The following is an 83,315-nucleotide window of genomic DNA, read 5'->3' on the forward strand; positions in this document are numbered from 1 at the left end:
TGGCCGTGCTTCGCGTTCTACCTCAATACCCTGACGAGCATACTCATACAATGGTTTTCCCTGATATTTCAGTGCAGAATACATGGAAGGAATTTGCATGGTATCACCAAGGAATTTATCCAAAGCTGCATCAAGCTGAACCTGACTTAACTGGATTGCCCTTTCACTGATGATTTGCCCGTGTGAATCAGATGTGTCAGTTCGCTGACCAAGACGAGCTATCACTCGATAACGCTTGTCAGAATCAAGTAAGAACTGGGAAAACTTCGTCGCTTCACCAAGGCAAACCGGCAGCATACCGGTTGCCAGTGGATCCAACGCGCCAGTGTGACCAGCTTTGCTAGCGTTGAAAATACGTTTTACTTTTTGTAACGCATCATTAGAAGAAATATCCTGCGGCTTATCCAGTAACAACACACCATGTATATCACGACCGCGACGACGATGCCCCATTACTTCTCCTCTTTGTGATCCACAGAAGCCCGGCGCTGTTCATCATTCTTTACAACATTAGTAACCAGATTGGACATCCTCATCCCCTCTACCAGGGAATTATCGTAGGAGAAAGTCAGTTCTGGCACGACACGCAAACGCATTGCTTTACCCAGCAGAGAGCGAATAAAACCAGAAGCTTCATTCAATGCCTTAATACCATTCTTTACCACATCGGAATCATGTTCTTCAGTCAACACATTCAGAAAGGTGACGAATACTTTGGCATAAGCCAAATCACGAGAAACTTCAACGCCAGAAACAGTCGCCATACCGATTCGGGGATCTTTCACTTCTCGCTGTAAAATGATGGCAATCTCTTTTTGCATTTCCTGTGCAACGCGCTGAGTACGACTGAATTCTCTTGCCATTGTTATATCTCCTGACATTTGGGGGGCAAAAGCCCCCCAATAATGAAATTAACCAGTGGTAGGAATTAAGCGATAGATCGTTTAACTTCAATAACTTCAAATACTTCGATCATGTCACCAACACGAACATCGTTGTAGTTCTTAACACCGATACCACATTCCATGCCATTACGGACTTCGTTAACGTCATCTTTAAAGCGGCGAAGGGATTCCAATTCACCTTCATAAATCACTACGTTATCACGCAACACGCGAATTGGATTATTGCGTTTAATAGTACCTTCGGTCACCATACAACCTGCAATCGCACCAAATTTCGGTGATTTAAACACATCACGAACTTCTGCTAGTCCCATGATCTGCTGTTTATATTCAGGCGCCAGCATACCACTCATTGCCTGTTTAACCTCATCAATCAGGCTATAGATAACAGAGTAATAACGCAGATCCAAACTTTCATTTTCAACAACTCGGCGTGCAGAAGCATCGGCGCGAACATTGAAGCCTAGAATAATTGCATTAGAAGCAGCAGCCAGTGTTGCATCAGTTTCAGTAATACCACCTACGCCAGAGCCGATGATTTTCACTTTCACTTCATCAGTAGACAATTGTTCCAATGCTTCGCGGATCGCTTCACATGATCCCTGAACGTCAGATTTCAGAACAATATTCAATTCAGAAACTTCACCTTCTTCCATGTTAGCAAACATGTTTTCCAGTTTAGACTTCTGCTGGCGAGCCAGTTTGACCTCACGGAATTTACCCTGACGATACAGAGCAACTTCACGAGCTTTCTTCTCATCACGTACAACCGTTGCTTCATCACCAGCCGCAGGTACGTTGGATAGGCCAAGGATTTCCACTGGAATAGATGGCCCTGCGGAGAACACTTCACGACCTAGCTCGTCACGCATTGCCCGAACTCGTCCATATTCAAAGCCACAAAGTACTATATCACCTTTGTTCAAAGTACCTTCCTGAACCAGCACTGTCGCAACCGGACCACGGCCTTTATCCAAGAATGATTCGATAACAACGCCGCTTGCCATACCAGAACGGACTGCTTTTAGTTCAAGAACTTCAGCTTGAAGTAAGATTGCGTCCAGCAATTCATCAATACCAATACCCGCTTTAGCGGATACATTGATAAACTGAGTTTCACCACCCCATTCTTCAGGCTGAACACCGTGCTGAGAAAGCTCACTCTTCACGCGATCCGGATCAGCTTCTGGTTTGTCGATCTTGTTAACCGCAACAACTACAGGCACATTCGCTGCTTTTGCATGCTGAATAGCTTCGATAGTCTGAGGCATCACGCCATCATCAGCAGCAACAACCAGGACCACGATGTCGGTAGCTTTTGCACCGCGTGCACGCATTGAAGTAAATGCAGCATGCCCTGGAGTATCTAGGAAAGTAATCATGCCACTTTCAGTTTCAACATGGTAAGCACCGATATGCTGGGTAATACCACCCGCCTCACCAGAAGCAACTTTCGTAGAACGAATATAATCCAGCAGAGAAGTTTTACCGTGATCAACGTGACCCATGATGGTCACAACCGGCGCGCGCGATTCAGCAACAGCTTCACCTATATCGCGGTCGCTCATCAGCGCTTCTTCCAGCTCATTCTCACGACGCAGGATAACTTTATGACCCATTTCTTCAGCAACCAGCTGTGCAGTTTCCTGATCGATCACCTGGTTGATGGTTGCCATTGCACCCATTTTCATCATGGCTTTGATGACCTGAGAACCTTTGACAGCCATTTTATTCGCCAATTCAGCAACTGTAATAGTTTCACCGATCACAACATCACGGTTAACAGCAGCTACAGGCTTATTGAAGCTTTGTTGCAATGTACTGGTTTTACGTTGCTTGCCTTTTGTACGACCAACTGCACGGGCTTCTTCACGATCTGCTTTAGATTCAGAATGTTTATTATTCTTCTTCTGGCGAGTAGCCTTACCACTACGACTGCGGGCACGACGATCACCTTCAACTTTAGCATCATTTTCGTCTTCTGCTGCACGGGCATGACGGGAGGTAGTGACATGATAATCATCGCTATCAATGGAATCTGAATCACTTGACCACTTATCCTGATTCTCTTCAGCCATACGACGAGCTTCCTCAGCAACGCGTTTAGCCTCTTCCTCTACCTTACGACGCATCTCTTCTTCTGCTTTACGCTTAAGATCGGCAGCTTCTGCTTCACGGCGTGCTTTTTCACTTTGAGTTGTTTTATCAGTCTGTGCTGGTTTTTGTTTATGTTCGGTATGTTGATTGGTCACTTTTTCATTTTCCGCTGCCGGGCGCTTAGCTTTTTCAGCTGCTTCACGTTTGGCCTTGTCTTCTGCCTCACGTTTAGCCTGCTCTTCAGCGAGTTTCTTCGCTGCTGTTTCGGCTTCGCGTTGCGCTTTTTCTTCTGCTTCGCGCCGTGCTTGCTCTTCCGCTTCACGCTTCGCCTGATCTTCCGCTTTAGCCTGTTCAACTGCATCGCGGTTCACATATGTACGCTTTTTGCGGACCTCAACGGCTACCGGTTTGCTTTTACCATCGGTGCCTGAAACATTCAGCGTACTACGTGTCTTACGCTGCAATGTTAATTTATCGGGTTTACCAGCTGAACCACCTTGTTCGCGGTTCAAATGTGCCAGTAAAGCTTCTTTTTCTTTCTGGGAGACTAAATCAGTTTCGGTTTTTTTAATCCCTGCATCAGCAAATTGCTGTACCAGGCGATCAACTGAAGTCTGTATCTCTTCTGCCAGTGATTTTACGGTTACATCTGTCATGCTGTTCCTTCCTGCTACGGTTTATTACGCATCATCGCCAAACCAACAGATATTTCGGGCAGCCATGATGAGCTCGCCTGTTTTCTCATCATTCAAACCTTCAATATCAGATAGGTCGTCGATACCCTGCTCGGCAAGATCTTCCAGCGTATAGATGCCACGGGCAGCCAGGTCAAATGCCAGAGTACGATTCATACCAGTCAGATTTAACAACTCTTCAGTTGGTTGTTTATCACTGAGGCTTTCTTTCTGAGCCAGTTCCAGAGTAGTTAAAGCAGCTTTCGCACGTTCACGCAGGACTTCGATAGTTTCCTCATCAATGCCTTCAATTTCCAGAAGTTCCTTAATTGGTACATAGGCCAATTCTTCCAGAGTTGAGAACCCTTCTTCGACTAGAACGGTAGCAAATTCTTCATCAATATCGAGATGCTTAGTGAATGTATCAATAGAAGCATGAGCTTCTGCCTGATGTTTTGCTTGTAACTCTTCAGCAGTCATGACATTTAATTCCCATTTGTCATCACCACGGTGTTTTTTCAACAACTGCGCAGCCAGGCGCACATTTTGACCATTACGGCCGATAGCCTGCGCTAAGTTGTTGCTTTCAACGGCAACATCCATCGTACACTTGTCTTCGTCGACAACAATAGATGCAACATCAGCCGGAGCCATAGCATTAATGACAAACTGAACAGGATTATCATCCCACAGTACGATATCGATTCGTTCGCCGCCCAGTTCACTGGAAACAGCCTGTACCCGCGCACCACGCATGCCAACGCAAGCACCTACCGGATCGATACGCTTGTCATTCGTTTTTACTGCAATCTTAGCGCGAGAACCCGGATCTCGGGCAGCAGCTTTAATTTCAATTAGCTCCTCACCAATTTCCGGAACCTCAATACGGAACAGTTCAACCAGCATTTCCGGGCGGGAACGACTGACAAACAGTTGCGCACCTCGTGCTTCAGGGCGAACATCATACAGTACACCACGCACGCGGTCACCTGGGCGGAAATTTTCCCTTGGTAACATATCTTCGCGAAGGATAACGGCTTCAGCGTTATTGCCCAAATCAAGAGTGATATTCTCACGATTGACTTTCTTAACTACACTGGTGATGATCTCACCTTGCTGTTCGCGGAACTGGTCAACAACCATAGCGCGCTCAGCCTCACGTACTTTTTGTACAATAACCTGTTTAGCGGTTTGCGTTGTAATACGATCAAACGTTACTGATTCAATTTGATCTTCGGTATAGCTACCCAAATCGATTTCAGGCTCTTCAAATCTAGCCGCTTCCAGCGTAATTTCACGAGTCGGCTGAGTCACTTCTTCAACAACTAACCAACGGCGGAAAGTGTCAAAATCGCCAGATTTACGGTCAATGCTGACACGAACATCAATATCTTGTTCATATTTTTTCTTGGTGGCTGTGGCCAATGCTGTTTCCAGCGCCTCGAAGATCTTTTCGCGTGGAAGGGATTTTTCGTTGGAAACCGCTTCCACAACAGCCAGAATTTCTTTATTCATCCTAGTTGCCTCATCCGAACTTTAAAAGTGGGGTACCAGGTTCGCTTTCTGGATGTTGCTCAGTGCGAACACTTCATCTTTTCCATCCACCGTAACCGTGATAATTTCGCCGTCGACAGTTTTGATAATGCCCAGCCATTTCCGACGGTTTTGCATTGCTATACGTAAAACCAGACTGACTTCCTCACCAATAAAACGCTGGTAATGTTCAGCCGTGAACAATGGACGCTCTAAGCCAGGTGAAGAAATTTCCAGGTTATAAAGCACTGAGATAGGATCTTCGACATCCAATACCGCACTGACCTGGTGGCTAACATCAGCACAATCATCAACAGTGATACCATTCTCACTATCAATATAAATCCGCAATGTAGAAACACGTGCACGAATAAACTCCAAGCCGACTAACTCAAAGCCTAAAGCTTCAACTGGTGCTGAAATCATCGCTGTTAATTTTTGCTCTAATGTGGACAAGCCCACCCCCAAGACATAAAAAAAGGGCTAATTAGCCCAGTAGTTCTGTTGTCAAATAACAAAAAACCCCGAAATTCGGGGCTTTATGCAACTGGACCCTATTTGCTGCCAGTGGCTTCAACCACTCACTTCATGCCCCTTTAAATCAGAACCAATATTTCAAATATTGCTGAATTATTTCGTTCAAAAAAGTGCATCTTAATTTAAGAAGTGGTTGCGGGAGCCGGATTTGAACCGACGACCTTCGGGTTATGAGCCCGACGAGCTACCATGCTGCTCCATCCCGCGTTCGAAAACGTGGCAAATATTACGCCGATAGCTGCAAAAACGCAAGCTATCCGAATAATGGTACCGAGGACGGGACTTGAACCCGTAAGCCCTAGTGTGGGCACTACCACCTCAAGGTAGCGTGTCTACCAATTTCACCACCTCGGCACTACTATGAGGTTATCGTTGATTAAACAACCCCATTTCAATTCTTTCTTGTGACGATTACTGCGGAATATCACTATTTGGTGCTGCCGGGACCGTCGGAATCTCCATTGGTTTCTCAGCTTTAGCAGGCTCGCCAATGTTTTCCCATTTACTGCTTACACCCGTTTGGTTACTGGTCATATTTCCAAGCACCAAACTAATAATAAAAAACAGAGTGGCGAAAAGCGCAGTCATACGAGTCATAAAGTTACCAGAGCCCGATGAACCAAACAGCGTTGCAGAGGCACCCGCACCAAAGGAAGCACCCATATCAGCACCTTTACCCTGCTGTAGCATAACCAAGGCAATTAGCCCCATAGCAACTAGCAAGAAAACAACTAAAAGAGCTTCATACATATGTCGTACCTATGTCCTCGTGGGGTTTACCACGGTTTACGTGGCTACCTTATACCGCATCACCCACTCAAACAGGTTAATCACCTGACCGAGTGGGTCTGAATACTAACCAAACCACATCTGATACGCAAGGTTAATTTCAATAATCATAATCACTTGAAGAAAAAAACAACAAATTAACCAGCGCGTTTCACTGCATCAGCAATACGATGTGCCAAAGCAGTGACTTGTACATCATCTTCACCCTCTACCATGACACGAATCAATGGCTCAGTACCAGACTTACGTAACAATACCCGTCCACGGCCATTTAATTCAGCTTCAACAGATTTAGTCGTATTCATTACGCTTTCCGATTTAAGTGGATCGTGTGAACCGGAGAAACGAACATTTACCAGCACCTGCGGTAAAAGTTTCATACCACTACACAGATCGTGCAAACTCATATGGTTACGCACCATAGCACTCAGAATCTGAAGGCCAGCAACAATGCCGTCACCCGTAGTTGTTTTATCCAGTAAGATAACATGACCAGAGTTTTCGGCCCCTAAACGCCAGCCTTCTTCCTGCAATTTTTCCAGCACATAACGGTCACCCACTTTAGTACGCAAAAATGGGATACCAAGCTGCTTCAATGCTAACTCCAATCCCATATTACTCATCAGCGTACCAACAACGCCACCACGCAGTTGTCCTTGTCTCAATGCTTCACGGGCAATAATATAAAGGATCTGGTCGCCATCAACTTTCTGTCCCAAATGGTCAACCATAATAACGCGGTCACCATCACCATCAAATGCCAAACCAACATCTGCTTTCTCTTCTACAACACGTTGTTGCAACAAACGAACATCGGTAGCACCGCACTTTTCATTAATATTGATACCGTTTGGTTCACAGCCAATCGTCACAACATCAGCCCCTAGTTCTCTGAGTACATTTGGAGCAATGTGGTAAGTCGCACCGTTAGCGCAATCAAGTACAATTTTCAATCCATTAAGACTTTGCTCACTTGGAAATGTACCTTTACAGAATTCGATATAACGACCAGCAGCATCAACAATACGATTTGCGCGCCCTAACTCTGCGGATTCCACACAAGTCAGTGGCTTTTCCATTTCAGCTTCAATCGCTTCTTCCACATCATCCGGCAGTTTCGTACCATCAATAGAGAAGAATTTAATACCGTTATCATAATAAGGATTATGAGAAGCAGAGATAACAATTCCAGCTTCAGCACGGAAAGTTCGGGTCAGATAAGCAACAGCAGGTGTTGGCATAGGACCAGTGAACGAAGCAGATAAGCCAGCCGCAGCTAAACCTGCTTCTAAAGAAGATTCCAGCATATAGCCAGAAATACGGGTATCTTTACCGATAATGATCTTACGAGAACCATGACGAGCCAGTACCTTACCCGCAGCCCAACCAAGCTTTAACACAAAATCTGGCGTAATTGGGCTATCGCCCACTTTGCCACGGATACCATCGGTACCAAAATATTTGCGGTTACTCATAATTTCTTTTCTTCCTTTGCTGAAAGTGTTGCTCCGACAATGTGCATTGCCTGCACGGTTTCTTTGACATCATGTACCCGGATAATTTGCGCTCCTTGCATAGCAGCGATAACTGCGCAAGCTACACTACCGGTAACCCTTTCTTGTGGCGGTACATGAAGCAACTGACCTATCATAGATTTACGTGACATTCCTGCTAGCACAGGTAAACCAAATTGATGAAATTGGTTTAAATGTGCCAATAACTGATAATTATGCGTCAAGTTCTTGCCAAAACCGAAGCCAGGATCAAGAACAAGTTTATCTTTTGTTATCCCTGCCATCACACAACGTTTAATTTGCTCAGTAAAAAATTGGTTCACTTCTATTAACAAATTTTCATAATGTGGAGCATCTTGCATAGTACGTGGCTGGCCTTTCATATGCGTCAAGCAAACGGGTAAGCCAGATTTAGCTACGCTTTCCAAAGCACCAGGCTCTTGTAATGCACGAATATCGTTAATCAAATGGGCGCCAGCTTTTGCTGACTCACTCATCACCAATGCTTTCGAGGTATCAACAGAAATCCAGATATTAAATCGTTGAGCTAAAGCCTCAACAACCGGAACAACACGATCCACTTCTTCTTGTTCACTAACTTCATCAGCTCCCGGACGGGTAGATTCCCCACCGATATCAATGATCGCAACGCCTTCATTAATCATCTTCTCAGCATGTTGTAAGGCCATATCCAGAGTATTATGAGCCCCTCCATCAGAAAATGAATCTGGAGTCACATTCAAAATACCCATTACTTGTGGGCGGGAAAGATCGAGAACATTGTCTCTGGCTCTGAGTTTCATGTTAGGTTACCTTCAATGTCAAAACCCCAGGACTTACCTGGGGTTTCATGAATATCAAATCAGACTACGAAACAATGGAACAATTACTGATCTTTATTTCCTGACTGCCCTACTTGCTCACCACCTTGCGCCAATGTATTGATATCATCAGTTGGTTTTGCAGCCTGTGGAGGAGGTGTATTACCTGTTGGGCGACTGTTATTACTGCCGCCGCTATCACTTTCCCATCCAGCTGGTGGACGAACATTTGTACGATTCATTAAGTCATCAATCTGGGGAGCATCAATAGTTTCGTACTTCATCAATGCATCTTTCATCGAATGCAGAATATCAAGGTTGTCCATCAGAATCTGACGAGCACGTTGATAGTTATGATCGATAATTGCCTTAACTTCCTGATCAATAAGACGAGCAGTTTCATCAGACATGTGCTTAGCTTTAGCAACTGAACGGCCAAGGAACACTTCCCCTTCTTCCTCTGCATAGAGTAATGGGCCAAGTTTTTCCGAGAACCCCCACTGAGTTACCATGTTACGGGCAATTGATGTCGCCACTTTGATATCGTTAGATGCGCCAGTAGAAACGCTGTCTGGGCCATAAATAATCTCTTCCGCCAGACGACCTCCATATAAGGTTGAAATCTGGCTTTCCAACTTCTGGCGACTAGCGCTGATCTGATCGCCTTCCGGTAGGAAAAAAGTCACACCCAAAGCGCGACCACGCGGAATAATGGTAACTTTATGAACAGGATCATGCTCAGGAACCAGACGGCCAATAATAGCATGGCCTGCTTCATGATAAGCAGTTGATTCTTTTTGCTCTTCCGTCATCACCATAGAGCGGCGTTCTGCGCCCATCATGATTTTGTCTTTCGCTTTTTCGAATTCAACCATAGAAACTACGCGTCTGTTACCACGGGCAGCAAACAAAGCAGCTTCGTTCACTAGGTTAGCCAAATCAGCACCAGAGAATCCCGGAGTACCGCGAGCAATGACAGAAGCATCAACATCAGTATCCAGAGGAACCCGGCGCATATGAACCTTCAGAATCTGCTCGCGACCACGTACGTCTGGCAAACCAACAACAACCTGACGGTCAAAACGACCAGGACGCAACAACGCAGGATCAAGTACGTCGGGACGGTTAGTCGCGGCAATAACGATAATACCCTCATTGCCTTCAAAACCATCCATCTCAACTAGCATCTGGTTCAGAGTCTGCTCACGTTCATCATGACCCCCACCCAAACCAGCACCACGCTGACGGCCCACCGCATCAATCTCATCAATAAAGATGATACAAGGTGCTGCTTTCTTCGCCTGCTCGAACATATCACGAACACGGGATGCACCAACACCAACAAACATTTCAACAAAGTCAGAACCAGAGATAGTAAAGAACGGCACTTTCGCTTCACCAGCAATTGCTTTTGCCAGTAAAGTCTTACCCGTACCCGGAGGCCCAACCATCAGAATACCTTTCGGAATTTTTCCACCTAACTTCTGGAAGCGGCCTGGTTCTCGCAGATATTCCACCAGTTCACCAACTTCTTCTTTCGCTTCGTCGCAACCAGCAACATCAGCAAAAGTGGTTTTAATCTGATCTTCTGTCAGCATACGGGCCTTGCTTTTACCAAAAGACATTGCCCCTTTACCGCCACCACCCTGCATCTGGCGCATAAAGAAAATCCAGACCCCAATAAGCAGTAACATCGGGAACCAGGAAATGAAAATAGAAGTTAGCAGACTTGGTTCCTCTGGGGGTTCACCAACCACTTTTACGTTTTTATTCAGCAACGTATCTAGCAGTTTTTCATCCTGTACTGGTAGGTAAGTGGTGTATCTGCTGTTATCTTTCCTACTAACGTTAATTTCACGACCTGTGATACGAACTTCGCGCACCTGATCCTGGGCTAATTCATTGATGAAGGTAGAGTAATCCACCCTACGACTATTGGAATCGCTGGGACCAAAACTCTGGAATAACGACATCAGCACAACTGCGATAACTAACCAGAGAATCAGGTTTTTCGCCATGTCACTCAAGGGATTAACCTCATATTACAACTGTGTTAACAAATAGCATTCAGGGTACTATAGTTTCCGCCCTGTCGCTACAATGTATACTTCACGCGATCGGGCCCGCGAAGCGTCTGGCTTACGAATTTTCACGTTCGTAAATAGGGAGCGCATTTCCCTCAGGTATTCATCAAAGCCCTCTCCCTGAAACACTTTGACAATAAAACTCCCCCCAGGGGCCAGCACATCACGACACATATCTAACGCCAATTCAACCAGATACATGGATCGAGGAATATCGACCGCAGGTGTTCCGCTCATATTGGGTGCCATATCCGACATGACGACCTGGACTTTGTTATCACCAACTCGCTCAAGCAATGTTTTCAATACAAGTTCATCACGAAAATCACCCTGAAGGAAATCGACGCCAACAATGGGATCCATCGGTAAAAGATCACAGGCAATCACTCGCCCATTATCACTAATTTGACTCACTGCGTACTGAGACCATCCACCAGGAGCTGCACCTAAATCGACAACGGTCATGCCAGGCTTAAAAATTTTGTCACTTTGTTGAATTTCATCAAGTTTAAACCAAGCGCGAGAACGAAGCCCTTTTTTCTGTGCTTGCAGAACATATTTATCACTAAAGTGTTCTTGTAACCAGCGACTGGAGCTTGCCGAACGTTTTTTATTGGCCATTGTCCTTTCCAACTATACTACGAATAAAGAGCCAGATATCTATTGCTCCATACACCAAAACCACAACACACTATTTATGGTGATAGAGATGAGATGGCGGTAGAATGTCTCGTTTTCAATCCTAACTAAGCAAAAAAACAATGGCCCTTAACAAAAAACAAGTACAACACCTGAAAAGTCTCGCTCACCCGCTAAAACCTGTCGTCATGATTGGTAATAACGGCCTGACCGAGGGTGTGTTGGCCGAAATTGAACAAACGCTGTCACACCATGAGCTTATCAAAGTCAAAATCGCAGGCGAAGATCGCGAAACCAAAAATTTGATCGCCGATGCAATTGTCCGCGAGACCGGTGCATATAATGTGCAAATTATCGGTAAAACTCTAGTTCTTTACCGCCAATCGGAAGAACGCAAAATTATTTTACCTAAATAATCAAACCACATTTATATAAAATGCGGTGCGCATATTATGATAAAAAAGGCCATATTCGGCCTTTTTTACTTTTCCACGATCCTTATGTAACTTTACCTAACGTAAACCAATAGCAACAGGCCAATCCCGAAGTTAAATATATTCAACTTTCAGGATTTCATATTCAACTTCACCACCTGGTGTTTTGATAATAACAACGTCATCAACTTCTTTACCTATCAAACCGCGGGCAATTGGTGAATTCACTGAGATTAGATTTTCTTTAATATCCGCCTCATCATCACCCACAATCCGGTAAGTCTGCTCTTCATCAGTATTAACATTCAAAACCGTAACTGTAGTCCCAAAAATAACACGTCCAGCCTTGGGCATCTTTGTGACATCAATCACTTGTGCATTAGAAAGTTTAGCTTCGATTTCCTGAATACGGCCTTCGCAGAAACCTTGTTGTTCACGAGCAGCATGATACTCAGCGTTTTCTTTCAGATCACCATGTTCACGCGCTTCAGCAATGTCTGAAATAATTTTTGGACGACGTACGTTCTTTAGATAATCTAGCTCTTCGCGCAACTTATCCGCGCCACGTACCGTCATTGGAATCTGTTTCATTTATTAATCCTCTAAATCTTTCCTGAGCAAAAAACCAGCATCATCCTGATGTTTTCAGATAACAGCACAATGAGCACACCTTGTCGGGCGGGCTTACAGACAATAAACAATAGTGCAAACCATGGGACTACCCAGAGTTCACAATCATATTTTACATATTAATATATCATTCTAACGTAGACTTGGTGATGGGTCATCGTTTACTTTTCCCCACTTTGCGCCTTAGTATTGTGGTATGTCTACATCCATATGCGAAATTTATGTCCTTCTTTAAAATTGCCGGCAGATTAATTTGCGTTACCGCTCTGTATCTGATTACACCCAACGCAAACGCCACACCTGTTGAGGAATATACGCAATATCTGCCTGATGGTACTAATCTGGCGTTAATCGCTCAAAAAACGGGTAGCAGTACCCCGTTAATTGATTATCACGGGCAACAAATGGCTCTACCAGCAAGTACGCTGAAAGTTGTCACAGCTCTTGCAGCATTGTTACAACTGGGTAAAGATTATCGCTTTATCACCACACTGGAAAGTCACGGAAAAATTTCAAACGGCGTCCTGAAAGGGAATTTGATTGCTCGTTTTGTCGGAGATCCGACACTGACCCGTCAACAACTTCGCAATATGGTCACAGTTCTGAAACAATCTGGCGTGGAAAAAATTGACGGCGATCTTCTGATAGATGTTTCCACCTTTGCCAGCCACGATAAAGCTCCCGGTTGGGTATGGAATGACATGACCCAATGTTTCAGTGCTCCCCCTGCTGCCGCAATTGTAGATCGAAATTGTTTTTCAGTTTCGCTATATAGTGCTGAACGCCCCGGTGATACTGCATTTATCCGCGTAGCATCCTTTTATCCCGTAAATATGTTCAGCGAAGTTAAAACGTTGGCAAAAGGCTCTCCTGAAAGCCAGTACTGTGAACTGGACGTCGTTCCCGGAGAACTGAACCGTTTTACTCTTACCGGATGCCTTACTCAACGCAGTGAACCGTTGCCACTGGCTTTCGCGATTCAAAATGGTACCAGCTATGCGGGTGCAATCCTCAAAAATGAATTGCAAATTGCAGGAATTGAAATCACAGGTAATCTTAAACGCCAAAGCTTACCAACTGAACCGGGAAAAGTTCTGGCTCAAAATCAATCAGCACCATTACATGATCTGCTGAAAGTCATGCTAAAAAAATCTGACAATATGATTGCTGATACCGTATTTCGGACAATAGGCCGACAATACTTTGATATACCAGGAACCTGGCGTTCAGGCTCTGATGCGGTAAGGCAAGTATTAAAACAAAAAGCAGGTATCGATCTAGGAAATACCGTGATGGTGGATGGCTCAGGATTATCCCGCCATAATCTGATTACTCCAGCAACCATGATGGAAGTATTACAGTTTATTGCTCAACATGATCAAGAATTAGATTTTATTTCCATGCTGCCATTAGCGGGTCATGATGGCACATTAAGATACCGAGGAGGGCTGGATGAAGCAGGAGTAAACGGAAAAGTTTCGGCTAAAACCGGTGCTCTGCAAGGAGTTTATAACCTAGCTGGCTTTATAACCACTGCTAGCGGTCAACAAATTGCTTTCGTGCAATTTATTTCTGCTTACGCCGTACCGCCAAAAGAGCATCGCAACCGTCGGGCCCCTTTGATTCGATTCGAAAGCAGACTGTATAAAGATTTATACCAACACAACTGATAAAATTGGCGCCACAAAGATGGCGCCCTTAGCTATGATGAGAAAGTAAAAAAATCAGCGTTTGTAAATAACTTCAACGCCTTTATCGTCATCTTCGTCCCAATCGTCATCCCAGTCATCGTCTATTTCCGAAACCTGTTCCAATTGCTTCTTATGGTAGTCATCCCACATGAATTCAACTTTCTCAGGCTGAGCTTCACCTTCTGTTCTGCTCATATTACGAGGCTGAGTTTTCATAAAGTCCATAATATCCCAGCAAAGCGCTTTAACGCCCAGACGATTTATCGCTGAGATCATATAAAAGTCGCCTTCCCAACCCAATTCATCAGCAATAGCTTGGGCACGCTGTCTAGCTTCTTCTGGCTCCAACAGATCAACTTTATTGAACACCAACCAACGTGGTTTTTCTGCCAATTTTTCACTGTATTGCTGTAGCTCGTTGACAATAATCCGGGCATTTTCAATAGGATCTGATTCATCAACAGGACAAATATCGATTAAGTGCAGCAATACCCGGCAACGTTCCAGATGTTTCAAGAAGCGAATACCCAAGCCAGCACCATCGGAAGCACCTTCAATGAGCCCTGGAATATCAGCAACAACGAAACTTTGTTCGTTATCCATCCTTACTACACCCAAGCTTGGGACCAGAGTGGTAAATGGATAATCTGCAACTTTTGGTTTAGCAGCAGAAACAGCACGGATAAAGGTGGATTTGCCCGCATTTGGCATCCCTAGCATACCAACATCTGCCAACAACATCAGTTCCAGCATCAATTCACGAGTTTCACCTGAAGTCCCCATCGTTCTTTGACGAGGGGCCCGGTTAACAGAAGATTTAAAGCGGGTATTACCAAGCCCATGGAATCCACCCTTTGCTACCATTAGACGCTGTTCATGACGAATCATATCGCCTAAAACCTCACCGGTTGCTGTATCACGGATACGAGTCCCCACAGGGACTTTAATCGTAGTATCCTGACCACGCTTGCCTGTACAATCACGGCTTTGACCATTTTGTCCACGTTCTGCTCGAAAGGATTTTTCAAAACGATAGTCAATCAATGTATTGAGATTTTCATCTGCTAACAGATAAACATCCCCACCATCCCCACCATCCCCACCGTCTGGCCCACCTTTCGGAATATATTTTTCACGACGGAAGCTGACACAACCATTGCCACCATCCCCTGCAACAACCAGTATTCTGGCTTCATCTACAAATTTCATATTTTTTCTCCGTATGATAGCCATTACAGTGCTGGACGGCCGTGTTACCCAGAGATGGCGTACTTTAAATATAAAAAGCCCCGCAACACATGCAGGGCTTCTGATTCGGTTTATAACTCGAAAAACTTATTCAGCTTCGATGCTGATAAATTTGCGGTTTTTCGGGCCCTTAACTTCGAATTTAACTTTCCCGTCAGCTAATGCGAACAGGGTGTGATCACGACCACAACCAACGTTATCGCCAGCGTGGAATTTAGTACCACGTTGACGAACAATGATGCTGCCTGCTAATACAGACTCGCCACCAAAACGTTTTACACCCAGACGTTTGCTTTCAGAATCGCGGCCATTACGAGTTGAGCCGCCAGCCTTTTTGTGTGCCATTAATCTGCTCTCCTAAATCTTAAGCGATGCCAGTGATTTTAACATCGGTGAACCACTGACGGTGGCCTTGCTGCTTACGGCTGTGTTTACGACGACGAAACTTAACGATTTTAATTTTCTCGCCACGACCATGGGCAACCACTTCAGCTTTGATTTTAACGCCTTCAACGACAGGAGCGCCGATTTTGATGTCATCACCATTAGCGACCATCAGAACCTGGTCAAACTCAACAGTTTCACCCGTTGCGATGTCCAGCTTTTCCAGGCGAATTGTTTGACCTTCGCTGACTCGGTGTTGTTTACCACCACTTTGGAAAACCGCGTACATATAAACTCCGCTTTCCGCACGCCCCCTTAAATAATCATTCCAGAGCGCACTATAAATATTCATAATAGGGCGCGAATTCTACGCAAAAAAGCCTAAGAAGACAAGAGCAGAATTAGAGCAGATGATAAAAAAACACAGTTGCTGAATTGTCATTTATTTAGACTGTTTTTCGAGTACAATCAAGACACAGCAATAACTATTTTAATGTTAATATGAACACAACTCTGCATTAAAACCCACAGCCGAAAAAATATGAATTTAGAATCCATTATCAAGCTAACCGCTGATGATATGGCAGCGGTAAATGAAACCATTCTTAGTCAGTTGAATTCTGACGTTACTCTTATCAATCAGTTGGGCTACTACATAATCAGTGGTGGTGGAAAACGTATTCGCCCAATCATTGCCATCCTGGCTAGCAGAGCATTGGGTTATCAGGGTGATAAGCATATTACTGTTGCTGCATTAATTGAATTTATCCACACAGCGACTCTGTTACATGATGATGTAGTGGATGAATCAGACATGCGACGTGGCAAAGCGACTGCCAATGCCATGTTTGGTAATGCAGCAAGCGTGCTGGTTGGTGATTTTATATACACGCGCTCTTTCCAGATGATGACAGCGCTTAACTCCATGCGAGTTCTTAAATTGATGTCAGAGGCAACCAATGTTATCGCTGAAGGCGAAGTTTTACAGCTGATGAACTGCAATGATCCAAATATTTCTGAAGATGATTATATGCGGGTGATTTACAGTAAAACAGCCCGATTGTTTGAAGTCGCCGCGCACTCTTCCGCAATTCTTTCTAATGCCACCCCAGAGCAAGAAATGGCTTTACAAAATTACGGACGTTATTTAGGCACTGCATTCCAGTTAATTGATGATTTACTGGATTATAATGCTGATAGCGATACATTAGGCAAAAACACCGGTGATGATCTTAACGAAGGTAAACCGACATTGCCCTTGCTACACGCTATGAATCACGGCACTCCAGAACAATCCGCACTTATCCGTGAAGCAATTGAAAAAGGTAATGGCCGCCATTTACTCGAAACCGTACTGACAACCATGAAACAGTGCGGTTCATTGGAATATACCCGTAAACGAGCAGAGGAAGAAGCAGATAAAGCAATAGCTGCTTTGCAGGCGCTGGAAAACTCCCCATACAAGCAAGCACTCGTGGGGTTAGCCCATATTGCCGTACAACGCCTTTCTTAATCGATAGAACGAAACCTGGGGTTAATCTGACTCTAGGTTTTTCTCTACGTCTTCAACACCTACATCAATATAACCAATAAGTTTTGCGAGCCCCTCTCGAAGAATAAATTTCACAATTTTTTCCCGCTCAACTTTAGTTAATTGATAGTAAGCCTCAATCCAAATTAAGAATGGGTCTTGTCGTTTGTTTGTATAATCAATAGTACTTTCCCCTACGGATAGCACATTAAGTACATCTTCAGGCAAACTATTTATATGATATTCAAGAGCCTTGCCCTGAACACCTCGTTTACGTCTATATTCCCATCCTTCCCGCCTTGCCATCAGATTTATCCCCTGTGGCGAAGAAGGAAGTCCGGCAATACCAACCAGCTCTTTAGCTGAGTACCATTCTTTTTTCATACTTTTCTTCTCACTTTGCACCGGGATAATGAAGAAGAATCCAAGTTAGTTGGCATTTCTAATTTCCAAAAATGGGCTAAACAACAGAAAGTTTTTCTAAAAAACTTCTGATACCATCCCGTAAAATCATGGCTATCACAGCCTGTTTCTCAGATTCTGATAACTGATGAAAAGCGCCAACCCAAATCGACAAAGGATCTTGCTTATGCACCTGATACTCAGAAGATGATTCATGAAGCTCCAATGCTGCAATGGTCGTTTCCGGGAAACAGGAGTAGTGATACTCGACTGCTTTACCTTGTACACCTTGTCTTTTTTGACATAACCACTCCTCTCGTTTTGCTCTGGCATTAACTCCTTGTGGTGATCCAGGTAACTCACCCACGCCGATTAACTCCTTGGCCGAATACCACTCTTTTTTCATCACGTTTCTCTATTTTTGTAACCAAGTTCAAAAAAGAAGTTTTTAAGAAAAAATTTGGAAATACTTTTGGAAAAATAATGCTATTTTATTTCTCAATAACAGGTTTAAGTTCGTTATTGCTCTCATGCACACCTGTTATTTATACCACTAACATAGCATCAAATTTAATAAAAAAAGGATTAAAAATGATTTCAAGGAAATCTGATTGGCATCCTGCCGATATAATTGCAGCTTTACGCAAGCGGGGAACAACCTTAGCTGAGGTATCACGCAGAGCAGGGCTCAGCTCATCGACCCTGGCGAATGCACTATCTCGTCCGTGGCCAAAGGGAGAATGGATAATTGCGAATTATCTGGAAATACACCCTTCAGAAATTTGGCCAAGTCGTTATTTTGATCCAAATACTGGAGAATTATTAGAAAGGAAAGTACGCGAACAAACAAATAATTAGCTAACGAATTATATTAGCTGAACAAAAACCGCCGGTAATTCGCTATACCAGCGGTTTTATTGTTTCATAGATATATATTTTTTACTTATAAAATATATTAATTAGTTATTAATAAATTTTTCGCCTAATTCTATATCTTTTCTCAATACATCTAGCATGCCTTCCAGTGCTTTTTGTTCAAAATCACTCAGCTCACCAACGTTCAAACGCTCTTCTACGCCATTTTTACCCAAACGAACTGGCTGGGCAAAGAAGCGAGTATATTTACCATCACCTTCAATATAAGCACATTCTACAACATCACTTTCGCCTTGTAAGCCACGGACCAAAGAGAGGCCCAGACGAGCCGCAGCTTGCCCCATAGACAGAGTTGCAGATCCTCCACCCGCCTTAGCCTCAACGACTTCAGTACCGGCATTCTGAATACGCTTAGTTAAGACAGCCAGCTCTTCATCAGTAAAGCTCACACCAGGGATCTGAGACAACAGAGGTAAGATTGTCACACCAGAATGACCACCGATAACGGGTACTTCGATTTCCTGTGGTTTTTTACCTTTCAATTCAGCAACAAAAGTATTAGAGCGAATAACATCCAGCGTTGTAACACCAAACAGGCGGTTTTTGTCATATACACCTGCTTTTTTCAGCACTTCGGCTGCAATAGCCACAGTTGTGTTGACTGGGTTAGTAATAATCCCAATCAGTGATTTAGGGCAAGTTTTAGCCACTTGTTCTACCAGGTTACGAACGATCCCCGCATTAACATTAAACAGATCTGAACGATCCATACCTGGTTTACGGGCAACCCCGGCAGAAATCAATACAACATTTGCTCCTTCCAACGCTGGAGTTGCATCTTCACCAGCAAAGCCTTTAATTTTCACTTCCGTTGGAATGTGGCTCAGATCAACAGCCACCCCAGGTGTTACTGGAGCGATATCATATAAAGAAAGTTCTGAACCTGAAGGAAGCTGGGTTTTTAGTAGAAGAGCAAGAGCCTGACCAATACCACCGGCTGCACCGAGAACTGCAACTTTCATCCTGATACTCCTTAAATCGTTTATACTTTAAAATGCTGTGAATTCATCTAGTTAAGAACCATAGATTACTACGTTTTTGAAAACAATCGGTTAACAACCAAATTGTGGACTTACGCTATAGATAGTGGGACGCAAAAGTCGCCGTATTCTAGGCAAAATGCTTATCTGTTAATGAGATAACGGACACTATTTTGAGAATTTCCTTATGATTTTACGAAACAATTGGCTAAATACCTTACACCCAACAACAACGCCAAACAACATCATTTGATTAACAATATATTTACTTGATAACCGGCTAAAAAAGCAAATTTCCATATTCATATTTTATGAATTTCTATAATAACATAAGACCAACTTTACACGGTTCAAATTGGTTATAAAATCATTATTATTGCATAAAAATTCATTTATATGCATAATACAAGTTTCATAGCTGATTGAATATGGTGAAATATGCGCACTCCCTCTAAACAGGAAGACTTAGTAAAAGCTTTCAAGGCGTTATTGAAAGAAGAAAAATTTAGCTCTCAAGGTGAAATTGTCACTGCTTTACTGGAAGAAGGTTTTGAGAACATTAACCAATCCAAAGTTTCTAGAATGCTGACTAAATTTGGTGCTGTTCGCACCCGTAATGCTAAAATGGAGATGGTTTACTGCCTGCCTGCTGAGCTTGGTGTTCCTACTGCCACTAGCCCACTAAAAAATCTAGTATTAGACGTTGATTACAACCATCCTATAGTTGTGATTCGCACAAGCCCTGGTGCAGCTCAACTTATTGCTCGTCTGCTAGATTCTCTTGGTAAATCAGAAGGTATACTCGGCAGTATCGCAGGTGATGACACCATCTTCGTTACACTCACCAGAGATTCTACAACAGAACAGCTGCGTGGAGCCATCCTTGGGTTGTTCGAACAAGAGCTTTAAATGAACGCGCCAACATGGCGCGATTCATTTTCCCGCTGCTATTCTCAGGATTGATAAGCTTTTTTATTCAGCTTAGAGAGTAATTTTTCATGAATATCACCAAACCCTCCATTACTCATAACCAGAATATGATCCCCCTGCTGCGCCTTATCAACAATCATATGCACCAGTGAATCTATATCAGCACTCCAATACGCTGGCTGAACACAGTGATCTGCAATTTCTGATACGTGCCATTTAATATTAGCTGGCTGGAATAAGAATACTTCATCAGCACGCCCCAATGCTGGTGCGATCTCATTCTTACTCACACCCATTTTCATCGTATTTGAACGCGGTTCCAGTACGGTAATAATACGGGCTGTTCCTCCAACCTTACTACGCAGGGCTTCGAGTGTTGCCAAAATTGCTGTCGGGTGATGAGCAAAATCATCATAAACAGTAACGCCGTTTTCCTCACCACGTAGTTCAAGGCGACGACAGGCATTAATAAATTCACTTAAAGCACAACAGGCATCTGCGGGCTGGACACCAACATGATGTGCAGCAGCAATTGCAATCAACCCATTGCGCATATTATGTTCACCCACCAGCAACCCGTTCACTTCTCCGACAACTTTACCACCATAAGACACCTGATAATGACAGCTGTCTGTACTGATCTTTTTTGCCTGCCAGTTACCGGTTTCACCCACTAGTTCCAACTCACTCCAACAGCCCATAGACAAAACCTGTTTCAGGTTAATATCATTATCCGGGACAAGGATCTTACCACTACCCGGAACGATCCTGACAAGATGGTGGAACTGCCTCTGAATAGCAGCCAGATCGCCAAAAATATCGCCATGATCGAATTCCAGATTGTTCATGATCAGCGTACGTGGGCTGTAATGCACAAACTTAGATCGTTTATCAAAAAAAGCGCTGTCATATTCATCAGCTTCTATTACGAAAAACGAGCTTTCCCCGATCTGAGCTGATGTTTCAAAATTCCCCGGAACACCACCGATTAAAAAACCGGGTTTATAGCCACAAGCTTCCAAAATCCAGGCTAACATACCCGCAGTTGTTGTCTTACCATGCGTCCCTGCAACCGCCAGCACCCAGCGTTCTGGCAAAACATAATCATGCAGCCATTGTGGGCCAGAAGTATAAGGGAGCCCACGCTCCAGCACCGCTTCTACACAAGGATTCCCACGGCTCATAATGTTACCGATGATGACCATATCTGGCACAGAATCCAACTGTGCCGGGTCATATCCCTGAATCAGATTAATCCCATGTTTTTCCAGTAAGGTACTCATTGGTGGATAAACATTGGCATCAGAACCAGTCACTTCATGACCAAGAGAACGAGCCAAAATTGCCAGTCCCCCCATAAAAGTGCCGCAGATACCAAGAATATGAATACGCATTGATTTCCTATTCCATAGCATGAAGTTAGCCACTATTCTAACCATCAAAAGCAAGATAAGAAATGGAATAGCCTATGAATCATCCCTTTCTTTGGCTAAACTGCCCGCGTAAGAGTGCAATGGACACTCTAAAACCACTATCAAATCACATTCAGGACTTTCGTCATGAAAACATTAGGCGAATTCATCGTCGAAAAGCAGCACGATTTTTCTCACGCTACAGGTGAACTCACTGCCTTGCTTTCTGCTATTAAGCTCGGAGCAAAAATCATTCACCGTGATATCAACAAAGCCGGTTTAGTGGATATTTTAGGAACCAGCGGTGTGTCCAATATCCAAGGCGAGGTGCAGATGAAACTGGACCTGTATGCTAATGAAAAACTCAAAGCAGCACTGAAAGCACGCGGTGAAGTTGCGGGGATCGCTTCAGAGGAAGAAGATGATATTGTTATTTTCGAAGGAGACCGCGCTGAAAACGCAAAATATGTTGTTTTGATGGACCCATTAGATGGTTCTTCAAATATTGATGTAAACGTTTCCGTCGGTACTATCTTCTCTATCTACCGCCGTATTACCCCCATCGGCCAGCCAGTGACTGAAAAAGACTTCCTGCAACCAGGTCATCGTCAAGTCGCCGCCGGGTATGTTGTTTACGGTTCTTCAACTATGCTGGTCTACACCACTGGCTGTGGGGTACACGCCTTTACTTACGATCCTTCCTTGGGAGTATTTTGTCTTTCCCATGAGAAAGTTCAGTTCCCACCCAATGGCAATATGTATTCCATCAACGAAGGGAATTACATCAAATTCCCTATGGGGGTAAAGAAATACATCAAATATTGCCAGGAACAAGATGAAGCAACTCAGCGCCCTTATACCACCCGTTATATTGGTTCGCTGGTTGCTGATTTCCACCGCAATTTACTGAAAGGCGGCATCTACATTTACCCAAGCACCGCCAGCCATCCATCAGGAAAATTGCGCCTGCTGTATGAGTGTAACCCAATGGCATTCCTGGCTGAACAAGCCGGTGGTAAAGCCAGTGATGGAGCTAATCGCATTCTGGATATCATCCCATCCAAACTGCATCAACGCGTCCCTTTCTTTGTGGGCAGTAAATCGATGGTAGAGAAAGCCGAGAGTTTTATGGCTGAGTTCCCAGATGAGTAATTTCATCGGTTAATGACGGATAAGCGGCGGGATTTTTCGTCGCTTTTTTAATTTTAACTAATGAGGTTAAAATACCCCAGCTATCCTGTCCGCTAGTTTTTTCTGAGAGATATTCAGCTCTTCTCTCATCAGTTGCAAACCCGTTTCTAACAAGCTACTTGTCAGAAAAATGGAGAGTACTTTAAAAAATGTTTTGGTTATAATACTCCCCACTCTATTCTGGTTTAAAATAAAGGAAACTTTCATGAGCCTGAACTTAGTACCGGCAGGAAAGGAACTGCCTGAAGATATCTATGTCATTATTGAGATCCCTGCAAATGCAGATCCGATTAAATATGAAATTGATAAAGAATCTGGTGCGCTATTTGTAGACCGTTTTATGTCTACTACGATGTTCTATCCATGCAACTATGGTTACATCAACAACACTTTATCTCTGGATGGTGACCCGGTTGATGTTCTGGTTCCCACACCATACCCACTACAACCAGGTTCTGTGATCCGTTGCCGTCCGGTTGGCGTTCTGAAAATGACTGATGAATCAGGTGAAGACGCGAAACTGGTTGCAGTTCCACATAGCAAACTAACCAAAGAGTATGATCACATTAAAGATGTGACTGATTTACCAGAACTACTGCGCGCTCAGATCACTCACTTCTTTGAGCGCTATAAAGATCTGGAAAAAGGTAAATGGGTTAAAGTTGATGGTTGGGATAATATCGAAGCTGCTAAAGCAGAAATTATCTCCTCTTTCGAACGTGCCGCTAAGAAATAGCTTTTCTCTGTTTAAATAATTAAAAAACCTCTGGGGAACATCACCGGCAGAGGTTTTTTAAAACCATACTCCCTTTTTATGACAAAAAAGGATTTTTATTTACTCTTCCACATGGCGCTTCAACCAGTCACCACTTTTTATCCGCCGTAAACCGGTTATTGGAAACTGATAAAGATATATCCATGCATTGCCATACGGTGTTTGAATCAATTCCCTTACATACTCCCGCGAATTATCTTTCAAATCATCTAATTCTGTCAGTATAGTAGAATTGATTCGATATACCTCACATTCAATACTTCCGTCACCACGGATAACGGCAGGATAATGCCCAAGGTCATATAGCTCATAGCCTTCCAGCCGATGATCACCTAACCATTGAGCATCGGTCATCCAATGATGATTGCCCTGTTTGCGCCGTAAGCTGCCATAAACAATAATTCGCATTTTTAAAACTCAAACTGATAGAGCAAATCCAATGTCTGATCAATACCAGACACCGCTTCCAGATACAACCTAGGCATTAACCTATAGCGTAAGGTTAATGTTGCTAGTGAATCAAATATACCAACACCATACTTAACTTGCAGATCTTTTGTAATCTTTCCGCTAACAACTACCTGTGATTTGTCACCAACCCCCTGAGTATCCAGTGCTAAGTCGGAAACACCAAATATTTCACCGATCTTACCCACCAACTGACCACTCTGTGCAACCCCCAAACCTATTAATATTGCCGTCATCTGTGAGTTGTCCGAGTTACTATTCTCTAACCCTTCACCACGCAACAGATAAGAAAGTGCTTCCAATTGTGATCTAACAGGCTCTGAAAAAATTTCTACTTTTGGCTGATCCGCCAAACCGCTCACCCTTACCCCTGCAATAACCCGCCCATCGGTAGAATCTGGATTACGGATAGCCTCAATGTTAAGTAATGGCTGATCAGGTGGGCCTGAGAACATAATCAGCCCTTTACGAACGATCAGATCCTGTCCATAAGTATGGAAACGACCATCAAGAATATCAACTTGACCATTCAAACCCAGGCCTTGTTTATCTTGAACAACCATCAGATCGCCTTTAAGTTGTGCTTTAAGGCCGAAAGCACTAAGACGAACATCATCTCCTATATGAATCGTCAAGTTACTTTGAATCGGGATAGACGCTTTTTTCTGTTGTAATGGCTGAAGATTCTCATTCAATATAACTTCATCCGATGAAGCCTCAACTGTCGATTCTGGTAGCTCCTTCACGGTAATACGCGCCCAAGGAATACCAACGCTACCATCCAATTTCAGCAACTGAGGAGAAGCCTCAAACACCAGAGCAGGGCTAACATCAATTTTCACCATTGGTGGAAAAACCACTCTTAACTTGTCGCCGTTAGCCCTTACTCGTGCATGCCATGCATCCACATTACGCCAGTCTGCATCACCATTTAGGTTAAGCTGCCCCTTCGGCGTTTTAATAACACCATCAAGAACGGAACGTATTCCATCAAAATTCACACCAACTTGCCCTTGAGTAATATCAAATGGGATCCAATGGCCCGAAGCTTGCAGTGCACTCAGGTCTAACCGGCCAAACAATAATGGATTTCTGACATTGCCTCCCAGAAGCAGGTGAGCATTCAAATGACCTTCAGCTTTATCACCTTTCCCAATAATCGGCTTGATTAACGCCAGTGAAATATCCTGAATATCTACATTTCCCGACAGCTTACGGCTCCCAGCAAGATCAGCAACCTGTACGCCACCGTTGAATCGGCCATTTCCCATAATCTTAAATAACCAATTCAACTCTGCTGTGCCATTCTTCAAGCCTACATTGAGTGTCAGGGTCTGGAAATCTACCGGTAATGCAGTGCCATCAACCATCTGCCTAACATGCACCCCATCACCACGCAAATTAACGTTGGCCTGAGGCAATCCGCTTTCCGCGTTCCATTTAACGTCGGCATTGCCACTGAATACACCTTTCAAATGTATTTCAGACCCCAGTAATGGCTGAATCATAGCAAGATCCAAACGTTCAAGAACAATGGATGCACTACCGCTGACGCCAGCTTCAATAGATTCAGGTACGCAGAGCTGCGCATGTGGATTCAGCCAACAGTGAGGGCCCACAGTGACTTTCTGCTGCTGATTAAGATAATCAAGAGTTATCGCTTTAGTTAAACGCCATTCTCCAACCGGGGTGTCAAAACGGGTATTGTTAATGCTACCTTTCCATCGCTGTTGCTTACGATCAAAACTACCATTCAATGCAAGTTGACCAGCAATCGGTTTGCCGTCAATCTTCAATTGCAAGTTGTGCTGTTTCTCATTGCCCTTAGCATCCAACGTAAAATTACGGACAATCAAATCCGCTTGTTTCAACTCACTGACTTTAACAGCAAGATTCCCTTGGATCTGTTCAGCAGAACGTACATCCCCTTTCACATTCACTCGATCAATGAGCAAATCCTGCCATTTCAACCTGTTAGCATTGAGATCAACCAAAAGCTGAGGTGCTTGTATATTACCACGTAATTTCAACGTTCCATTCACGACACCGCCAAGCCCCGGAAATATACCATCCAACTTCGGTGCACGGATATCGCCATCCAGTTTCCACTGTTTGAACAATTGTCCCTGGAGATTCATTTTATTGCGCCCTAAAGCCAGCTCGAATTGAGGAATATTCCACTGACCGGCCGCGTTACCAGAAATCTTACCTTTGGCTTTTATTAAGTTCTGTTTTACGTTACCGTCCAGCATAATTTCCGGGATATGAAGCTGCCAACTACCACCGTGTAAACTACCCCGGGTAACTATTTTCCCATCGATTTTGGCTGGCCATTCCGGCCACTGTTTAGCGGTATTGATCCCGGAGAGTGTCAGCACCGCATTCCAACTTACTGCCTTACTCCAATCTGCTACACCGACCAATTCGCTCTTTCCTTGCAAAGCAGACAGGCGTAAACGGGTCAACTTAAGCTGTTCTTCATTACCTTTGGCATCTAATACAAGTAATGCTGGCGGGATTTCACTACCGTTAATACCGGAACGCAATGACAAATCATAACCACTGGCCTTACCATTGAGGCGCATTTTTACGCTATCAAGCTGATATTCTGGCTTCCCCGTTAAAGGCCAACTCAGTTGCTGGCTTTCAAGCGTCACCCGCACGGGTAAACCTACCTTAGCCAGTTCCGCTTGAGCATCAAGTTTAGCACTGACAGGACCAGACAAATTCAGCCCTAAGTTGAGTTGCTCCAGTAAAGCGCCATTAAGCTTTACATTAACCTTTTGTCCTTGGATCTCTTGTCGACTTAGCTCACCTTTTATTACCAGTTTTATCGGCCATTGCTGTGCCAGAGTCGCGGAACCATTAATGGCAAGAGAACCTTGCGGCATTTTAACATTCAATTTATTGAGCTGAATCTGCTGCCCCTGATTGCTAAGTTGCAGTAAAAACTCATTGATTGTGATATTGGTATCACCAGTCAGCCTTAATTGCTTACCACTTATCCCTGCAACAGTCATATCCAGTGGAATAGGCACTTCTGGTAATGTTGCCAATAGCGGTTGAGAGAATAATTTTTTCAGAATTTCTCCCAACGATTTTTCCAGTTCGGTCCCTCGTTTCGCTTTCTCCTCTGCTTCCGCTATTTTCAGCCGTTCAGGGGGAGTTTTTGGCAGTCCCACCAGCAACCCATTAATTTTCGTTGGCTTAAGCGTTAATGCCTTTTGCTGCCACTGAGCTGCGGTTCTAAATTCATCAAGGGCAAATACCACGCCATTTACAGTGACAGTGGCATTTTTAACGGACAACAAATCAAGTGAAATCGGATATGGTGTCCTCAGTTCAGTTAAAGGTGCTGACTTTGGCGACGATTCTCCCGCAGGTGGCAATCGTTTGGTATTAATTGCAACTATTACGCCTTCTGTCGTTAATGCATTAACACATAACTGACTGTTTTTAAAGCAGGAAAGACGAAGCGAAAGGTGGAGTTGATTCACATTGACATCAACACCGGGCATTTGATACTTAACGCCTTTCAGGGTCAAATCACGCCAACCGCCACTGACGCTGGCTATATCTAGTCCCGGTACCCAACGAGCAGCACTGTTAATCATAAAATGCAGGCCAGATTGCGTTCCTACCAACCCGGCAACAACAATAACCAACAAAGTCACCATCAGCAGAAAAGTAATACTGACCTTTTTAATCCATCTCATAATTCAGATCCTAACCCGATGTAAAACTGGATATTACGGGATTCTGAATCCCCTATTGGTCTGGCAAGGTCAAATTTAATGGGTCCGACCGGAGAAGCCCAACGCACACCAACACCCACGCCGGTTTTAAAATTGCTCTTTCTAATGTCATTAATGGCTTCACCGGTATCAACAAAAACAGCACTCCACCAATTACCCGTTACGTTATATTGGTACTCAAGTGAACCCACAACTAGTGCGGATGCACCGGTCAATTTTCCTTTATCGTCTTTAGGGGAAATTTTCTGATATCTGTAACCACGAACACTGTGATCACCACCAGCAAAAAAGCGTAAGTCGGGTGGAACCTTCTCGAATGCATTAGTTTCTATCCAACCCAAATTACCCCGAGCAACAAAACGGTGATTATCCCAATAAGTTCTGATCCAAACGTTTTGCGCCTGTAACACCAAGAAATCAACATCGGAACCCCAAAGGGTATCAGAGATATCAATAGAATAGCGCTGGCTATCGCCCCAATAAGGCATCGTTCCTCCACGCTGGCGGATACGGCTGACGTTCACCCCTGGGTAAAATAACATTGCCGTATTGGTGACATTAGCCTGAGTAAAGTGGCTGAGACTCCAACGCATATTTATCCCATACTGCCAACCCGTTGAAAGATCCCAATTACGGGAAAGATTTACTGTCGCGGTATCTGATACGGTATCGTTGATATCTTTACGCTTATACCCCGTCTGCAATGCGTAATATTGCTCTAACGGATTCACCTTCAGCGGCATTTTATAGGTAGCATCAATCACCTGTTCAGGTGCAGAAAGGTTGATGCTGGTGCTAAGGCTGTGTCCACGGGAATTAAGCCACGGTTTTGTCCATTTCGCCTTTACCCGTGGCCCTACATCAGATCCATAACCCCCACCCAGTTCAACATAGTTTTTGGAACGTGGAGTTAATACCGCTTCAAGAGGAAGCATTCCGTCACCATCTTTTCTCGCGGTATTAAAATCCGGTGAGACTACTGCTGAATTAAACCAGCCAGTTTCTGCTAACCGCCGGTTCAATTCGGCCAATTGTTCAGAGGTATAAAAATCCCCTTCTTCGAATGGAACTAGATGACTCAAATAATCTTCGCGGATCTGTGAACCACGATAACGCACCTGACCAAAGTGATAACGCTCACCGCTATTAAAAACAAAGTCCCAGAATGCCTCATGTCGTTCTTTGGCAACACCCAATTGGCTCTTTTTCATAACCGCGTCAAAATAACCTTTCCTAATAGCGAGCCCAGTCAGAGAACCTTTAAGGTTTTCATATTCATCATGATTTAGAATCGTTCCTTTCTTTGGGCTTTTACTTTTAACAAGTTTGGCATAATCTCCATCTGTCTTAGCCCCACCTTCCAAAACAACGTTAACATCGGCAATTCTCACAGGTTCGCCCGCAGTAACTTTTGCCGTTAATACCGAGCGAGCTGGCGGTTTATTTTCCTGATAGGTAAATTCGATAATAGGTTCATAATAACCAAGCGGGCGCAAGCCTTCACGAATCGCTTTATCTACACGAGATCGAAAACGGCCATCTGGCGCAACTTCATCAGTGCTGATAGTGGAGAGATGAATTCGAGCATTTTTTTCCAACTTACCTGTTAATCCTTCTATTTTCAGACGAAGATTAGCACTATGAGCAATAGGAGTTACGATAGACACACAAAGAAAGCATAAAACGGGGTACCTCGACACGCGAACTCCTAACCTGATCGGAATAATTTAACTATAATCAATTTATCTTGAGTAAAGTTTACAATATATACAATCTATCAATATCTGAAAACTTAATAATTACGGGAGTGAATTGTGCCAACTTCAGCTAATAAAAGCCTATCTATTGATCCTCATAGTGCATTACCAGGCAGAACTGAGCCACTTAAGGTTTCACCTAACCATGCTGTTACCGATCATACGATAGAACCTGTTCCAGAAAATATGGAAGTTGCCTATTTTGGTATGGGATGCTTCTGGGGCGTAGAACGCCTATTCTGGCAACAACCTGATATTTACACCACCTCCGCAGGTTATAGCGGCGGTACAACACCAAATCCAACTTACGAAGAAGTTTGTAACGGCCTGACCGGACATGCTGAGGTTGTTAGAATTGTTTACGATCCAACAAAAAACAGCTACGAAAACTTATTAAAACTTTTCTGGGAAAACCACGATCCAGCTCAAGGGATGCGCCAGGGCGGGGATATTGGCTCTCAGTATCGCTCCGCGATTTATACCGTGTCACCTCAGCAACATGAATTGGCATTAGCCAGCCGTGAACGTTTCCAAAAAGCAATGCAACAACAAGGCGATAACCGCCCTATTACAACGGAGATCACAGAAGCGGGGCCATTCTATTTTGCTGAAGACTACCACCAACAGTATCTATTTAAGAACCCTGAGGGGTATTGCGGGCTAGGCGGTATTGGTGTTTGCCTACCCAAAATGAACAAAAACTAGCCGCCACATTTAATTAATGTTATAATTACCAAGCTAATCAATAGCTTTCTAAGTGTTTGTTGTCACTTTTTATTTTATATGATTTTTATTGTTTCCTCCGGTGCTTTTCTAATGACAACCTACCCTACCACCGGAGGTAGAACATGGATTCCTTATGCTAAATAGTCTCTTAATAGTATTTCTATTGTGCGCGATAAGCGCCTTTTTTTCGTTATCTGAAATCTCTCTTGCTGCCTCTAGGCGAATCAAACTAAAACTGATGGCAGATGAAGGTAATGTCAACGCAGCCCATGTCCTCAAATTACAAGAAACGCCGGGAATGTTTTTTACCGTGGTGCAAATCGGCCTAAATGCAGTGGCAATTTTGGCAGGTATTGTCGGTGAATCCGCATTCTCTCCTTCATTGAAAACGTTTTTCATGAAATTTATGCGCCCCGAATGGGCAGACCAGTTGGGCTTTATCTGCTCATTTATCATTGTGACCAGTATATTCATTTTGCTCGCTGACTTGACACCAAAACGTATCGGCATGATTAAGCCTGAAGCAGTCGCCGTGAAAATCGTTAACCCAATGCGTTTCTGTCTGACAGTTTGTCGTCCACTAGTTTGGCTATTTAATGGCCTGTCTGATCTTATTTTTAAGCTCTTTAAAATTCCGACAGCGCGTAATGAAGATATCACATCCGATGATATTTTTGCGGTTGTGGAAGCAGGAGCTGTTGCTGGTGTGTTGCGTAAACAAGAGCATGAACTGATTGAAAACGTGTTCGAGCTCGAATCCCGCACAGTGCCTTCTGCCATGACCTCAAGGGAAAATATCATTTACTTCGATAAGAATGAAAGCGAGGAAAGTATCAAACAATGGGTTTCTAGCCAGCCACATTCCAAGTACCTAATATGTGATAGAGATATTGATCACGTTATCGGTTATGTGGATTCCAAAGATCTGCTTAACCGTGTCCTAAGTGGTCAAAGCCTAAGCTTCAATAAAGGTGTCCAGATCCGCAACGCGCTGATCATTCCAGATACCTTGACACTTTCAGATGCACTGGAAAGTTTTAAAGCAGCGGGTGAAGATTTCGCTATTATCCTGAATGAATATGCGTTGGTAATGGGTGTGATTACCCTTAATGATGTTATGACCACACTGATGGGTGATTTAGTCGACCAAGGACAAGAAGAGCAGATCATCATCCGTGACGAAAATTCATGGTTAGTAGAAGGAGGAACACCTATTGATGATGTACAGCGTGTACTGGATATTGATAATTTTCCTGATTCAAGTAACTATGAAACCATTGCAGGTTTCATGATGTTTCGATTGCGTAAAATTCCAAAGCGTACTGATTCAGTTAAGTTTGCTGGTTACAAATTTGAAGTTGTCGATATTGATAACTACAAAATCGATCAGCTATTAGTCACAAAAATCACTGATACTCTCACCACGACACCAACGCAAAACCTGCCTATCAGTGATGATAAATAAAAACGGCCTATTCTTGAGCTAAGGCCGTTTAGTATTCTCATGTTAAGCGCCACTTATTGTTATTTTGTGGCGCAGATTACACCAGTATGCAACCCGATTCTTTTTCGTTTTATCTATCCTATTTCGGCCTGCAAACGTAGCACTTGCTGATTGACTTCACTCATTACACTAAAATGGCGCTTATCTCTCACCTTCGGCGGTAAAATTTTGCCGCAGTCGAATTCAAAAGCCCCCATATCTTTAATGTATAAACGTCCACGGAATAAAGTTTTAACGTAGAGAGCAATTTTCAGTGGGTTATATCGGTGAAAAATTTTCATCTCTGCTTTTTTCCTCCTAACTACTTCTTACGGTTACGTTTGGTGAACCAACTCCATACACCATACCGTTATGTAGAATAATAGACTGAATTTATCCGATTTTGTTCCCTCCATTTTTAGTTTTATGCACTGAATTTACATAAAATGACAGATATTTAGATATACATAACTATGTAACTTTATCTCTTACTTAATGTTAAAAATTTGATCTTCTTTAAAGAGATAAATCAGTTAATACCCGCTATGCTAGAGATCCATGCATTGTCACATTAACCTACAAAGGAAAAATTATGATAAAGAACTTTATGCTATATGCTGCGCTACTTTGTTCTCCTGCTTTAGCATTCGCCCACAACATCACTCTGGAACAACAGGTTCCTGCGATCAGTGTTTCTGATAAAGGTGAGTTGTTACTCAACAATAACAAGTTTAGCTACCAAAATTGGGATAGTGGAAAACTGATTGGTAAAGTGAGAGTCATACAACATATTGCAGGTCGTAGTGCAGCTAAAGAGATGAATGCCCCACTGATAGAAGAAATAAAACGCGCTGATTTTTCAAAAGAAAAATACCAAACAACCACCATCATCAATATCAATGATGCAATATTCGGCACTGGGCCATTTGTCCGCAGCAGTATTGAAGATAGCAAAAGAGAGTTTCCGTGGTCCCAGTTTATCGCTGACAGCAACGGTGTGGTCAAAAAAGCTTGGCAGTTGGAAGCTAAAAGTTCTGCCATTATTGTCCTGGACAAAAATGGCGTAGCGAAGTTTACCAAAGAAGGTGCGTTAAACAATAGTGAAATCAAACAGGTCATTGAATTAGTTCGTAAGGAACTACAGTAAAAACATCCGTGGTGATAACGACTTACAGGTATGTTTTCGTTTGCCCTTATCACCACAATTCCGCTGAAAAACAAATCTACTAGAAAACAACCACAATTAGAAAATCGTTACTCTAAATCCCGGATTCAGGAATGATTCACGAGGCGTATAATCTAGCGTCTGACCTTTCCAGTTCGTCACGTGAGCACCAGCAGCAATGGCTATAGCATGACCCGCCGCAGTATCCCAGATATGAGTGGGTCCAAAGCGAGGATAAAGTTGCGCTTTTCCTTCAGCCACCAAACAGAACTTCAGTGAAGAGCCCACAGAAACCGTCTGATGTTCACCTAGCTGATTGAGGTAATCTTCTAATTCTGTATCCATATGAGAGCGACTAACGACGACCATTGGTGGATTAGCATCACGAATCTTAATCGGCAAACATTGACCTCCACAGACTTTTTTCCATGCCTGCCGCCCTTGCCCGGAATAAAGCGTATCCTGCACAGGAGCATATATCACTCCCATCACAGGAACGCCCTCATCAATCAAGGCGATATTAACCGTAAATTCACCATTACGATTAATAAATTCCTTGGTACCATCCAGAGGATCAACTAACCAATAGCGCTTCCAATCACGCCTCTCTTCCCAAGTAGGAAGCTCTTCTTCCGACAACAGTGGAATTTCCGGAGCGATACGGGATAATCCGGCTTTAATTATTTTATGAGCCACAATATCAGCCATAGTAACCGGTGAATCATCTTGCTTATGATCAACTTTCAGGGGATGTTCATCCTGATAAATTGTCATAATAGCCGCACCAGCTTCCTGGGCCAGTTGGCAGATTTGTTCTAGCATCACACACCTCTGCGGTTAGTCATCTGTTATCATTTTAGACTATATTACCAATTGATCTTTTTATTGGAACGGTAAGAATTTTATTACCACTCTTAATAGCATTCCTGTCTATTTTTCAGATAAATGGCAAAAGCTAGACTCTATTTAAAGAAATAATTAGGAAATTGAGGGAAAGCCAGTTCATCGGCGACATCCTAGCTGAAATTTTCGATGGTTTGAAAATATCCCCCATTTTTTAAATGGGTTTGTCAGTAGTCTGAGACGGATATACCGGCTATTTTTTAATCCTACTTCTGGATAAAACTTACAGAATTTCCAACAATTCCACCTCGAAAATCAGAGTGCTATATGGAGGAATCGATGCACCGGCACCACGCTCGCCGTAAGCCAAATTATAAGGGATGTAAAGTTCCCATTTAGAACCGACAGGCATCAACGTCAATGCTTCAATCCATCCAGCAATCACCCCATTTACAGGAAATTCAGCCGGTTCACCACGCTGTACTGAGCTGTCAAACACGGTGCCATCAATCAGACGACCCGTATAATGAACACGCACGTGGTCAGTATGGGCAGGAATTGCACCATCACCCTGTTTTAGTACAGAGAACTGTAAACCAGATTCTGTCGTGCTTATACCGTCACGCTGAGCGTTTTCTGCCAGAAACTTCTGACCCTCTTCTGCCATAGCTTGCTGACGTTCACGACGCACACCATCTGCACGTTCGTGCATTTCACGTAAGGCACGATGCAATATATCGACCGGCACCGCTGGAGAATGATTTTCCAGCGCATCACATAACCCCGCTAACAACGCTTCAGGTTCCAGACCTTGCAGGCCAGACTCCAGTAATTGCTGACCAACCTGCAAGCCAACCCCATAACTTGCTTGTGCTTCGATAGAGTCAAAAGAAAGTTTTGCCATGAAAATACCTGTGATCAAATTAAATTAGATTTGTAAGCATAACAGCGCCATGCAGCAGGGTAAACCGAAGATGTCACCCGGAAAATACATGTCGCCCAAATATATAAGAGCTAATAATAGATATAATTCTAAGTAGCATATTTATTTCTTAAAGGTTACAATATAAAAATTCAATTTTTAAAAATTTTTACTTATAATTGATTATATGAATAAAATATTTTTTATATAAAATTAATTTTATTGCAAATATTATATGATGAGGAAAATCTTATGAATAAACCATTTAATGAGATTTTATCAGAAATTAAAAAGTCCAAAACCATGCCTGAATTAGAAAAGAGGTTGTTAAACGCGATAAACTATCTGGGTTTTGAATTCTACTCAATTTATCAGGAAGAAAAATATCCATTCACGACAAAAAAATATGTTCTAATAACCAACCTAAATATAGAAACTGCAAGCAATTATAATCAAGATAATAATCACGACAGCGACCAATTAATGAATGGTGATTACACTTTCTCTATTCCGTCAGTTTGTAATGATAAAATATCAAAATCTGCTGATTTTATGATTAAAAAATCAAATTCAAATAAAAATGAAGTTAAAAATAGTCTTTCAATAAAAATTAAAGGTTATCATGGAGAAAGGTCAATTTTTTCAGTTGCCAGAAAAGAAGGCTCTATTTCCCACAATGAAATACTTAATAAAGCAGGAGTATTAGGCATATTGGCAAATGAATGCATAAAAACATTTAATAATCTAAAAAATAAAAAGGATAAAATCATTGTTCCAACGCTCTCTACCAGAGAAGTTGAAGTCATAAGATGGACTTGTGAGGGAAAAACTTCTGCTGAAATAGCCGATATACTGGATATTTCAACAAGAACAGTTAATTTCCACATTAACAATGTTATGGAGAAATTAGTGGTTCCCAATAAAGTTGCAGCAGTTGCTAAAGCAATAGCATATAATCTAATCATATAATAATTAGAGCCAAAATAAGGCTCTAACCATACGAAATTATACAATATAATTAGACAATATCTCTCTCCATGCATCATTAATCTCATTCATCAGGGATTCACATTTGACGTGCTCATCATTAATATGCACACAAACGTAACCACAGAAATCATTATTGCTTTTTGGTGTTTCATAAACCGGTGAATTCTTATCTAAACTAATTTTTATTGCAATAATTTCATAACATAATTTACTCAAAATATTATCAACAGATGCTAATAATACTTCATTAACTTCTGTTTGATCGAATTTATCATTAATTTTGCCATCTTTATCTGCCAGCAAATTAATCAAAAATGCCCTTCCCTTTGCTTCAGGCAATATCATTCGATCACTAAATCCTTTGACTAAATGGTCAACCCAAATTTCCTGCAAGCTTATACCATATACCCGGTTAGCCATATCCCAAATACGCATACCCGCTGGTCTACGATTAGTTTCAACCAGAAAAGTTTCTCCCGTTTTACTATCTTGCTTAATCTCATTATGGAATGCGCCAAGAGTCTGCCCTGAAATCAGATTCATTGCCTGCCCCGCTTTATGTAATGCAATCGTATTTCTGCCATCACATTGCGCCGGAACTATTTGCCCTATTTCAACAGGAAATTCCCCTTTCTGGGAAACTTTTTGCGTTAAAAATGCCATACAACCAATACCATCGTACGAATATTCTGTATCGAAAATAATAAGTTCTTCTGCAAGAGTTTGATTACCACCAGATTGCTCAACAGATTGAGCAAAAGCCGTTGGGATTTTACTTCTATCTTTAACCGCTACCACGCCTACATTTGCCCGACCACAATTAGGCTTAATAATCACACCATACGGAACAGAATCATAAAACTCTTCCAGTTCTTTAATCTCATTAATGAAAGTATATCGAGGCGTCTTAATATGTTGTGCCGCAAGCAACGGTAATATTCGAGTTTCTTGTTGGCGAAATTGATATTTCTCAATACCTGCGAAACTTAATTCGGGATCATCACCATAAACGTTTAATTTCTTCGCGATAACAGCAGTATACCCAGATACCGCATCCATAAAAGGAAGAATACCAGCACATGTCATATTAAGTTCAGCAAGAACTGTCATCACACTATCAACATAATTCTCTGTTCGTACAGGAATATGATAGACAAATGGTGTGACATTTTTTTCCTCACCGGACAACATATCGCTAATAATTACCAATTCAAGGGAGTAATTATATCGAATATAGTCACGAATATTGACGATTTCATTCAGCCTTGCCGGAAGATAATCAAGCACTAACAAATATTTTTTCGAACTCATATTTCCTCCATTATTGACTATTATGCAGATTAAATTTAAGCGAACGATAAGGATTAATAATGATAAACATCAATAAAACAAATGCAGAGAATATCAGATAAATACTATTGTAGGAAAAATAGTTCAGTAAATTAGCACAAATAAAACTGGTTAAAGGTGTCGCTAACTGATTCAAAACCAGCACCACACCAAGATACTGAGAAAAACGCTGCTTCGGAATAAGACTTGCTCGATAAGAGCGGGAAAAAAGATTAAAACAACCTTCCGAACCAATAACCAGTAAGAAACCTAATGTGTAAACCACAAATAACGGCCCAGTCGCAAATAGTGTCAGACCACATAACGCAATCAGAAAAGCCGTTACACCAACGATACGCACATCAAAAATCCGGCACAATTTTGGCGCAATAAAAAAAACACAACAATTCACCAGCCCCGCATAAGCCAAAAGCTGAGCATAACTCCCTTTCGGCTGTGAAAAAACACTGGTAATAACATAAACTGCCGTTGACAAAATAGCACCTTGCATCACATTCATCAGGAATGTCAGGCTAATGACGCGTAACAAGGGTGGGTTTTCCATCAAGAATTTAAAAATGGCCGGCAGATTATACCCTTCTCTATTAGCGTGTTCTTCAATCCGGTTTTTCCTTTGTAGCTGAAACCATATCAAACTACTAATTAGGAAAGGAAAAAATGCAAATGCAAATACCGCATAAACACTGAATTTATAAACCAGCACACCGACAACCGCCGGGGCTGCAATATAGGTAAACTGTTCAACAAATTGTAAACGAGAGTTAACAGAAGGTAATTCTATTGCACTCATGTTTTTAGAGACAAAACCTTCAAGATTGACATATCCCGCTCCACTAAAAAAGGATAAAACACATGAGAGAGAAATAATGATATATACGATACTATTATCAGAATATATAAATGAAAGGATAAAAAGAAATAAGCAAACTAATGATCGAAGAATATCACTCAGGAATAACATAACCAGAGTATGCATCCTGTCCCCCATCCAACCAGAAATGGGGAGAGAAATCACTCTGAATAGCCGTTCAAGCCCAAAAGCAAAAGATGAAAGTGAAGCGCTATTAGTTGAGGTATATACTAATACAGGCACAGCGAACATAACAAATGCCTCTGAAAAAACAGAAAAAAAGCGAGCCAGTATGATCTTATGTATCATTAATATTACCTCAACCTTATTATACCCGTTATCTTTCAAGTTGCCTCTTTGTTGGCTGCGCTCACTCACCCCGGTCACATAGTTATCTATGCTCCCGGGGATTCACTCCCTTGCCGTCGCGATGCATCTTGAAATCCATAGGGTATATCTATCCCATTAGACTATTGTATTTATCAATTTGAAACTGAGCAATGCCCAAATTGACTTCATCAATTACACCTACTGGGATAGACGTTTACTATGCAATAATTAATGAATCGATTTAATCAAATAATTCCCCAAAACTAAATAATCAATATTAGTTTTCATGAAAGTTTTAATAGCATCTTCCGGTGAACAAACAATTGGTTCGCTATCATTATAAGAAGTGTTCAGCAACAAAGGCACACCGGTTTTCCGATAAAATGCCTCAATCAACTGGGCATAATCTGGATTTGATGCACTATCTACCACCTGAACTCTGGCAGTACCATCTTCGTGAACCACTGCCGGAATTTTCGATGCTTTATCCACTTTAGCATCCATCGCTAACAACATATATTTTGCAGCTTCCGGTAATTCCTTCCGAACATGGAACCAATCAGCAACATGTTGACGCAATACACTAGGCGCAAATGGCCTAAACATTTCACGATGTTTAACTTTACGATTCATTAAATCGCGAATATCTTTATTTCTTGGATCAGCCAACAAACTACGATTACCTAATGCCCGCGGCCCAAATTCCATCCTCCCCTGGAACCAGCCAACGACATTATTTTCAGCCAGCAAGCCTGCGACAACCTCATGAATATTCTCTTCATATGTCCAGTCCAAACCGTGGGCCTTCAAACTACGCTGGTAATCATCTTCACTATATTCCAGACCCCAATAGGTATGCGTCAGAGGATAGCGCTGATTATTTTCAAGAATATGATGCCAAATAAATAGTGCGGCACCTGTGGCAGTCCCGGCATCATGTGCAGCAGGCTGAATAAAGATATCTTCGATATCCAACTCTTCATATAACCGTTTATTCGTTATGCAATTCAATGCGACGCCACCCGCAAGGCAGAGTTTATTCGTTGCTGTTTCCTGCAAATAATGATGAGCCATATTTAACACTATTTCGTCAGTTATTTGCTGGAGAGAAGCAGCAATATCATAATATTCCTGCGCTACCTCTCCACCAGGAACTCTTTTCACAATACCAAACAAAGATTCTAATTTAGAAAAGTCTTGGCTGCGGAAATTGAGAATGGTGTTATCGATAGTAAACTCACCTTTCTCATAAATTTTGACAAGTTGTTGGAACGCTGGCATAAAACCTTCAGGCTTACCATAAGCAGACATTCCCATCACCTTACAGGCATCGTATACAGAGAAGCCCAAGAATTCTGCCAATTTCTCCCACATAAAACCAATTGAATTAGGGTATTCAATGGTTTTAATTTTCTTCAGACTATTGCCATCGCCCAGATATACCCCTGCGGTATTATCCTCTCCCACACCATCAAGTGATAAGGTTAATGCTTTATCAAATGGCGAAACAAAATAAGCAGATGCCGCATGAGCTGTGTGATGAGGAACCCAATGAAATTGACCACGGAATCCCATTGATTGTAAAATTTCTGGTACTGAAGTGGTCTTACGATAAAAAATGGACTCACCCGATACACTTCCCCAATTTCCCTCACTGGTGACTTCATCAATAAAGACTGATTTTCTTCGTTCTATCGGATCAATAGAAAACCCAATATGACTCACATCTTCCAAGCGAATACCCGCAAAGTCTAATGCAACTTCAATGGAAGCCAATGGTAGTTCATCAGGATTATCAACATTTGCTGGTTTTCCGTGTTTTCTTCTATTTAAACGCTCTTCTTCAATGGCAAAAATAGTTTCTCCATCTTTTAATAAGCAAACTGCTGATTCATGGTAAACTGAATTTATACCTAAAATATACATGATTTATTATCCTCCATTATAATTATTTAATTTTTAATACTAAGCAGCGCAGACTACCACCACTCTTTAAGAATTCACTCATATCGCATTTAATGACATTATAACCATAATTATTTAATTGACGTTCAACCTCTATAGAACAATCATGCATGAGAATATCTTTACCTATTGGGATATTATTACAGACAAATAATTCCTTAGCGTCATGTTCTGATATTGAGATCCGGCGTTCAAATGTTTTATCAATATAATTCTGGCTCTCTTTAGTAAATGCTTCTGGATAGTAAATAACCGTATCTTTGTCAATAAACGAGAATGCCAGAGCCACATGAAAGAAAGTCTTATCCTGAATATGTAGTTCACCTTTAACTTTAAGTTCTGGATAGACTTTCTGAATTGTATTTATTGCTTCTTTATCTGAGCGAGGACCATAACCAAATATGATGTCATTATCCCAATAGATAACATCTCCAAGCCCTTCAAAATAAATACCTTTATCAACACGATGTATCTCATAACCTAGATTTTCCAGATAATCGATATAGTACTGGCTTTCCCCCTGGCGTTCAGCGTGCCGGAAATTACTAGCAAGGAATTTATTATTATGCACCATTCCACAATCACCTGAGAAAGTCATATCAGGCAAACCATTAACAGGATCGATAGTGCGAATAGTGATGCCACGTTCAGTCAACCGTTCATAAAGAAAATCCCATTGTTGCTGTGCCAATTCTTTATTGACTCTATTATTAGGGTCCATCCAGTCATTAATAACGTATTCAATATCATAAAAATCCGGTTTACACATTAATAATTCTTTAATCATAACTTTTGCCTCATCTTAGATTTAGCACTTTGCTTAGTATGGATATTAAATATTTTTGCAAATCCCTCGGCATCGTTTTGACTATATAAATGCCCACAATTATATATTGCTAAATTATCATCATAGATAGTCGTCTTTGAAGTACGAGAACAAACGTTGGCATATTTATAGCCTAATTCAAGTTTAATCTCACCATTGACATGTTGATTCATGCTATCAATAAAGTGGTTTAAATGAGTTAATAAGGGATCATACCAAAGCCCAGAATAAACTAATTCAACCCATTTTTTATCAATTATCTCTTTAAACCAATTTTCGTGACGATTACTACAATAACATTCTAAATCACGATGTGCGGTAATTAAGATATGTGCGGCAGGTGATTGATAAATTGCGCGTGTTTTCAAACCGACAATGCCATCTTCAACAATATCAAAAATACCAATTGATAGTTTTTTACCAATCTTATTTAATATTTCGATAATTTCATATAATGATTTCTTTTCGCCGTCAATCGATATCGGTATACCATTCTCAAAACCTAATGACAAAAATATTGGCTCAGTGGCTGATAGTGCATGCTCAAATAATTTCTCTCTGACATCTTCAGGAATTAATGTTTCCGGTTCTGCCAACTGACCACATTCGACACTTAATCCCCATATATTTTCACTAGTAGAATAAGGGTTATTACAACCAAATTCTTGAGGAATACCATACTTCATAGCATAACTATTTACGATATTTTCGTCGTATTTAAAATCTCTCAACGAAGCAATAGGTATTTTATTCAGAATTTCTATATTCATATCCATTCTGACTTGATCATTACCTCTGAATTGATGGGCAATATAATCAATATTGAGCTCATTGGCTACTTCAACTGCCGCCTCAGCAATCGCAGGCCGGGAAAGTGCCGCACTGAGAAAATAACCATTTTGATAAATAGCATTCGCTTTTATCGCTTTTGTAAGGAAGTGTTCAGCATATTGTGCTCGATAATCTTTATAGATAAATTTATCAGCACCTGCAACCATACATTCCAATTCAATATCGTCAATGTCTCTTACCTGCCCTTCATCAATATAAAGAGCAATTACCTCTCTATATTCAGATTTAAGACTTCTTATGATAAGAGGATTATAGAGGCGATTATAGTAAATCACCAAAACACGATCAGAATTCATTTAATACGCACCCCATGTTTGTAATAATTTCTTCTAGTTGAGGTTCTGTTTTACTGTCCTCAACTAATTCTGAGAAATTATTTTCAAATAACCAAGTATCATTATAAATTGTGTCTATATAACGTTCTCCACTATCAGGAATAATGACAACAATATTATCTCCAGGTTTAAAATCATCCAGGCGATTTAATGCTGCGCTTACCGCGCAACCTCCCGTTCCACCAATTAAAATACCTTCATTTCTGGCTAACTTTCTTGCTACTCGGAATGCATCAATATCTGCAACTTTCAAGGTAATATCGATATTGGTACGATCCAGAATAGAAGGTATAAACGTTAGTCCTGCACCTTGTACTAAATATTTTCCTGGTTCACCACCGAAAATAATAGACCCCACGGGTTCAACACCATAAATTTGTACCTGTGGATTTTTCTCTTTCAAATAACGGGAAATTCCAGTAAGTGTTCCACAACTTCCTGCCGTCACAAAACAAGCCGTCAAATTATTGCCAAAGGTTTCATACAACTCACGCCCCGTGGAACGATAATGTTCATCAGGATTAACCTGATTTTCAAATTGCATAGGGCTAAACGCATTCGGATAGGCTTTTATAATCTCTTTAGTTAAATCAATGCGATATTTGACAGTATCCGTTCCCGCTTCAAATTCTGGCAGGAAAATGATTTCCGCGCCAAACGCTTTTATGTTATCGCGTTTCGCTGCCGGCACCATGCGATCCAAAACCGCAATAAATCGATAACCTTTAACGGCACACGCCATTGCCAAACCAATTGCCGTATTACCCGATGATGGCTCAATCACCACCATTCCCGGTCTTAATTCCCCCTGAGCCTCAGCCCTTTCCAACATAGCAACTGCAATACGATCTTTAATACTCCCACCGGGGTTAATATTCTCCATTTTGAGAAAGACATTAATACCTTTAGTATATCTACCATTCAACATAACTACTGGAGTATTACCTATAGTTTGTAATATGCTTTTACCAAGATTCATACCAGTTTTATCCCTTATGTCTGGGTTAATATGAAGAACATATAATGATGACAAGGTATTTTTATCAACACATAAATAAATCAATTCAACATCTAATATACCTATTAATTTATTGATGAAACTATTCAATTTATCAATAACTATGGAGAATAAACTCATACCTATTAACAATAAGCGCATTCATTTGTGTTCTCACACAAGGGTTAATTAACAAAAATTATAATTATAAAATTACACTTAAAAGTCTACTGTCAACTCTGACAGTTATATCAATAAAATCCCGTATAAATTTTTGATATTATTATTTAATAATAAGGATATATATTAATATCATTAAATATTCTTATGTGAAATCATATAAAATAAATTATCATTATAAAGACAAATAACCGAAATTATATAAGAATATATTTTTATATTATTATGAAATAATCATTCTTGTAATTAACTAGATTCAGACATAGATATATCAAAATATTCTATGAAAAATCCACATATCACAATAGAATTAACAATACCGATATTATCTAATAATAAAAAATACGAATTCAATTATTTATACCCTATGGATTTCAAGTTGCATCGCGACGGCAAGGGAACGAATCCCCGGGAGCATAGATAACTATGTGACCGGGGTGAGTGAGTGCAGCCAACAAAGAGGCAGCTTGAAAGATGACGGGTATATAGATATTAATCTAATAATGAATAATATTTCCAATATAAAAACGAAAAATCAATAATAATAAAACTGGCTAAAAGACAACATTACAAAAAAATAGACAAGAGAAACCATAATTCTATAAACGACAAATAAGGTAGTAAATGTAAAATAAATCAGATTAATGCTCAGTTACTAGGCATTATCGGCAAAAATCTTATAGACTACCAAGAGAATGGTAAGTTGAGGCAATAAAAAACGCCGGCATTGCCAGCGTTTTTTACTTATTAGCATCAGTTAATCAGCGATTAAGCTTCAGCAATAACGTTAACGTTCAATTTAGCGAATACATCGCTGTGTACTTGGAAGTTAACTTCGTGTTCACCAATAGTACGCAGAACACCATTAGGCAGACGCACTTCGCTCTTAGAGACTTCAACGCCCGCGGCGATAACTGCATCAGCGATATCACGAGTACCGACAGAACCGAACAGTTTACCTTCGTCACCTGCTTTAGAAGCGATAGTAACGGAACCCAATGCATTGATTTTCTCAGCACGAGCTTCTGCTATTGCCAGAACGTTAGCCAGGTTAGCTTCCAGTTCAGCACGGCGAGCTTCGAAGAATTCGATGTTTTTCTTAGTTGCAGGAACAGCTTTGCCCTGCGGTACTAAGTAGTTACGGGCATAACCCGGTTTAACGTTAACTTGATCACCCAAGCTACCCAGGTTTGCTACTTTATCAAGCAGAATAATTTGCATTACCTTATCCTCTCAGAGTCGTTAATGGACTGTGCCGATTACTGATGACGATCAGTGTAAGGCAACAAAGACAGGTAGCGCGCGCGCTTGATAGCACGAGCGAGCTGACGCTGGTATTTTGCACGGGTGCCAGTGATACGGCTTGGTACAATTTTACCGCTCTCGGTGATGTAGTTTTTCAGCGTAGCGATGTCTTTATAATCAATCTCTTGAACGCCTTCCGCGGTGAAACGGCAGAACTTGCGACGACGGAAATAACGTGCCATTTGGCTAGTCTCCAGAATCTATCAATTCAATCTGCTCGGCATGAAGAACCAGTTTGTTAAGACCATTGCGACCTTGATGGCAACTAATGAATCCTGAAACGGTTAATCGACTGCCGACCGTTATACTGTGAGTTAAAACTTGTAACAATTGTCCGCTGGCAATAACGGGCATTCTGCACCATGCTTGCCTGCTCAGACCGGCTTCCTGTTGCTGTGAACGGTGCTCAAGCACAAACTGACAATGTGGAATGCCGGCAGGACTGACTTTTCGAATGGGGACCTTGCACACTGTGCCAGAAAGCACCAAACGATTAGTTGTCACAGTTATTACTCTTCAGAATCCCCAGCTTCTTCAGCATCCATATTGGCGTCTTCCAGAGAGTAATCACGGCTGCGACGTTCATCTTTGGCTTTAACCATTGGAGATGCTTCAGTTACCGCGTGCTTAACGCGCATAATCATGCTGCGGATAACGGCATCGTTGAAGCGGAAGTTAGTTTCCAGCTCATCAATCACTTCCTGCGGTGCTTCAACGTTCATCAGAACATAGTGAGCTTTGTGCAGTTTGTTGATTGGGTAAGCCAGTTGACGGCGGCCCCAGTCTTCCAGACGGTGAATCTGACCTTGCGCGTTAGTGATAGTCGCACTGTAACGCTCAATCATGCCCGGAACCTGTTCGCTTTGGTCAGGATGGACCATAAAAACGATTTCGTAATGACGCATTAGAATTGCTCCTTACGGATTATTCAGCCTCCTGTCAGGGTCAACCGCGGCCCGTGGAGGCAAGGAACTTGTTTAAGTGCGGCTGAAAAATTGACGCGTAACTATACCTACCCTACATGAAAAACTCAAGGAATGAACAATGCAAAAACACTTTTGTTCATATGTGGAATAGATGAGTTATAACGAACCGCGCTGACGCACCGCCTCAAACAGGCAAACTCCCGTGGCAACAGACACATTCAACGACGAGACAGAACCCACCATTGGGATACTAATCAATTCATCACAGTGTTCACGAGTCAGACGACGCATACCTTCCCCTTCCGCTCCCATCACCAGAGCCATAGGACCAGTTAGTTTACTCTGATACAGCGTATGGTCAGCTTCTCCTGCTGTACCCACCACCCAGATATTGTACTCTTGCAATAAACGCAAGGTACGAGCAAGGTTGGTGACACGAATAAGTGGTACGCTTTCCGCAGCACCACATGCCACTTTCTTCGCCGTGGCATTAAGCTGAGCAGAACGATCACGTGGAATAATAACAGCATGTACACCTGCTGCATCAGCACTACGCAAACAAGCTCCCAGATTATGGGGATCTGTCACACCATCAAGCACCAACAAGAAAGGGATTTCTGCTTGTGCCAGTAAATCTGGTAGGTCGTTTTCTTGATACTGACGCCCTGGCTTCACTTTGGCAATAATCCCCTGATGCACCGCACCTTCCGTTTGATTATCCAGCCACTGACGATTTGCCAGTTGGATAGTCATCCCGATACTTTCCAGCGCATGAATCAATGGTGTCAGGCGGCGATCTTCACGCCCTTTCAGGGTATAAACTTCGATAAAACGCTGAGGATCGCGCTCCAATAAAGCTTTAACGGCATGAATACCGTAGATAATTTCACTCATAATCTTCTTATTTTCATTGTCATACATATACAACACTGACGAATACTGTGAGCCTATTCGATAGGCTTCACGTACTCAGGGGGAGATTAAAATATTCAGGCTATCCTGCAACAGGATAGCCCTTTGATTATTTATCTGCGCTTTTCTTAGCCCGTTTGGCTTTGAATTTAGCGACAATTTTCTGAGTTTTGGTAGAAAACGTCTTACCCTTTTTCTTATCCCCTTTAGGCTTATCCGCAGATCGTTCTTTACGAACAGCACCATCAGGCTCAAAATGAGCTTCTTTGCGATGACCACGCCCATTTTTCTTACTGCTTTCGCGGCCAAGTTCTACTTTTCTCTCTCTATCGCGCGCTGTTTTACCTACATTCCGGGCTTTGCGGGTGGTAGAAAGCAGCTTAAAGTCAATTTTACGTTCATCCATATGAACCGCTTCCACACGAATTTCAACTTCATCCCCTAACCGGAAAGTTTTACCCGAGTATTCACCAACTAAACGCTGACCGATATTATCGAAATGATAATAATCATTACTCAATGTGGAAACATGCACCAGGCCGTCAATAAACAGCTCATTCAAACGAACAAAGAAACCAAAACCTGTCACACTCGTGATGATCCCAGTAAAAGTATTGCCCACCTGATCCTGCATAAAATCACACTTAAGCCAATCGGCGACGTCTCTCGTCGCTTCATCTGCGCGGCGCTCTGTCATGGAACAATGTTGGCCCAGTTGCAACATCTGTTCCATATCACTGTGCCATCCCCCACTCGGTGTTCCACATTGCTCAACAATGCTTTCCTGTTTCGCTAGCAGATATTTAATCGCCCGATGCAACACCAGATCCGGGTAACGGCGGATAGGGGAGGTAAAATGCGCATAAGAATTTAATGACAGACCGAAGTGACCCCGGTTTTCTGGATCATAAATTGCCTGTTTCATTGAACGCAGTAATAGGGTTTGCAGTAGCTCATGATCCGGGCGTTCAGCCACTTGATGCATCAGTTGCGCATAATCCTTTGGTGTTGGTTGCATGCCACCGGGCAGCGTCAATCCCAATTCGCCAAAAACCGTGCGCAGGTTAACAATGCTCTCTTCTTTTGGCCGATCATGAATACGGTAAAGCACCGGCTCCCCATTTTTTTCCACGAAGCGCGCCGCAGCAATATTCGCCAGAATCATGCACTCTTCAATCAACTTATGAGCATCATTGCGAACAATCGGTTCAATTCGCTCGATACGACGTTCAGCATTAAAGATAAACTTCGCCTCTTCTGACTCAAACGAGATTGCACCACGTTGCTCACGGGCATTTTCTAATGCCTGGTACAATTCATGTAAATGCTCAATATGCTGAACCAGTGGCTTGTAGTGCTCACGCAGCTCTTCATCACCCTGCAACATACGCCATACTTTGGTATATGTCAGACGGGCGTGAGAATTCATGACGGCTTCGTAAAATTTATAGGATGATAATCGCCCCTGCGCTGAAATCGTCATCTCACACACCATACAAAGGCGATCAACCTGCGGGTTCAGAGAACAGAGTCCATTAGAAAGCACCTCCGGCAACATGGGGACAACCTGAGATGGGAAGTAAACCGAGTTACTCCGGCTACGTGCTTCGGTATCTAACGCCGTTTGTGGGCGCACATAGTAACTGACATCAGCAATGGCAACCCATAAACGCCAACCACCGCTTTGCTTTCTTTCACAATAAACGGCATCATCAAAATCACGGGCATCTTCACCATCGATTGTCACCAACGGCAGAGTACGCAGATCAACACGGCCTTTTTTCGCAGATTCTGGTACCTGCTCATCCAAGGAAGCAACCTGGTTTTCCACCTGTGGCGGCCAACTGTGGGGAATTTCATGAGTACGTAGGGCAATTTCCACTGCCATGTTCGTTCCCATCTTTTCACCCAACACTTCAACAATCTTACCGATAGCTTTTGTGCGGCGCGCCGGGCGGGTAATTAACTCGACTACCACCACATTCCCCATGCGAGCACCACCGCTTTCATCTTTCGGGATCAAGATATCGAAGCTTAAACGGCTATCATCCGGCACAACAAATCCCATACCAGAATCAAGAAAATAGCGGCCAACAATCTGACTGGTCTTAGGCACCAATACACGAACGATACGCGCTTCATTACGCCCTTTGCGATTCAGGGACAATGGTTGTGCCAGCACAACATCGCCATGAATAGCCATTTTTAACTGCTCGGCAGAGAGATAAAAATCGTCTTTGTGACCTTCTACCCGTAGGAAACCATAACCATCTCTATGCCCAATAACAGTACCTTTCAGTAAATCCAATCTTTCCGGCAAGGCATAACATTGGCGACGAGTGAAAACCAATTGACCATCACGTTCCATAGCCCGTAAACGACGACGTAACGCTTCAATATCCTCATCGTTAATCAGATTCAGCTCTTGTGCCAGTTCCTGGCGACTTACCGGTACAGTATGTTTAGCAATAATGTCTAAGATGTACTCACGGCTTGGAATGGGTGATTCGTATTTTTCTGCTTCGCGCCCCAAAAAAGGATCTTGTGACATAGCTGTTCCTCCGCTGTCATCAGCAGGCTGTTTGCGCCATTTCTTCATTCGGTCAGAAGCAGCTTGTAAAGGGGGATATTATCTTCAATCATATCAGCTAAAGTATGCTTATCCAGTTCTTCTAAAAACTTTTCTATTGCCTGATTTAATACGACCTTCAGACGACACGCAGAAGTGATATGGCAAGATTCCTGACTACAGTCAACCAATGATAATGGCTCAAGAGCACGAACGACATCGCCAATTCTGATATCCTTCGCGGGTTTACCTAAACGGATACCGCCGTTTTTACCACGAACAGCATCTACTAATCCTAAATGACTCAATTGGTTAATGATTTTTACCATGTGGTTACGAGAAACGCCATAAATATCAGTAACTTCAGAAATACTGGTCATCCGGCTTTGCGGTAAAGAAGCCATATAAATTAGCGCACGCAAGCCATAATCTGTAAAACTCGTTAACTGCACATCAACCTCTGGATAATAAGATATAAACTAATATATCCGAGAACAAACTGAAAAAATAAGTATTTGTTCAACTCATATACCATGAATCTACCAAAATCATGTTGATCTCCTCATCGTTAAACAAAAAAGGCCACAATAAATAGCAAAAAACCGGGCTGAAAAGCCCGGCTTCACCTGATTATAGGTACCATCAGACATCAAACGGATCACGCAGAATGATAGTTTCTGAACGATCCGGGCCTGTAGAAATAATATCAACCGGAACACCGGTCAGCTCTTCTACACGTTTGATATAGTTCAGTGCCGCCTGAGGCAATCTTCTATGCTCTTTCACACCGAAAGTGCTTTCATTCCAACCAGGCATGGTCTCATAAATAGGCTCGATACCTTCCCAGTCATCCGCTGCCAGAGGTGTCGTTTCAATTACACTGCCATTAGGCATACGGTAACCAGTGCAGATTTTTACTTCTTTCAAGCCATCCAGCACGTCCAGTTTGGTCATACAGAAACCTGACAGTGAGTTGATCTGTACTGCACGACGGATGGCAATGATATCCAACCAACCAGTACGGCGGCTACGCCCAGTAGTCGCGCCAAACTCTTGGCCTTTTTCGCGCAAGTAACTGCCAGTTTCATCAAACAGCTCAGTTGGGAATGGACCAGCACCGACACGAGTAGAGTATGCTTTGATGATCCCCAAAACATAATCAACATAGCACGGACCTAAACCGGAACCTGTTGCAACGCCACCCGCGGTAGTGTTGGAAGAGGTCACATATGGGTAAGTACCGTGGTCAATATCCAACAATGTGCCCTGCGCACCTTCGAACATAACCAATTCATCTTTCTGAGTTGCTTTATACAACAAATCAGAAACGTCGACGACCATATCCGTCAAAATATCGGCAACAGCCATGATTTCATCTAGGGTTTTCTGGTAATCAACCGCTGGTTCTTTGTAGTAGTTAACCAGTTGGAAATTGTGATATTCGATAATTTCTTTCAGCTTAACTGCGAATGCTTCCTTATCAAACAAATCACCAACACGCAGACCACGACGAGCAACTTTATCTTCATACGCAGGGCCAATACCACGACCGGTTGTACCAATTGCTTTTGCACCACGCGCTTTCTCGCGGGCATTATCTAATGCAACATGGTATGGAAGAATAAGTGGACAGGCTTCTGAAATGAGCAGGCGCTCGCGAACAGGAATACCACGGGACTCTAATGCGTTCATCTCTTTCATCAGCGCATCAGGCGCTAATACGACGCCATTTGCAATAATACTGATAACATTTTCACGCAAGATCCCTGATGGGATTAAGTGGAGAACGGTTTTTTCACCGTTGATAACCAGTGTATGACCAGCATTATGGCCCCCTTGATAACGAACAACATACTTAGCTCGTTCAGTCAGCAAGTCGACGATCTTGCCCTTGCCCTCGTCACCCCATTGGGTGCCCAATACGACAACGTTCTTACCCATTTCAAAATTCACTCGGTTGCTTAAAAATGGATTCTAACATCTCATCCCACACCTTTCAGTAATTTTTATCACATCCGTTATTTTTGTTAGCCACCAGACATAACAAGGCCCGCCTGATGCGGGCCTTACTGAGTGATTCAAAACTCATTAGTGCTGAACTGCACGCTTTTCAGGTGCTTTCATATAGCGGAAGAAATCAGCTTCTGGGCTTAATACCAGAACATCTTTCCCGTCTTCACTAAAGCTTTTCTCGTAAGCACGTAAACTACGGATAAAGGCATAGAAATCTGGCGCTTGACTGAATGCATCCGCAAACAGTTTAGCGGTTTCCGCATCACCAGCACCACGCAATGTAAGCGCTTCACGCTCCGCTTTTGCACGGATTTCAATAACTTGCTTATCTGCTGCTGCACGCAGCTTTTCTGCTTCTTCCAAACCTTGTGAACGATGACGACGAGCTACCGCTTCACGCTCAGCGCGCATACGCTGGTAAATCGCTTCTGAAACTTCCAGTGGTAAATTGATTTGTTTGATACGCACATCAACAACTTCAATACCCAATGCCGCCATACTGTTCGGATTGATAGCAAGCTGTTTATCTGCCGTTTCTCGCTCTACACGAGCCGCCGCCGATGCAATAGCATCATCCGCTTCAGTTATACTCGCTGTTTCTTTATCCGTTGTACCTTTGTTCAGCGCATCACGAACATCGGTGGTCAATTGACCACGGGAATCCGTTACGATACCACGAACATCCTTACGGCCAATCTCAGAACGCAGGCGGTCACTGAATTTACGCTTTAACAATACTTCTGCTTGAGAAATATCACCATTGCCGGTCGCCAGATAATAACGGCTGAAATCGTTAATCCGCCATTTCAGGTAAGAATCAACTATCAGGTCCTTATTTTCACTGGTCAAGAAACGGTCGGCTTGAATATCCATAGTCTGGATACGAGCATCCAGTGTTTTCACCGTTTCAACAAAAGGTATTTTGAAATGTAACCCCGGCTCATAAACAATCGGTTTATTTCCTGCATCGCGCAGAACCTTACCAAAACGCAGTACAATACCACGCTGTCCTTCCTGCACGATAAATAGAGAGGCATAGAGTGCAACTAATACCGCGACAATAACAACGACTAATGATTTACGCATGATTATTATCTCCCTACCCTGATAATGTCATTACGCAGATTATCTGTTCGGTTATAATTCGCTCCCCGGCCTGAATTTGAAGGCACAGTTGGACGGGTACCCCGCAGGTCAGAAGCTACCGTATTATCTGATTGCACTGTTCCCTCTTTTTTAACACCAGAAACATCACCACGTAACATTTGTTCTAATGGCAATACCAGCAAATTGTTATTGTGATCATTAACAATAATTTTGCGAGTACGGCTCAATACTTTCTCCATCGTTTCAATGTACAGACGTTCACGGGTAATCTCAGGTGCCTCTTTATACCTAGGCAACATTTTGGCAAAGCCCGCCACTTCCCCCTGTGCTTCCAATACTACACGAGACTTATAAGCTTTCGCCTCTTCAATGATACGTTGCGCATCACCTTTCGCACGTGGCAAGACTTCGTTCGAATAAGCCTCCGCTTCACGAATAGACTGCTGTTCATTCTCACGTGCAGCAATAACATCGTCAAAAGCAGCCTTGACTTCTTCTGGCGGACGAGCAGCCTGGAAGTTAACATCCAACAAAGTTATTCCCATGCGGTACGGAAGAATCGTCCTTTCCAACTCACGCTGAGTATCATCACGGACAATCATACGGTTTGCCGTCAAGATTTTATCCATCGTATATTTACCAACAACACCACGTACCGCGCTATCTGTCGCCTGACGCAGGCTGTTATCAGGACTTGTCACACTATAGAGATAAGCGGCAGGATCAGTCACACGATACTGCACGTTCATCTCCACGCGAACAACGCTTTCATCTGATGTCAGCATCACGCCAGAGGTTGCCAATTCACGAACAGATTCCACGTTAACTGGAACAACTTCATCAATGAATGTGGGTTTCCAGTTCAGACCTGGCTGCACAATATGGCTAAGTTTACCCAAACGGGTAACAACACCACGTTCTGTCTCCTTAATCGTATAAAAACCGCTAGCGGCCCAGATCACGACGACAACAGCAACGACAAGGCTAACAATACGCCCGCCAAATTTTGCCCCTTGGTCAGAACCATTACCGCCCTTGTTCCCACCAAAACCCCCGAGTTTACTGCTCAGCTTACGGAACAGATCGTCGAGATCAGATGCCCCACGGTTTCGACTACTTTTGTTCCCGCCGGAATTGCCGCTTTTATTGCTGCTTCCCCACGGGTCGCGGTCTTGTCCGTTGTTCCCGGGCTGATTCCACGCCATGTTTTAGCTCCATTCTTTTATGATTGGTTTTTCAGGCCAAGAGCCTCTTATAAACAAGCCGACTCTCAATCACATAAGTTTTCTGATATTCACCTGACAGGCACATCAGACAACATAATCAAACAAATCCTGTTCTTGTTTGCATAGACGGCGCCAGTCAACAATCGGCATTCTCACTTCGATACCAACTTTACCGTCCTCTTCTATCCACTCTTTCTCTATTGCTTGCAGTTGATAGAAGCGGCTGCGTAAACGACCTGCTTCCGGAGGCAAACGCAATTCGTAGTGTGCAATTTCACCCGAAAGACGCTCCGTTAACGCTTGTAACAATAACGGGATACCTTTACCGGTTTGCGCAGACAGCCAAACTCTAACCGGTAAGTTATCTTCGTTGCGATCAATACGCGGCGTGAAGCTGTCCAGCATATCAATCTTATTCATCACCAACAGTACCGGAATTTCATGCGCTTCAATTTCTTCCAGTACGCTGTCGACAGCGGCAATATTTTCGTCGATGCGGCTATCCGCAGCATCAATAATATGCAGCAACAATGTGGCTTGCCGGGTTTCCTGCAATGTTGCTTTAAATGCCGCCACCAGATCATGAGGCAAATGACGGATAAAGCCAACCGTATCAGCCAATACCACCGTACCAACATCATTAACTTCAATCCGTCGCAACGTTGGATCCAGCGTAGCAAACAATTGATCAGCCGCATAAACCTCAGCAGCCGTCATACGGTTAAACAAACTCGATTTACCGGCGTTGGTATATCCCACCAGTGAAACCGTCGGTATATCCGCTTTATTTCGCGCTTGACGCCCCTGTTCACGCTGTTTCTCAACCCGGCTCAGACGACTCAGGATCTGACGGATTTTATCCCGCAATAAACGCCGGTCCGTCTCAAGCTGCGTTTCCCCCGGCCCTCTCAAACCAATCCCACCTTTCTGACGTTCAAGGTGAGTCCATCCCCGGACAAGACGGGTAGAAAGATGACGTAGCTGCGCCAACTCTACCTGTAACTTCCCTTCGTGAGTCCGCGCCCGTTGGGCAAAAATATCCAGAATCACGCCGGTGCGGTCGATAACTCGACACTGACAGAGCCGCTCAAGATTGCGTTCCTGTGCAGGACTGAGTGCATGATTAAACAACACAACATCAGCACCACTAGCCTGTACCGCCTCAGCAATCTCTTCCGCCTTACCTTCTCCAACAAAATATTTCGGATGAGGGGCTTTCCTGCTCCCCGTGACAATTTGCACAGGAACTACACCAGCAGAAGTTACCAGTGATTCAAACTCACTGAGATTATCTGTGTCTTTATCCTGCGAGAAAAAAACATGCACCACAACGGCTTGTTCGCCGCCTTCATAACGTTCAAACAAAGGTGCGACCTCTCAGGCTGAGTAAAAAACTACGGGAAAAAACATAGGTAAAACCCCCTCCCTATGTTTTTCTTCATTCTATTACTGCTCTCAAACTTATTCAGTGCCATCACTTTCCTGTTGTGCTGCCGGAGCAGAAACGCCACCAGAATGATAATTACCTACGCTCGCCCCTACACTCGTATTGCTACTGTGATGAGAAACTGGGCGGGAAGGTACAACAGTAGAGATGGCATGTTTATAAACCATCTGGCTAACCGTATTTTTCAGTAAAATGACAAACTGGTCAAAAGATTCAATCTGACCCTGCAATTTGATGCCGTTGACCAAATAAATAGAAACCGGGACCCTTTCACGCCGCAATGCGTTCAGGAACGGATCTTGCAAAGATTGCCCCTTAGCCATTCTATATTTTCCTTATTTTGTTGTTTTTAACTAAGAACCTAAAGGTTCGAAAAAATGAACTACTCAAAAATTGCGCTTTGGTACTCATCAATTGTACACAATCAATAAACCTATGCACTAACAACCTGCATAACTGTGCTTAAAGCTTGCTCTGGTTGAGAACTATCCAACCAATGAACCGACTTCCAACCTCTGAGCCAAGTTACCTGACGCTTTGCCAACTGGCGCGTCGCACAAATACCGCGATAAATCATTTCATCGTAGTCAATTTCGCCGGAAAGATAAGACCACATCTGACGATAACCGACACAACGAATAGAAGGTAAATCCACATGCAAATCACGACGAGCATAAAGTGCTTTAACTTCCTCTTCAAACCCTGATTCAAGCATTTGATGAAAACGCGCTTCAATGCGTTGATGAAGGAGCTCACGTTTTGCCGGTGCAATAGCAAATTGATGAACACGATAAGGCAGCGATTCTCCTGACAATTTAGTCAGTTCAGTGAGAGTTTTACCTGAAATAAGAAAAACTTCCAGTGCCCGAGAAAGTCTCTGTGGATCATTAGGATGAATTCTTAACGCCGCCACAGGATCAATCTTCTGTAGTTGCTGATGCAATGCATCCCATCCTTGCTCTGCCGCCTGTTGTTCTATTTGTGCCCGAATAACCGGATTAGCCGAAGGTAAAGGCGACAAACCTTCAAGTAACGCCTTGAAATAGAGCATCGTTCCTCCCACCAGCAGAGGAATACGGCCAGAAGCAGTAATTTCTGCCATCTCCTTCAATGCATCGTGACAAAAATCAGCAGCAGAATAAGGTTGAGAAGGGTCCAGAATATTGATTAAACGATGAGGTGCCAACGCTTGCTCTTCGGTTGTTGGTTTGGCGGTACCAATATCCATTCCACGATAAATTAGCGCAGAATCAACGCTGATCAGCTCCACAGGAAGATGCTGGCGTAAAGCAACAGATAAAGCCGTTTTGCCTGAGGCCGTCGGACCCATAACAAAAATTGCCATTGGTAGATGTTGAGTTTTCTGATCACTCATGAGTAAGAGATGCCACCACTGCTTGTAAATCAATTAATTGTAATAACCCATCTGGTGGAGATTTTACCAGTTGTGGGCAAAGACGCTCAACATCAGCTAATAACTGCACCGCCTGAGCAACGTTCCACGTTCCATACTCACTGCCGATATGACGAGCAAGCCAAGTTACAACCTGTTCAGCCGATGCTGATGGCTGTTGTGCCAAATAACCTAGCAACTCAGGAATTAATTTAGGCAGATTTTGTTGCCGTAATGGTAACGATACCGCACATAGTATCGCTTTTCCATGAGATACAGATGCTTCAATACCAAAAGAGCCCAATAAGTCACTATAACGATTTAAAGCATCAGCTTCCTCTTTACTAAGAGATAGTTTCAGCGGTATCAACAATGGCTGTGATTTCAGCCCTTGCTCTGTTGGTGTTAACTGTGCTTGTCTTAACCAGCGTTCAGCTACCGGCAAAGATAACAACCCAATTCCCAATGGAGATTCAATCAGAGCATAACATGGTGAATATATGCTCAACACCTTACCAAAACTATGATTGCTATTTTTAACCTGAACAAGAGCAGAAGTGACCTTTTCTGCCATAACCGGAGCGGTTCTAGCTGGAAACAGCTCTCTTTTTTCTTCAGGTTCAGACTGCATCAGTTTCTGATATACCTCACCCTGACGTTTCTGATAATGATCTCCATGATATTGGCGATTTTCACCACCGCGAGAGCCCCCCATATTCCCTTTACTTGACAAAACCTCTTTTGGTGATGATGTTGCCACAGATGTCGCATTGTTTTGCCGGGAAAAATGATTTCCCCCTGCTGATGGCCGGTTTTCCGGCTCCCAGGCTGGCGCAGGTTCACAGCAAGCCATATCCAGCTCGGCACCGCTTCCGCGCTGTTTCAATACGGCTGTTACACCCTGATAGATAAAATCATGTACCAAACGGGCTTGATGGAAGCGAACTTCATGCTTCGCAGGATGCACATTCACATCCACTTGATGTGGATCAACCTCCAAATATAAAACATAAGCAGGCTGTTGTTCTCCCCGGAGCAAATCTTGATAAGCCTGACGGATAGCATGATTAATTAAGCGATCACGCATCATACGCCCGTTTACATAACAATATTGAATATCACTACTCGCCTCAGTATTCATCGGGTCAACAACCCATCCTTTAATCGATAAATCGTCGTGCTGCCAGGAAAGAGAAAGTGCCCGTTGCATAAAAGCGGTACCACAAATGGAGGCCAACCGCCGCTCATACTGCGATTCATCTTTTGCCGGCCGGTATTGGCGCACCAATTTACCGTTATGATGCAAATTGATTAATACATCCAAACGCGCCAACGCAATGCGTCTAACGACTTCATCAATATGACCAAATTCCGTTTTTTCTGTTCGCAGAAACTTGCGCCGCGCAGGAGTGTTATAAAAGAGATCCAATACTTCAACAGTACTGCCTACTGGATGTGCTGCCGGCTTTACAGTCACTGCCATATCCCGCCCTTCCGCGTAAGCTTGCCAGGCTTCATGCTGTTCTTCAGTACGGGAAGTTAATGTCAGACGCGAAACTGAGCTGATACTAGCCAGCGCCTCTCCACGGAATCCCATACTGATAATGGCTTCCAAATCATCAAGGGTAGCAATCTTACTGGTAGCATGACGAGCCAACGCTAGCGCAAGATCCTGATGGTTGATGCCACAGCCATTATCACGGACACGAATAAGTTTTACTCCACCGCGCTCAATTTCAATATCAATACGGCTAGCGCCAGCATCAAGGCTATTCTCCACCAACTCTTTTACTACTGATGCAGGGCGTTCTACGACTTCGCCAGCCGCAATTTGGTTTGCTAATTGAGGAGGTAAGATCTTGATCGCCATATTTAACCTTTACTTCTTGGCTGTTTCAGGTACAGCCTGTAATGGATTTGCTAGAAAATAGTTGCGCAACCCCCGATGGATAGCACTTGCTAGCTTATCCTGAAAATCATTGGAACCAAGTAATGCTTCTTCAGCCGAGTTACTGATAAATCCTGTTTCCACCAAAATTGAAGGAATATCTGGTGAACGTAACACACCTAAGCTAGCATGTTCTGGCGAACGTTTATGTAATAAACCGACCTTGCGCAATTCACTCAAAACCTGTACTGCAACATTATAGCCCACCCGTTGGGAGTGGCCGAATTGCAAATCCAGCACCGCCTGGCTTAGATAAGGATCAGCACCATTTGCCAAGGCATTACCTGCACCACCCAGTAACTCAGACTGTTTCTCATGCTGTTCAAGCCAATTACCCAATTCACTGTTTGCACGCTTGTTTGACAGCACCCAGACAGAAGCGCCACGTGCACTGCGATTAGGAGCGGCATCCGCATGAATAGAAATCAGCATATTTGCGCTATGTTTACGTGCAACCTCAGAACGACCAGCAACAGAAATAAAATAGTCTCCATTACGGGTCAAAACGGGTTTGAACATAGGATCATTGCGTAACAATGCTTCAAGTTTGCGCGCTACACTGATAGTCACATTTTTCTCTTTCAATCCACGTTGCCCAATCGCACCGGGGTCTTGACCACCATGTCCTGCATCAATAGCGACAACTACCCGCTGACCGCCCTTAGAAGTTGCTTGCAAAGCCGCCTGTTTTGTCGTCTGCAATTTGCTGTTAGTAAGTGATAGCTTACCTGTAGCAGCTTGGGAACTCTCTCTAAAAACAGACTTGCCAGTAGATACCCCGGAGGCCCGAAGGGTAAAAATCACCCGATATTCACTATTCGATTGCTGCATTATAGAGTTGACTTTAACTTTATTATTTAGTTCAAATACAATGCGTTTTTTTTGTCGATCAGGTGCCTGGCTGGAACGGATTTTCCTCACTAAATCCTGCCCCGGTAGATTCATAGGTAAACCAACAATTTTTTCTGTTTGATGGATATCTACCACTAAACGCTCTGGCGAATGCAATGGAAAAAAACTGTAATTAGGGCGACCACCGGAAAAAACCATCGTCACTTTAGATTCATTTATGCTGTTACTGACGTGAATATTGGATAAAGTCGCCGCGGTTGCGGTTGTTACCACTAAACTGCTCATCATAATAAACAACCAGCACATTATCATAAAACTGATCTGCCATTTCTTTATCATTTTTGCGACTAAAGGACACATCATGGTCGGGTGATCCCTTATAAGTATTTCAAATTATCTAACAGGCTCTCACCATATTTAGACAAAGCAATAAAATGTGCCTGTCTCCCTTCGGACTGGTAACTCAAATGTAATTCAATATCTGCATCCGGTAATACGCCTTCTCCTTGCTGAGGCCATTCCACCAGACAAATGGCATCTTGATGGAAATAATCACGTATTCCCATAAATTCCAACTCTTCCGGATCTGCCAATCGGTAAAGATCGAAATGGTAAACCGACCTCGGTGTTAAAGCATAAGGCTCAACCAAAGTATAAGTTGGGCTTTTTACATGCCCTTTATGACCCAGAGACTGCAAAAAACCACGGCTAAACGTAGTTTTACCGGCACCCAAATCACCATATAAATAAATTACACCACCACTATTACAGGCAGCAGCAACTGCGCTTCCAAGAGAAACTGTCGCATCTTCATCTTTAAGTGATAAAATAAGTTCTTTCATCGAATAATATCTGTTGTTTTATTAATTCATCAGCTAAAACGATAACCCTAACACACTTCTATTATCAACATTTAACATCTTCTGCTCAGTTTCATTATCAAACCCACTATTTTTGGGCTGAAACAAATTATGCTACACTGCAACACCTTGCAGTATAAGCCGATTTCCACCATGACAACGCCTCTCGATCTTAACCTTCTGGTCTCCAACATCAAACAATGGGGTCACTCCCTTGGTTTCCAGCAAGTTGGCATTTGCGATACTGATTTATCCGTGGAAGAACCAAAACTTCAGGAATGGCTGGATAAACAGTACCACGGGGAGATGGCATGGATGAAACGCCACGGCATGATGCGTGCTCGCCCGGATGAACTTTTCCCAGGGACATTGAGAGTTATTAGTGTAAGAATGAATTACCTCCCTGCTAAAGCTTCTTTTGCCAGCACGCTAAACGACGCCGAACTCGGTTATATTAGCCGTTATGCCCTGGGAAGAGATTATCACAAACTGCTGCGCCAACGTCTTAAGAAACTCGGGGAGCAAATTCAAAATTATTGCCATGACTTTGAATATCAAGGAGTCCTTAATTTTCGGCCTTTTGTTGATTCAGCACCCATAATGGAACGCCCACTCGCCGCTAAGGCCGGATTAGGCTGGGTCGGTAAACACTCACTTATTCTTAATAGAGAAGCTGGTTCATGGTTTTTCCTCGGTGAGTTGCTGATTAACCTTCCTCTGCCTATAGATCCTCCACAAGAAGAGCAATGTGGACGCTGTGTCGCCTGCATGACAACCTGCCCAACCGGTGCAATTATCGCCCCTTATACTATTGATGCCCGCCGTTGTATTTCCTACCTCACAATTGAATTGGAAGGCATTATTCCTGAAGAATTTCGTCCACTGATGGGAAACCGTATTTACGGTTGTGATGATTGTCAGATTATTTGTCCTTGGAACCGCTTTTCCCAATTGACAGATGAAGATGATTTCAGCCCTCGTGTGACATTACATACACCAAAGTTATTGGATTTATTCAATTGGAGTGAAGAGAAGTTCCTACGGATAACGGAAGGTTCTGCAATTCGTCGCATCGGCTATTTACGCTGGTTACGCAATATTATTGTTGCTTTAGGAAACGCACCCTATCAATACGATATCATTCTGGCTCTGCAACAGAGACTAGGATTAAACACAATGCTAGACGAACATATTCATTGGGCTATTGAACAGCAAATCATTCGCCGCAAAACGAATATTGTTAGTGTACAAACACCACAACAGAAACGACTTATTAGGGCGATAACCAAGGGCTTGCCCAGAGATGCTTAATTATTAGCCATCTTTGTAACGTATAAAAAGATTCAGATAATTTTTCTGTGAATAAAATAAAAACCCCTTGTTGATCAATGCTCAAAAAAAGCGCAAGTGATCAATGTGATATTTCTTAACAAAGGATCATTCCGAAAAATTATCAATAAGTTACAAAATAAATATTCATTTTGTAACATTCAAAGTCAGAAAAATTCAAATGCAACAGCCTGTGGATAAGTCTGTGTGATAATTTTAAAGCATCGAACTTATTTGCCGGGAAACCAACTTCTGGGCTGTGGATAAAAAATAGAAATCTGTACTGCGAGGATATAACCTAAAAATCAAATCAAAGTAAGTGAATACAACCATTGAGGAAGAAACTTAGAGCGGGAAGTAAATCCTTCGAATATCATCTAATTCATTGATTCAAAAGAGATTTCACCCATACCTCATTGACGAAAGGAGTGCATTATGTACTACCTCAAAAAGTTTGGCAAGCAGAAGTTGAAAAAATATTTTGCAATTATAAGGATAATACTTTCTTCACCCCTATATACCCGTCATCTTTCAAGTTGCCTCTTTGTTGGCTGCACTCACTCACCCCGGTCACATCGTTATCTATGCTCCCGGGGATTCGCTCCCTTGCCGTCGCGATCCATCTTGAAATCCATTGGGTATATATAGCAATGGTGCGACAACTCAGACTTTCAGCGTTTGTTATACCCCACGATATTCATCCACCCCATCGCAATGCCTGGATGTCTTCGGTGCCCTAAATAGCACCACAAATGCCTTTAGCGACCATGATGCCAAAGGTTCCTTTAGAATTAGCGGGATTCTCAACGGAGGTACTTACCCCGTTTACCCGTCCCATTACAATATGATCAAAGTTGATTATCAGTATTAAGCAATCCGACCTGAAGCCTCATGGCCTCAGGTCAACAAGCTCCCTGGAAGCAAGGGAGACAGCCGAATTCACCATGCGAAATTTTTTAGTCGCCAATGCGATAAATGCTTTAGTGGCCGGTGACGATTGACGTTCATCAAACACAGCCAACCCGACATGTCGTTTCACCTTTGGATTCAGCGCCTTCTTGATATAGTGAACATCACGAGCCGGCGGCAGAGATGACTCGGCAACAATCGACACCGCATCCCCACGTTCAACCGTAGCCAAAGTACTTAACAATTGAGACGTCCGATAGCGAATATTAGGTTGCAATCTTGCCGATAAAAAAAGCCTGGAAACCAGTTCAGCCGATCCGGCTTCTGTCAATACGAATGGTCCAACACACAGATCTTTCAACATCACCGTATCCTGCAATACCAAAGGATGATCTACCGGCAACAAAGCCACCATCTGGTCTTCAAGAATCGGATAAGTGTCGAATTGGTCTTCCGGCAGAGTCACAAATCCCACATCCACGCGCCTATCCATAAGCCATTGCACAACCTGCCTGTCTGGTCCCTCATCAATATGGACCTCAATGCCGGGGTAAAGCCTGCGATAATCGGCCAGTACCGTTGGCAACAGCCACAAGGATGAAGTCGGGCCAAACGATCCGATTCGCAGCGTACCTCGTTTCATCCCTCGTGCATCCGCTGCTTCTTGCCGCATAGTTTCAGCCAGACCAAGAATGGCCTGGGCTTTTTGTAGCAAACTTTCTCCTATATCTGTCAGTTCGACAGCGCCTTGATGCCGATGCAGTAGCTCTACGCCAAGCTCCTGTTCAAGGAGTCTGATGGCATGGGAAACCCCAGACTGAGAGATCTTGAGCTGGGCCGCAGCTAAGGTAAAGCCCTTCCGTTCAGCAACAACAGCAAAAATTTCGAGCTGGGTTAAAGTCATTATCTCCCCCTTGAGTAATCACTCATTTCCGCATGATCATACATCTGAATAAGTATATGCAATGCGGATATAAAACAATAGGCGAAGCATGCTCGCCGAGCGCTCAACCGAGTTTCCAAACCATAATTAATTAAAAAAGGGGATTTTATGAGTTACCAATGGCCTTCAGATGGCTCATCTTCCATATGGCCGGAGATAAACAGCATGTTCTTATCCCTCCGTGGATTTTCAGACGAATTTATTCCCATGAATGACACTCAGCGAACCTACAAAAAACTCCTGATGGGATTTGATGCCATCACCTCTTGCGAGATGAAAGAACTTTATAAATTCAAAATCACATTAACTCAAATGAACGAACACGACCTCTCTCTCCCTGAGCTTTGTCTTATCCATAAGGCATTCAGCGCATGGGTAAAATTTGATTACGAAAACGCGAGATCGCTTCTGACCCAACATATTCGAGCATACCCATCGGATATTATCGCGCTCTTCTTCATTCACATGCTTGATTTCTGCACTGGCAAAACAACCAACCTAAGGTCTCTTCTGCTTTATTGTGACGAACACATTCCTGGCACTCACTACCTCTATCCATATTATCTTTCCATAAAATCATTCGTCCTTTGTGAAGCTCAATGTTTTGATGATGCCTTAGCAGTTGGTTTTAAGTCTGTTAAACTAATGCCGGACAATATCTATGGCATTCATGCTGTCGCACATGCCTTGCATGAGCTAGGCCGCTGGAAAGAACTTTGCCACTTCCTGACCAATTGCAAAGAACATTGGATAACCAACGCCGGAATGGGAATGCATGTATACTGGCATCTCGCCATCGCGTATGAACGATCCGATGAGATCACGCTGGCATTGCAAGCTTTTGATGAATTATATGCGCTAAAAGACAATCCATTTGCTAAACAAGATTTGGACGCCGTAGAATTCTTGTGGCAGCTTAGGCTCAAATCTGCCGACGCTAAGTTCCAACCAATATGGGAGCGTCTTGCCGTCCTTTGGACAGGCAGCATCAGCTCATCCACCTCTTACTTCCACAAGATACATGCAGCACTTGCTTTTTCTGCAATAAATCAGTCTTTTCTTATCGAGAAGCTAATCGCGGAAAGCGATGGATTTGGCATCGAACCAGACACACATTCCACAGGGATAGACGTCCTTAAAGCGATCTTACTATTCACATCGAGACACTACGAAGAGTGTTTAAGCAAACTCCGTCTCAGCTATGAGAAATGGCCATTATTGGGAGGTAGCCGTGCTCAACGTGAAATATTAGAACAGACGATGGAATACGCCGCCTTGAAAGCCTCTTCCACCCTATAAATCGCGATATTGACAAACATGAAAAGCAACCACGCATCAACGCAGTCGGTCAACAACTACTCAACCTATATCAAGCTGTCTCTTGTGGCTATCATCTGGGGCGGAACATTTGTTGCAGGTCGATACATTTCTGTCGAGACACCTCCCTTGCTATCAGCAAGCCTCAGATTCATTCTTGCGGGCATGACGTTAATTATCTTCCTCATTTTATCAGGAAAGATGTTCGTCAAGATTAGCCTATCTCAGTTATTGAAAATCATTGGACTTGGCCTCTGCGGAATATACACCTACAACCTGTTCTTCTTTTATGGTCTACATCATACAACCGCATCCAGAGCTTCACTTATCGTGGCGCTGAATCCAGCAGTAATGGCGATTTTTTCATATCTCTTTTATAAAGAAAGGCAATCACCATTGAAAATACTGGGAATTATTCTTTGTCTGCTTGGTGCAATGATCGTGATTTTCAGCAAAACACCACAACTGACGGTGGGAGCAGAGGGTAACTGGTTGGGTGATACGTTGATCTTTGGCTGTGTTTTAAGCTGGGTTGCTTATAGCGTCTTCTGCAAGAATATTGTGAACCAAATCGGCCCGCTACATACCGTTACATACTCCATCCTGGCAGGCGCTATCATGCTGACAGCAACGGCCATTTTCACAGGGCAAATGAGTTTATCTGCAATACATACATTACCTATAACTGATCTCTACAGCTTACTTTATCTCGGTGCAGTAGGCTCAGCGGTAGCCTACATCTGGTATTACGACGGAATCCAAAGAATTGGTTCCACTCGCTCTGGCGTATTTATTGCGCTTAACCCTTTGACTGCGGTATTGCTCGGCGCAGTACTATTAGATGAGAGATTAACATTCCCAATGTTCATCGGCGGTGCTCTCGTCATCGGAGGCATCCTGATTTGCAATAGGAGATCAATCGGTAAAAAACTTATTCCACCGGAACCTAAATCTGGGATCAACCATAAAGCAAAGAATTACAGGAGATAAGCCAGAAATTTCCCCCTATCGACGCTTTGGTACAAACAAAAGCGTCGATCTTACTGAGACCTGATGGCAAACCTGATTTTTGAACTTAAAAACCATGAATGTAAGAAATTTCAATGGATATTTGCATATCAAAAATGGGAGCGGAGAAATGCAACTCACAAACCATCTCTAACAAGCAAAAAAATAATAATTTTTCCTACATTACCTCATGCCAATAGACTTGCTTGTTCTACTTTTACAAAATCGGCATTTGCTTAATTTGCTCAGTCATTTTACAATCAATTTATTGACTTTTTATAGTCTATATTTAGTCTTTTTTGATGTGAGGGATTCTATGCGTTATTCAGAACAAATTAAGCCTATCAGCTACCTTAAAGCCAATGCAGCTACGGTGATGACGACACTCTCTGAGTCCCGCTCACCGATGATTATTACACAAAATGGCGAAGCAAAAGCGGTGATCCAGGATATTGCTTCTTATGAACAGATTCAGGAAACTATGGCGTTGTTAAAGATTTTGGCTTTAGGACAACAGCAGGTTAAAGCGGGAGAAATCACTCCGGTAAAGGATGTGGTTCAACGTTTAAAGAATAAAAGAAAGTTTTCCTAATGCCATATCAGGTGGTACTGACTAAAGATGCCGAGGCGGATTTAGAGGATATCTACGATTACATTGTCGAAAATGACAGTTCAGGGAAAGCCGATTATGTATTGGATCAGTTGCTGAAAACAGCAAACAACTTGGCTAACTTTCCTGAAAAAGGCAATTATCCCAAGGAGTTGCAGGAGCTAGGGATCCGCGATTTTCGCCAAACATTTTTTAAATCTTATCGGGTCATTTATCAGCTCATTGGTCAACAGGTGGTGATTTTTGTAATTGCCGATGGTCGGAGGGATATGCAAACCCTGCTTATGCGCCGGTTGCTGAGTGGTTAGATTTTCCCTGTATGTATTACGTTATCAAACAATGGATATGAAACTCACAAGTTAAATACAAAAAATTTACCAATAACCCAGACGATGTTTACAACATCATGCAACATGTTTATCACGTGAAAATAAGACTGGCAAAGGAGAAGGATATTTAGGTTATCGACATGATAAAGGAAGACTTGGAGCGGGAAACGAGACTCGAACTCGCGACCCCGACCTTGGCAAGGTCGTGCTCTACCAACTGAGCTATTCCCGCATTACTGACTGGTGATCACCTGAAATAATATACTAATCCCAGGAAATCAATTGCGAATCTAAACTTGGAGCGGGAAACGAGACTCGAACTCGCGACCCCAACCTTGGCAAGGTTGTGCTCTACCAACTGAGCTATTCCCGCGTCATTGATTGGCTAACGATAGCCAGAAATAACATACTGATTCTAAACCAAAATTTGGAGCGGGAAACGAGACTCGAACTCGCGACCCCGACCTTGGCAAGGTCGTGCTCTACCAACTGAGCTATTCCCGCATATCTTTTAGTACGCTATCTATACCTTATGAAATTCTTCATCGGTATGGGGAGCGCATTATACGAAAAATCATTGCGCCCGCAAGCCCTTCAACGCAAAAAAACAAACTTTTCGGCAAAATGACGATTTAAACATCAACATAGATTAATTAATCGTCATACTGAGCTTGCGTTATCAAGCCAGTTAAAACTTTCTGGCTTACAGTTGAATAAAATGTTCCCGATAATAGGCTAATTCAGCAACTGATTCACGGATATCATCCAGCGCCTGATGAGTATTCTGTTTCTTAAGCCCAGCAAGGATTTCCGGCTTCCAGCGACGAGCTAATTCTTTAAGTGTACTGACATCCAGATAGCGGTAATGAAAGTAAGCTTCCAATTCTGGCATATAGCGGAACAAGAAACGCCGATCCTGACTCACACTGTTACCACAAATGGGAGAAGCACCTGCCGGAACCCATTTTTCCAAAAATTCAATCGTCGCCTTCTCTGCCTCACGATCATCAATTTTACTGGCTTTAACACGTTCAACCAACCCACTGCCCGTATGGGTGCGCACATTCCATTCATCCATCAGAGCAAGTTGTTCATCAGACTGATGAACCGCAATGACCGGCCCTTCAGCCAAGATATTCAAATTTGCATCGGTGACAATTGTCGCAATTTCAATAATGCGATCCCGCTCTGGATCTAAACCCGTCATTTCTAAATCTATCCAGATAAGATTGTGCTCACTTTTTGACATGTTATATCCTAGATTGGAGAGAGAGTTATTATTAATGGTGTATCATAGCGCTTTTAAGCAATAACAGCGATAAATGTGGAACAAGTGAGGTTCGGTGGCTAAGCATAAACTATCCAAAGGCCAGCAACGGCGGGTACAGGAAAATCATCAGCGCAGGCTGAAAAAACAGGACAATAAACCTGAAATGGATGATAGTCAGTTAGGTGAACCTCAGGAAGGGCTAGTTATCAGCCGTTTCGGCCAACATGCTGATGTCGAGGCAGAAGACGGTTCTATACAACGTTGTAATATTCGCAGAACTATCCGTTCATTGGTAACGGGTGATCGGGTGGTATGGCGTCCTTCGCTGCAAACCCAAGTAGATGTTAAAGTGAATGGTATTGTTGAAGCCGTTCACGAACGGACTTCCGTACTTACGCGGCCTGACTATTATGATGGTATTAAACCTATCGCCGCCAATATTGATCAAATAGTGATTGTGTCAGCCATTCTTCCTGAACTGTCACTCAATATTATCGATCGCTACCTTGTTGCCTGTGAAACATTGGGCATTGAACCGTTGATTGTATTGAATAAAATTGATCTTTTGGACGAAGAAAGCCGTGCATGGGTCAGCGAAATCATGTCCACATACCACAACATTGGTTACAGAGTATTGAAACTATCAAGCCATACTGGCGAAGGTATGGAAGAATTAACGAAGATGCTCGCAGGTCGAATCACTATTTTTGCCGGTCAATCTGGTGTGGGTAAATCAAGTTTACTCAATACACTCTTGCCGGAAAGTGAAGCAGAAATCTTGGTCAATCAGGTTTCAGATGTTTCCGGTTTAGGTCAACACACCACAACGGCATCCCGTCTTTATCATTTTCCTCATGGCGGTGATGTCATTGATTCTCCTGGTGTTCGAGAGTTTGGCCTGTGGCATTTAACACCGGAGCAGATAACTCAGGGTTTTATTGAGTTCCGTGATTATCTGGGCAGTTGTAAATTCCGTGATTGTAAACATCGGGACGATCCAGCATGTGCGTTACGCAAGGCAGTGGAAGACAATGAAATAACTCAAGAACGTTTTGAGAATTATCACCGTATTCTCGATAGCATGGATCAAATTAAGCCACGCAAGACTTTTACAGATAACGATAGCTAACTGACATCAAATGAAAGGACGGGTACAATAACCCCCTTTTATCTAATTTTGCCAATAGAATCCAAGAGGTTGACGTGCTGGATAACATTAAAATCAGGTTGCACTATTTACTGCCTAAACAGGGAATAACTCATCTAGCAGGTTGGTTTGCCAACAAAAAAGCTGGCTGGTTAACTCAACTGGCAATCAAGGCGTTTGCCCGTGTTTATAAAGTGGATATGAATGAAGCGAAAGCGCCTGAGTTTTCAGCATACACCACATTCAATGAGTTTTTTATCCGCCCATTAAAAGATGATATTCGCCCAGTTGTCAGCAATGAACACCAATTAGCGCTACCTGCTGATGGTACTATCAGTCAGTTAGGCAATATCCGAACATACCAGCTCCTTCAAGCCAAAGGACATCACTACACACTTGAAGCTCTACTCGCCGGCAATCACCAATTGGCAGAGATATTCCGTGATGGGCAGTTTGTAACGACTTACTTATCACCTAAAGATTATCACCGTGTACATATGCCTTGCGATGGATTACTGAAAGAGATGATCTATGTCCCAGGAGATTTATTCTCTGTCAATCCATTGACTGCTGCCAACGTGCCAAATCTGTTCGCTCGTAATGAAAGAGTCATCTGTCTGTTTGAGACTCAATTTGGGCCCATGATACAGATTCTAGTTGGTGCAACTATCGTCGGCAGTATTGAAATGACTTGGTGTGGTACGGTTACACCACCACGGGAAGGTATTATCAAACGCTGGACTTACCCCGAAGCTGGTGCAACTGACGCAATTTCTTTAAAGAAAGGTGAAGAAATGGGGCGTTTCAAATTGGGTTCTACCGTCATTAACCTGTTTGCACAAAATCAGATACAGTTAGCCGGGCATTTAAGCAGTGGCTCAACAACCCGCATGGGTGAACTGTTAGCCCAAGCTATCATGCCTGACGAACCTACTGACAACATAAGCTAATCCCTTGCCAAGGAGAGCCCTTTATCGTGCGCCTGATTATCAGCTTACTGCTTAGCCTGATCATTATTAATCCGGTTCTTGCTGCGATTCCACTTGATGAGAACCAGCTCAAACAAGAACTGAAACAAATCGAATCCAGCAAAAACCCGCAGGATGCAGAAGTTACTCAGGCGTTGCAAGGCGCTCTCAATTGGATTGCCGATACTAAATCAGCTAACGACAGAACACAAAAGTATCAGACCGCCATTGATGATTTTCCTAAAATAACGAAAGAACTTCGTCAAAAATTACTTACTGAAAGTGATACTCCCCGCCCAATTCCTGCTAACCAACCCATAGCAAGCATTGAGCAACAGATCATTCAGGTCAGCAGTCGGTTACTAGAACAAGGGGGGCAATTACAGCAAGAACAGGACAAAGGACGGGAAATCAGTGACTCTCTAATACTATTACCGCAACAACAATCAGAAGCACGAAGCTTGCTAACTGAAGCATCTTCTCGCCTACAATCATTAGGAACACCCTCCACCCCATTAGGAGAGGCTCAATTTGCCTTAGCTCAAGCCGAAGTCAATGCCCACAAAGCGACAGTCAATGAACTCGAAATAGCTCAACTTTCTGCAAATAATCGACAGGAAATTTCCCGTATGCGGGTTGAACTGTTCAAAAAGCGATATCATCGACTTGATCTTGAACTGCAACAACTCCGTAGCCAACTTAATGCACAACGCCAGCAAAAAGCAGAATTAGCCCTAGAACATACCGAGATGCTGGCGGAACAAAGTGATCAGCTACCAAAATTTCTGCTTGATGAATTACAACTGAACCGGAATTTATCTCAGGAATTAAATCAACAAGCACAACGAATGAATGTCATCGGCTCAAAGCAACGCCAAGCCGCCAGTGATATTATTCAGGTCCGGCAAGCATTGAATACTATTCGTGAACAGGCACAATGGCTCGGTGGCTCTACAACACTCGGAGAAGCGCTCCAAACTCAGCTTGCCCGTTTGCCTGACATGTCTAAACCACAGCAACTTGATCGGAATATTGTCAAATTCAGGGTCGATAGGCTGAAATACGAAGACATGCTGGAGCAGCTACAAAAAGACACAAAACCCGTACAGAAAAGCAACGTTGCGTTAACTGCTGAACAAGAGAGGATTTATGATTCTCTTACCCGCACCCGCAAAGAATTACTTAATTCATTATTATCTGGTTACGACAGTGAAATCCTTGAATTGACCAAACTGAAAGTCGCTACCAGTCAGCTAAATGATGCGCTAACCGAAGTTAAAGAGGCCACACACCGTTATCTATTCTGGGTCGCGGATGTTAACCCCATTTCGCTCAATTACCCAATCAGTGTTGTGCAGGATCTGACCCGTCTATTATCGCTGGATACCTTCTCTCAGTTAAGCGGCGCTCTAATAGTCATGCTGACCACTCAGGATACGCTGCTGTATCTGCTTGGCACCCTCTTCCTGGTTATATTCAGCGTCGGTTCTCTCCGCCATTATCATGCATTCCTTGAACGCGCGAGTAACCGTATCGGCAAAGTCACCTATGATCACTTCTCCCTCACTTTACGTACCGTATTCTGGTCGGTTGTGGTCGCGTTACCTTTGCCCATGCTCTGGTCCGCCATTGGCTATGGCCTGCAAAGCGCTTGGCAGTATCCTATGGCGACAGCTATTGGTTATGGTGTCAGTGCTACGACGCCCGTATTATGGATCTTCATACTAAGTGCCACTTTCGCCCATCCCAATGGGTTATTCATTGCCCATTTTCGTTGGCCGGAAGAACGTGTTAAACGGGCCTTACGATTCTACCAACTATCTATCTTTGCCATTGTACCGTTGGTCATGGCATTGATAACGTTTGAACATTACAGTGATCGAGAATTTTCTTCCACACTCGGTAGGCTCTGCTTCCTCGTCCTATGCGTCTCCTTAAGCCTGATCACTAACAGCTTGAAACGGGCAAAAGTCCCGCTCTATCTGGATAAAAATGGCTACGGCGAAAATGTTATCAATATTGCTCTCTGGTGGATTTTACTCTCTGCGCCGATAGTCGCAGCACTAGCTTCCATACTCGGGTATTTCAGCACATCACAAGCATTGCTAGGGCGTTTAGAAACTTCCGTTGCTATCTGGTTCTTCCTACTGGTTATTTACCATATTATCCGTCGTTGGATGCTGATTCAGCGACGCCGGATCGCCTTTGACCGGGCAAAACAGCGACGGGCAGAAATTCTGGCCCAACGCGCCAAAGGAGAAGACGACTCAACAGGTTCAAGCAGTATCGAAGGCGCCATTGAAGTTGAGGAACCCATTATTGATCTGGATGCAATCAGCGCTCAGTCACTGGGATTAATCCGTTCAATTCTGACTCTGCTTGCCTTGGTTTCACTCATTTGGCTCTGGTCTGAACTGCATTCCGCTTTCTCATTTCTAGAAAATATCCGACTGTGGGATGTCACCACCACCATAAACAATGTAGAAACTGTTCAACCCATCACCGTAGGTTCTGTCTTGATTGCTATCTTGGTGATTATTATCACCACTCAACTGGTGCGTAACCTGCCCGCGCTGCTTGAGTTGGCCTTACTACAGCATTTGGAACTCACGCCAGGTACCGGCTTCGCCATCACCACACTCACCAAATACACCATTACTTTGATTGGGGGTTTAGTGGGTTTCTCCCTGATTGGTATTGAATGGTCAAAATTGCAATGGCTTGTCGCGGCGTTAGGGGTTGGATTAGGTTTTGGCTTACAGGAAATCTTCGCCAACATCGTTTCCGGCCTGATGATATTGTTTGAAAAACCCATTCGTATCGGAGATACCGTGACTATCCGCAACCTGACCGGGAGCATCACCAAGATCAATACACGCGCGACAACCCTGTCAGACTGGGACAGAAAAGAGATCATTGTTCCTAACAAAGCCTTTATTACCGAGCAGTTTATTAACTGGTCATTATCTGACACCATCACTCGTGTTGTACTGACAATCCCTGCGCCGGCAGAAGCTAGCTGTGAAGAGGTCACCCAAATCCTGTTAACTGCGGCTAAACGCTGCACGCTTATCCTTGATAACCCGGCACCTGAAGCCTATCTGGTTGATCTTCAACATGGTATTCAGATATTTGAATTACGTATTTATGCCGCTGAAATGGGGCACCGCATGCCGGTTCGTCACGAAGTCCATCAGCTTATTTTGCAAGGATTCCGCGAACACGGCATTACTCTGCCATTCCCGCCATTTCAAGCGAGTATTGATGTGATTGGTCGGGATATTCGCAGTGCGACAACAACTAGATCAGGCCGTAATCCACCACGTCAACCGGGTAGTTTGTAAAAAGATAATGAAGCACTGAACATCCGTACTTGAATCAACTCACCCTATTTCAGGCAGAATATGGCCTTTTACCGCCATTCTATGCTTGAAATAGGCTTTGCGAAGCAATTAATGTCGCGCCACAAGAGGTTTTCATTCCCTCCAGTGCGTACATTTGCCCATGAGAGCTGACTATTTTAGGCGTCCCTTCCACAATGGTTTGATTGCCACCACATTTTGGACAGGATACAGCATCCCCAACCCGAGCCGCTTTCTTCCCTAACACATCAACGCCTTCATCACCTGCTAACACCTTGCCACCATGCGAAGTCGAATCACCGACCAAAATAATAGAACGTGACATCTTTCCCTCCATTAACTTAATGATTAAATATTAATTTCAGCTGCTAACCTCTGGCTATCATGGCGCCACAACTTGATTAAAGAAAATTTATCTATACCCGTTATCTTTCAAGTTGCCTCTTTGTTGGCTGCACTCACTCACCCCGGTCACATAGTTATCTATGCTCCCGGGGATTCGCTCCCTTGCCGTCGCGATCCATCTTGAAATCCATTGGGTATAAATAAAACTCATTGAAATAAATTACATAATTATGTTAATCGAACACCTAAAAAATTTACATCATTAACTGTTTGAAACAAAAAATTGCACCTATTTAAATTATCAACCTTGATATCCATCAGCTCAAAATATAAATTTACATTAATATTTGATCGGAAAAAAGACAAAGGTAGATATGAAAAATTTTGAAGACTTCTATCGGGAAGCACTTTCACAAATAAAGCATGATCTGAGTAACGCAGCGCAAGAGCATCCACACCTTGCTCCATTTACCTCCGAATCTGGCGACCCGGATGTTCTCCGATTATTGGAAGGTTTTGCGCTTACAACTGCCGGTATTAAGCAGAAAATTGATGATGGTTTCCCGGAAATCATTAACCCTCTTCTACGAAAAGTATGGCCGATACCTTTACATCCGATCCCTTCAACCAGCATTGTCCAGCTAGATATTCAACCGGGCAGCATGACTGAAACCACAAGCATTGCCAAAGGCAGTGAAATTTCCGCCATACAGCAGAATCAATCCATTACATTCAGAACCACTCAAGATATCAATATTGAGCCCATCACTTTGGTCCATAAAACGCTGACACACAGCGGAGACAAGAGCCTGATATCACTGACCTTTCAATATCATGGGCAAACTACCCATTGGAAGACAGGGCAAGTCACGCTTTTTCTCGGAGAAGATCAAAAACTGGCGTCTTTACTGACCAAATACGTGGATCAATCGCTGAACAACACTTATCTGAAAACATCCCTAAAAGAGACGGAGATGTGGCTGGCTATTGAGATCACACCACGCCTGAAAGAAAATTTGGTCCTGCCGAGACCCCATGACTATTTCTGGCCGTTGCAGGTGTTATACGAATACCTCTATCTGCCACATGTTAATGACTTTATGTCATTTGATTTATCGGAAGAAATCGCTGAGCTCCCTTTGGGAGAAGATAAGCAATTTACCATTATTCTAGAATTTGACCGTAACATTCCCATCGAGGACATTACACCCGCATTTATTCCCCATTGCGTACCCGTTATTAACCTGGCTCCGGCAAGAACAAAACCGATAACATTTGAAAAGGGCAAATCGCGTTATGTATTAGCAGCGAATGAAATCTTTAGTATTGATAACATTAAACTCCAATCCGATCCTGATGGAACATCTGAAGGATCTGCTCACAGTGTTCCTCTTATCAATAGCGAGCAACTGGCCGCCTGCCATTTTGCCGAACCCGGTGACAACATATTACTTTTTAACCATATACGGGAAGAATCGCCATTTGGTGGCAATCAAATTAATCTCACGTTTTATGATCATCAGGCAAAACCCGTAACAGAACACCACTATCGCGAATTTTACTGCCAATATCACAGATATCATACGCAGGCACGGACATTGGGCATCGGACAAATCTGTATACCCAGCGAGCAGATACCCAGCCATATTCAGGCCAGGAATATCGTGGCGGCGTCAAAAGATCTTCCTGCCGTCATAAACAGTCATCAGCACTGGCCGATACTCTCTTTATTGTCGATTGGGCCATTTTTTCTCAGTCATATTGAATCAGTCAGATCTCTGGTCAAACAACTTGATACCTTCGCGCATCTGGACGCCCCGCGTAGCCGGCATATTCAGCGCATGGCCGATAGCCTCAGCGCTATCTACCTTGAGCCATACTACCATTTTGACAAAGGCATTCCTGTGAGAGGCCAAGCCATCACACTGCGCATGACACCAGAAAATTATGAACATGAAGGAGAAATGTATGCTTTTGCCAAAACACTACACACCGCTTTCTCCCTCTGTTTTGTTGAAACCAGCTTTCACAGATTAACCGTTATCAATAACGGCACCAATGAATGCTGGGAATTTTACAATATGCCTGGGCATCAGAAGATCATGTAATTGAAGGAAACATTATGAAAACCGGACTCCGCTTTTCCTGCACCATCGGCAATCTGCCGCCCATGACTTTTGCGGTAGTGAATTTTACATTAGATGAAGCGCTTTCAGCGTTATTTACCCTGTCTCTCACATTAGCGGCAAACCGTTCAAATATAGACACGGACACCCTCCTGCTCCAAACCGTGCGGTTCACCGTTACCCGTGACGATATTCTGCAACGTGAAGTGAAAGGATTGGTTGCAAGTGCGGTTGTTGGCGCCACAAACCGACATCAAACTCAGTATCACCTGACAGTCAGACCAGAAATGTGGCTGCTGACCCTCGATCAGGACAGCCGTATTTATCACCAGCTTAGTGTCCCCGATATTTTACAACGCATACTGAAACAGAAGAAACTCCGGGCCAATATGCATTTGAATAACCCACACTCAACGCGGGAATACGTCACCATGAAAAGGGAATCATCCTATGATTTCTTTACCCGCCTGGCGGCTGAGGAGGGGATTTTCTTCTGGTTCGCCGATGACGGGCTCTATCTCAGTGATAGCTACCTGAACATGAGAGCGCCGGATACGTTGATTTATAACCCGGACGTCACCAGCGCAGTAGAAGAAAATGTTATCTACAAATGGTCTCTTGGCTCCTACATGCGCCCGGAATCTACCGACCAAAAAGACAGAAATTATCACAACCCCAATTACGCTTTACAGCATAACGCCACGGATTTTGAAGCGGAGAACGGCACGCCATTTCATATTTTTGAAAGTTACGGCCGTTTTCAGAAAGACAAAGAGGGCATTCCGTTTACCCAGTACCGGCTGGAAGCTTTGCGTGCTGACAGCAAATCAGGGCAAGCGGACAGCAATTGTATTCGACTAATGCCCGGCAGAATTTTTACACTAACCAACCACCCGATTGACACCATGAATGATCGCTGGCAAGTCATCTCTTCCCAACACATGGGGCATGTCCCCGCCGTTTTAGGCGATAACGGAACCGGCACCACTCTGAATTCACACACCCAGTTCATTCCAGGCCGCAACGATTGGCGTCCCCCATACCGCTATAAACCATTGGCCGATGGCGATGAAATTGCAACCGTTGTCGGGCCAGGCACTGAAGAAATTTACGTCAACAAAGATGGCGCGGTTCGCGTTCACTTTCACTGGAACCGTTATGACGCGCCTGACGACCAGGCTTCTTGCTGGGTGCGGGTTGCACAAGGGTGGAATGGCAACGGATTTGGTTTTCTGGCAACACCGCGAGTCGGTCAGGAAGTGATTATCTCCTATCTCAACGGCGATATTGACCGGCCTATTATTACCGGATGTACTTACAATGGCCTTAACCGCCCACCGCTGAATCTACCTGCGGAAAAGACGCGCACCACGTTCAGAACCAAAACACATAAAGGTAATGGCTTTAACGAATTACGTTTTGAGGATGAAAACGGCAGTGAAGAAGTATTTATTCATGCTCAACGGGATATGAATACGCTGATTCTGAATGATGAAACCCACAATATTGGGCATAACCGGACACATCATATTAAACATGATGCCCATTTACGCATTGATAATGAGTACCGCGTACAGACGGGAAATGACATTTCCCTATCTACGGGGCAGAAACTCCATATCAAGGCAGATGACGCCCTGTTAACTCAAAGCGGCAATGAAATTCACCTAAGTTCCGGCGCTAAAGTCGTGATTGATGCCGGCAGTGAACTGACCCTACAGGCCGCCGGGTACTTCCTTAAAATCGATGCGGGCGGTATTACCAGCAGTGCGAGCATTAACTTCGGCAGTGGATCACCCGGCAGCGGCTCAGGCTGGGGTGGCAAGCTACCGGATAGGCTGGATAAACTGAAACAAACCAGTGTCGTGCAGGCAGAAAAAGCCCTGACGACACCATTGAAAGAAATCTGTCTGACCTGTCTGATGAAAGCAGAATTGAATGGTACGGCAATGGTTATCAGGGGGCAGTCATGACACCAGAATTACAGAAAAAATGGAGTGAATACAGAGAAACACATCCCGAAATGAAATGGTATGCCTTAGTCAGCGGCCTACAGTATGAACGTCATTTTGCTGAGGAGATTAAGTATATCGCCGGCATGAATAATCCCCTGTTCCGGCAATACCCGGATGCCAAAATTGCGTTCGCGGGACCGTGGTTGTTTGATATGGCTTATGCGAAATCATGGGAAGAAAAGTTATCTGCGCTGGAAAAGGCTGCACCTTCGGTATCCTGGCTACACACCACGCTGTCTTTAGACAAACTGACTCGTCACCTTGAAAACTACCTGAATGTTGAGCTGGAAACGGGGGAAACGGCATTACTGCGTTTTCACGATCCCCGCATTTTGCATCAAATTCGGGATATTTTCAGCCCAGAGCAATTGTCGGCATTCACTGACGGTATTCATGAGTGGGTGTATTCTTTTGATAATAATGATCATTTCGTAAAAGGGGCCTAACGATGATAAAACTCAGCAAGGAGCAGGTCGCTAAATTTATTGATGCGGAAGATGAGGCTTATGTGACCCAGATCCGACAACGTATTCTGGCTGAACACAGTGAATTAGTCGAAAATGAAAGCGAACACAGCCTACACGAACGATTAAAGAAAGCTTATCTGGATTTGGTTGAGGTGGGGTTCAAGGATGAAGCATTGATCCGCTCTTATTTATATTTCGTTGCGTTTAACCGTGATTTTCACGGCTCGCCAGCAATCCAGAATATGTTGAACGCCGGGGATAGCCCGGAACAACAATACCGTGATTATTTGCGGGTTATGGATAATTTATTAAAAAGGAGAAATTAATATGCCATTACCACTCCTTGCGCCAGCGGCTCCCGCTCTTTTAGCTGCTGCTGAATGGACACTGGCTGCTTGTGCAGCGGGATTAGCCGCCGTTGGTGTGATGGAAAGCACCAAAGATAAAGAAGGTGAGCAAGACAAGGCAAAAGCGGATACAAAAACAATTGCTTCGTCCCGTACCAAATGTGAGAAATGTCCGGCTATTGGGAAAGTAATGATGGTTTGGGAAAAAACCACATCGTATTCAGAAATAACAATTGCTTATCAAACGAAAATTGCCGGGACGATATACAACCCTGAATTAAACATAATTGAAACTTGGTTATGCATGGATACAAATTTTGATGGTTGGAAACCTGCACAATGCTTATTTCTTGAGGCTAAGGCTAAGTATGATCAGTTCTTTGAAAATGGTAAACCCAAACCTTGGTGGAAATCGTCAGACTACTCAATGCAAAAACAAGGAAAAAGACAACAATGGGTGTGTACTTCATTAAACAGTACACCAAATTCTCATTGGCATTTTATGCAACATATAAGCTACGCCTATTATTTAGAGAAATTATCTATTTATTCCAATATTAAAGTATTTCATACTCCTTGTTAACCGAATAATTTCTAATAGGAAAAATTAATGACTATTTTATCTTTAGACATAGAAATATATACAGATTGGAAAAAGCCATTAACGCCAGACATTGCAGTTAATGATACCTATAAAATCGTAAAACAATTGGAAGATATCTTCTTTGGATACACTAAAATATGGTACTTAGGAGGAAATAGCCGCGAAGAAGCATTAACTCGGGTAGCTTTTGATGAGAGAGGAATAACAGACGAATGTATAAGCGACTTTAAAGAAAATTATACGGAAGAAGATCCTAAGGTTATATCAGGCGTCTGGGATGGAGGCGAGGATGGGCAAGCATGTTCAGTTAGTTACTTTAATTATCATGTTGAAAGACAAGGCCAAACAAAAATAGAGATTAATATATCCATTAAAGAAAAAGAGTTTCACTTTATTAAGTTGATTGATTTTATCAAGTTTCTGGTTTATAGCCATAATTCACCTTATATTATGGTAGAAACTGATAATTATAGAATAAAAAGAAAACAGGTCTTCCCAGATCGTTTAAGTGCCGGCTGGATGCTCTATTTACCAATAGAAATAGATCTGACTTTAGTTCCAATGGCAGAAGAGATAACACCTGTTTCTGATAAAAATGACAAAAAAGGCTCATTGATTATCACTACAAAAGATATCTTTGATATTGAAAACAAGAAACATATCAATAAAGCCAATGATATTGAAATCTGCTTGCGGGATCTACAAATACTACCATTGATGACAGAGTTATAAATATGACAAACAAAGCCGTAATACGATTAAACGATCTAACCGATCATGGTGGTAAAGTCATTACCGCCATTGATAATTACATGTATCAAGGCGTGCCTGTTGCCGCTAAAGGTGATTTAGTCAACTGCCCTAAGTGCAAAGGGGTTTTCCCTATTGTAGAAGGTAGCAATGACTTAAAGCATCAGGGAAAACCTATTGCATTGGAAGGTATGCAAACAGCCTGTGGCGCAAAACTGATTGCCAGTCAGAAAGATTTTCTCGCTTAATGAGACGACAATCATTTTGGCCTATTTAAGGCAACACTGACGCGCTGCGCTTGTCTTCTCCGTTTTACCGGGCTAATACATTAATCCGGTAAAATAGAGAGCCGAGAAAAATACCGTGATTATTTGCGAGTCATGGATCATTTATTGAAAAGGAGAAATTAACATGCCATTACCACTTCTTGCGCCAGCGGCCCCCGCTCTTTTAGCTGCGGCTGCATGGACACTGGCTGCTTGTGCAACAGGATTAGCCGCCGTTGGTGTGATGGAAAGCACCAAAGATAAAGAAGGTGAACAAGACAAGGCAAAAGCGGATACACAAACAATTGCTTCGTCCCGTACCGAATGTAAGAAATGTCCGGCAATTGGCAACGTTGCGATGGTTTGGGAAAAGACCACATCGTATTCAGAAATAACCATTGCCTACCAAACAAAAATTGCCGGGACGATATACAACCCTGAATTAAACCTAATTGAAACCTGGTTATGCATGGATACAAATTTCGATGGTTGGAAACCTGCACAATGCTTATTTCTTGAGGCCAAAGCTAAATATGATCAGTTTTTTAAGAATGGTGAACCAGATTGGATTTTTGGTGAGTTTAGAAAAACACCTACCAGCAAAACAGGGGCAGAAAGTACAATTTGGCAAGCAGAAAGACAAAATAGGGTATGCATAGGATTGAATAATATTCCAAAGTCTCATTGGCATTTTTTGCAGCCTATATCTTATGAATATTTTTCTGAAATGTTTGTTCCTTTTACTAACATTAAAACATTTCATACGCCAATGAGTTGATCAAAAGCCTATAACTATTGCTGAAAATTTCAAACAGGATTAATGATTATGAGTTTAATACATCCAAGAATAAAATTGTTTCACGACCTTAATGAGCCAATAACACCTGAATTGGCGTTAAGGGATGCATATCAGATAATGCAGAAAATAAATAATATTAGTAGTAACCCAAGTTATTGGCATTTACCAGGATATAGTTTAGAGGAAATAGAGGAAAATAATGTATTTACTGATACTGGTTTTACTGAATATGCTATAAGCCAGCTTACAGAAAATTATGATAAAGATGCAAAATATCTTATAGCTACTTTATTTGATATCCCAGGTGATATTGAACTTAAAAATAGAATTTTTTATCAAAGCAGTGATGTAATTTACAATAATAGACTAGGGAAAACAAATATATCTATTGATCTTAACTTAGTGAAAGAAAAATTTAAGATTCAAACTATTATAGAGTTTGTTAAAGCTTTAGCATCTACTCGTAATTCTCCAATCGTTATGACTGAAACACGAGGATATAGATTGAAAAAAAAGCAAGTATTTCCAGACCGAATAAGTGCAGGTTGGATGCTCTATTTACCAATAGAAATAGATCCGACTTTAGTTCCAATGGCAGAAGAAATAATATCTATTTCTGATAAAAATAACAAAAAAGGCTCATTGATTATTACGACAAAAGATATTTTTGATATTGAAAATCAAGATCATATCAATAAAGCCAATGATATTGAAATATGTTTACGGGATTTACAAATACTACCATTGATGACAGAGTTATAAATATGACAAACAGAGCCGTAATCCGATTAAACGACCTAACCGATCATGGTGGTCAAGTCATTACCGCCATTGATAATTACGTGTATCAAGGCGTACCTGTTGCCGCTAAAGGTGATTTAGTAAACTGCCCTAAGTGCAAAGGGGTTTTCCCTATTGTGGAAGGTAGTAATGACTTAAAGCATCAGGGAAAACCTGTCGCATTAGAAGGTATGCATACAGCATGTGGTGCAAAACTGATTGCCAGCCAGAAAGATTTTCTCGCTTAATGAGACAACAATCACTTTGGCCTATTTAAGACAACACTGACGCGCTGCGCTTGTCTTCTCCATTGTACCGGGCTAATACATTAATCCGGTAAAATGGAGAGCCGAGAAAAATACCGTGATTATTTGCGAGTCATGGATCATTTATTGAAAAGGAGAAATGGACATGCCATTACTACTTCTTGCGCCAGCGGCTCCCGCTCTTTTAACGGCGGCTGAATGGACACTGGCTGCTTGTGCAACAGGATTAGCCGCCGTTGGTGTGATGGAAAGCACCAAAGATAAAGAAGGTGAACAAGACAAGGCAAAAGCGGATACACAAACAATTGCTTCGTCCCGCACCGAATGTGAGAAATGTCCGGCAATTGGCAACGTTACAATGGTTTGGGAAAAGACCACATCGTATTCAGAAATAACCATTGCCTACCAAACAAAAATTGCCGGGACGATATACAACCCTGAATTAAACCTAATTGAAACCTGGTTATGCATGGATACAAATTTCGATGGTTGGAAACCTGCACAATGCTTATTTCTTGAGGCCAAAGCTAAATATGATCAATTTTTCAAAGATGGAGAACCTAATGACTTTTATAAAAATATAAAGTTAAAGGGAAAAATGTCTGGATATGACAGTATGATTAATCAGGCTAGGAGGCAGAACTTAGTGTGCGAGACATTAGATAATATTCCAAAATCCCATTGGCACTTTCTAGAACCAATATCTTATGAATACTTTCTTACGGCATTTTCTATGTTTCCTAACATTACGGTATTTAACACTAAACTTTAATCATTCTCACAAAAGGAGAATTAAAAATGTCAATGATCTTTTCAAGAATAAAATTATTCCATGACTTAAATGAGGCTTTAACTCCTGAAAATGCATT

Annotated in this window: 80 protein-coding genes and 5 tRNA genes (1 of these 85 only partly in view); 30 read left to right on the forward strand and 55 right to left on the reverse strand. The window is 42.8% G+C overall.

Annotated features, from left to right (window positions below):
* The 12 genes from truB to rlmE all read right to left on the reverse strand — a co-directional run.
* On the reverse strand, positions 1–453 hold the start of the coding sequence (truB, locus tag AAC155_RS07430) for a tRNA pseudouridine(55) synthase TruB (protein WP_113041633.1). It extends 495 nt beyond the left edge of the window; 453 of the gene's 948 nt are visible here — the first part of the coding sequence; the start codon lies at positions 451–453; its stop codon lies off the left edge, out of view.
* Positions 453–863 carry a 30S ribosome-binding factor RbfA gene (gene rbfA / locus AAC155_RS07435; protein WP_036836733.1) on the reverse strand — a complete coding sequence of 137 codons (411 nt, stop codon included), beginning with the start codon at positions 861–863 and terminating at the stop codon, positions 453–455. The genes truB and rbfA overlap by 1 nt, the downstream gene beginning before the upstream one ends.
* Positions 864–928: 65 nt before the next feature.
* Positions 929–3,658, reverse strand: coding sequence for a translation initiation factor IF-2 (gene infB / locus AAC155_RS07440; protein ID WP_113041634.1), 2,730 nt, complete (start codon positions 3,656–3,658; stop codon positions 929–931).
* Between the two features lie 24 nt (positions 3,659–3,682).
* Positions 3,683–5,191, reverse strand: a complete 1,509-nt coding sequence (gene nusA / locus AAC155_RS07445; protein ID WP_113041635.1) for a transcription termination factor NusA — start codon at positions 5,189–5,191, stop codon at positions 3,683–3,685.
* Positions 5,192–5,212: 21 nt separating this feature from the next.
* Complete coding sequence (rimP, locus tag AAC155_RS07450) at positions 5,213–5,665, reverse strand: ribosome maturation factor RimP (RefSeq protein ID WP_146747889.1); 453 nt, start codon at positions 5,663–5,665, stop codon at positions 5,213–5,215.
* Positions 5,666–5,876: 211 nt separating this feature from the next.
* Positions 5,877–5,953 (reverse strand) — tRNA-Met (locus AAC155_RS07455).
* Positions 5,954–6,011: 58 nt separating this feature from the next.
* Positions 6,012–6,100: transfer RNA gene (locus AAC155_RS07460), tRNA-Leu, on the reverse strand.
* Positions 6,101–6,157: 57 nt separating this feature from the next.
* Entirely contained in the window at positions 6,158–6,496 is a 339-nt protein-coding gene (secG, locus tag AAC155_RS07465) for a preprotein translocase subunit SecG (RefSeq protein WP_113041636.1), read from the reverse strand.
* Between the two features lie 176 nt (positions 6,497–6,672).
* A complete protein-coding gene (gene glmM / locus AAC155_RS07470) occupies positions 6,673–8,010 on the reverse strand; it encodes a phosphoglucosamine mutase (RefSeq protein ID WP_113041637.1) in 1,338 nt (445 codons plus the stop codon).
* The gene (gene folP / locus AAC155_RS07475; RefSeq protein WP_113041638.1) at positions 8,007–8,852 is read right to left on the reverse strand and encodes a dihydropteroate synthase; all 846 of its coding nucleotides are present in this window, start codon (positions 8,850–8,852) and stop codon (positions 8,007–8,009) included. Before folP ends, glmM begins: the two co-directional genes overlap by 4 nt.
* 83 nt (positions 8,853–8,935) lie before the next feature.
* Entirely contained in the window at positions 8,936–10,897 is a 1,962-nt protein-coding gene (gene ftsH, locus AAC155_RS07480; RefSeq protein WP_191214797.1) for an ATP-dependent zinc metalloprotease FtsH, read from the reverse strand.
* Positions 10,898–10,945: 48 nt separating this feature from the next.
* Positions 10,946–11,575: a 23S rRNA (uridine(2552)-2'-O)-methyltransferase RlmE gene (rlmE, locus tag AAC155_RS07485; protein WP_112877186.1), complete on the reverse strand. Its 630-nt coding sequence runs from the start codon at positions 11,573–11,575 to the stop codon at positions 10,946–10,948.
* 140 nt (positions 11,576–11,715) lie between these two features.
* On the opposite strand from rlmE, the gene yhbY reads away from it, so the two are divergent.
* Complete coding sequence (gene yhbY, locus AAC155_RS07490; protein ID WP_112877185.1) at positions 11,716–12,009, forward strand: ribosome assembly RNA-binding protein YhbY; 294 nt, start codon at positions 11,716–11,718, stop codon at positions 12,007–12,009.
* 132 nt (positions 12,010–12,141) lie between these two features.
* On the opposite strand, the gene greA is transcribed toward yhbY, so the two are convergent.
* Entirely contained in the window at positions 12,142–12,618 is a 477-nt protein-coding gene (gene greA, locus AAC155_RS07495) for a transcription elongation factor GreA (protein WP_112877184.1), read from the reverse strand.
* Between the two features lie 260 nt (positions 12,619–12,878).
* On the opposite strand from greA, the gene dacB reads away from it, so the two are divergent.
* Positions 12,879–14,327, forward strand: coding sequence for a serine-type D-Ala-D-Ala carboxypeptidase (dacB, locus tag AAC155_RS07500; RefSeq protein WP_113041640.1), 1,449 nt, complete (start codon positions 12,879–12,881; stop codon positions 14,325–14,327).
* Positions 14,328–14,381: 54 nt separating this feature from the next.
* Here dacB and cgtA read toward each other — a convergent pair whose 3' ends face one another.
* The 3 genes from cgtA to rplU form a co-directional block, all read right to left on the reverse strand.
* Positions 14,382–15,557: an Obg family GTPase CgtA gene (gene cgtA / locus AAC155_RS07505; RefSeq protein ID WP_113041641.1), complete on the reverse strand. Its 1,176-nt coding sequence runs from the start codon at positions 15,555–15,557 to the stop codon at positions 14,382–14,384.
* A 126-nt stretch (positions 15,558–15,683) separates the two neighbouring features.
* Positions 15,684–15,941 (reverse strand): 50S ribosomal protein L27, encoded by a 258-nt coding sequence (rpmA, locus tag AAC155_RS07510; RefSeq protein ID WP_036776537.1) that lies wholly within the window; start codon positions 15,939–15,941, stop codon positions 15,684–15,686.
* 19 nt (positions 15,942–15,960) lie between these two features.
* Complete coding sequence (rplU, locus tag AAC155_RS07515) at positions 15,961–16,269, reverse strand: 50S ribosomal protein L21 (protein ID WP_011148618.1); 309 nt, start codon at positions 16,267–16,269, stop codon at positions 15,961–15,963.
* Positions 16,270–16,521: 252 nt separating this feature from the next.
* Here rplU and ispB point away from each other — a divergent pair, with 252 nt between their 5' ends.
* On the forward strand, positions 16,522–17,493 hold the full coding sequence (gene ispB, locus AAC155_RS07520) for an octaprenyl diphosphate synthase (RefSeq protein WP_113041642.1): 972 nt from the start codon (positions 16,522–16,524) through the stop codon (positions 17,491–17,493).
* Between the two features lie 21 nt (positions 17,494–17,514).
* Here the strand turns inward: ispB and AAC155_RS07525 are convergent, their stop codons facing one another.
* Together AAC155_RS07525 and AAC155_RS07530 are read right to left on the reverse strand one after the other, a co-directional pair.
* The gene (locus AAC155_RS07525; protein ID WP_113041643.1) at positions 17,515–17,895 is read right to left on the reverse strand and encodes a DNA-binding protein; all 381 of its coding nucleotides are present in this window, start codon (positions 17,893–17,895) and stop codon (positions 17,515–17,517) included.
* Between the two features lie 76 nt (positions 17,896–17,971).
* Positions 17,972–18,319, reverse strand: coding sequence for a DNA-binding protein (locus AAC155_RS07530; protein WP_113041644.1), 348 nt, complete (start codon positions 18,317–18,319; stop codon positions 17,972–17,974).
* Between the two features lie 185 nt (positions 18,320–18,504).
* Between AAC155_RS07530 and AAC155_RS07535 the strand changes: the two genes are divergently transcribed.
* The gene (locus AAC155_RS07535; protein WP_011148622.1) at positions 18,505–18,771 is read left to right on the forward strand and encodes a helix-turn-helix domain-containing protein; all 267 of its coding nucleotides are present in this window, start codon (positions 18,505–18,507) and stop codon (positions 18,769–18,771) included.
* Between the two features lie 101 nt (positions 18,772–18,872).
* Here the strand turns inward: AAC155_RS07535 and mdh are convergent, their stop codons facing one another.
* Positions 18,873–19,811 (reverse strand): malate dehydrogenase, encoded by a 939-nt coding sequence (gene mdh, locus AAC155_RS07540; RefSeq protein ID WP_113041645.1) that lies wholly within the window; start codon positions 19,809–19,811, stop codon positions 18,873–18,875.
* A 456-nt stretch (positions 19,812–20,267) separates the two neighbouring features.
* Here mdh and argR point away from each other — a divergent pair, with 456 nt between their 5' ends.
* Positions 20,268–20,738: a transcriptional regulator ArgR gene (gene argR, locus AAC155_RS07545; protein ID WP_011148624.1), complete on the forward strand. Its 471-nt coding sequence runs from the start codon at positions 20,268–20,270 to the stop codon at positions 20,736–20,738.
* A gap of 44 nt (positions 20,739–20,782) precedes the next feature.
* On the opposite strand, the gene mpl is transcribed toward argR, so the two are convergent.
* Positions 20,783–22,153, reverse strand: a complete 1,371-nt coding sequence (gene mpl / locus AAC155_RS07550) for a UDP-N-acetylmuramate:L-alanyl-gamma-D-glutamyl-meso-diaminopimelate ligase (RefSeq protein ID WP_113041646.1) — start codon at positions 22,151–22,153, stop codon at positions 20,783–20,785.
* A gap of 165 nt (positions 22,154–22,318) precedes the next feature.
* On the opposite strand from mpl, the gene fbp reads away from it, so the two are divergent.
* Together fbp and ppa are read left to right on the forward strand one after the other, a co-directional pair.
* Positions 22,319–23,323 (forward strand): class 1 fructose-bisphosphatase, encoded by a 1,005-nt coding sequence (gene fbp / locus AAC155_RS07555; RefSeq protein ID WP_112877177.1) that lies wholly within the window; start codon positions 22,319–22,321, stop codon positions 23,321–23,323.
* Between the two features lie 244 nt (positions 23,324–23,567).
* A complete protein-coding gene (ppa, locus tag AAC155_RS07560) occupies positions 23,568–24,098 on the forward strand; it encodes an inorganic diphosphatase (protein WP_113041648.1) in 531 nt (176 codons plus the stop codon).
* Positions 24,099–24,197: 99 nt separating this feature from the next.
* Here the strand turns inward: ppa and AAC155_RS07565 are convergent, their stop codons facing one another.
* The 3 genes from AAC155_RS07565 to tamA are packed head-to-tail and all read right to left on the reverse strand — an operon-like array spanning position 24,198 to position 30,060.
* Positions 24,198–24,545, reverse strand: a complete 348-nt coding sequence (locus tag AAC155_RS07565; protein WP_011148628.1) for a gamma-glutamylcyclotransferase family protein — start codon at positions 24,543–24,545, stop codon at positions 24,198–24,200.
* Positions 24,546–24,547: 2 nt separating this feature from the next.
* Entirely contained in the window at positions 24,548–28,321 is a 3,774-nt protein-coding gene (gene tamB, locus AAC155_RS07570; protein ID WP_113041649.1) for an autotransporter assembly complex protein TamB, read from the reverse strand.
* Entirely contained in the window at positions 28,318–30,060 is a 1,743-nt protein-coding gene (gene tamA / locus AAC155_RS07575; RefSeq protein ID WP_113041650.1) for an autotransporter assembly complex protein TamA, read from the reverse strand. Before tamA ends, tamB begins: the two co-directional genes overlap by 4 nt.
* 114 nt (positions 30,061–30,174) lie before the next feature.
* Here tamA and msrA point away from each other — a divergent pair, with 114 nt between their 5' ends.
* Positions 30,175–30,822, forward strand: a complete 648-nt coding sequence (gene msrA / locus AAC155_RS07580) for a peptide-methionine (S)-S-oxide reductase MsrA (RefSeq protein WP_387490281.1) — start codon at positions 30,175–30,177, stop codon at positions 30,820–30,822.
* A 154-nt stretch (positions 30,823–30,976) separates the two neighbouring features.
* Complete coding sequence (locus tag AAC155_RS07585) at positions 30,977–32,308, forward strand: hemolysin family protein (protein WP_058589600.1); 1,332 nt, start codon at positions 30,977–30,979, stop codon at positions 32,306–32,308.
* A 113-nt stretch (positions 32,309–32,421) separates the two neighbouring features.
* Here the strand turns inward: AAC155_RS07585 and AAC155_RS07590 are convergent, their stop codons facing one another.
* Entirely contained in the window at positions 32,422–32,628 is a 207-nt protein-coding gene (locus AAC155_RS07590) for a DUF1107 domain-containing protein (protein ID WP_011148633.1), read from the reverse strand.
* 290 nt (positions 32,629–32,918) lie between these two features.
* On the opposite strand from AAC155_RS07590, the gene AAC155_RS07595 reads away from it, so the two are divergent.
* Positions 32,919–33,473: a YtfJ family protein gene (locus AAC155_RS07595; protein ID WP_113041652.1), complete on the forward strand. Its 555-nt coding sequence runs from the start codon at positions 32,919–32,921 to the stop codon at positions 33,471–33,473.
* A 96-nt stretch (positions 33,474–33,569) separates the two neighbouring features.
* Here AAC155_RS07595 and cysQ read toward each other — a convergent pair whose 3' ends face one another.
* Complete coding sequence (gene cysQ, locus AAC155_RS07600) at positions 33,570–34,313, reverse strand: 3'(2'),5'-bisphosphate nucleotidase CysQ (RefSeq protein ID WP_113041653.1); 744 nt, start codon at positions 34,311–34,313, stop codon at positions 33,570–33,572.
* Positions 34,314–34,617: 304 nt separating this feature from the next.
* Positions 34,618–35,238 carry a peptidylprolyl isomerase gene (locus AAC155_RS07605; RefSeq protein ID WP_058589603.1) on the reverse strand — a complete coding sequence of 207 codons (621 nt, stop codon included), beginning with the start codon at positions 35,236–35,238 and terminating at the stop codon, positions 34,618–34,620.
* A 270-nt stretch (positions 35,239–35,508) separates the two neighbouring features.
* Between AAC155_RS07605 and AAC155_RS07610 the strand changes: the two genes are divergently transcribed.
* Entirely contained in the window at positions 35,509–36,225 is a 717-nt protein-coding gene (locus AAC155_RS07610) for a helix-turn-helix domain-containing protein (RefSeq protein WP_113041654.1), read from the forward strand.
* Positions 36,226–36,261: 36 nt separating this feature from the next.
* On the opposite strand, the gene AAC155_RS07615 is transcribed toward AAC155_RS07610, so the two are convergent.
* The 22 genes from AAC155_RS07615 to tsaE form a co-directional block, all read right to left on the reverse strand.
* Positions 36,262–37,557, reverse strand: coding sequence for an ATP-grasp domain-containing protein (locus AAC155_RS07615; protein WP_113041655.1), 1,296 nt, complete (start codon positions 37,555–37,557; stop codon positions 36,262–36,264).
* A gap of 10 nt (positions 37,558–37,567) precedes the next feature.
* Positions 37,568–38,833 carry an MFS transporter gene (locus AAC155_RS07620; protein WP_229015767.1) on the reverse strand — a complete coding sequence of 422 codons (1,266 nt, stop codon included), beginning with the start codon at positions 38,831–38,833 and terminating at the stop codon, positions 37,568–37,570.
* A 171-nt stretch (positions 38,834–39,004) separates the two neighbouring features.
* Positions 39,005–40,702 carry a carbamoyltransferase family protein gene (locus tag AAC155_RS07625; RefSeq protein ID WP_113041657.1) on the reverse strand — a complete coding sequence of 566 codons (1,698 nt, stop codon included), beginning with the start codon at positions 40,700–40,702 and terminating at the stop codon, positions 39,005–39,007.
* Positions 40,703–40,724: 22 nt separating this feature from the next.
* A complete protein-coding gene (locus tag AAC155_RS07630) occupies positions 40,725–41,528 on the reverse strand; it encodes a dimethylarginine dimethylaminohydrolase family protein (RefSeq protein ID WP_113041658.1) in 804 nt (267 codons plus the stop codon).
* Positions 41,525–42,715: an argininosuccinate synthase gene (argG, locus tag AAC155_RS07635; protein WP_113041659.1), complete on the reverse strand. Its 1,191-nt coding sequence runs from the start codon at positions 42,713–42,715 to the stop codon at positions 41,525–41,527. Before argG ends, AAC155_RS07630 begins: the two co-directional genes overlap by 4 nt.
* The gene (locus AAC155_RS07640; protein ID WP_240002819.1) at positions 42,705–43,913 is read right to left on the reverse strand and encodes a PLP-dependent cysteine synthase family protein; all 1,209 of its coding nucleotides are present in this window, start codon (positions 43,911–43,913) and stop codon (positions 42,705–42,707) included. Before AAC155_RS07640 ends, argG begins: the two co-directional genes overlap by 11 nt.
* 786 nt (positions 43,914–44,699) lie before the next feature.
* Positions 44,700–45,152: a 50S ribosomal protein L9 gene (rplI, locus tag AAC155_RS07645; protein WP_113041660.1), complete on the reverse strand. Its 453-nt coding sequence runs from the start codon at positions 45,150–45,152 to the stop codon at positions 44,700–44,702.
* Positions 45,153–45,190: 38 nt separating this feature from the next.
* Positions 45,191–45,418, reverse strand: coding sequence for a 30S ribosomal protein S18 (gene rpsR / locus AAC155_RS07650; RefSeq protein WP_000135199.1), 228 nt, complete (start codon positions 45,416–45,418; stop codon positions 45,191–45,193).
* Positions 45,419–45,422: 4 nt separating this feature from the next.
* On the reverse strand, positions 45,423–45,740 hold the full coding sequence (gene priB, locus AAC155_RS07655; RefSeq protein ID WP_011148645.1) for a primosomal replication protein N: 318 nt from the start codon (positions 45,738–45,740) through the stop codon (positions 45,423–45,425).
* Between the two features lie 5 nt (positions 45,741–45,745).
* Positions 45,746–46,141 (reverse strand): 30S ribosomal protein S6, encoded by a 396-nt coding sequence (rpsF, locus tag AAC155_RS07660; RefSeq protein WP_011148646.1) that lies wholly within the window; start codon positions 46,139–46,141, stop codon positions 45,746–45,748.
* 177 nt (positions 46,142–46,318) lie between these two features.
* The gene (gene rlmB / locus AAC155_RS07665; protein ID WP_113041693.1) at positions 46,319–47,056 is read right to left on the reverse strand and encodes a 23S rRNA (guanosine(2251)-2'-O)-methyltransferase RlmB; all 738 of its coding nucleotides are present in this window, start codon (positions 47,054–47,056) and stop codon (positions 46,319–46,321) included.
* A 127-nt stretch (positions 47,057–47,183) separates the two neighbouring features.
* Positions 47,184–49,625 carry a ribonuclease R gene (gene rnr / locus AAC155_RS07670; protein ID WP_113041694.1) on the reverse strand — a complete coding sequence of 814 codons (2,442 nt, stop codon included), beginning with the start codon at positions 49,623–49,625 and terminating at the stop codon, positions 47,184–47,186.
* Between the two features lie 44 nt (positions 49,626–49,669).
* Positions 49,670–50,095 carry a nitric oxide-sensing transcriptional repressor NsrR gene (gene nsrR, locus AAC155_RS07675; RefSeq protein WP_113041661.1) on the reverse strand — a complete coding sequence of 142 codons (426 nt, stop codon included), beginning with the start codon at positions 50,093–50,095 and terminating at the stop codon, positions 49,670–49,672.
* Between the two features lie 190 nt (positions 50,096–50,285).
* On the reverse strand, positions 50,286–51,584 hold the full coding sequence (locus AAC155_RS07680; protein ID WP_113041662.1) for an adenylosuccinate synthase: 1,299 nt from the start codon (positions 51,582–51,584) through the stop codon (positions 50,286–50,288).
* 147 nt (positions 51,585–51,731) lie between these two features.
* On the reverse strand, positions 51,732–52,742 hold the full coding sequence (hflC, locus tag AAC155_RS07685; RefSeq protein ID WP_113041663.1) for a protease modulator HflC: 1,011 nt from the start codon (positions 52,740–52,742) through the stop codon (positions 51,732–51,734).
* 5 nt (positions 52,743–52,747) lie between these two features.
* Positions 52,748–53,968, reverse strand: coding sequence for an FtsH protease activity modulator HflK (hflK, locus tag AAC155_RS07690; RefSeq protein ID WP_113041664.1), 1,221 nt, complete (start codon positions 53,966–53,968; stop codon positions 52,748–52,750).
* Positions 53,969–54,073: 105 nt separating this feature from the next.
* The gene (hflX, locus tag AAC155_RS07695) at positions 54,074–55,354 is read right to left on the reverse strand and encodes a ribosome rescue GTPase HflX (RefSeq protein WP_113041665.1); all 1,281 of its coding nucleotides are present in this window, start codon (positions 55,352–55,354) and stop codon (positions 54,074–54,076) included.
* 96 nt (positions 55,355–55,450) lie between these two features.
* Entirely contained in the window at positions 55,451–55,759 is a 309-nt protein-coding gene (gene hfq, locus AAC155_RS07700; protein WP_011148654.1) for an RNA chaperone Hfq, read from the reverse strand.
* A 110-nt stretch (positions 55,760–55,869) separates the two neighbouring features.
* Complete coding sequence (gene miaA / locus AAC155_RS07705; protein ID WP_113041666.1) at positions 55,870–56,811, reverse strand: tRNA (adenosine(37)-N6)-dimethylallyltransferase MiaA; 942 nt, start codon at positions 56,809–56,811, stop codon at positions 55,870–55,872.
* Complete coding sequence (gene mutL, locus AAC155_RS07710) at positions 56,804–58,699, reverse strand: DNA mismatch repair endonuclease MutL (protein WP_113041667.1); 1,896 nt, start codon at positions 58,697–58,699, stop codon at positions 56,804–56,806. The genes miaA and mutL overlap by 8 nt, the downstream gene beginning before the upstream one ends.
* A gap of 9 nt (positions 58,700–58,708) precedes the next feature.
* Positions 58,709–59,992, reverse strand: a complete 1,284-nt coding sequence (locus AAC155_RS07715) for an N-acetylmuramoyl-L-alanine amidase (RefSeq protein ID WP_113041668.1) — start codon at positions 59,990–59,992, stop codon at positions 58,709–58,711.
* Positions 59,993–60,006: 14 nt separating this feature from the next.
* Complete coding sequence (tsaE, locus tag AAC155_RS07720) at positions 60,007–60,471, reverse strand: tRNA (adenosine(37)-N6)-threonylcarbamoyltransferase complex ATPase subunit type 1 TsaE (RefSeq protein ID WP_113041669.1); 465 nt, start codon at positions 60,469–60,471, stop codon at positions 60,007–60,009.
* A 171-nt stretch (positions 60,472–60,642) separates the two neighbouring features.
* On the opposite strand from tsaE, the gene queG reads away from it, so the two are divergent.
* The gene (gene queG, locus AAC155_RS07725; RefSeq protein ID WP_113041695.1) at positions 60,643–61,800 is read left to right on the forward strand and encodes a tRNA epoxyqueuosine(34) reductase QueG; all 1,158 of its coding nucleotides are present in this window, start codon (positions 60,643–60,645) and stop codon (positions 61,798–61,800) included.
* A 907-nt stretch (positions 61,801–62,707) separates the two neighbouring features.
* On the opposite strand, the gene AAC155_RS07730 is transcribed toward queG, so the two are convergent.
* Positions 62,708–63,631, reverse strand: a complete 924-nt coding sequence (locus AAC155_RS07730) for a LysR family transcriptional regulator (protein WP_113041670.1) — start codon at positions 63,629–63,631, stop codon at positions 62,708–62,710.
* A gap of 147 nt (positions 63,632–63,778) precedes the next feature.
* Between AAC155_RS07730 and AAC155_RS07735 the strand changes: the two genes are divergently transcribed.
* From AAC155_RS07735 to AAC155_RS07750, 4 genes are all read left to right on the forward strand, one after another.
* A complete protein-coding gene (locus tag AAC155_RS07735) occupies positions 63,779–64,969 on the forward strand; it encodes a tetratricopeptide repeat protein (protein ID WP_113041671.1) in 1,191 nt (396 codons plus the stop codon).
* 18 nt (positions 64,970–64,987) lie between these two features.
* Positions 64,988–65,977: a DMT family transporter gene (locus AAC155_RS07740; RefSeq protein WP_113041672.1), complete on the forward strand. Its 990-nt coding sequence runs from the start codon at positions 64,988–64,990 to the stop codon at positions 65,975–65,977.
* A 334-nt stretch (positions 65,978–66,311) separates the two neighbouring features.
* Positions 66,312–66,587 carry a type II toxin-antitoxin system Phd/YefM family antitoxin gene (locus AAC155_RS07745; protein WP_049585369.1) on the forward strand — a complete coding sequence of 92 codons (276 nt, stop codon included), beginning with the start codon at positions 66,312–66,314 and terminating at the stop codon, positions 66,585–66,587.
* Complete coding sequence (locus AAC155_RS07750) at positions 66,587–66,913, forward strand: type II toxin-antitoxin system RelE/ParE family toxin (protein ID WP_113041673.1); 327 nt, start codon at positions 66,587–66,589, stop codon at positions 66,911–66,913. Before AAC155_RS07745 ends, AAC155_RS07750 begins: the two co-directional genes overlap by 1 nt.
* Positions 66,914–67,090: 177 nt before the next feature.
* Here AAC155_RS07750 and AAC155_RS07755 read toward each other — a convergent pair.
* The 4 genes from AAC155_RS07755 to orn all read right to left on the reverse strand — a co-directional run bounded on the left by AAC155_RS07755 (position 67,091) and on the right by orn (position 68,183).
* Positions 67,091–67,166 (reverse strand) — tRNA-Gly (locus AAC155_RS07755).
* Between the two features lie 65 nt (positions 67,167–67,231).
* Positions 67,232–67,307: transfer RNA gene (locus AAC155_RS07760), tRNA-Gly, on the reverse strand.
* A gap of 55 nt (positions 67,308–67,362) precedes the next feature.
* Positions 67,363–67,438 (reverse strand) — tRNA-Gly (locus AAC155_RS07765).
* 199 nt (positions 67,439–67,637) lie between these two features.
* Positions 67,638–68,183 carry an oligoribonuclease gene (orn, locus tag AAC155_RS07770; RefSeq protein ID WP_113041674.1) on the reverse strand — a complete coding sequence of 182 codons (546 nt, stop codon included), beginning with the start codon at positions 68,181–68,183 and terminating at the stop codon, positions 67,638–67,640.
* A 94-nt stretch (positions 68,184–68,277) separates the two neighbouring features.
* Between orn and rsgA the strand changes: the two genes are divergently transcribed.
* The 3 genes from rsgA (at position 68,278) to mscM (ending at position 73,663) form a co-directional block, all read left to right on the forward strand.
* Positions 68,278–69,333, forward strand: coding sequence for a small ribosomal subunit biogenesis GTPase RsgA (rsgA, locus tag AAC155_RS07775; RefSeq protein ID WP_113041675.1), 1,056 nt, complete (start codon positions 68,278–68,280; stop codon positions 69,331–69,333).
* A 74-nt stretch (positions 69,334–69,407) separates the two neighbouring features.
* Positions 69,408–70,301, forward strand: coding sequence for an archaetidylserine decarboxylase (asd, locus tag AAC155_RS07780; RefSeq protein WP_113041676.1), 894 nt, complete (start codon positions 69,408–69,410; stop codon positions 70,299–70,301).
* 26 nt (positions 70,302–70,327) lie between these two features.
* Entirely contained in the window at positions 70,328–73,663 is a 3,336-nt protein-coding gene (gene mscM / locus AAC155_RS07785; RefSeq protein ID WP_113041677.1) for a miniconductance mechanosensitive channel MscM, read from the forward strand.
* A 79-nt stretch (positions 73,664–73,742) separates the two neighbouring features.
* Here the strand turns inward: mscM and AAC155_RS07790 are convergent, their stop codons facing one another.
* Positions 73,743–74,006, reverse strand: coding sequence for a PAAR domain-containing protein (locus AAC155_RS07790; RefSeq protein WP_113041678.1), 264 nt, complete (start codon positions 74,004–74,006; stop codon positions 73,743–73,745).
* A gap of 87 nt (positions 74,007–74,093) precedes the next feature.
* Positions 74,094–74,237: a hypothetical protein gene (locus tag AAC155_RS07795; protein ID WP_158536514.1), complete on the reverse strand. Its 144-nt coding sequence runs from the start codon at positions 74,235–74,237 to the stop codon at positions 74,094–74,096.
* Between the two features lie 163 nt (positions 74,238–74,400).
* On the opposite strand from AAC155_RS07795, the gene AAC155_RS07800 reads away from it, so the two are divergent.
* From AAC155_RS07800 to AAC155_RS07850, 11 genes are all read left to right on the forward strand, one after another.
* Positions 74,401–76,134 carry a type VI secretion system baseplate subunit TssF gene (locus AAC155_RS07800; RefSeq protein ID WP_229015612.1) on the forward strand — a complete coding sequence of 578 codons (1,734 nt, stop codon included), beginning with the start codon at positions 74,401–74,403 and terminating at the stop codon, positions 76,132–76,134.
* Between the two features lie 14 nt (positions 76,135–76,148).
* Positions 76,149–78,125 (forward strand): type VI secretion system Vgr family protein, encoded by a 1,977-nt coding sequence (tssI, locus tag AAC155_RS07805; RefSeq protein WP_113041696.1) that lies wholly within the window; start codon positions 76,149–76,151, stop codon positions 78,123–78,125.
* Positions 78,122–78,613: a DUF4123 domain-containing protein gene (locus AAC155_RS07810; RefSeq protein ID WP_113041680.1), complete on the forward strand. Its 492-nt coding sequence runs from the start codon at positions 78,122–78,124 to the stop codon at positions 78,611–78,613. Before tssI ends, AAC155_RS07810 begins: the two co-directional genes overlap by 4 nt.
* A gap of 2 nt (positions 78,614–78,615) precedes the next feature.
* On the forward strand, positions 78,616–78,960 hold the full coding sequence (locus tag AAC155_RS07815) for a hypothetical protein (RefSeq protein ID WP_112894311.1): 345 nt from the start codon (positions 78,616–78,618) through the stop codon (positions 78,958–78,960).
* Position 78,961: 1 nt separating this feature from the next.
* A complete protein-coding gene (locus AAC155_RS07820) occupies positions 78,962–79,564 on the forward strand; it encodes a restriction endonuclease fold toxin 5 domain-containing protein (RefSeq protein WP_113041681.1) in 603 nt (200 codons plus the stop codon).
* 27 nt (positions 79,565–79,591) lie between these two features.
* Positions 79,592–80,317, forward strand: a complete 726-nt coding sequence (locus tag AAC155_RS07825; protein ID WP_113041682.1) for an immunity 52 family protein — start codon at positions 79,592–79,594, stop codon at positions 80,315–80,317.
* 2 nt (positions 80,318–80,319) lie between these two features.
* The gene (locus AAC155_RS07830; protein ID WP_113041683.1) at positions 80,320–80,583 is read left to right on the forward strand and encodes a PAAR domain-containing protein; all 264 of its coding nucleotides are present in this window, start codon (positions 80,320–80,322) and stop codon (positions 80,581–80,583) included.
* Positions 80,584–80,746: 163 nt separating this feature from the next.
* Positions 80,747–81,379, forward strand: a complete 633-nt coding sequence (locus tag AAC155_RS07835) for a restriction endonuclease fold toxin 5 domain-containing protein (protein ID WP_113041684.1) — start codon at positions 80,747–80,749, stop codon at positions 81,377–81,379.
* Positions 81,380–81,427: 48 nt separating this feature from the next.
* Complete coding sequence (locus AAC155_RS07840) at positions 81,428–82,162, forward strand: immunity 52 family protein (RefSeq protein WP_113041685.1); 735 nt, start codon at positions 81,428–81,430, stop codon at positions 82,160–82,162.
* A 2-nt stretch (positions 82,163–82,164) separates the two neighbouring features.
* Positions 82,165–82,428, forward strand: coding sequence for a PAAR domain-containing protein (locus AAC155_RS07845; protein ID WP_113041686.1), 264 nt, complete (start codon positions 82,165–82,167; stop codon positions 82,426–82,428).
* A 163-nt stretch (positions 82,429–82,591) separates the two neighbouring features.
* Complete coding sequence (locus AAC155_RS07850) at positions 82,592–83,218, forward strand: restriction endonuclease fold toxin 5 domain-containing protein (protein WP_113041687.1); 627 nt, start codon at positions 82,592–82,594, stop codon at positions 83,216–83,218.
* The last annotated feature ends 97 nt before the right edge of the window (positions 83,219–83,315 follow it).

Origin of the sequence: Photorhabdus sp. HUG-39 (assembly GCF_963878365.1) — a bacterium.
GTDB classification, from domain to species: Bacteria; Pseudomonadota; Gammaproteobacteria; order Enterobacterales; family Enterobacteriaceae; genus Photorhabdus; species Photorhabdus kayaii.

Excerpts from the sequence above, each read along its gene's own strand:
- rlmB (WP_113041693.1), bottom strand. The coding sequence starts at position 47,056 with ATGAGTGAAATTATCTACGGTATTCATGCCGTTAAAGCTTTATTGGAG.
- AAC155_RS07850 (WP_113041687.1), top strand. The coding sequence starts at position 82,592 with ATGCCATTACTACTTCTTGCGCCAGCGGCTCCCGCTCTTTTAACGGCG.
- AAC155_RS07630 (WP_113041658.1), bottom strand. The coding sequence starts at position 41,528 with ATGATTAAAGAATTATTAATGTGTAAACCGGATTTTTATGATATTGAA.
- dacB (WP_113041640.1), top strand. The coding sequence starts at position 12,879 with ATGTCCTTCTTTAAAATTGCCGGCAGATTAATTTGCGTTACCGCTCTG.
- AAC155_RS07835 (WP_113041684.1), top strand. The coding sequence starts at position 80,747 with ATGCCATTACCACTTCTTGCGCCAGCGGCCCCCGCTCTTTTAGCTGCG.
- rpsF (WP_011148646.1), bottom strand. The coding sequence starts at position 46,141 with ATGCGTCATTACGAAATCGTTTTTATGGTCCATCCTGACCAAAGCGAA.
- AAC155_RS07730 (WP_113041670.1), bottom strand. The coding sequence starts at position 63,631 with ATGACTTTAACCCAGCTCGAAATTTTTGCTGTTGTTGCTGAACGGAAG.
- rplI (WP_113041660.1), bottom strand. The coding sequence starts at position 45,152 with ATGCAAATTATTCTGCTTGATAAAGTAGCAAACCTGGGTAGCTTGGGT.
- AAC155_RS07565 (WP_011148628.1), bottom strand. The coding sequence starts at position 24,545 with ATGCGAATTATTGTTTATGGCAGCTTACGGCGCAAACAGGGCAATCAT.
- folP (WP_113041638.1), bottom strand. The coding sequence starts at position 8,852 with ATGAAACTCAGAGCCAGAGACAATGTTCTCGATCTTTCCCGCCCACAA.
- AAC155_RS07825 (WP_113041682.1), top strand. The coding sequence starts at position 79,592 with ATGACTATTTTATCTTTAGACATAGAAATATATACAGATTGGAAAAAG.
- AAC155_RS07735 (WP_113041671.1), top strand. The coding sequence starts at position 63,779 with ATGAGTTACCAATGGCCTTCAGATGGCTCATCTTCCATATGGCCGGAG.
- AAC155_RS07795 (WP_158536514.1), bottom strand. The coding sequence starts at position 74,237 with ATGAGTTTTATTTATACCCAATGGATTTCAAGATGGATCGCGACGGCA.
- AAC155_RS07585 (WP_058589600.1), top strand. The coding sequence starts at position 30,977 with ATGCTAAATAGTCTCTTAATAGTATTTCTATTGTGCGCGATAAGCGCC.
- argR (WP_011148624.1), top strand. The coding sequence starts at position 20,268 with ATGCGCACTCCCTCTAAACAGGAAGACTTAGTAAAAGCTTTCAAGGCG.
- AAC155_RS07640 (WP_240002819.1), bottom strand. The coding sequence starts at position 43,913 with ATGCGCTTATTGTTAATAGGTATGAGTTTATTCTCCATAGTTATTGAT.
- fbp (WP_112877177.1), top strand. The coding sequence starts at position 22,319 with ATGAAAACATTAGGCGAATTCATCGTCGAAAAGCAGCACGATTTTTCT.
- AAC155_RS07525 (WP_113041643.1), bottom strand. The coding sequence starts at position 17,895 with ATGAAAAAAGAATGGTACTCAGCTAAAGAGCTGGTTGGTATTGCCGGA.
- queG (WP_113041695.1), top strand. The coding sequence starts at position 60,643 with ATGACAACGCCTCTCGATCTTAACCTTCTGGTCTCCAACATCAAACAA.
- AAC155_RS07740 (WP_113041672.1), top strand. The coding sequence starts at position 64,988 with ATGAAAAGCAACCACGCATCAACGCAGTCGGTCAACAACTACTCAACC.
- cgtA (WP_113041641.1), bottom strand. The coding sequence starts at position 15,557 with ATGAAATTTGTAGATGAAGCCAGAATACTGGTTGTTGCAGGGGATGGT.
- hfq (WP_011148654.1), bottom strand. The coding sequence starts at position 55,759 with ATGGCTAAGGGGCAATCTTTGCAAGATCCGTTCCTGAACGCATTGCGG.
- AAC155_RS07790 (WP_113041678.1), bottom strand. The coding sequence starts at position 74,006 with ATGTCACGTTCTATTATTTTGGTCGGTGATTCGACTTCGCATGGTGGC.
- AAC155_RS07800 (WP_229015612.1), top strand. The coding sequence starts at position 74,401 with ATGAAAAATTTTGAAGACTTCTATCGGGAAGCACTTTCACAAATAAAG.
- AAC155_RS07750 (WP_113041673.1), top strand. The coding sequence starts at position 66,587 with ATGCCATATCAGGTGGTACTGACTAAAGATGCCGAGGCGGATTTAGAG.
- tsaE (WP_113041669.1), bottom strand. The coding sequence starts at position 60,471 with ATGAAAGAACTTATTTTATCACTTAAAGATGAAGATGCGACAGTTTCT.
- miaA (WP_113041666.1), bottom strand. The coding sequence starts at position 56,811 with ATGAGTGATCAGAAAACTCAACATCTACCAATGGCAATTTTTGTTATG.
- greA (WP_112877184.1), bottom strand. The coding sequence starts at position 12,618 with ATGAAACAGATTCCAATGACGGTACGTGGCGCGGATAAGTTGCGCGAA.
- AAC155_RS07535 (WP_011148622.1), top strand. The coding sequence starts at position 18,505 with ATGATTTCAAGGAAATCTGATTGGCATCCTGCCGATATAATTGCAGCT.
- AAC155_RS07810 (WP_113041680.1), top strand. The coding sequence starts at position 78,122 with ATGACACCAGAATTACAGAAAAAATGGAGTGAATACAGAGAAACACAT.
- infB (WP_113041634.1), bottom strand. The coding sequence starts at position 3,658 with ATGACAGATGTAACCGTAAAATCACTGGCAGAAGAGATACAGACTTCA.
- tamB (WP_113041649.1), bottom strand. The coding sequence starts at position 28,321 with ATGAGATGGATTAAAAAGGTCAGTATTACTTTTCTGCTGATGGTGACT.
- AAC155_RS07745 (WP_049585369.1), top strand. The coding sequence starts at position 66,312 with ATGCGTTATTCAGAACAAATTAAGCCTATCAGCTACCTTAAAGCCAAT.
- rpmA (WP_036776537.1), bottom strand. The coding sequence starts at position 15,941 with ATGGCACACAAAAAGGCTGGCGGCTCAACTCGTAATGGCCGCGATTCT.
- mdh (WP_113041645.1), bottom strand. The coding sequence starts at position 19,811 with ATGAAAGTTGCAGTTCTCGGTGCAGCCGGTGGTATTGGTCAGGCTCTT.
- AAC155_RS07715 (WP_113041668.1), bottom strand. The coding sequence starts at position 59,992 with ATGATGTGTCCTTTAGTCGCAAAAATGATAAAGAAATGGCAGATCAGT.
- tssI (WP_113041696.1), top strand. The coding sequence starts at position 76,149 with ATGAAAACCGGACTCCGCTTTTCCTGCACCATCGGCAATCTGCCGCCC.
- rlmE (WP_112877186.1), bottom strand. The coding sequence starts at position 11,575 with ATGGCCAATAAAAAACGTTCGGCAAGCTCCAGTCGCTGGTTACAAGAA.
- AAC155_RS07590 (WP_011148633.1), bottom strand. The coding sequence starts at position 32,628 with ATGAAAATTTTTCACCGATATAACCCACTGAAAATTGCTCTCTACGTT.
- AAC155_RS07820 (WP_113041681.1), top strand. The coding sequence starts at position 78,962 with ATGCCATTACCACTCCTTGCGCCAGCGGCTCCCGCTCTTTTAGCTGCT.
- AAC155_RS07680 (WP_113041662.1), bottom strand. The coding sequence starts at position 51,584 with ATGGGTAAGAACGTTGTCGTATTGGGCACCCAATGGGGTGACGAGGGC.
- secG (WP_113041636.1), bottom strand. The coding sequence starts at position 6,496 with ATGTATGAAGCTCTTTTAGTTGTTTTCTTGCTAGTTGCTATGGGGCTA.
- AAC155_RS07840 (WP_113041685.1), top strand. The coding sequence starts at position 81,428 with ATGAGTTTAATACATCCAAGAATAAAATTGTTTCACGACCTTAATGAG.
- hflK (WP_113041664.1), bottom strand. The coding sequence starts at position 53,968 with ATGGCGTGGAATCAGCCCGGGAACAACGGACAAGACCGCGACCCGTGG.
- orn (WP_113041674.1), bottom strand. The coding sequence starts at position 68,183 with ATGTCAAAAAGTGAGCACAATCTTATCTGGATAGATTTAGAAATGACG.
- AAC155_RS07605 (WP_058589603.1), bottom strand. The coding sequence starts at position 35,238 with ATGGCAAAACTTTCTTTTGACTCTATCGAAGCACAAGCAAGTTATGGG.
- rbfA (WP_036836733.1), bottom strand. The coding sequence starts at position 863 with ATGGCAAGAGAATTCAGTCGTACTCAGCGCGTTGCACAGGAAATGCAA.
- AAC155_RS07845 (WP_113041686.1), top strand. The coding sequence starts at position 82,165 with ATGACAAACAGAGCCGTAATCCGATTAAACGACCTAACCGATCATGGT.
- argG (WP_113041659.1), bottom strand. The coding sequence starts at position 42,715 with ATGAATTCTGATCGTGTTTTGGTGATTTACTATAATCGCCTCTATAAT.
- rplU (WP_011148618.1), bottom strand. The coding sequence starts at position 16,269 with ATGTACGCGGTTTTCCAAAGTGGTGGTAAACAACACCGAGTCAGCGAA.
- AAC155_RS07830 (WP_113041683.1), top strand. The coding sequence starts at position 80,320 with ATGACAAACAAAGCCGTAATACGATTAAACGATCTAACCGATCATGGT.
- AAC155_RS07530 (WP_113041644.1), bottom strand. The coding sequence starts at position 18,319 with ATGAAAAAAGAGTGGTATTCGGCCAAGGAGTTAATCGGCGTGGGTGAG.
- rnr (WP_113041694.1), bottom strand. The coding sequence starts at position 49,625 with ATGTCACAAGATCCTTTTTTGGGGCGCGAAGCAGAAAAATACGAATCA.
- AAC155_RS07595 (WP_113041652.1), top strand. The coding sequence starts at position 32,919 with ATGATAAAGAACTTTATGCTATATGCTGCGCTACTTTGTTCTCCTGCT.
- AAC155_RS07815 (WP_112894311.1), top strand. The coding sequence starts at position 78,616 with ATGATAAAACTCAGCAAGGAGCAGGTCGCTAAATTTATTGATGCGGAA.
- cysQ (WP_113041653.1), bottom strand. The coding sequence starts at position 34,313 with ATGCTAGAACAAATCTGCCAACTGGCCCAGGAAGCTGGTGCGGCTATT.
- AAC155_RS07625 (WP_113041657.1), bottom strand. The coding sequence starts at position 40,702 with ATGTATATTTTAGGTATAAATTCAGTTTACCATGAATCAGCAGTTTGC.
- rpsR (WP_000135199.1), bottom strand. The coding sequence starts at position 45,418 with ATGGCACGTTATTTCCGTCGTCGCAAGTTCTGCCGTTTCACCGCGGAA.
- nusA (WP_113041635.1), bottom strand. The coding sequence starts at position 5,191 with ATGAATAAAGAAATTCTGGCTGTTGTGGAAGCGGTTTCCAACGAAAAA.
- ispB (WP_113041642.1), top strand. The coding sequence starts at position 16,522 with ATGAATTTAGAATCCATTATCAAGCTAACCGCTGATGATATGGCAGCG.
- hflC (WP_113041663.1), bottom strand. The coding sequence starts at position 52,742 with ATGCGTAAATCATTAGTCGTTGTTATTGTCGCGGTATTAGTTGCACTC.
- yhbY (WP_112877185.1), top strand. The coding sequence starts at position 11,716 with ATGGCCCTTAACAAAAAACAAGTACAACACCTGAAAAGTCTCGCTCAC.
- mpl (WP_113041646.1), bottom strand. The coding sequence starts at position 22,153 with ATGCGTATTCATATTCTTGGTATCTGCGGCACTTTTATGGGGGGACTG.
- mutL (WP_113041667.1), bottom strand. The coding sequence starts at position 58,699 with ATGGCGATCAAGATCTTACCTCCTCAATTAGCAAACCAAATTGCGGCT.
- AAC155_RS07615 (WP_113041655.1), bottom strand. The coding sequence starts at position 37,557 with ATGAGTTCGAAAAAATATTTGTTAGTGCTTGATTATCTTCCGGCAAGG.
- glmM (WP_113041637.1), bottom strand. The coding sequence starts at position 8,010 with ATGAGTAACCGCAAATATTTTGGTACCGATGGTATCCGTGGCAAAGTG.
- ppa (WP_113041648.1), top strand. The coding sequence starts at position 23,568 with ATGAGCCTGAACTTAGTACCGGCAGGAAAGGAACTGCCTGAAGATATC.
- AAC155_RS07610 (WP_113041654.1), top strand. The coding sequence starts at position 35,509 with ATGAATAAACCATTTAATGAGATTTTATCAGAAATTAAAAAGTCCAAA.